Source organism: Carnobacterium sp. AT7, assembly GCF_000171855.1.
Lineage (GTDB): Bacteria > Bacillota > Bacilli > Lactobacillales > Carnobacteriaceae > Carnobacterium_B > Carnobacterium_B jeotgali.
This window is the reverse complement of sequence record NZ_ABHH01000006.1, coordinates 1-95,491: the sequence shown is the minus strand read 5'-3', so window position 1 is coordinate 95,491 and position 95,491 is coordinate 1. Positions and strand designations below refer to the sequence as shown.

The 95,491-nt window shown below is 36.1% G+C and carries 97 protein-coding genes, 2 pseudogenes and 1 riboswitch; of the genes and pseudogenes, 59 read left to right on the top strand and 40 right to left on the bottom strand.

The annotated features are described in order from the left end of the window. The first annotated feature begins 21 nt into the window (after positions 1-21). The 13 genes from rpmJ to CAT7_RS12600 all read left to right on the top strand — a co-directional run bounded on the left by rpmJ (position 22) and on the right by CAT7_RS12600 (position 8,389). Positions 22-135, top strand: a complete 114-nt coding sequence (gene rpmJ / locus CAT7_RS12135) for a 50S ribosomal protein L36 (protein WP_007722194.1) — start codon at positions 22-24, stop codon at positions 133-135. Positions 136-166: 31 nt separating this feature from the next. After that, a complete protein-coding gene (gene rpsM, locus CAT7_RS03945) occupies positions 167-532 on the top strand; it encodes a 30S ribosomal protein S13 (protein WP_007722188.1) in 366 nt (121 codons plus the stop codon). A gap of 23 nt (positions 533-555) precedes the next feature. Then, a complete protein-coding gene (rpsK, locus tag CAT7_RS03940; RefSeq protein WP_007722186.1) occupies positions 556-942 on the top strand; it encodes a 30S ribosomal protein S11 in 387 nt (128 codons plus the stop codon). Between the two features lie 73 nt (positions 943-1,015). Next, positions 1,016-1,960: a DNA-directed RNA polymerase subunit alpha gene (locus CAT7_RS03935; protein ID WP_007722184.1), complete on the top strand. Its 945-nt coding sequence runs from the start codon at positions 1,016-1,018 to the stop codon at positions 1,958-1,960. Between the two features lie 26 nt (positions 1,961-1,986). Beyond that, entirely contained in the window at positions 1,987-2,367 is a 381-nt protein-coding gene (rplQ, locus tag CAT7_RS03930) for a 50S ribosomal protein L17 (protein WP_007722182.1), read from the top strand. Positions 2,368-3,114: 747 nt separating this feature from the next. Continuing rightward, positions 3,115-3,954 (top strand): energy-coupling factor ABC transporter ATP-binding protein, encoded by an 840-nt coding sequence (locus tag CAT7_RS03925; RefSeq protein WP_007722180.1) that lies wholly within the window; start codon positions 3,115-3,117, stop codon positions 3,952-3,954. Further along, positions 3,930-4,820, top strand: a complete 891-nt coding sequence (locus tag CAT7_RS03920) for an energy-coupling factor ABC transporter ATP-binding protein (protein WP_035019376.1) — start codon at positions 3,930-3,932, stop codon at positions 4,818-4,820. Before CAT7_RS03925 ends, CAT7_RS03920 begins: the two co-directional genes overlap by 25 nt. Beyond that, a complete protein-coding gene (locus CAT7_RS03915) occupies positions 4,817-5,614 on the top strand; it encodes an energy-coupling factor transporter transmembrane component T family protein (protein WP_007722176.1) in 798 nt (265 codons plus the stop codon). The genes CAT7_RS03920 and CAT7_RS03915 overlap by 4 nt, the downstream gene beginning before the upstream one ends. Before the next feature lie 94 nt (positions 5,615-5,708). Then, positions 5,709-6,548, top strand: coding sequence for a tRNA pseudouridine(38-40) synthase TruA (gene truA / locus CAT7_RS03910; RefSeq protein ID WP_007722175.1), 840 nt, complete (start codon positions 5,709-5,711; stop codon positions 6,546-6,548). Further along, complete coding sequence (locus CAT7_RS03905; protein WP_007722174.1) at positions 6,523-7,020, top strand: GNAT family N-acetyltransferase; 498 nt, start codon at positions 6,523-6,525, stop codon at positions 7,018-7,020. The genes truA and CAT7_RS03905 overlap by 26 nt, the downstream gene beginning before the upstream one ends. 177 nt (positions 7,021-7,197) lie before the next feature. After that, a complete protein-coding gene (rplM, locus tag CAT7_RS03900; protein WP_007722173.1) occupies positions 7,198-7,644 on the top strand; it encodes a 50S ribosomal protein L13 in 447 nt (148 codons plus the stop codon). A 13-nt stretch (positions 7,645-7,657) separates the two neighbouring features. Continuing rightward, a complete protein-coding gene (rpsI, locus tag CAT7_RS03895) occupies positions 7,658-8,050 on the top strand; it encodes a 30S ribosomal protein S9 (protein WP_007722172.1) in 393 nt (130 codons plus the stop codon). Positions 8,051-8,257: 207 nt separating this feature from the next. After that, positions 8,258-8,389, top strand: coding sequence for a hypothetical protein (locus CAT7_RS12600; protein ID WP_007722171.1), 132 nt, complete (start codon positions 8,258-8,260; stop codon positions 8,387-8,389). Between the two features lie 90 nt (positions 8,390-8,479). Here the strand turns inward: CAT7_RS12600 and CAT7_RS03885 are convergent, their stop codons facing one another. Further along, on the bottom strand, positions 8,480-10,087 hold the full coding sequence (locus tag CAT7_RS03885) for a Mur ligase family protein (protein ID WP_007722170.1): 1,608 nt from the start codon (positions 10,085-10,087) through the stop codon (positions 8,480-8,482). 341 nt (positions 10,088-10,428) lie between these two features. On the opposite strand from CAT7_RS03885, the gene CAT7_RS12270 reads away from it, so the two are divergent. The 3 genes from CAT7_RS12270 (at position 10,429) to CAT7_RS03875 (ending at position 12,622) form a co-directional block, all read left to right on the top strand. Next, complete coding sequence (locus CAT7_RS12270) at positions 10,429-10,572, top strand: hypothetical protein (protein ID WP_007722169.1); 144 nt, start codon at positions 10,429-10,431, stop codon at positions 10,570-10,572. A 247-nt stretch (positions 10,573-10,819) separates the two neighbouring features. Then, positions 10,820-11,197 carry a DUF4357 domain-containing protein gene (locus tag CAT7_RS03880; protein ID WP_007722168.1) on the top strand — a complete coding sequence of 126 codons (378 nt, stop codon included), beginning with the start codon at positions 10,820-10,822 and terminating at the stop codon, positions 11,195-11,197. Positions 11,198-11,302: 105 nt separating this feature from the next. Continuing rightward, positions 11,303-12,622, top strand: a complete 1,320-nt coding sequence (locus tag CAT7_RS03875) for a hypothetical protein (protein ID WP_007722166.1) — start codon at positions 11,303-11,305, stop codon at positions 12,620-12,622. A gap of 306 nt (positions 12,623-12,928) precedes the next feature. Here CAT7_RS03875 and CAT7_RS03870 read toward each other — a convergent pair whose 3' ends face one another. After that, complete coding sequence (locus CAT7_RS03870; protein ID WP_007722163.1) at positions 12,929-15,802, bottom strand: DUF3427 domain-containing protein; 2,874 nt, start codon at positions 15,800-15,802, stop codon at positions 12,929-12,931. Continuing rightward, positions 15,799-16,200 carry a (deoxy)nucleoside triphosphate pyrophosphohydrolase gene (locus CAT7_RS03865; protein WP_035019367.1) on the bottom strand — a complete coding sequence of 134 codons (402 nt, stop codon included), beginning with the start codon at positions 16,198-16,200 and terminating at the stop codon, positions 15,799-15,801. The genes CAT7_RS03870 and CAT7_RS03865 overlap by 4 nt, the downstream gene beginning before the upstream one ends. A 789-nt stretch (positions 16,201-16,989) precedes the next feature. Between CAT7_RS03865 and CAT7_RS03855 the strand changes: the two genes are divergently transcribed. From CAT7_RS03855 to CAT7_RS03840, 4 genes are all read left to right on the top strand, one after another. Next, positions 16,990-19,227, top strand: coding sequence for a dynamin family protein (locus CAT7_RS03855; protein WP_007722158.1), 2,238 nt, complete (start codon positions 16,990-16,992; stop codon positions 19,225-19,227). A gap of 31 nt (positions 19,228-19,258) precedes the next feature. After that, positions 19,259-20,119 (top strand): hypothetical protein, encoded by an 861-nt coding sequence (locus CAT7_RS03850; RefSeq protein ID WP_007722157.1) that lies wholly within the window; start codon positions 19,259-19,261, stop codon positions 20,117-20,119. Continuing rightward, a complete protein-coding gene (locus CAT7_RS03845; protein ID WP_007722156.1) occupies positions 20,112-21,608 on the top strand; it encodes a hypothetical protein in 1,497 nt (498 codons plus the stop codon). The genes CAT7_RS03850 and CAT7_RS03845 overlap by 8 nt, the downstream gene beginning before the upstream one ends. A gap of 344 nt (positions 21,609-21,952) precedes the next feature. Continuing rightward, the gene (locus tag CAT7_RS03840; protein ID WP_007722151.1) at positions 21,953-22,393 is read left to right on the top strand and encodes a restriction endonuclease; all 441 of its coding nucleotides are present in this window, start codon (positions 21,953-21,955) and stop codon (positions 22,391-22,393) included. A gap of 958 nt (positions 22,394-23,351) precedes the next feature. Here the strand turns inward: CAT7_RS03840 and CAT7_RS03835 are convergent. The 3 genes from CAT7_RS03835 to CAT7_RS03825 all read right to left on the bottom strand — a co-directional run bounded on the left by CAT7_RS03835 (position 23,352) and on the right by CAT7_RS03825 (position 26,430). Beyond that, positions 23,352-24,836: a flotillin family protein gene (locus CAT7_RS03835; protein WP_007722149.1), complete on the bottom strand. Its 1,485-nt coding sequence runs from the start codon at positions 24,834-24,836 to the stop codon at positions 23,352-23,354. 40 nt (positions 24,837-24,876) lie between these two features. Continuing rightward, positions 24,877-25,455: a hypothetical protein gene (locus CAT7_RS03830; RefSeq protein ID WP_007722147.1), complete on the bottom strand. Its 579-nt coding sequence runs from the start codon at positions 25,453-25,455 to the stop codon at positions 24,877-24,879. Positions 25,456-25,524: 69 nt separating this feature from the next. Further along, positions 25,525-26,430, bottom strand: a complete 906-nt coding sequence (locus CAT7_RS03825; RefSeq protein WP_007722145.1) for an FAD:protein FMN transferase — start codon at positions 26,428-26,430, stop codon at positions 25,525-25,527. A gap of 222 nt (positions 26,431-26,652) precedes the next feature. Between CAT7_RS03825 and CAT7_RS03820 the strand changes: the two genes are divergently transcribed. The 6 genes from CAT7_RS03820 (at position 26,653) to CAT7_RS03795 (ending at position 32,226) form a co-directional block, all read left to right on the top strand. Further along, on the top strand, positions 26,653-27,738 hold the full coding sequence (locus tag CAT7_RS03820; protein WP_007722143.1) for an FMN-binding protein: 1,086 nt from the start codon (positions 26,653-26,655) through the stop codon (positions 27,736-27,738). Between the two features lie 61 nt (positions 27,739-27,799). Next, a complete protein-coding gene (locus tag CAT7_RS03815) occupies positions 27,800-28,183 on the top strand; it encodes a YbaN family protein (protein WP_007722141.1) in 384 nt (127 codons plus the stop codon). Positions 28,184-28,220: 37 nt separating this feature from the next. Continuing rightward, positions 28,221-29,723: an oxidoreductase gene (locus CAT7_RS03810; protein ID WP_007722139.1), complete on the top strand. Its 1,503-nt coding sequence runs from the start codon at positions 28,221-28,223 to the stop codon at positions 29,721-29,723. A 243-nt stretch (positions 29,724-29,966) separates the two neighbouring features. Continuing rightward, a complete protein-coding gene (locus CAT7_RS03805) occupies positions 29,967-30,518 on the top strand; it encodes a YtxH domain-containing protein (protein ID WP_007722137.1) in 552 nt (183 codons plus the stop codon). A 218-nt stretch (positions 30,519-30,736) separates the two neighbouring features. Then, positions 30,737-30,946, top strand: coding sequence for a hypothetical protein (locus CAT7_RS03800; protein WP_007722135.1), 210 nt, complete (start codon positions 30,737-30,739; stop codon positions 30,944-30,946). A 236-nt stretch (positions 30,947-31,182) separates the two neighbouring features. Then, on the top strand, positions 31,183-32,226 hold the full coding sequence (locus tag CAT7_RS03795; protein WP_007722133.1) for an alpha/beta hydrolase: 1,044 nt from the start codon (positions 31,183-31,185) through the stop codon (positions 32,224-32,226). A 159-nt stretch (positions 32,227-32,385) separates the two neighbouring features. Here the strand turns inward: CAT7_RS03795 and CAT7_RS03790 are convergent, their stop codons facing one another. Beyond that, positions 32,386-32,955 carry a YdeI/OmpD-associated family protein gene (locus CAT7_RS03790; RefSeq protein WP_007722131.1) on the bottom strand — a complete coding sequence of 190 codons (570 nt, stop codon included), beginning with the start codon at positions 32,953-32,955 and terminating at the stop codon, positions 32,386-32,388. Positions 32,956-33,020: 65 nt separating this feature from the next. Next, on the bottom strand, positions 33,021-33,896 hold the full coding sequence (locus CAT7_RS03785) for a LysR family transcriptional regulator (RefSeq protein WP_007722130.1): 876 nt from the start codon (positions 33,894-33,896) through the stop codon (positions 33,021-33,023). A 124-nt stretch (positions 33,897-34,020) separates the two neighbouring features. On the opposite strand from CAT7_RS03785, the gene CAT7_RS03780 reads away from it, so the two are divergent. From CAT7_RS03780 to CAT7_RS03770, 3 genes are read left to right on the top strand one after another with little or no spacing between them, the layout of a single operon-like run. Continuing rightward, complete coding sequence (locus tag CAT7_RS03780; protein ID WP_007722128.1) at positions 34,021-34,584, top strand: DapH/DapD/GlmU-related protein; 564 nt, start codon at positions 34,021-34,023, stop codon at positions 34,582-34,584. Between the two features lie 42 nt (positions 34,585-34,626). Next, positions 34,627-35,499, top strand: coding sequence for an aldo/keto reductase (locus tag CAT7_RS03775; RefSeq protein WP_007722126.1), 873 nt, complete (start codon positions 34,627-34,629; stop codon positions 35,497-35,499). Between the two features lie 55 nt (positions 35,500-35,554). After that, positions 35,555-36,208, top strand: a complete 654-nt coding sequence (locus CAT7_RS03770) for an SDR family oxidoreductase (protein ID WP_007722124.1) — start codon at positions 35,555-35,557, stop codon at positions 36,206-36,208. A 112-nt stretch (positions 36,209-36,320) separates the two neighbouring features. Here CAT7_RS03770 and CAT7_RS03765 read toward each other — a convergent pair whose 3' ends face one another. The 8 genes from CAT7_RS03765 to msrA all read right to left on the bottom strand — a co-directional run bounded on the left by CAT7_RS03765 (position 36,321) and on the right by msrA (position 46,344). Then, complete coding sequence (locus CAT7_RS03765) at positions 36,321-37,403, bottom strand: hypothetical protein (RefSeq protein ID WP_007722123.1); 1,083 nt, start codon at positions 37,401-37,403, stop codon at positions 36,321-36,323. After that, on the bottom strand, positions 37,393-39,894 hold the full coding sequence (locus CAT7_RS03760; RefSeq protein ID WP_007722122.1) for a phosphoenolpyruvate synthase: 2,502 nt from the start codon (positions 39,892-39,894) through the stop codon (positions 37,393-37,395). Before CAT7_RS03760 ends, CAT7_RS03765 begins: the two co-directional genes overlap by 11 nt. Then, entirely contained in the window at positions 39,891-40,796 is a 906-nt protein-coding gene (locus tag CAT7_RS03755; protein WP_007722121.1) for a prenyltransferase, read from the bottom strand. Before CAT7_RS03755 ends, CAT7_RS03760 begins: the two co-directional genes overlap by 4 nt. Beyond that, the gene (locus CAT7_RS03750) at positions 40,790-41,656 is read right to left on the bottom strand and encodes a phosphatidylserine decarboxylase (RefSeq protein WP_007722120.1); all 867 of its coding nucleotides are present in this window, start codon (positions 41,654-41,656) and stop codon (positions 40,790-40,792) included. The genes CAT7_RS03755 and CAT7_RS03750 overlap by 7 nt, the downstream gene beginning before the upstream one ends. 1 nt (position 41,657) lies before the next feature. Then, positions 41,658-42,266 carry a CDP-alcohol phosphatidyltransferase family protein gene (locus tag CAT7_RS03745; protein ID WP_007722118.1) on the bottom strand — a complete coding sequence of 203 codons (609 nt, stop codon included), beginning with the start codon at positions 42,264-42,266 and terminating at the stop codon, positions 41,658-41,660. Positions 42,267-42,268: 2 nt separating this feature from the next. Beyond that, positions 42,269-44,776: a PEP/pyruvate-binding domain-containing protein gene (locus CAT7_RS03740; RefSeq protein ID WP_035019366.1), complete on the bottom strand. Its 2,508-nt coding sequence runs from the start codon at positions 44,774-44,776 to the stop codon at positions 42,269-42,271. A gap of 47 nt (positions 44,777-44,823) precedes the next feature. Next, the gene (locus CAT7_RS03735) at positions 44,824-45,414 is read right to left on the bottom strand and encodes a CDP-archaeol synthase (protein ID WP_035019371.1); all 591 of its coding nucleotides are present in this window, start codon (positions 45,412-45,414) and stop codon (positions 44,824-44,826) included. Between the two features lie 90 nt (positions 45,415-45,504). After that, on the bottom strand, positions 45,505-46,344 hold the full coding sequence (gene msrA, locus CAT7_RS03730) for a peptide-methionine (S)-S-oxide reductase MsrA (RefSeq protein WP_007722114.1): 840 nt from the start codon (positions 46,342-46,344) through the stop codon (positions 45,505-45,507). A 532-nt stretch (positions 46,345-46,876) separates the two neighbouring features. On the opposite strand from msrA, the gene CAT7_RS03725 reads away from it, so the two are divergent. Further along, positions 46,877-47,269 (top strand): NAD(P)H-binding protein, encoded by a 393-nt coding sequence (locus CAT7_RS03725; RefSeq protein ID WP_007722112.1) that lies wholly within the window; start codon positions 46,877-46,879, stop codon positions 47,267-47,269. Between the two features lie 130 nt (positions 47,270-47,399). Here the strand turns inward: CAT7_RS03725 and CAT7_RS03720 are convergent, their stop codons facing one another. Next, entirely contained in the window at positions 47,400-48,401 is a 1,002-nt protein-coding gene (locus CAT7_RS03720; RefSeq protein ID WP_007722111.1) for a nucleoid-associated protein, read from the bottom strand. Between the two features lie 175 nt (positions 48,402-48,576). Next, on the bottom strand, positions 48,577-49,920 hold the full coding sequence (locus CAT7_RS03715) for an Nramp family divalent metal transporter (protein WP_007722110.1): 1,344 nt from the start codon (positions 49,918-49,920) through the stop codon (positions 48,577-48,579). Between the two features lie 505 nt (positions 49,921-50,425). Between CAT7_RS03715 and CAT7_RS03710 the strand changes: the two genes are divergently transcribed. The 4 genes and pseudogenes from CAT7_RS03710 (at position 50,426) to CAT7_RS03700 (ending at position 53,638) form a co-directional block, all read left to right on the top strand. Continuing rightward, a complete protein-coding gene (locus CAT7_RS03710; protein ID WP_007722109.1) occupies positions 50,426-51,259 on the top strand; it encodes a histidinol-phosphatase HisJ family protein in 834 nt (277 codons plus the stop codon). 305 nt (positions 51,260-51,564) lie between these two features. Continuing rightward, positions 51,565-51,885: pseudogene (locus tag CAT7_RS12375) on the top strand (HTH domain-containing protein); the annotation flags it as partial. Beyond that, a pseudogene (gene alsE / locus CAT7_RS12370) lies at positions 51,859-52,497 on the top strand (D-allulose 6-phosphate 3-epimerase). The pseudogenes CAT7_RS12375 and alsE, both read left to right, overlap by 27 nt. A gap of 271 nt (positions 52,498-52,768) precedes the next feature. Beyond that, a complete protein-coding gene (locus CAT7_RS03700) occupies positions 52,769-53,638 on the top strand; it encodes a MurR/RpiR family transcriptional regulator (protein WP_007722106.1) in 870 nt (289 codons plus the stop codon). A 41-nt stretch (positions 53,639-53,679) separates the two neighbouring features. Here the strand turns inward: CAT7_RS03700 and CAT7_RS03695 are convergent, their stop codons facing one another. Both CAT7_RS03695 and CAT7_RS03690 read right to left on the bottom strand, forming a co-directional pair. Beyond that, positions 53,680-54,657, bottom strand: coding sequence for a Gfo/Idh/MocA family protein (locus CAT7_RS03695; RefSeq protein WP_035019370.1), 978 nt, complete (start codon positions 54,655-54,657; stop codon positions 53,680-53,682). A 50-nt stretch (positions 54,658-54,707) separates the two neighbouring features. Then, positions 54,708-55,724, bottom strand: coding sequence for a Gfo/Idh/MocA family oxidoreductase (locus CAT7_RS03690; protein WP_007722104.1), 1,017 nt, complete (start codon positions 55,722-55,724; stop codon positions 54,708-54,710). 241 nt (positions 55,725-55,965) lie between these two features. On the opposite strand from CAT7_RS03690, the gene deoC reads away from it, so the two are divergent. After that, positions 55,966-56,652 carry a deoxyribose-phosphate aldolase gene (gene deoC / locus CAT7_RS03685; protein ID WP_007722103.1) on the top strand — a complete coding sequence of 229 codons (687 nt, stop codon included), beginning with the start codon at positions 55,966-55,968 and terminating at the stop codon, positions 56,650-56,652. Between the two features lie 78 nt (positions 56,653-56,730). Here the strand turns inward: deoC and CAT7_RS03680 are convergent, their stop codons facing one another. Then, positions 56,731-57,591, bottom strand: a complete 861-nt coding sequence (locus CAT7_RS03680) for an SDR family oxidoreductase (protein WP_007722102.1) — start codon at positions 57,589-57,591, stop codon at positions 56,731-56,733. Positions 57,592-57,741: 150 nt separating this feature from the next. Here CAT7_RS03680 and CAT7_RS03675 point away from each other — a divergent pair, with 150 nt between their 5' ends. From CAT7_RS03675 to CAT7_RS03655, 5 genes are all read left to right on the top strand, one after another. After that, the gene (locus tag CAT7_RS03675) at positions 57,742-58,095 is read left to right on the top strand and encodes a winged helix-turn-helix transcriptional regulator (RefSeq protein WP_007722101.1); all 354 of its coding nucleotides are present in this window, start codon (positions 57,742-57,744) and stop codon (positions 58,093-58,095) included. Positions 58,096-58,129: 34 nt separating this feature from the next. Further along, positions 58,130-58,522: a DUF1398 family protein gene (locus tag CAT7_RS03670; protein ID WP_007722100.1), complete on the top strand. Its 393-nt coding sequence runs from the start codon at positions 58,130-58,132 to the stop codon at positions 58,520-58,522. Positions 58,523-58,629: 107 nt separating this feature from the next. Continuing rightward, the gene (locus CAT7_RS03665) at positions 58,630-59,589 is read left to right on the top strand and encodes a glutathione S-transferase family protein (RefSeq protein WP_007722097.1); all 960 of its coding nucleotides are present in this window, start codon (positions 58,630-58,632) and stop codon (positions 59,587-59,589) included. 32 nt (positions 59,590-59,621) lie between these two features. Further along, entirely contained in the window at positions 59,622-60,467 is an 846-nt protein-coding gene (locus CAT7_RS03660) for an endo alpha-1,4 polygalactosaminidase (protein WP_007722095.1), read from the top strand. 227 nt (positions 60,468-60,694) lie between these two features. After that, a riboswitch (NiCo riboswitch) is annotated at positions 60,695-60,798 on the top strand. Between the two features lie 98 nt (positions 60,799-60,896). Further along, the gene (locus CAT7_RS03655; RefSeq protein ID WP_007722094.1) at positions 60,897-62,720 is read left to right on the top strand and encodes a heavy metal translocating P-type ATPase; all 1,824 of its coding nucleotides are present in this window, start codon (positions 60,897-60,899) and stop codon (positions 62,718-62,720) included. A 63-nt stretch (positions 62,721-62,783) separates the two neighbouring features. Here CAT7_RS03655 and CAT7_RS03650 read toward each other — a convergent pair whose 3' ends face one another. The 3 genes from CAT7_RS03650 to CAT7_RS03640 all read right to left on the bottom strand — a co-directional run bounded on the left by CAT7_RS03650 (position 62,784) and on the right by CAT7_RS03640 (position 64,731). After that, positions 62,784-63,542: an ABC transporter permease gene (locus CAT7_RS03650; RefSeq protein WP_007722092.1), complete on the bottom strand. Its 759-nt coding sequence runs from the start codon at positions 63,540-63,542 to the stop codon at positions 62,784-62,786. After that, complete coding sequence (locus CAT7_RS03645) at positions 63,539-64,192, bottom strand: ABC transporter ATP-binding protein (RefSeq protein ID WP_007722090.1); 654 nt, start codon at positions 64,190-64,192, stop codon at positions 63,539-63,541. The genes CAT7_RS03650 and CAT7_RS03645 overlap by 4 nt, the downstream gene beginning before the upstream one ends. 116 nt (positions 64,193-64,308) lie before the next feature. Continuing rightward, positions 64,309-64,731, bottom strand: coding sequence for a cupin domain-containing protein (locus CAT7_RS03640; protein ID WP_007722088.1), 423 nt, complete (start codon positions 64,729-64,731; stop codon positions 64,309-64,311). Between the two features lie 255 nt (positions 64,732-64,986). Between CAT7_RS03640 and CAT7_RS03635 the strand changes: the two genes are divergently transcribed. The 7 genes from CAT7_RS03635 (at position 64,987) to nth (ending at position 69,381) form a co-directional block, all read left to right on the top strand. Beyond that, positions 64,987-65,292 carry a rhodanese-like domain-containing protein gene (locus CAT7_RS03635; RefSeq protein ID WP_007722086.1) on the top strand — a complete coding sequence of 102 codons (306 nt, stop codon included), beginning with the start codon at positions 64,987-64,989 and terminating at the stop codon, positions 65,290-65,292. After that, positions 65,292-66,944, top strand: coding sequence for an FAD-dependent oxidoreductase (locus tag CAT7_RS03630; RefSeq protein ID WP_007722084.1), 1,653 nt, complete (start codon positions 65,292-65,294; stop codon positions 66,942-66,944). Before CAT7_RS03635 ends, CAT7_RS03630 begins: the two co-directional genes overlap by 1 nt. Then, the gene (locus tag CAT7_RS03625; RefSeq protein WP_007722082.1) at positions 66,944-67,240 is read left to right on the top strand and encodes a rhodanese-like domain-containing protein; all 297 of its coding nucleotides are present in this window, start codon (positions 66,944-66,946) and stop codon (positions 67,238-67,240) included. The genes CAT7_RS03630 and CAT7_RS03625 overlap by 1 nt, the downstream gene beginning before the upstream one ends. Further along, a complete protein-coding gene (locus CAT7_RS03620; protein WP_007722080.1) occupies positions 67,240-67,500 on the top strand; it encodes a metal-sensitive transcriptional regulator in 261 nt (86 codons plus the stop codon). Before CAT7_RS03625 ends, CAT7_RS03620 begins: the two co-directional genes overlap by 1 nt. Positions 67,501-67,777: 277 nt before the next feature. Next, complete coding sequence (locus CAT7_RS03615) at positions 67,778-68,143, top strand: PH domain-containing protein (protein WP_007722078.1); 366 nt, start codon at positions 67,778-67,780, stop codon at positions 68,141-68,143. 144 nt (positions 68,144-68,287) lie between these two features. Then, positions 68,288-68,584: a hypothetical protein gene (locus CAT7_RS03610; protein WP_007722074.1), complete on the top strand. Its 297-nt coding sequence runs from the start codon at positions 68,288-68,290 to the stop codon at positions 68,582-68,584. A 155-nt stretch (positions 68,585-68,739) separates the two neighbouring features. After that, on the top strand, positions 68,740-69,381 hold the full coding sequence (gene nth, locus CAT7_RS03605) for an endonuclease III (protein WP_035019369.1): 642 nt from the start codon (positions 68,740-68,742) through the stop codon (positions 69,379-69,381). A 105-nt stretch (positions 69,382-69,486) separates the two neighbouring features. Here nth and CAT7_RS03600 read toward each other — a convergent pair whose 3' ends face one another. Genes CAT7_RS03600 through CAT7_RS03575 form a run of 6 tightly spaced genes read right to left on the bottom strand, consistent with a single transcriptional unit; the run spans position 69,487 to position 74,789 of the window. Beyond that, positions 69,487-69,765, bottom strand: a complete 279-nt coding sequence (locus CAT7_RS03600) for a chorismate mutase (protein ID WP_007722072.1) — start codon at positions 69,763-69,765, stop codon at positions 69,487-69,489. After that, the gene (aroC, locus tag CAT7_RS03595; RefSeq protein ID WP_007722071.1) at positions 69,758-70,855 is read right to left on the bottom strand and encodes a chorismate synthase; all 1,098 of its coding nucleotides are present in this window, start codon (positions 70,853-70,855) and stop codon (positions 69,758-69,760) included. The genes CAT7_RS03600 and aroC overlap by 8 nt, the downstream gene beginning before the upstream one ends. Beyond that, positions 70,836-72,089, bottom strand: coding sequence for a 3-phosphoshikimate 1-carboxyvinyltransferase (gene aroA, locus CAT7_RS03590; RefSeq protein WP_007722069.1), 1,254 nt, complete (start codon positions 72,087-72,089; stop codon positions 70,836-70,838). The genes aroC and aroA overlap by 20 nt, the downstream gene beginning before the upstream one ends. Then, positions 72,086-73,171 carry a 3-dehydroquinate synthase gene (gene aroB, locus CAT7_RS03585; protein WP_007722067.1) on the bottom strand — a complete coding sequence of 362 codons (1,086 nt, stop codon included), beginning with the start codon at positions 73,169-73,171 and terminating at the stop codon, positions 72,086-72,088. Before aroB ends, aroA begins: the two co-directional genes overlap by 4 nt. Positions 73,172-73,190: 19 nt before the next feature. Then, entirely contained in the window at positions 73,191-74,231 is a 1,041-nt protein-coding gene (aroF, locus tag CAT7_RS03580; protein ID WP_007722066.1) for a 3-deoxy-7-phosphoheptulonate synthase, read from the bottom strand. A 21-nt stretch (positions 74,232-74,252) separates the two neighbouring features. Then, positions 74,253-74,789: a hypothetical protein gene (locus CAT7_RS03575; RefSeq protein ID WP_007722064.1), complete on the bottom strand. Its 537-nt coding sequence runs from the start codon at positions 74,787-74,789 to the stop codon at positions 74,253-74,255. Between the two features lie 527 nt (positions 74,790-75,316). Between CAT7_RS03575 and aroE the strand changes: the two genes are divergently transcribed. From aroE to CAT7_RS03555, 4 genes are read left to right on the top strand one after another with little or no spacing between them, the layout of a single operon-like run. Further along, positions 75,317-76,132, top strand: coding sequence for a shikimate dehydrogenase (gene aroE / locus CAT7_RS03570; RefSeq protein ID WP_007722057.1), 816 nt, complete (start codon positions 75,317-75,319; stop codon positions 76,130-76,132). Then, complete coding sequence (locus tag CAT7_RS03565; protein ID WP_007722056.1) at positions 76,129-76,650, top strand: shikimate kinase; 522 nt, start codon at positions 76,129-76,131, stop codon at positions 76,648-76,650. Before aroE ends, CAT7_RS03565 begins: the two co-directional genes overlap by 4 nt. 1 nt (position 76,651) lies before the next feature. After that, on the top strand, positions 76,652-77,098 hold the full coding sequence (gene aroQ, locus CAT7_RS03560) for a type II 3-dehydroquinate dehydratase (RefSeq protein WP_007722055.1): 447 nt from the start codon (positions 76,652-76,654) through the stop codon (positions 77,096-77,098). Then, a complete protein-coding gene (locus CAT7_RS03555; RefSeq protein ID WP_007722054.1) occupies positions 77,098-77,934 on the top strand; it encodes a prephenate dehydrogenase in 837 nt (278 codons plus the stop codon). The genes aroQ and CAT7_RS03555 overlap by 1 nt, the downstream gene beginning before the upstream one ends. Before the next feature lie 223 nt (positions 77,935-78,157). On the opposite strand, the gene CAT7_RS03550 is transcribed toward CAT7_RS03555, so the two are convergent. Beyond that, positions 78,158-79,504: an FAD-dependent oxidoreductase gene (locus CAT7_RS03550; RefSeq protein ID WP_007722051.1), complete on the bottom strand. Its 1,347-nt coding sequence runs from the start codon at positions 79,502-79,504 to the stop codon at positions 78,158-78,160. 155 nt (positions 79,505-79,659) lie between these two features. Here CAT7_RS03550 and CAT7_RS03545 point away from each other — a divergent pair, with 155 nt between their 5' ends. From CAT7_RS03545 to CAT7_RS12595, 4 genes are all read left to right on the top strand, one after another. Next, positions 79,660-80,112, top strand: coding sequence for a MarR family winged helix-turn-helix transcriptional regulator (locus tag CAT7_RS03545; protein WP_007722050.1), 453 nt, complete (start codon positions 79,660-79,662; stop codon positions 80,110-80,112). Between the two features lie 14 nt (positions 80,113-80,126). Continuing rightward, positions 80,127-80,636, top strand: coding sequence for a GNAT family N-acetyltransferase (locus CAT7_RS03540; protein ID WP_007722048.1), 510 nt, complete (start codon positions 80,127-80,129; stop codon positions 80,634-80,636). Positions 80,637-80,758: 122 nt separating this feature from the next. Continuing rightward, positions 80,759-81,748, top strand: coding sequence for an L-glyceraldehyde 3-phosphate reductase (gene mgrA, locus CAT7_RS03535; protein WP_007722046.1), 990 nt, complete (start codon positions 80,759-80,761; stop codon positions 81,746-81,748). Positions 81,749-82,062: 314 nt separating this feature from the next. Further along, the gene (locus CAT7_RS12595; protein ID WP_007722044.1) at positions 82,063-82,197 is read left to right on the top strand and encodes a hypothetical protein; all 135 of its coding nucleotides are present in this window, start codon (positions 82,063-82,065) and stop codon (positions 82,195-82,197) included. 113 nt (positions 82,198-82,310) lie between these two features. Here the strand turns inward: CAT7_RS12595 and CAT7_RS03525 are convergent, their stop codons facing one another. The 3 genes from CAT7_RS03525 to CAT7_RS03515 all read right to left on the bottom strand — a co-directional run bounded on the left by CAT7_RS03525 (position 82,311) and on the right by CAT7_RS03515 (position 85,709). Next, on the bottom strand, positions 82,311-83,327 hold the full coding sequence (locus CAT7_RS03525) for a N(5)-(carboxyethyl)ornithine synthase (RefSeq protein ID WP_007722042.1): 1,017 nt from the start codon (positions 83,325-83,327) through the stop codon (positions 82,311-82,313). Between the two features lie 316 nt (positions 83,328-83,643). Further along, the gene (locus CAT7_RS03520) at positions 83,644-85,107 is read right to left on the bottom strand and encodes a PTS transporter subunit EIIC (RefSeq protein ID WP_007722041.1); all 1,464 of its coding nucleotides are present in this window, start codon (positions 85,105-85,107) and stop codon (positions 83,644-83,646) included. 155 nt (positions 85,108-85,262) lie between these two features. Then, positions 85,263-85,709: a HEAT repeat domain-containing protein gene (locus tag CAT7_RS03515; RefSeq protein WP_007722040.1), complete on the bottom strand. Its 447-nt coding sequence runs from the start codon at positions 85,707-85,709 to the stop codon at positions 85,263-85,265. Between the two features lie 228 nt (positions 85,710-85,937). On the opposite strand from CAT7_RS03515, the gene CAT7_RS03510 reads away from it, so the two are divergent. The 3 genes from CAT7_RS03510 (at position 85,938) to CAT7_RS03500 (ending at position 88,073) form a co-directional block, all read left to right on the top strand. Further along, on the top strand, positions 85,938-86,576 hold the full coding sequence (locus CAT7_RS03510) for a TetR/AcrR family transcriptional regulator (protein ID WP_007722039.1): 639 nt from the start codon (positions 85,938-85,940) through the stop codon (positions 86,574-86,576). A gap of 83 nt (positions 86,577-86,659) precedes the next feature. Next, positions 86,660-87,370: an ABC transporter ATP-binding protein gene (locus CAT7_RS03505; protein WP_007722038.1), complete on the top strand. Its 711-nt coding sequence runs from the start codon at positions 86,660-86,662 to the stop codon at positions 87,368-87,370. Position 87,371: 1 nt separating this feature from the next. Further along, on the top strand, positions 87,372-88,073 hold the full coding sequence (locus tag CAT7_RS03500) for a hypothetical protein (RefSeq protein WP_007722037.1): 702 nt from the start codon (positions 87,372-87,374) through the stop codon (positions 88,071-88,073). Here CAT7_RS03500 and CAT7_RS03495 read toward each other — a convergent pair. The 3 genes from CAT7_RS03495 to CAT7_RS03485 are packed head-to-tail and all read right to left on the bottom strand — an operon-like array spanning position 88,062 to position 90,546. Further along, positions 88,062-88,328 (bottom strand): linear amide C-N hydrolase, encoded by a 267-nt coding sequence (locus tag CAT7_RS03495; protein ID WP_269319415.1) that lies wholly within the window; start codon positions 88,326-88,328, stop codon positions 88,062-88,064. The two genes, CAT7_RS03500 and CAT7_RS03495, sit on opposite strands and share 12 nt — an antisense overlap. A gap of 57 nt (positions 88,329-88,385) precedes the next feature. Then, positions 88,386-89,771 (bottom strand): M24 family metallopeptidase, encoded by a 1,386-nt coding sequence (locus tag CAT7_RS03490; protein WP_007722034.1) that lies wholly within the window; start codon positions 89,769-89,771, stop codon positions 88,386-88,388. Then, positions 89,761-90,546, bottom strand: coding sequence for a DeoR/GlpR family DNA-binding transcription regulator (locus tag CAT7_RS03485; protein ID WP_007722032.1), 786 nt, complete (start codon positions 90,544-90,546; stop codon positions 89,761-89,763). Before CAT7_RS03485 ends, CAT7_RS03490 begins: the two co-directional genes overlap by 11 nt. 270 nt (positions 90,547-90,816) lie before the next feature. Here CAT7_RS03485 and CAT7_RS03480 point away from each other — a divergent pair, with 270 nt between their 5' ends. Then, positions 90,817-91,809 carry a sensor domain-containing diguanylate cyclase gene (locus CAT7_RS03480; RefSeq protein ID WP_007722030.1) on the top strand — a complete coding sequence of 331 codons (993 nt, stop codon included), beginning with the start codon at positions 90,817-90,819 and terminating at the stop codon, positions 91,807-91,809. A gap of 118 nt (positions 91,810-91,927) precedes the next feature. On the opposite strand, the gene CAT7_RS03475 is transcribed toward CAT7_RS03480, so the two are convergent. Genes CAT7_RS03475 through CAT7_RS03465 form a run of 3 tightly spaced genes read right to left on the bottom strand, consistent with a single transcriptional unit; the run spans position 91,928 to position 95,449 of the window. Beyond that, positions 91,928-92,872 carry an acetylxylan esterase gene (locus CAT7_RS03475; protein WP_007722028.1) on the bottom strand — a complete coding sequence of 315 codons (945 nt, stop codon included), beginning with the start codon at positions 92,870-92,872 and terminating at the stop codon, positions 91,928-91,930. A gap of 1 nt (position 92,873) precedes the next feature. After that, entirely contained in the window at positions 92,874-94,079 is a 1,206-nt protein-coding gene (locus CAT7_RS03470) for an AGE family epimerase/isomerase (RefSeq protein WP_007722026.1), read from the bottom strand. A gap of 32 nt (positions 94,080-94,111) precedes the next feature. Beyond that, complete coding sequence (locus CAT7_RS03465) at positions 94,112-95,449, bottom strand: MATE family efflux transporter (protein WP_007722025.1); 1,338 nt, start codon at positions 95,447-95,449, stop codon at positions 94,112-94,114. Between the last annotated feature and the right edge of the window lie 42 nt (positions 95,450-95,491).

Below are 95,491 nucleotides of genomic sequence, written 5' to 3'. Positions count from 1 at the left end.
ATAAAATAGGAGGTATAGTTCATGAAAGTAAGACCATCAGTAAAGAAAATTTGTGACAAATGCAAAGTTATCCGTCGTAAAGGACGTGTTATGGTGATTTGCGAAAACCCTAAACACAAACAACGTCAAGGATAATCATTAAAAAAAACAGGAGGTGTAATTGTTAATGGCTCGTATTGCAGGTGTAGATATTCCGCGTGACAAACGTGTAATAATCTCTTTAACTTATATATATGGAATCGGTAAAACAACAGCTCAAAAAGTCTTAAAAGATGCTGGCGTATCTGAAGAAATTCGTGTACGTGACTTGTCAAATGATCAATTAGACGCTATTCGTGCGACAATTGATACATTAAAAGTTGAAGGTGACCTTCGTCGTGAAGTAAGCCAAGACATCAAACGCTTAATTGAAATCGGATCATACCGAGGCATGCGCCATCGCCGTGGTTTACCAGTTCGTGGACAAAACACGAAAAACAACGCGCGTACTCGTAAAGGCCCAGCTAAATCAATTACAGGCAAGAAAAAATAAAACATTAGTAAGGAGGTAACCTCATGGCAAAAAAAGTTACACGTAAACGTCGTGTTAAAAAGAATGTAGAAAGCGGAGTTGCACATATTCGTTCTACTTTTAACAACACAATCGTAATGATTACAGATGTACATGGAAATGCGATTTCATGGTCTTCAGCCGGAGCTCTAGGATTCCGCGGATCAAAAAAATCTACTCCATTTGCAGCACAAATGGCAGCAGAAGCAGCTGCTAAAGTAAGTATGGAAAATGGAATGAAAACTGTAGAAGTTGCAGTTAAAGGACCAGGTTCTGGTCGTGAAGCAGCAATTCGTTCTTTACAAGCTACTGGTTTAGAAGTTACAGCAATTCGTGACGTAACTCCAATTCCTCATAATGGATGCCGCCCTCCAAAACGCCGTCGTGTTTAATTGAGAGCTGCTTCACTATGTAAGGTTGCACTCAGTAACATGAACTTAACGTTTTGAAAGGGGTATAGATAGAATGATCGAAATTGAGAAACCAAGAATTGAAACGATTGAGATCAGCGATGATGCCAAGTTTGGTAAATTCGTTGTAGAACCACTTGAACGTGGTTATGGTACAACGTTAGGTAATTCACTACGTCGTATTTTGTTGTCTTCTCTTCCAGGAGCAGCAGTAACTACTATTCAAATTGATGGTGTATTACATGAATTTTCAACTGTAGATGGTGTTGTTGAAGATGTAACATCAATCATTTTAAATATTAAAAAACTTGCTCTCAAGTTATATTCTGGTGAAGACAAGACGATTGAAATCGATGTTAAAGGTCCAGCTGTTGTTACAGCAGCCGATATCATTTATGATAGCGATGTTGAAATTTTAAATCCTGACTTGTACATTTGTACTGTTGCAGAAGGCGCACGTTTCCACGTACGCATGACAGCAAAATCAGGACGAGGATATGTAAGAGCTGAACACAATAAACAAGATGATATGCCAATTGGTGTATTGCCAATCGATTCAATTTACACCCCGGTCAGTCGTGTGAATTATCAAGTTGAGAATACTCGAGTGGGTCAGAAAAATATTTCTGATAAATTAACACTTGATGTTTGGGCTGATGGTTCAATTAGTCCAGAAGAAGCTGTAAGTTTAGCAGCTAAAATTCTTACAGAACATTTGAATGTCTTTGTAAATCTAACTGATGAAGCTCGTAAAGCTGAAATCATGGTAGAAAAAGAAGAAACTCATAAAGAAAAAATGCTTGAAATGACAATTGAAGAACTTGATTTATCTGTCCGTTCATACAACTGTTTGAAACGTGCCGGAATCAATTCTGTTCAAGAGTTAACAGATAAAACTGAAGCTGAAATGATTAAAGTACGTAATCTAGGACGTAAATCACTTGAAGAAGTGAAATTTAAGTTAGCTGAATTAGACTTAAACTTACGCCAAGATGACTAGTACTGTAACAAGGGAGGAAATGTACAATGGGTTACCGTAAATTAGGACGTACAAGTTCACAACGTAAAGCAATGCTACGCGACTTAACTTCTGATTTGATCATCAACGAACGTATCGTAACAACTGAAGCTCGCGCTAAAGAAGTCCGTAAAACGACTGAAAAAATGATAACTTTAGGTAAAAAAGGCGATTTACATGCACGTCGTCAAGCTGCAGAATTCGTACGCAATGAAGTCGCTTCTGTTAAAGAAGAAGGCGAAGATATCGTTGTTCAATCAGTTTTACAAAAATTATTTAGCGATGTTGCTCCACGTTACGCTGAGCGTCAAGGTGGATACACACGTATCATGAAAACTCAACCACGTCGCGGCGATGCTGCACCAATGGTTATTATTGAATTAGTTTAATTTTAAAGTGTCACTAAAATGACGAGTTGCCGCGTGTATTTAGTGCTTACAAAAAATTGTTTAAGTTCAATATGTTTCACTTTTTAGATGTATGCAAAGAGTGTTATGATGATGGGATCAATTCATATTGATTTCCAAGTCTAGCTCGAAACTTCTCCTGAACTGAGTTTGCTCATTCAGGAGAGGTAAATTCATCAAAAGAAAGTGATTTTTTTTGTCTTAAGAAAGGAAACAAGTAGGTGGGGGTGTCCATATATTTGTTTCCTTTTTTAATATAAAAAATCGGCTAAATGACTACCATATGGAAAATGCAAAGAGGACGATATCGTTTATTCAACTAGCACAAAGACAATATGCGAGCGCTGCAATCAAGTATATTGTACGTAAAGAGCGTTTGTTGACTATACGGGTAGGATAAAACTATCAATCAGGTAGGCAAGTGCTCTTTAAGAACGTTATGAGAAAAAATGATCTAACGTTGCGGTAGTTAAGAATTAATTATCTATTAAAGTTTAGAGTTTATGAAAACGAAAAATGTAAGGTTCTTTTAAAATATGTCAAGACACCTCCGAAAACAGAAGAAAAAGTGCTATACTATTACAGTAGTTTAGTGAAAGCTATTTAGGTGAGTCTGCGATTCTCAGATTGCAACCAATCTTATTTTTTGTTAGGCTTAATTAAATTTGTATTTAGAAAGCTGGAAAAGAAAAGACTCTTTTTTAGTATATAGAACGTGAGGAATGTTCAATGAAGAAAATAATAACATTAAAAAATATTTCTTATCAGTACCATGATACGGATGAAAGACCCGCATTGAAAAATGTCTCTCTTTCAATTGAAGAAGGCGAATGGATCGCTATTATTGGACACAATGGTTCTGGTAAATCGACTCTTGCAAAAACGATTAATGGGTTAGTTGCTCCTAGTCAAGGTGAAGTAACCGTGGGTGGGCTTATTTTAAGTGAGGAAAACATTTGGAACATCCGTGAGATGGTTGGAATGGTTTTTCAAAACCCAGATAATCAATTTGTAGGATCGACGGTGCAAGATGATGTTGCCTTTGGACTAGAAAACCAAGGTGTCCCTAGAGCGGATATGATCGAACGTGTCAAAAGTGCTATTACGCGCGTAAAGATGCAAGACTTTATGGAAAAAGAACCGGCTCGTTTGTCTGGTGGACAAAAGCAACGGGTAGCTATCGCAGGAGTTGTAGCGTTGCGCCCACGAATCATTATTTTAGATGAAGCAACTAGTATGCTTGATCCTCAAGGGCGACAAGAAGTTCTGGCAACGGTTAAGGAAATTAAAGAAAAAGCGAATTTAACGGTTATTTCGATTACACACGATATCGATGAAGCCGCAAATGCAAATCGTATTTTAGTGATGAAAAATGGCGAATTGGTGCAAGAAGGAACACCAGAAGAAATTTTTTCTTATGGAGACCAATTAGTAGAAATGGGTCTTGATTTACCATTTGCTGAGAAATTGAAAAGTGATTTGCGTGACCGTGGAATCGCTGTTCCAGCAGATTATTTGACTGAAGAAGGGATGGTGGAATGGCTATGGACATTACTTTCGAAAAAGTAGGCTATACCTACCAAAAAGGGACACCTTTCCAAAACCGAGCACTTTATGATATCGATTTACATATCAAAGAAGGCAGCTTTACGGCGTTAGTAGGTCATACGGGTAGTGGGAAATCAACTGTATTGCAACATCTGAATGCGCTGATGAAACCTAGTGAAGGTACGGTAACGATTGGAGACCGCGTCATTACATCACAATCCAATAATAAAAACTTGAAGAGTATCCGCAAAAAAGTCGGAATCGTCTTCCAATTTCCGGAATCACAGCTGTTTGAAGAATCGGTTGCTAAGGATATTGCTTTTGGACCGAAAAACTTTGGCGCGTCTGAAGAAGAAGGAATTGAGTTGGCTAAGCGTATGCTGCCTATTGTAGGTTTAGACGAATCCTACATGGAACGCTCACCCTTTGACCTGTCTGGTGGCCAAATGCGACGTGTGGCTATTGCTGGCGTTTTAGCGATGGAACCAGAAGTGTTGGTCTTAGATGAACCGACTGCTGGACTAGATCCGCAAGGTAGAAAAGAAATGATGGACATGTTCTATCAGTTATACCGCACGCAAGGACTGACAATCATCCTAGTGACGCATCAAATGGATGATGTAGCAAATTATGCTGATCATATGGTCGTGCTTGAAAAAGGTACTGTCATTAAAGAAGGTGCGCCTCAAGAGGTATTTAAAGACGCACCATGGCTTGAATCAAAACAATTAGGTGTTCCTGCCGCAGTTTCATTTGGCAGCCTCTTAAGCCAAAAAACAGGCCTTATCTTCAATGAATTGCCATTGACAACAGCTGATTTAGCAGATGAAATTGCTAAAGCTTTAAAACAACAACCAAATGAATTAAAAGTGGGTGATGACCAATGATGGATAAATTGATTTTTGGTCGTTACATCCCTGGAGATTCTTGGATTCATAAATTAGATCCACGAGCTAAATTACTTGGAACAGTTATTTTTATCGGTATTATTTTCTTAGCGAATAATTGGCTGACGTATCTTTTGTTATTAGCATTCGCGTTAACGGCGATTCGCCTATCTACGATTAAACTAAGTTTCTTTATCAATGGGGTCAAACCTTTGATTTGGCTGATACTCTTTACAGTGGTCTTGCAAGTGCTCTTTACAGGCGGAAGTACCGTGTACTTTGATTGGGGTCCAATCATTGTCTCTCAAGAAGGGCTGTTAAATGGAGTTTTCATTTTTTGTCGCTTTGTTTTAATCATTTTTATGTCGACACTGCTAACATTGACCACGATGCCGTTATCATTAACAGATGCGATTGAATACTTATTGCGTCCTTTGAAAGTTGTTAAAGTTCCAGTCTATGAAATTGCGTTGATGTTGTCGATTGCTTTGCGTTTTGTCCCAACATTGATGGATGAGACTGAAAAAATTATGAATGCTCAACGTGCTCGTGGGGTTGATTTTGGCGAAGGAAACATCTTTCAACAAATGAAATCTATCGTTCCCATCTTGATTCCATTATTTGTCAGCTCATTTAACCGTGCTGAAGAATTGGCTACGGCCATGGAAGCTAGAGGATATAAAGGCGGCGAAGGACGAACGAAATACCGTAAACTAGATTGGGTATCACGTGATACTATAGCGATGTTAGGGTACGCTGTATTGACCGTTGGATTAGTCGTATTAAGAAAGTAAAAAACACTCAAAGAACCTTTCTATTAAGATTGTGAAAGGTTCTTTGGCTTTTAGTTGATTGAGAATAGGTTATTTTTAAAGGAGTCGAACACCAATGGAATGGATACGTTATAAAATGATTATACAATACGATGGGACGCACTTTGCTGGGTTTCAAATCCAACCGAATGATCGTACCGTTCAAGGTGAAATTCAAAAAGCTTTGAAAATCATGACAAAAGGACTAGAGATTATTATTCATGGTTCTGGCCGGACTGATTCTGGCGTACATGCAAAAGGGCAAGTGATTCATTTTGACTACCCAATCTTGTTGCCTGTCGAAAACATGCAGCGAGCATTGAATAGTTTAACGACAGATGAGTTGTTTGTAGAAAAAGTAGCGATTGTGGATACGAATTTTCATGCACGGTACAACACATCCGGAAAGAAATACCAATACCGAGTGGATCTAAACGCGATTCCGAATCCTTTTAAACGGTTGTATACATTGCACCACCCTTATCCAATCGATATGGAGAAATTGCAAAATGCACTGAAAGATCTAGAAGGAGAACATGATTTTTCCAGCTTTTGTGCGAGCAACAGTGGCAGAGAAAATAAAGTACGCACCGTTTATGAAGCTAGTGTCGTAAAAGATATCTTCAACAATGAATTGATTTTTACGTTTAGTGGAAATGGCTTTTTGTATAATATGGTTCGTATATTCGTTGGCACGTTATTGCAAATTGCGAACGGGCTGCGTCCAGCAGATGAGATTAAACGACTATTGGCCGTCAAAGACCGCAATGAAGCAGGTCCTACAGCTAAACCTCAAGGATTGTATTTAATGGAAGTCTATTACAAACCCTCGATCGCTCAATCTGGGACAGACTATCAAGAAAGCAACAAACTGGGAGAGCAGGTGCAACATGAATTGGATCATACGGTTAAGTGAACGAAAGGATTACCCTCAATTGATGGCGATTGAAAATCAAATTTGGCATTTAGGCAATACGCCTCAGGTAACAACTTATGAAACAGTGGAAGATTACCAAAAACAGTACACTGAGGGTTCACAACTTGTCGCTAGAGCAGAAGAGAGCGGGGAAATTGCTGGTTTTCTAGGATTCCATAACCCTACAGGATTAACGACGCACCAAAAGACCTGGATCGTTGATGTCGGTGTTCATCCGGATGCTCAGGGTAAAGGGGTGGGAACAGCTTTGTTAACGGCTATCAAGCTCTTAGCCGCTGAACAGGGTATCCACAAATTATCGTTACGAGTCTTATCTACAAATCCCGCAGCTATTCAATTGTATCAAAAAAACGGCTTTGAAATAGAAGGTCGGTTGAAAGATGAGTTTTGGATGGATGCTCAGTTTGTTGATGATTTATTGATGGCTTACTTTGTTTCAAGAGTTGCATAACCCAGCAATGAAAATCCAAATCACGATTGATGAAAAAAATGGATTATTCATAAAAAACAATTTGACAAAAGTTAATATTAAGGGTAGAATATTAAATGGTATTGTTTGCCACCACGATGAGCCCCGGAAACTTATTGTGCATTCAAACAAACAGATAAGAATATGGAGGAATAAAACGTGCGTACAACTTATATGGCAAAACCAAATGAAGTAGAACGTAAATGGTATGTGGTAGACGCAACTGATATCCCTATGGGACGTATGTCAAGTGTAGTCGCAGCTATTTTACGTGGTAAAAATAAACCAACTTACACACCTAATGTTGATACAGGGGATTTTGTAATTGTAATCAACGCTGACAAAACAAAATTAACTGGTAAAAAAGCAACTGACAAAATCTATTCTCGTAACATCGACGGTAACCCAGGTGGATTGAAACAAATCTCTGCTGGTGCATTACGTGCTAAAGATTCTCGTAAATTAATCGAATTATCTGTCAAAGGTATGCTTCCTAAAAATACTTTAGGTCGCGCTCAAGGCATGAAATTACATGTTTACGGTGGAGCAGAACACAATCACCAAGCGCAACAACCTGAAGTATTAGACATCACAAACTTAATTTAAGGAGGGAATATCTATGGCACAAGCACAATACATTGCAACAGGAAGACGTAAAAATTCAACTGCCCGCGTACGTTTAGTACCAGGTACTGGAAAAATCATCATGAACAAAAAAGATATCACTGAATATATCCCATTCCCATATTTACACGAAGTTATTAAACAACCTTTAGCTCTTACAGAAACTTTAGGTAGCTATGACGTACATGTAAACGTAAATGGTGGTGGATTCACTGGACAATCAGGAGCTGCCCGTCACGGTATCTCTCGTGCGTTATTACAAGTTGATCCAGATTTCCGCGGCGCTTTAAAAGCTGCAGGTCTATTAACTCGTGACCCACGTATGGTTGAACGTAAAAAACCAGGTCTTAAAAAAGCGCGTAAAGCTTCACAATTCTCAAAACGTTAATCAATACTCTATTGTATCAACGTTTTCAGATGTTTTTTGTCCAATTTGGGTTAATTCCTCAGTTGACAAAAAATCTATAGAGTTAAAGCATCGGCATCTTGCTGGTGCTTTTTTTCTGGCATAAAGGCAAGATATAAAGCTAATAATCGATCATAACAGTAAACAGCACTCAGATTGTGTGTACTGTTGACAAAGGCGGTGTAAAGAGTGAATTCAAAAGAGAAAATGTTAGAGATCATTAAAAAGAAACAAGCAGGTGGCGGCAGATCTAAACAAACCAACACACCAAAAAATGATCTTAAAAACATGCGTAAAGGTCCAAAAATCTTTAATAAATAACCCTTCATAAAGTACTAAAAAACAAAAAGAAACCCTAGTCTATTAACTTTTAGACTAGGGTTTCTTTTTGTTTTATCCGATAGATTATTTTTAAATTCCTAAACTGAAATTTTTGATTTTCTCAGCTACTTTGAAAGAATCTATTCCAATGAATTTATTCTCTAAAACTTGATCAATCGCTTCATAATCAACTGTGGGATAGATTTCTTTTAGCAATTCAAGGGTTTTTCTTGCGCCTTGATCCATTGAGTGCGCCCCTGAGATGAGTAGAACATCCTCTTCATTCAATCTTTCAACGCCGAATCTCAGAGCATCATCGAGTTCTGTTGAAAAGGTAACCTCAATGTTAGATTGTTTCATTACTTTTAAGAAAGCAGCTAATTCCTCATCTGTGACTGCATCTTTTTTGGCTACATGTGAGGACGCGGTCGTTAAAATAATCTTAGAAATTTTCAGTTCGTGGAACCATTTTGCTAAAGACTCTGCAATTTCTGTACTATGCGCAGGACCATTACTTCCTCGTAGGGCATGTACAAGGTGCAGCTCATTGTAATCTAAATGATTGATGGTTTCCATGCATGAATCGATGTTGTTTTGATTCAATAACAAGTCGTCGATGACTTTAAATTCTTTATCATAGAGGATTTGAAAGCGTCTTTCTACACCTCGAAAGTTCTTAATTCCTCGTTGGACATACTCAAGCGGTATGTCATTAACTAGGCCAGTAACAAGCGCTGTGAGCGCATTATATATAGAATGATAGCCTGGGATTGACAGTTCTAAGTCAAAACTGGTTGGCTCAATTCTTTCGCCACTTAGGGTATTAAAGGGTTCTTGAATCGTCACTTTAAATGAGGGCATGCCCGATGAGAAGCGAATATCTGAGACGGTAATCGTACCGGATTTATTTTCAATCCCAAAAGTAACAACTTGAGCTGCGGTCTCTTCTGCTAAAGGGATAAGCAGCTGTTCGTCAAGATTTAAGATAGCGGTACTCATTTTAGAAGCATTCCTTATTAATGAGGCTTTAGCATCAAAGTAAGCCTCAAATGAGTCATGCAGTTGGATATGTTCAGGGCTGATATTCGTAAAGGCTACCACATCAAAGTCTGTATGATAAACGCGTTTAAGTTCTAGTGCGGAGGAAGAAACTTCCATGGAAACATGTGTGATTTCTTGATCCCTCATTTTTGCAAAATACTGTTGCAAATCATAAGATTCCGGAGTAGTTAATCGACTCATTTCAATTTCTTTATCGATTTTAACTACAATAGTTCCTATTATACCGGATTTCAATTGATAAGCTTTGAAGATTTCTTCAGTCATATAGGTAATTGTTGTTTTCCCATTAGTAGCTGTTACGCCGAATAGGCTCATCGATTTCGAAGGCTGGTCAAAAAAATTACTCGATAAGATAGCCAAAACTTCACGACTATTTGAGACTTTAAGTTGAAGAACATCGAGGTCTTCAATAAATTGCTCGACAATGATAACCGTTGCACCTTGGCTTACCGCATGTTTTGCATAGTTATGCCCATCAGTTTGGTGGCCTTTAATGCAGACAAATAACGTATCTGTCTCTACTTCTTTTGAGTGATACGTGATTTTGTTAATATCGATTTCATTTAATTCTGTTTCAATCTGATTAGGACGGATAGAGTCGATCTCTACCGATTTCAATAAGTCAGTTAGGTTCATGATGATCGTTACTCCTCCTGTAATTGTGTACATTAGTTGATAAATGATTTTTGGATAGATGATGTCTACTAGTACTCTTTAGTTTACTATGTTGCTTACTTTATGTCATTTCATACGCTCACTGAAAATGATTTTCTGTTCATTTTGATGCGATATACTATATCTGTTTCTAGCAAATAACAAGCACCAAAAAGATGTAGTGTGTGAATAGAATACAAGGCAATGGTATACGAACAATAGGCTGAAATATTAATGTGATTTCGTTGTATTAATATTTTAAATTACTGTCTCTATTAAAAAGATGGTACTATGAATGTAAAATAAATGAGGAGGATCATAAAATGGAAAAGAGACCAGTAACCATTCAAATGTTTTATCCAACTGGTGATACAAGGGGATTTAGAATAGCTGAAGTTACTAATAGTATTATTGAAGCATTGCTGATTCCGCGAAAAGGCAATCGAAGCGTATATTGGAGAAAGTGAAACTATCAAAGAACGATTAAAACAGCATAATAAAGAGAAAGATTTTTGGGAAGTAGCGATTGTCTTTATTTCAAGCAATCAAAGATGGCAACTGAATAAAGCAGATATAAAATTTTTAGAACATTCATCATACATAAAGACTAATTTAGCTAAACGTTATTTTATCAATCAAACTATTCCTACACGATCTCTGGTCACAGAAGCAAGAGAGGATGATTTAACAGATCTACTGGAAACTATTAATATATTGCTTACCTCTTTAGGTTATCCACTATTTACAGAATTGGTTTCTACTATTGAAACTGAAATAAATACGAAACAAATTTTTTATACTACCTATCGAGATAGTAATGCTAAAGGAATTTACACAAATGAAGGATTTGTTGTATTAAAAGGCTCAGTAATTTCACCACGAGAAGAAACAAAAGGATTTAGAATGAACCATCTATTAGAAGATTTAACAAAAATAGACATTATTGATCGAAATGGACTATTTACTAAAGACCATCTATTTAATAGCCTATCTACTGCTATAGATGTAATCGTTAAAGGTAGTTACAATGGCTGGGATAGTTGGAAAAACGATAAAGGATTAACGCTTCATAATGTTTATCGAGCAGATTGATGAAAGGGATATAAAGAGATGCATATTACAGAATTAAAAAGTAGTCAAAAATCTACATTGCTAACTATGCAAAATTCTAGAATAAGTAAATTGGGAGACTAACTAATGGATGACATTTTTATTATTACGAGTATTGTTTTTGGTATTTTGCTTATAATTTTTTTTATTTTTTGGTTTTTGAAAAAAAAGAGCGCAAGTGACATAGAAAATGGTAATAACAGACCTGAAGAGTCAAATACTGAATTAATGCCACAGTTCTTAAATAAACCAGAAGCAATAGATATACCAATTATTCCAGTAGGAAAATTACCAAGTAATGTTAAAGTGAAAGAAAATCTTCTCCATGAGATAACAAACTCGAATATAATTACAAGCCTTTCATCACTGAGTCCAGCAATTGTTAATGCGTTAGGAAAGACACAGACAATAAACACAACGACAACAACAAAAATGGCAGGCGATTTTTATCAAGTGATTCTCAAAAATGGAGGAGAACTTGCAAAATCAAAAAATATGGAAAATGCTAGACGAGCATTTACTCAGGACAGTAAAGGAATAAAAGAACATGCTAACTTAGTAAAAATCGATCCAAAGGCGACTAAAGAAGTAACAAAAACTACAAAAATGGCAACATCAGCAACGGCAAATATTATGAACGTTGCTTCACTTATTGTTGGTCAGTACTATATGTCTGAAGTGAATTCAAAGCTTGAAGATATGAACAAGTCAATTAGTGAAATAAGTGATTACCAAAAACGTGAATTTAAAAGTCATGTTCGTTCTCTAGTGGTTAATGTTCGTGATATATCTAAATTTAGTAAGGAAATTTTTGAAGATGATACTATCCGTAATAACAAGCTTATACATTTACAACAATTGCAAGAACGAACAACTCAATTATTAGAGCAGGTCAATTTAGAAATAGAAGAAAAAATTCAAAAACAATCGCATACTAATTACGATGAATATTTAACAAATGTTAATGATTTTGAAAGCTTAATTTTTTTCCAAAATACACTGTTAGGAGTTTTACAAAAAATAGGGAAATTGACTCTTATATTTGGAAATGGAAAATTATCACAGGAAAGTAGTTTTTCATTATTTTATACTTATGAAGAACAATCTCTAAAAACAGATGATAAATTGATAGTATGGCAAAATAATCAAATTGAAAAATATGCGATTGATGTAGATATTAGTAAACGTAAAAAGCAAGGTATTGAAGGTGTTTTTGCAAATGTTACAGGACTTATTAAAGATGAATGGCGTTATTTGAAATTGGAAGAGGAACTAATTGATAAAGTTAAACACCAAATGACACTGGCTAAGATCGACTATGATAATGAAGAGCTTAATCTTTACCAGGAAGATATTCAACTACTAATAAGAGACGGAAGAACATATTTATGGTTACCGGAAAAGTAAATATTTAAGCAATAGAATATGAGTCCTGATTATTAAAAAGATTGAGATAAGATAATTAATTGCAATACTCTGAAATATTAGATCGTGCAAGTTTAATTTAAGTAAGCAACACCTACGCCACAAAAAGATATCACTAAATTTATCCCAGTTCCATATTTACACGAAGTGGCTAAATAAACTTTAGATCATGACTCGCGTAGGGATGAATGAAAGAAACCAAATTTGAAAAAAAGCAGTTGCTAAAATCAGCAACTGCTCTATTCTAATACATCGAATTCTAAGTTGAAAAATTTAATCAATTGAGTATCACTCTTGACCAGCTTCCAAGTATCGATATAAGTTTATTTCAATCGGTTGTGAAAATTTCAAAAACATCTCTACGACTTTTTTCTTTTCGCCATTTTGGTTTAGTTTTTCTAGCTCGATAATTGATTCTTTTACTGGCTTTACTTCTCCTAGATAGTAAAATTCTGTTCCTTCATTGTCAGACTTTTTAGCGAATACGCGTATGTTCCATTCTTCAGGATGCAGTAATTTTTGAACTTCAGGAGAGTTCATAGTCCTAGGAGATTTCGTAAACCACTTCATTGTGGAATAATCAATCAACTCATCTTCATAAGCCATTTGTGCACCAGAGAAGATTTCTCCTTTTTTAAGTGTTACGAAAATAACAAAATTGGTTCTACTTGATGTATAGCCACCAACGTTTTGATCAACCATTTGTTTATCCCAATTTAACAAACGTAAAACTTCTTTTCGTTTGTATTTTTGGTAACGCGTTAAAGGTTCGGATGTAGAATAGGCTTCAGATTTTAGCAATCCAGTCTCAAGAATATCGGTCATCAAAAGTACAAAGTATTTATTTGCTAGTGCTGCTTTGTACAGAGGAGATAAGAACACTTTGTTTTCTTCTTGCTCAATAAAAGCTTGTTTCTTATAAGTAGCTGCCATAGAACCAGTATAAAAGGATAAATCTAACGTATTCAGTACAGAATTTAGCGTTTCTTTATCTGCTAAAAGACCGTTCTCTCTAAATAACTGCTGGATTCCGTTTAGAGGTCTACTATTTTCAGGGTCATGCATCATTTTTTTTAACAACACCAATTCTTGTTTCCTTTTTCCTGATAACAGTTCTCTTGAAGCGATCATTAAGAAGCGATTTTCTAACTCAGAAAGTACTCCTTCATTTTGTTTTATACTGACTAGGAAATCATAATAGCTTGATTTTTTATTTGCAATCAGCAAAGGATCGATCGTATGTTGTTCTTCAAAATCTTTAAGGTAGGGTACCCGACCAAGTCGATTATGAAGCAATTGAAATGATTTTCTCAATTCACTCATGCTATCCATAGAAGTTTGATTAATGGACGAGAAAATTTGTTGTTTCGCAATTTTTTCAAAATTGATGGAAGAAATGCCTGAAATAAAACTCGTATCAAAAGTATCTTTGCGCAAATTATTTTTGTCTCTAGATACGTCTCCGGACAAAGCCATTGGTATCATATAGTTATTCTTGTAGTTTCCAATAAAATCAATTACGGTAACAAATTCTTTTGAAGAGTCTTTTCTCAATCCACGGCCTAATTGTTGCACAAAGATAATACTGGATTGGGTATTTCGAAGCATCACCACTTGATTGATTTTGGGAATATCAATTCCTTCATTAAAAATATCTACTGTAAAGATGTATTCAATCGCACCACTCTCTAATCGTTCAACTTGTCTTTCTCGTTCCTCAAGCGAATGTTCTCCCGTCAAATAAGAACTGGGATGTCCGTTCTTTTGAAATAATGCAGATAGCGTTTTAGCTTCTTCTTTACGGCTACAAAAAACCAACCCTTTCGGAGCATTTCCAGAACAACCATAATAGTTGAGTTTTTCCAGTAAATAAGTGACACGTTCTTCTTCAACTAAATATTTCAAATCTGTCGATTCAGTAATTAGTTCACCGTCTTTTACATAATCGGTCACTCCAAAATAATGAAATGGGGAAAGCATATCTTCTTCTAGAGCTTCTTGAAGCCGGATTTCATAAGCAATATTGTAATCAAATAATTCAAAGATATTAAACCCATCTGTTCGTTCAGGTGTTGCAGTCATACCTAATAGAAAGTTCGGTTGAAAATAATCAATGACTCGATGATACGATGGAGCACCTGCTTTATGTACTTCATCAATTAAGATGTAATCGAAGTGGTCTTTAGCAAATTGTTGCATGATAAGATCTTTTGAGATGCTTTGGATGGTTGCAAAAAGGTAAGTAGCATCTAGTTCTTTCTTATTTCCAGAAAGAATGCCATATTCTTCACTATTTCCACCAAGTATTTTTTGAAAATCATTCTTTGCTTTATTCAGAATTTGTTCGCGATGAACGATAAATAAAACTCGTTTTGGTTTGGCTTGTAAAACATCAAAAGCAGATAAGTAAGTTTTTCCAGTCCCTGTAGCAGAAATAACTAGCCCTTTTTTTGCGCCTGTAGCTCTTAATTCTTTTAGGTTTATTAAAGCGGCTTTTTGCATAGTGTTTGGAACAATGTAAGGAGGTGCTTCGTCAACGAGAGATTGTTCTTGGATAGTATTTAGCTCTCTATAGTAGGTCATTGGTTGATAAGCATTTTTGTAATTTTGAATCCATTCTGAAGTTAGGATTTGGGCTGTTTGCCATTCTTGTTCCATATGTAAGTGAATATCTTGGATCATTTGTCCATGATTATAGGATGATAAGCGGACATTCCACTCATAGTTAGTTTTTAAAGCACTCATGGTTAAATTGGAGCTTCCAATAATAAAAGAATGGTATCCTAATTGTTTAAAAAGGTAACCTTTCGAATGAAATCCAGGTTTCTTTGAAATACGTACTTCTACGTTAGGAATTTTCATTAAGTCTTCAAAAACAGCTGGTTGATTAAAGGCTAAGTAAATAGAAGTTAATATTTTACCTTTAATTCCTCGAATATGTAAATCAGCTAATTGTGTTTTTAATGCTGCTAGACCGTCTTGAGTTAAGAAAGCTACCGAAAAAAAGAATTCTTCGCAGGTCTCCAATTCATTTTGTAATACATTCAGCATATATTGTTTATTTTTTGTATCATTGATGATAATTTTCGGATCATATAATGAACCTTCAATTTTTTGGTCTATAAAAGCTTTTTTTAAAGAACGCTCTAACATATCTGTCATCTTATTGTTCCCATTTCCATTAATTTCTCAACGGCTGGTATATCCGCTGGTGCCCATTCTAGTTTATTCAATTCATTAGTTGCTAACCAATCTACAGCTATATGTTCAGTTAACTGTGGTGTGCCTTTTTTTAAAAGACAAATAAAGGTAGTTAAATGGACCAAACCAAAATCATATTGATAACTTGTTTCTTCAAATTTTTCAGACTGTACGTCTACTTCAATTAGTAATTCTTCTTGTAGTTCTCGAAACAAAGCTTCTTGTGGTGTTTCTCCAGATTCTATTTTCCCACCAGGAAATTCCCACAGATAAGCTAACGATTTACCTTCACCTCGTTGTGCACATAAAATTTTTCCATTTTCTACTAAAATAGCGCCAACGACATTAATCTTCTTCAAAGGATTCACTTCTTTCTTTACCGGTAGCAGTTTTATTTTATCATATCACTCCTAGCCTTAAGTATGAAGTTAATTAGCAAACATAAGTATTCTCTACTTCGTTAAAGTCTACCTCGTAGTGAAGAAAACTTTATATTCCAGCCAAACTCAAAAATGATTCTGACGTAACTTGGGTACCAGGAGAGCTTGGTACCTGTACTTTGCCAAGAAAAAAATCGAAGGTAGAAAATACCGTTTATTTTCAGCAGCTTTTATACCAGAAGAAGGGGTTATTTTAGTTGGTACACGGACTGGAAAAGAAATCAGTAGTTTTAAACAGTCTTTGCTGCTGGAAGCCTAATGAAAAAGTAGCCTTGTGCGGACCATTCGGATGGCTTAAAATTTAAGATGAAACATCTCCAATTGTTATGTGTATTTTGCAATAGTTTTGTACTTTTATTCTGCCACAAATGTTATGTTACCGAGTCGTGTCGGTATAACCTCTATCTGAGCATTGTTAAAGTGATTGAAGTTTAATATTAACTGACTTCACGAAAATAAACAGCTCCTAAATTGGATGGATTAGCTGATAAATATGGTAATGCAGCTTATTACTATAACTCAGAGGCAACCACTGTACTGAGAACAGTAAAAATCAATAACATCGAGTCGGTTGAAATTGGATATCAGATTTCGAATATTGCTTTTCAAATTTTGTTGACAAATAAAAAAATGTTTGTTATATTAATTTCAGAACACGGATATCTAAATTTGGATATTCGTTTTCGTTATTGATAAGGGGGAATATAGATGAATAATAATAGTTTTGATTTGAAGAATTTTAGAACAACGATTGGGTGGACTCAAAAAAAATTAGCCGATAAACTAGGAATTGGTCAAAGTACAATTACTTCTTGGGAAAGTAATTCTGGTAATATTCCATTTAATAGCATGCTGGAAATCGCGAACGTAACAGGATACAAACTAGCCGATTTACTTTCATATGGAGAGAAGCAAAGTTTTCAAATTGTTGATTTTTCAATTAGCGAAGAAAGTGCAGAAAAAAGAAATGAAATAGCTGGGAAATTATCCTTTTTGAGTAGCAAGATGCAAGAATGGAAAATAGAATCATCAGATTATCCAGAATATAAAAAAGCAATTAATGGTCTAGAAAAAATTTGTCAAGCGGTTACGATTGAAAATCGTAAATTAAATGTCGCGTTTTTAGGTAAAAGTGATGCTGGAAAATCGACAATGATTAATGCTTTACTGGGAATGGAAGTATCACCCTCACAATGGCAACCAGCAACTTCTGCTGTAATTAAAATTGTTCATATAGAAGATAAACCGAAGTGTATAGCTGATAATAATACTATTATAGTCCGAACAAAAAAGGATGAAGGTTTTATATCTGCTGATAGATTATATGATCAAGATTTTGCAGAAAAACATATTATTGATCAAGGGAATTATTCTTTAATTAGCGAATATGGGTTACATAATTCAGATGATGAAATAGCTGGAATAGATGAAAATACAATGGATACTATTTTTACTTATGTAGATACTCCATTATTAAAAGCAATTAATATAATTGACACCCCGGGTATAGCTACTGGAGAACATACTAAAGGGAAAAAAGATACAAAAGCATCAGAAAATACAAGAAGTGAAGCAGATGCTGTAGTATATCTATCAGTATCAAATCAATTCCTGCAAGGTGAAGATCAAGTGTACTTAAAATCTATATTAGATGTCCTGCCACCTACGGGTGACATTATGAATAATAAACCATTTTCCAACTTATTTATTGTAGCAAGTCAAGCTCATATTACTGGTAAATTAGAACTTGAAAAAGTGGATGGAATTTATGATAAAGTTGTAAATAATTTTGCAAGTGTCTTACCAAATAACTATTTAGAAGCTAAAGGAAATAGTTATAATAAAGCTACATTACGTTCAAGATTCTTTTCATTTAGTAGAGACGACCAAAATATAACTCAATCATTTAGAGATGATTTCATATCATTTATTTCTCTATACACAGAAGAAAATCCTTTGATTTTAAAAAAACATTATACTAAATTGTTCAACGAATTTATTCAGGATCAGGATAAAGTTGCTTTAACATTGCTTCAAGAAGCGGACGATTTATCATACGTTAGCGCTGAAGTTGAAAAAATGAAAAGTGAAAGAGCTATAAAGTATCAAGAATTTGAAAGCTTTGTTCAAGAAGTACAACAGCAAACACTATTATATTCTTTAAATTCTAAAGAAGAATTTTCAAAAGATTATCAATCAGTTATTAATGTTGACTATATTACTCATTTAATTGACGAACGCGGATTTAAAAATCGTAAAAATGATAAGGAAGCAATACAAAATCTTGTTTCTAATACACTAAATCAAAAAGCTCAAAGTATTAACGAAAAGTATTCTAATAAATTCGCAAAATTTTTAGAAGGAAAAATTAAAATGTGCAAAAAGAGTTTTGATTTTAAACACTTTAATTTTGAACGCTCGTTTATTTCAATTTTGGCAGGAGGAGCCGCAGGAGGAGCGTTAGTTTTCTATATGTCTACTCTAGGAAATTTAGGCGGGTATATATTGGTTACTCAATTGGTAGGGATCCTTTCTTCTTTAGGGATTTCTGTAGGCGGAGGAGCTGTAGCCACCATCTTTATTTCTTCCATTGGAGGACCAATTGTTTTAGCTTATAGTTTAGCCATTCTGTCAGCAGCAGCAGTCTTTGCAGTTACAGGAGTAGGTTGGAAGAAATCTTTTGCAAAAAAATTAGTAAGAAGTTATGAAAAAAATAATGTGAATAATCAAGTAAATGAAAGTATTGCTGATTACTGGAAAGACACGCAGGACGCATTAACTCAAACCGGTGAAAAAATGAAAGAAGATTACGATAATTCAATTAAAGAATTAGAAAAAAAATTAACACAATCTCCGCAATATTTTTTCCAATCTGCAGAAAAAGTTAGACAGATAACTATTGAAGTGAAAAAATGGGCTAAACACTTTTTAGAATTAGAAGTTTAAAATATAATAAACTTTGAGGGAAGGTAATCCTATGTTTAATGCAAAGTTAAGAAAGAATGCAATCGACAATTATAATGCAGCGATTGAACGATATGAAAAAGCTGCCAGTGAATTAGGTGGAAACACAGATGTTCTTTATAAAGAGCGTGAAAAAGCTTTAAAACTTGTTAAATTAGTAGAAGAACGAATTAATCAATTAGCAAATACGCCAAAGGAATTCAAAGTAACTCTTCAAAAAATTGAAATTGAAGTGGAAAATTTTAAGACAAAAAAACAAGAAATTAAAAAGGCAGAAGTTGAAGCAAAAGCAGCTGCTGGAGGTTCTGGAGCGGGTGCAACTTTAAGCGCTCTTGGGGTTGCTGTAGCAACCATGGGTCCAACAGCAGCAATGAGTATAGCTACTACTTTTGGTGTAGCATCAACAGGTACTGCTATTTCTACTTTATCAGGGGCTGCTGCGGCTAATGCAGCATTGGCGTGGATTGGTGGTGGTACTTTAGCAGTGGGTGGTGGTGGCATGACTGCGGGTAGCGCATTCCTCGGATTAGCAGGACCAGTAGGTTGGTCAATTGCTGGAGTTATGCTTGCGGGGTCAGTTGGTTCAGGATTATTTGCTAGTAGTAAAAATAAAAAGACTGCGAATAAGCTAGTTGCTGAGAGAGAAAATCTCGAGAAAGTTATTAGAAAATTTAACATTATGAACGCAGAAGTCAAGGCATTGATGGAAACTACCAATACTCAAATTACTGGAGTATCAAAGACAGAGAAAGCTTTGATTGGACGTGATTATAGTCAATTCTCAACAGATGAAAAAATACAAATTGGATTGCTTGTGAATTCAACTTTAACTTTGGCACAACTAATCAATAAGGAGTTAAAATTAGATGATTAGTGAACAAACTATTGATAACAATGTTGAACAAGGTATTGCTTCATATGTCGACTATTTAAATAATATCCGATTAACAGATCTGATGAATACATTAGAATCAATTCTTACTAGTGAAACAGATAAATTATCAGACTTAGCTACTAAATCAGCAAATGCATTATCAAATCTAGATTTGGCCAAAAAGGAAATCTATAATCTTATAAATAGTAATCGTGGTGGAGATACTGGAGTACATGGGTTTATTTCGGAATTTGCTGAAACGGGTATAAGAAATGCAAGAGATGTTTATCAAGGGCTGCAGAAAAGTGTTGTGTTATTAAATGATAATGGACCTGCGGATATTCTACTTCAAGGAAAAGAAGTGCAAATGAAGTTTTATATCAATATCTTAGAAGAGATTAAGCAAGCAGCCAATTATGACCAAATGAATATGCTTTTCCCAAAGGATCATGTGGAAGTCATCGAACAAGTCTTGTCCGGAGCAAAATCTGTAGAATTTAATGGAAATGTCTTGTCTAACTCCCAAATCAATAATATTAGAAAAGCTATTGAAGATGAAAGTACTGTTCGTGGAGTTTCTTATGATAAATGGTTGGAATCCTCAGTTCTTAAATATAAAGAGGTTCAAAAAGGAACAATTGACCAAACGTTATCAAGGGAAGTAAATGACATAAGTAGACAAACGGAACAACAAAAAACTGACATCAAAAAGGAAGCAGATAGCGATAGGTTAGGCGCTCAACAAGAAGCACGACCAAGTTTTGGAGAAGCATCAAAAGTTGCTGGAATAGGTGCAGCAGTACAAGGTGGGTTCAATCTAGGGATTTTTGTCTATCAAAAGCACAAAGTAGGAAAAGAAGTCTGGTATTTTGATATTGAAGATTGGAAAGAGTGTGGAGTCATCACAGCTAAAGGTGCTATTAAAGGTGGAATTTCTGGATATGCGATATATGGATTAACCAACGTTTGTCACCTTGCTGCACCAAGTGCTGGAGCAATTACTTCAGGAACTTTTGGGTTAAGCAATGCCATCGTCAAATATAGAAAAGGCGATGTTGATACAGATGAATTTATTGATTTAGTAACATTAAATGCTATCGATGCAACAGGTGCTGCTATTGGTGCTGCAATAGGACAAACACTTATACCAATTCCAGTTGTTGGTGCATTGGTTGGCTCAATCGTTGCAACCACAGCACTAAGTCTTGGAAAAGGAGTTCTAAACAAACACGAAATAGAAGTTATCAGTCTTTATCAAGAAAGAATTAATGAATTTGTTGGTAAATTGGACAAAGAATACCAAGTAAAACTAGATAAGCTTTTGAATAAATATAATAATCTTGGGGAATTGCAGCAATACTCGTTTGACTTCAATATTAATGTTCAGTTAAGATTTGTTTCTTCTATTAACTTAGCAAAGTCAGTAGGAGTTCCGGAGAAAAGCATTCTCAAAAATGAAGATGAAATTGATCAATACTTTCTATGTTGATATATTCCCGCAAACGAGATCTAATATTGAGTGTGATTCCAATTACGAGCGTGGATATGTTTCCCATGACAATAAGGATTTAGAATGCAGTTTTGATAGCTATAAGTCCAAGTCGGATGCCGTATTGCTGACTTTAGTGGAAAGACAGACGCGACCAGATTATTTTATCGATAATAATGTTTTTTTATTATTATCGATAAATTTTTTTAGTTTCTGATTTGTCAAATTAAGCTAGACAGAACATCTTCATTCATGTAACTCAAAAATACTTCCAATGGTGTTTAATAGTTCAATGACTTTCTTGGAATAGTATTTCTCTTATCTGCAACTGATGAAACAAATGATTGGTCGACTTGATTAAAGTCCCAACTCCCGCTGGTAATTATAATCCAGACTGGGCATTGGTTTTTGGGGAAAAGGAAGAACCTGAGGTCTATTTAGTCAGAGAATCTAAGAAAACCAATAATCGACTGTTTTCCAGAGACAAACTCAGAGTAAATGAAATCCATAAAATTGAATATGGCAAAAAAGCTTTTAATTCTATTAATATTGATTATCAAGTGATTCAGACAGTGGAAGATGTCAAGCCTGATGATGGGGTCTTTAATTTTGAGAATAATGAGAGTTATGTTGAAGGTATCACATCTGAGAAGGAAATTCCTGAAAATCTTATAACAACCATTAAAACTATAAAATCAGTCAATCCCACTTTAAATTATGCTGCTAAAGCCACTTTAGGGAATTTGTTGGATACCGTTGCTGAAGAACAATTTGACCTAATTTAATCTGACAATCCTATATAGAAGGTTTGTAGTCGCTGACTGCAAACCTTTTTTTTTTAGTCAACACCCGGCGACATGGGTTATAGCTTGGTCGTGAGAGCCCGCCACAGGCTTGTTAGTAAGAACTGTTAGGAATGGCAAGGGTATACATTTATACACTGTGAGTTGAAATCTGTAAGAAGAGGATACAAAATCATGAACTGACGAACAAAAATTGCATATAAGGCTAAATAAAAATGGACGATAGGGACTATCAAAGAATTTGTTGATAAAAATTCAGACAGTAAATTGCTAACGACAAAATATCAAGGTTTTTCTCAAAACTAGAATTTGAATGTGCATGTGGCAGCTACTTTGAAAAATCCTTTACGAAATTTAAAAACACAAATCAACGTAGGTGTGAAATTTGCCAACCACTAAAAGAAGCATTCTAAATAAATAGAGAATAAAAGCATGTCGCCCTTCTTTAAGAAAAGCTGGCATGCTTTTTTGTTCAATGAGAACTTGACCAAGAGAATTGGCTTTCTTATACTAAAAAAGAGATCAAGATAGAGAAGTCTAAATTATGTGGAAGGATTCAGACCAAAAAAGCAAAAACTCATAAGCAGAAATGGACATCTGAGAAGGCCGATCCTATTTTTATTACTACCTCTCTCCCAAGCAGCGTACGGATCAGCAAAGCACATTTGAATGTTTAATTCTGACTTAATCACGGTATAATAAGCAAATTCCTTTCCTTTATCCATTGTCTTTTCGGAACGATTCGGTATAAGAATTGACAAAAATTAACCATTATATTAGCATTTATATAAATTTGTGCCCATTCTATCTTGATTACAGATCAATAGGTTAACGAAATATTTTTCATAGGGATAGTTTTTGGAATGCCTTTGATAAAGTTATAATACACGTGGTGGAATCGAACCGCCACGAAGCTCCTAGCCGTGCATTGATGCAGGTTTTAACTGATTATTTTTGAATCTTCTGTGATAATGGGTTCTTCAGTTACGGTTGTTGTTTGGTTCAATGTGTCATTTAGGTTATTGATTTGGCGACCGATATTCTTTGTACCAGCGAATGAGCTGATTAAACTATTGATGTCTAAGCCAGTTGCATCTTTAAATGCCTCTTGAGACGCAGTTAAGGTGTTTAAGGCGGTTTTGGTAATAGCAGATGCGCCATTGCCGTTTCCGCTGTCTACCACCGTTATTTTGTCAATATTGCCCAATGGTTCAGCAGCAGCACGAACGATGGCAGGGTAAGCTTCAATCAATAGTGTTGCAATAGCTTCATCGCCGTATTGTTTCAAGGCTTCAGCCCAAGCAGTCTTGCTATCGGCCTCAGCTTTACCAATTAAACGAATACTTTCAGCTTGAGCCATACCGTTCAATTCGATTTCTTTAGCTCTCGCTTCAGATTCAGCGATGGCTTTGCTTTTATCAGCTTCCGCACGTTGCTCAACAGCATAACGTTCCGCATCAGCTTTCTTACGAACCGTTGCGTCGTATTCGCGTTCTTGTTTGATGGTTTCTTTTTCTTGCAATTCGATTTGTTTTTCACGTTCCGTAATCTGAGCATTACCTTCTTCGATGATAACTCGTTTCTTCAATTCAGCTTTCTTTAATTCATAGGCACTTTCAGCTTCGGCTTTTGCAATGTTTTGTTCTCTTCCATACTCAGAGATGCGAAGACTTTTTACTTTTTCAGCTTCTGCAATCTCTGTTTGGCGTTGCAATTCAGCTTCTTGAGATTGTTGTTCGGCTAATGCTCGTTGGATACGTGTTTCTTTATCTGCATTGGCTGTTTTGATATCCGCATCACGTTTAACTTCGGCAATACGACCTTGACCCAATGCATCTAAGTAACCATTTTTATCGGTTACTTCTTTTACGGTAAAGGATAAAATAACCAATCCCATTTTAGCTAAATCGCCAGATGCTTCGTCTTGAACATTTTGATTGAATTTATCTCTGTTTTTGTAGATTTCTTCAACAGTCATCCGGCCTAAGATCGAACGCAAATGACCTTCTAGAACTTCGCGGGCTTCGTTTTCTAATTGTTCTGTTGTTTTACCCAAATATTGTTCAGCAGCAGTTGCAATGTCTTCAGATGTGGAACCGATTTTAATAATAACCGTTCCATCAACTGCGATTGGAACACCTTCCTCGGTATACACTTCAGGTGTACGAACATCTAATTTAGAAGACAGTAAGGATAATTTGTGAACGGATTGAATGATTGGCCAAACGAATGTCCCACCGCCGCTAACGATTTTCATTTTATTGCCTGTGCTAGGATCGATATAAACATTTTTGTCGCCCAATGCTGTCCCACTGATAATTAAGGCTTCAGCTGGAGAGGCGGTACGGTAACGACTGACTAATGCTACTAATAAAACAACTGCGATGACAACTGCGCCAACGGTTCCGAATAAGGTTGAATTCATGTGTATTCCTGCTTTCTTGTATCAAATTTTTGATAGGGGATTATTTTTTGTGTTTTTCGTTCCATGTTGGCATGGGTTTGCCAATTGTTTTAATACTGTTCGTATAAGGCAGTACATAAAGAATGTTGTCTTTGACGTCCATAACCAATACATTTTCATTTTTCGGAATAGCCGTTATACCGTCAGTGTTTTCATAGATTTTAGCCATTTTATTGACTCTTGAAAAACCAGTAGAGACGATGACTTCACCGGTTCCGTTGAGCGTAATTGGAATGGATACTTTCGCTTCTTTGCCTTCTAATTCATGAATAGAGGTAACGTTTGAATTTTCTGCTCGACTCTTAAAAGGCAAGATAACGAGAATATTCATAAGCATAATGGCAACCATAATAGCAAAAAAGATACCCACAAACAACCAAATAGATACGGCTGAACGATTGGTTACGAGAACCCCATATGTGATGAAAAAAGCAATCATACCTGTGACGAAGAAGTCACTGATGTCGTAAAAACCGATAGTGATAATATCTTTTAACGGTAGTGTCAAAATAGCTAATGCGATACAGCCTGCAAAAGCAAATTGTAAGTACAGTGGGTCTTCTAAGATAGTGGTTAGCACTTTATTTTCACCTCCCTTCAGTACTGGATTATCACTTTTAGAACCCGAATGATTAACCCTGATAAGCTCTTAAAATAACACAACATAGGGCAAAATGCCATGAGACATTTTCACCTCGTTATTTTTTGTAATAAGCAGCGCCTCGATGCCAGGAACGCTGTCAATATAATCGATAGCAGCATTGGAATTATGTCCAAATAACCAGGTAGTCCATAATTCGCCATCAAGCGACTCATCTGAAATGATGGTTATACTGGCTAATTCATTTTCAATCGGATAACCAGTTGTTGAATCAAAAATATGGTGGTATTTTTTTTCAGATACTTTAAGTGATCGTTCATAAATACCAGAGGTAACCACTGATTTGTCTTTTACCAGTACAGCTCCGACTAACTCCCCACGAGTTAATGAAGGTTTTTGAATGCCTACACGCCAATACCCGTCTTCGTATTTTGGATTTTCTCCAATAGTCAAAACATTTCCGCCTAAATCTACAATACCGCTTTCGACACCTTCACTTTGAAAAAACTGTTTAAGCTTATCGGCGAAATAACCTTTTGCTAAGGCACCAAGATCTAATTCCATGCCTTTCTTTGTTAAATAGACCGTTTTTTTAGCGTCATCCAATACAATATCAGTTGGATCAATCAGCTTTAGTCGTTCGTCAATTTCTTTTTGTTTAGGTACATGGGCATCTGCAAAACCAATTTTCCATAGTTTAACGAGCGGTCCAATTGTGATATTAAGTGCAAGTTTTGAAGATAAACTGTAATTTTGACCGAATTGAATCAAATCATATAGTTCTGAATCGACAGAAACTGGCTGTATTCCTGCTTGTTGGTTCACGTACGTTAAAGTGCTTTTAGAATGATTTGCGCTGAAACGTATTTCGTAATCTGCCAGCATGTGTTTAGCTTTTTCCAATAGTTCGGCTGCCATCGGATGTGAAATTGAAAGGTTAATCTTTGTTCCCATAAGGTTGACGCTACTTTGTTCGATTGTTTACACCCACCAATCTATAAATTTAAACTGCCGTACAATGTATATGGTTGCATTTTAACATACTCTAAAAGCTATGTGAGATTTTTCTATAAAAATTTAACAACTTGATTTAAATCAAGTTTTTTATTCTTTTTAAAACATATACTAAGGATGTAAGTTAATTGTGAATTTCATAACAATATCTGGGAGGTTAATATGAATAATCTTAAATCAGGCACGTACAAAGGAAGAGCGACAGGGTATCATGACTATATTACGGTGGATGTGGAAGTAGACGGAGAAAAAATAGTAAAAATCAATTACTCAGAAAATGAAACCCCTAACAAAGGTGGCGTAGCTGTAGCAAAAATGGTCGAAGAAATCATTAAACAACAATCGGTAGAAATTGATACAGTTTCTGGTGCGACCTATGCTTCAGAAGGTACTTTGCGAGCTGTAGATTATGCATTAGGAGTTGCACGCGGAGAACGTGCTCCAATTGATGGCGAGTTTAATGAAAAATCGGGCACGATTGAACACCATTTCACATCCGGAACCTACAGTGGGAACGGAGATGGGTATAAAGGTGAAATTAATCTGAATGTCACTGTGAGTGAAAATAAAATTGAAAAAATTGAGTACCAAGGAAAAGAAACGGCTGATATTGGCGGTAAAGCAATTGAAGATATTATTGCAACAATTTTACGCAGTCAATCTACTCAAGTGGACTCGATTTCTGGCGCAACTTTCTCTTCACGGGGAACACAAGAAGCGTTGGACTATGCTTTAGGGATAGCTAGAGGTGAGATTGATCCCGAAGCTGCACCGAAGTTAGAAGACTTAGAGCCTCGCATCCAGTTTAGAGGGGGATCTTTGACGATTGAACAAATCGAAGCAATTTTAAATACGTTACCAGTTGAAATTACATTTGTTGGACCAGATTTACGTTTCCAATATTTTAATGAAGACCATCACGAATTTCACCGTTCTAAAGCAAGTTTAGGAAGTCACTTTATTGATTGCCATCCGCCACATTTGCGAGAATTTGTTGGCAAATTAGCTGGAGAGCTAGCAGCTGGAACACGTAAGAGTGAGACGCATTGGTTTACACGTAAAGATGACGGCCGTAAAATTTTTATTACCTATCTTCCAGTTACCAATCGCAAAGGTGAGACTATCGGATTTATGGAATACGTCCAAAACGGAACCCCATTTATGAATACAATTGATGAGCCGAACCTTCGTGGTCAATTAAGTGATCCTACTGAGCCAAATCCATTTGCGCGCGAAAAATGGAATTGAATTGACAGCGATAAGAATTCATTTATAGTTTAGCTTATAATAAAGAAAAGGAATGAGGCAGATGAAGCGCTATTTTTTAATCAGTGTTGGGGTTCTATCTTTCCTTTTAGGGTCAGCGGGTGCACTTTTACCGTTGCTGCCAACGACACCTTTTTTATTGTTAGCGGGTTATTGTTTTGCACGCAGTTCAACCAAATTTGACGTTTGGCTAAAGCGGACTAAGTTATATCAGATCTATGCATCCGATTACGTTGAAACAAAATCCATTCCTAAACATAAAAAATGGAAGATATTAATAAGCAGTTATCTTCTGATGGGTATTTCGATTCTACTTGCTCCACTTCAACCTGTTAAAGTAATGCTAATAGTGTTAGCGCTTGCTATAACGATAGTACTAGTATTCGTTGTTCCAAATCGTGAAGATAATCTTGAAACGAAAGAATAAAAAAACTTACATTAAATTGCTGGAGAGGACTACCAATATGCCAAAGAAAATATTCGAGGAAATAGAAATTAAACCGGGAGTAGTATTGAAAAACCGTATCATGATGGCACCAATGACAATTCAAGCAGCTTATTTTGACGGCACGGCTACAAAAGAAATGATCGATTATTATGCGCATCGTTCTGGTGAAGCAGGCGCAATTATTGTAGAGAGTTCATTTGTGGAAGATAAAGGGCGAGGCTTTGCAGGAGCATTAGGCAACAATAAAGATTCTCAAGTAAAGGAATTGCGTAAACTCGCTAATGCGATTAAAGAAAAAGGGTCTAAAGCCATTTTACAAATTTACCATGCTGGACGGATGGCAGCTCCAGAGTTGAATGGTGGAGCTGCACCAATTTCAGCTAGTCCTGTAGCAGCATTGCGACCAGAAGCGGTTACGCCGCGTCAAATGATGCCGGTGGATATTGATAAAATGATTCACAACTTTGCAGATGCTACTAGACGTGCGATTGAAGCTGGATTTGATGGAGTTGAAATTCATGGGGCCAATACATACCTGATTCAACAATTTTACTCTCCTCATTCTAACCGCCGCGAAGATAAATGGGGTGGCAGCCGTGAAGCACGTGCTAAATTTCCGGAAGCTGTGATGAAAGCTGTACAAGAAGAAGCTATGAAGCAACAAGCTGCAAACTTTATTGTCGGGTACCGATTCTCTCCGGAAGAAATTGAAGAGCCAGGAATCCGCTTTGAAGATACGATGTATTTATTGAACCGTTTAGCTAAATTGAAACCAGATTATTTCCATGTTTCGATGGGGAGCTGGAACCGAACATCTATCATAAATAAAGAAGATAGCCAACCGCTGCTCGAAAAATATATCGAACAACAATCAGATGAGCTAGCTCAAATTGCTCTTATTGGAGTAGGTGGAATTGGCCAGCGTAGCGATGCTGAGGCTGTGCTAGATGCAGGATATGATCTAGTTGCGGTTGGAAAGGCCTTTTTAGTTGAACCAAATTGGGTTGAAAAAGTAAAATGGAATGAAGCAATCAAAGATTTTGCAGATATCAACGAACAAAATCAGTTGCAGATTCCTGAGCCTTTATGGGATGTGATGGATTTCATGATTAAAGATGTAAAAGCAGAAGAAGAAAAATATGAACAGTTAAAAGAATTGCAACATGCAAAAATTACTTTCAATCCAGGAACGTATGAAGCTTCTGTTGAAGGGCATGATGGAAATGATATTGGAATGAAAGTAACCTTCTCAGATACCAAAATTTTAGCAATAGAATTGGACGACCAAGAACAGCTAGATGCTATTGGAACTTCCGTTTTCAAACGCTTGCCAGAAGAAATTATTGCTGGGCAGACATTGCAAGTGGATGTTATCTCAGGAGCAACTGTAACGTCAAAAAGCCTTATTGATGGGGTGGCGGATGCAGTGGAAAAAGCAAATGGGAATTCCGAAGCTTTGCGTGTGCGTTCAAAAGAAGTCGTTCAGTGGGAAAGTACAGAAGGGAAACAACTGTTTTAATTTAATTAGTCAAAAAAAGCCAAGGAATGCTGTGCGCAGACCTTGGCTTTTTTCTTTGTAAACGGATAAGATTCTAAAAAAATAAGATTCTTCCCAAATAGTGAAATGGAAATTTTTCTGCTATTTATAATGCCTTTTGTTTTGGACAAAGTCTTTTGTGGTATATGATGGTTATAGAGATAATTACACGATAAGTAGTTGGCAAAGAAAATGAAAACAAAAATTGAAAGGGGTACAAGTAAAATGAAAACGACAAAATTAATTAATATGGGTAAAGATCACGCACAGGACGCATTTGATATGGCTAGGGATTATCTTCCATCAACACATCAGTTAGCTAAAGCAAAGATGAAGATGGATAAGAGGCTGACTAAGGGAGTCGCTAAAGTAATGCCCAAAAAAGCAAAACGAATGGGACTAGCAAAATTAATTATTTTACCTCTAGCAGGTGTTTTAGTAGGATTGTTATTTGCACCAAAATCTGGGAAAGAATTGCGTACAGATGTGAAAAGTAAGTTCATTGATGCAAAAGATACAGCTATGGAAAAAGAGAAAGAATGGAAAGAAAAAGGCGTAGAAAAAGCGCAAGATTTGAAAGAAAACTACATGGACAAAACGACTACAGAACATGAGGATGGTCATTCCGATGAAGCAGAATCAGCACATGGAAATGTTCATGGTACGCCAGCAGAACCAACTGAAGATGAAACTATTCCAGCTGATAAATTGTCTGAAACATTAGATGATTTAGGATATAATTCTGAAGAAGAATTAGTAGAAGAAGAAAATAAATAACTGAAACGAGCTAAACAGCTCTTTCATCAATTAGATGATGAAAGGGCTGTTTTTTTGAAAAACGATATGAAAGAGTAATACTTTATAAAGAATGTCTGAAATGATAAAATGTACCTAATAATCATGTTATAATAAGGGGCTTAAAGCAGTGACGACTTTAGTTAGAACGGATGCTAAGAAAACCTCCGTCTATCGATAAAATATGGAGGTGTAAGAACATGAATAAACAATGGACGATTGCTTCAATTAAAGAATTTGTTGAAAAGAATTCGGATAGCAAGTTGCTAACGACTGAATATCACGGTTTTTCTCAAAAACTAGAATTTGAATGCGCCTGTGGCAACAAGTTTGAAAAATCATTTACAAAATTTAAAAATAAAAATCAGCGTAAGTGTGAAGTTTGCCAACCGCTAAAGGAGTCATTCTAAACAATAACGAAAAAAAGCATACCCACTTTTCTTAAAGAAAAGTGGGTATGCTTTTTTTTCAAATATTCTTGGACGGTACTCTAATAACTTTTAATTTGATTATTTTGTTTATAAATAACATAATGATTTACTGCTAAATTTAATCATAAGAAACAGTTTTTATAATGTGAGGAATATAGATTCTATGATAAGCTATATTAAGAAATATTCAAAATAATGAGGAGGTTAAATTAAAAATGAAATTAATCAAAGTGATAGTAAGAATTTTGACAGATTTTACGTTAGATGTGATTATGACACTTCAACTATCGCCTAGACTAGGAGCTAAATTGATAAATAAATTATTTGATCATCCTGAAACAATCACGGAACCAGCTACATATAAATTGGCGAAAGAGAAAGTGACCGTTGAATTGGACCTTACTTATGAATCTGCTTTAAAAAATAATACATATGACTTTTATTTCCCCAATAAAATTGAAGCCCTTGTACCCGTTTTATTTTGGGTTCATGGTGGTGGATATGTAGGTGGGGATAAGCTTGATGTCCGAGAATTTGCTACACGTTTAGTCGCAGATACTGGTATTGCTATAGTTTCAATAAATTATGGATTAGCACCAGATTCACAATATCCTAGTCAATTACTTCAATTGAATGAAATGGTACGCCATATACAAAACAATACGAAAGCTTATAAAATGTTAGACATGACTCAAGTGTTTTTGGGCGGAGATAGTGCTGGTGCACAGATTGCATTACAATATGCAGCTCTTCAAACAAATAACGACTATGCTCGGCAAATGAATTTTGAACAAGTTATTCCTAAAGAGAACTTGAAAGGGGCTTTATCTTATTGTGGTCCAGTGGATTTAAAGCAGCAAATAAACCAACCGTCTGACAATCGCTTTATGAATTTTTTTATTCGGACAGTAGCATGGTCATTGATTGGGACAAAAAATTGGCATAATAGTAAAGAATTACAGGAAGCCAGTATAGCCAACCATATTACAAAAGACTTTCCACCTACGTATGTTACTGATGGCAATACTTTTACCTTCCCAGAACAAGGGATTACTTTAGTAGAACGATTAATAGAACTAAAAGTTCCAGTTCAAAGTCTGTTCCATACTGAAAATGCTAAACAAATACCTCATGAATACCAATTTGATTTTTCGACAGAAGAAGCCAAGCAATCTTATCAAAAGACCGTTGAGTTTATAGTTACTCACGCACTATTATCTATTTCATTTGAGGGTTGTGATTACTCGACATTAAAGTAAATGTTTTAGTTTCTTCGGGCAGGAAAGCAGAAGTTTTTAAGGTGATCCTTGTAACAATGTGTAAGTTTGTTGACATCCGATACAGCATAACAATTGGCTTATTCAATCAAATCACCACGACTTAATTAGGTAGAAAAAGCCAATCATCTTTTCCATGTCTCAATAATTGAGCAAGCGGCCGTTGTCATTCCACTGGCCATACACTTTATTTGCTCTGGTATTTTCAATAAATTTAGTTAATCGTCTATTAAAAAGCTCTTGGTCATTTTTATAGCTTTGTATATTGTCTATTCTGATTCTTCTATAGAGTTCAGGGAAGCTAAGGAAATTCTGATAAACTTGGTTATCCTCTTTTAAACGAGTTTCGATCTCATGATCAATTATGAATGATTCAGGACGCATATCTGGAAGAACTTTCAAGCCTGCTTCTGTCATTAAACCCAATTTCTTTAATCTTCTGATCCGTTCTTTATTTAACTCCGTCCAATTGCTTCTTTTTCTTCTTGGAGAAAGTCTTTGAGCTGATTCAGTCTCAGAGATTTTTTTCTTGATACCATCAATCCAACCAAAACATAAAGCTTCCTCCACGATGTCTAGATACTGAACAGCTTCTGAAGTTTCAGTCTTATTGATGACGACCCAACAAAAGTTTTCTGTAGATGAGTGTATCTCAAGCCAATTCCTTAAGTCTTGTCTTTCCGTAATAGTAAGCGTATTTTTGATTTCCATTTTTGAGTAGGTCCTTTCTAATTAGGAATGGGTAATAGATTGACTTACACAGTATTGGAAAGCTGCTACGAATGGATGGAAGTTTGAATCGTTTTTAAGAATACAGTTGCTGCTTTTGAATGAATGCCATTCTTTTTCCATATCATATTTAAGTTAGCCTCTAAATTGGGTCTTAAAGGAACAAATGTTAGATTCGTTCCTTGCGTATTTATGATTCCATCAATACATAATGCACAACCTATGCCTTCGTTTACCATAATAGAAGCATTGTACAAAAGATTATAGGTACCGATGATTTGTTGACTCTCAAGATTTCTTCCCATCCAGTCACCAACTTGATTCTCGACTAAGGATTGGCTTGAAACAAAGAGTGATAAAAACTGTAAATCATCAGGTGAGATGGCTTCCTTTTTTGCATAGGGGTGATCATTGTGGAATAAAATACCCCAATGATCGGTTCTCGGCAGTCTTAAGTAATCGTATTTTTTCTTTTCTACTGGATCGATGACAATCCCGAAATCTAAGATGCCCTTGTCCAGTTTCTCAGAAACATCATCCGCATTGCCACTATATAAATGGATAGTTACGTCAGGATACTTTTCATTATAATTGCGGACACTCTCAGCTATAAATTGCATCGCTTTGGTTTCGCCACCGCCAATGACGATTTCTCCACTGACTGTTTCGTTACTCGTTAGGTTGGACATTGTTGTGTCGACTAAAGAAAGGATCTCTTTACCACGGTTTACCAAATAGTGTCCATCTTCAGTTAAGGTGATTTCTCTATTGCCGCGAGTAAACAATTGAACGCCTAACTCTTCTTCTAGTTCTTTTAGTTGTTTAGATAAGGTAGGTTGAGACAGATGTAGAGATTCTGCTGCTTTACTGATTGTTTTTTCTTGAGCCACAGTCAAAAAATAATTCAATACACGAAAATCCAATAGGTATCCCTCCTTGGTATAGGTGAAAAGCATAGATGAGTATGTTGTATAAGTATTAGTCAGATTCAGTTTATCCTAGTATGATGGGTTTAACAAGAAATAAAGGAATAGGTGGTGAAGAGCTATGAAAGACTTATTAAATCGAATTATTAGGAAAGAGATAGTGAAAGAATCTTCTTATTTTGAAGAAATACATGAGCAGAAGGCCGAAAATGAAAGATTAGTGATGGAATTGAATACCGGTTACCATCCCCCCACAGAGGTGCGCACGTCCCTTGAAAAAATTACGGGTCAATCGATTGATTCTTCGATTACGGTTTCGTTGCCTTTTTACACAGACTTTGGAAAACACATTTCATTTGGGAAAGATATTTTTATCAATCAAAATGTTACATTTGTTGATTTAGGTGGTATTTATCTTGAAAATAACGTCTTGATCGGACCTGGCGCGCGTTTGCTTACAGTGAATCATTTGGTGGATCCTGCAAAAAGAAGAGGGATATTCGTAGATTCAATTCGAATTAAAGAAAATGCTTGGATTGGAGCAAATGCAACCGTTCTGGCTGGCGTAACGATTGGTAAAAATGCTATTGTTGCAGCAGATGCTACAGTCACTAAAGATGTACCAGACAATGTGATTGTTGCGGGTACACCTGCGAAAATCACTAAAGAAATCGACTTTCATTAATTTGCTGAAAAATAAAAAAGAGCTAGAAAGAAGGAATTGGAAATGGTAGTAAACGAAACGTATACATTAATAAATGGAGTTAAAATCCCTAAATTAGGTTTAGGAACTTGGATGATAGATAATGAAGCAGTTGTTCAAGTTGTAAAAGATGCGCTTGATTCAGGTTACCGTCATATTGATACAGCTGAAGCTTATCTTAACGAAGAAGGCGTAGGTCGTGGTCTTAAAGAGTCAGGTGTGAACCGTGAAGATATTTTTGTCACTACGAAACTCGAAGGTGACATCAAAAATTATGAGGAAGCGGTCAAAGCAATCGAGAAATCACTCGAACGTTTAAATGTGGATTATATCGACTTAATGATTATTCATAGTCCGCAGCCTTGGGCAAATTTCCGTGATGGCAATCATTACTTCGAAGGGAATTTAGAAGCATGGCGTGCCTTAGAAGAAGCTTATGAAGCAGGCAAATTACGTGCAATCGGTGTGTCTAATTTCGAGCAAGTAGACTTGGAAAACTTAATCACTAACGGAAAAGTCAAACCAATGGTCAACCAAGTTCTTGCACACATTACAAATGTCCCAACCGACGTCATTGAGTATTGTCAAAGTCAAGACATCATTGTCGAAGCATACTCACCAATTGCTCACGGAGCTATTCTTGATCATCCAGTTGTTACAGAGATGGCTGAAAAGTATCAGGCTTCACCTGCTCAATTAAGTATTCGCTATGTCTTGCAATTAGGCACAGTTGCTTTACCTAAAACGACGAATAAGAATCATATGAAATCAAATGCCGATATTGACTTTACAATCTCTGAAGAGGATATGACTACGTTAAATGAGTTGCCGCTTATCGAAACTTATGGTGACGATCAGGTTATGCCTGTGTTTAGTTCGCAATACAACAAAAAGTAAGTAATGTGCGTTATACTGAAGGTCATTCGATACATTTATTGAGAGGAGTTTTTTAATGAAAGTGTTAGTTGTAGGTGCCAATGGGAAAGTAGCTCGTCATTTTGCTGATTTTGCTAAAGAGGATTCTGCTATTGAAGAAGTAGCAATGATTCGTAAGGCTGAACAAGTGAGTTTCTTCGAAGAACGAGGGATTGAAACAGTTCTTTTAGATCTTGTTAAAAATTCAGTAGATGAATTAGCAGAAGCTATGAAAAATGTCGATGCAGTTATCTTCAGTGCTGGAGCTGGTGGAAGTGGCTTGGACAAAACTATTTTGATCGACTTAGATGGAGCCGTTAAAGCAATGACTGCTGCTGAACAAGCAGGTGTTAAGCGTTTTGTTATGGTCAGTACCTTCCGTACAGGGCGTGAAGCAATGTCTCAAGAACAGGATTTACAAATTTACACCATCGCTAAAAATTATGCGGATGAATGGTTAAAAAATCGTACAGATTTAGATTGGACGATTGTGCATCCTGGTATATTAGTTGATGAACCGGGTACCAATCAAATAAAAGTTGGTATGGGTCAAGACATTAATGAGATTCCGCGTCAAGATGTAGCTCAAACGTTGATTTCTGTGCTTCATAATGACAACACGATTAAACAAGAATTTGAAGTTCTAGCTGGTGATACAGCTGTTGAAGAAGCTATCCGTAATTTAAACTAAATAAACAAAAGACCCCAAAAAGATATAAACTTTTGGGGTCTTTTTATGCAGTAAAACACATCAGATGATTGGTAAAATCGTTTGATTCTTCTAAATTTCCGCCCGGATTTAGTTAGTCCAATTCCAGCATCCATAAGCTGTAAGCATGAGAATCTTCCTGCATCTCTGTCACATATCGGTTTGTTACCGTATTTTCATGGATCAATGCAGCAACTACTTCTGCTTTGCGTTGTTTTACCTGTTTGAAAACCGGATAGGACATCGCCAATCCCAAACCCAGATGCTTAGAGTCTACACCTAAATACAGAATGATATAACGTTTAGCACGCCATTTTTTATAAATAATTTTCGCTAGATTTAGCAGATTCATTTTTTGATAAATCAAATTGCCATAATCCGGCAAAGTAATTAAAAAGCCAACAAGCTGATGATCTTTGTAGGCCAACTTCACCATAGAAAAATCGATTACTTGTTTTAAATCGGCAAAAATTTGACTAAACTGTTCAGCTGTAACCTCTTGATACAATGGAAAGTCTTTGTAGAGTACTCTTAAAAGTTCAAAGACTTCAAGCGAAACGGTTGGCCAATCTTCTGGTTTAGGAGAAACAAAACTATAACCTTTTTCCACAAATGATTGGTAACGTTTGGCTAATTTTTTTGATTCATATTGAGGTGGAATTGAACGATAAAAATTCGATGTGTAGTGTTCAATCTCTTTGAAACCGGCTGCTTGCCACAATTTCGGATAATACCAGGGATTATGTGGTTCACTTGTAAAAGGCGTTCGTTCGAATCCGTTAACTTTCATTCGATAGCCTAGCCAGAAACTTCCTTGAACAGGACCAACGATGTGCTGGCCATTTTCGTTTCGTACTTTGTCACTCAATGTTTGGATAAACTGAATCATGATAGTCACATCATCTAGCGCTTCAAAATACCCCAAGTAGTAGTCATCTATGTGGTGCGGCTTAATCAAAGCTCCACGAATCACCACTTTGCCATCTTGGTAACCGTTAAATGCTTGGAACGTATAAGTTGGACTCAATGGATATTGTCCGCTGATTTGTGCTTGTTCCTCTGAGACCGATTGCATTCGATCCTCTTTATTATAAATGTGTTGTGGGAACTGCAGGAAATCGGCTTCTGATTTTTCACCAGAAACTACTGAGATGATTTCTAAAGAATTATGAGCCATTATTGTCAGCCTCCAAACGTTTGATCAAGCCTGTTTGGCCATTTAGTTCAACCCATTCGCCCGTTTTCAGCTGTTGCGTGGCTTGTTTGACGTTGACGACAGAAGGAATACCTAATTCGCGGGAAATAATAGCTGTATGAGATAGAAGTGAACCTTTTTCTGCGATGATACCTTTTGCTTGAGTCAATAAATATACCCATCCCGGATCCGTCATTTTTGTGACGATAATTTTATCATGGGATTGCTGAAAGTTAACGGCTTGAACATCTTCGACAACTAAAACTTGGCCTCGAACCACACCTTTTGAACAACCAATGCCTTGGAAGTCTTGTTGATTGGTTGGAGCAATCTGTTGCTGATTGATTGTTTGCGGATGCTTTTCAAAAATACTTCCAGCATAAATCAACCGGCTGAATGCAGGCAATTGCTGATCTACGGTACGTTTATGTTTTCGCTTGGTTAGCTCTATTTGCTTATCTGAAAGGTCTTTATGGCTAGCCAGCTCAAACAATTCCGTCATCGTTAAATAAAATATATCCTCTGATTGATTAAGGTGTTTTTCTTCTACCAAACGTTCTCCCATGGTGATAAAAATGAGGCGCATCATTCCATAAATGCGCGTGCGATTCAGTCGAGAACTTTCTCTGTATTTGATTCCGGTCATAGCTCGTTTCTTCAGACCGTTTACCAAGGAATTCCTTGATTTGTTTGCTGACGTTGCTTTAGATTCGGTACGTATAGCTGTTTGCGGCAATTCCAATTGCTGTTGGAACAGTTGAATTAGTGAAGAAGGATGACTGCGAAAGGTTGCTGTTTCTAATTCTAATTCTTCTGGAGCTCGGTCGCCAAATTGTTGAATGAAACGTCGGATATCTTGTGTGATTGGATGCAAATCTGTCTCAATAAAATCAGCGACAAGTTCCGAAGAAATGCTTTTAATTATTTTTCGATAGTCACTATTTTGCTCTTCTTGAATGGCATGAATAATTTTGTTCAGTGCATACACGGGCTTCATACTTTCAATTTGTTCGATTCCAGCTATTTCTGCTTGGACTTCTTCAGGTGAGCAGACCTTTTTTAATAATCCAGTATAAACAAATGCATAGAGATCATTAATCAAAGTGATATCCCATTGTTCTAATACTTCTTGTTTGATTTGCTCAAATAAGTGATAGAGTTCTTCAAATGATGCTTCACGCGTGTACGTTTGATTAAATTTGGCATAGATTTTTTCAAAATCTGAATCGAGTTGTTTCATTGACTGAGGAGCTTGTATGAAACTTTTGATAATGCGCCCCATGATTTTTAAACGCGTTAAGCGGTTAATTTTGACTTTCGGTGCAGAGATTTCGGTTACTTGAACACCTAGCATATCTTGCCAAATCGGGATAATCTGTTTAGAAAAGGGTAACAGCTGCAGTAGTTGGTACCAATTATTGATTTGATAATAGATCCGGCTATTGACTTGAGCAATCATATTTTGAAAAGTAGGCTCAAATGATTGAAGTGTCTGTGTATCATTTTTCAGCATGCGTTTGGCCAGACCTCTAAAAATACTCCCGTAGGCTTCTTGAATAAAACTAAAAGTCAAAGGAGTCGTTGTTCCGGGGTAACTCTCCACAATATTGCTATTATCTAAAATGATGACCGGTTCTGCAGGCAATTTTGTAATAGGTCGTGCCTGTAAAACGTACAGTTGGTCATTCAAAAAAGTAAATTCGATATCCATTTTTTGGCCAAAGATTTCCGTTACATTTTTCGCCATGTCTTCTAAATCGGTTTGTTCTTTCGCAGTTAAAATTGGAGAATCCTCAGAGGTTTCGAAATAAGATAATTGATTATCCGGATGGATTGTTACCATGGTTGTAGCGACTTTATCTTCCACAATACCGCTACCAACGCCTTTGCCGACAACAATTAAGTGTTCGTTCAATAACCCTTGAGGATTTGCGGTGAAATAGACCCCGGATAAATTGCCGGCAACCATATCTTGCAGAATGACATGTAATTTAACAGTTTCCAATGAGATGTCATTCTCAAAATAATAACTCAATGCAGATGGCTGATACAATGACAAAAGGGTTTCTTCAATAGCCTTAATTAATTCCTCTGCCTCAACAAACAAACGAGTAGAAAACTGACCAGCAAATGAGGCAGAAGCCTCATCTTCCACATTTGCGGAAGAACGTACGGAGTAGGTATGATTGCCAGATGCGCGTCTGCTAAATTCATGGATAGCTGTAAAATCTTCTTGCAAAAATTTCTCCTTAAATTCCTGTTGCAATTGTTGACTCAATTTGACTAATGTATATTTACCACCATTGAAGGATTCATGCTGTTCTTTCAAAAAGGTATGGATAGCTGATTGATCAAATAGATCAAACGAAAAAACTGAAAAAGGAGGAACAACGAGACCCTGCTTTTTCATGAGATGTAAATGATAAGCTTTGGAACCTACTGAATGACGACTTAAGTGAGTGAGTTTTTTCATCGGCTAAACCCCTGTAACAATAGATGTGCTGCAACCGAAAGAACCATCGTTGTTTCCGTAATATAAGTGTACCTTTCCACACGATTTTTGATGTTGAAACGTGTCGGATCATGAATAAATTGTTGAAATTGAATCGTCATCCAGATGACATTTGCCAATAATACAACGACTCCGATTTTTGAAATACTCCATAAAAGAATAAAATTTGTTAAAATATCAATAATCGTCAGTACTTGAACAAAACGGGTTGCTTTTTGATAGGTGAACAACTTGGAATACGTCACATATTCTGTCTCGTCTTTGGGTGCTCTTATTTTACGGCTGATTTCCCATATCAAGCTTGGGAAATACATTGTGAAAGCCAACAGGACAGTCGGCAACGACAGTAGTGGCAGTTGATATTTGTAGCAAACGAATGTGATGATGTAGAAATTCATGATCATCATGACTGGATTGTGGGTAATCAATGCTAAAGGCAATGATTTTTGAATCTTGACTTTACTGAAAAACCAAAGCGACATCAGTGTGCCATAGGTGAATAAAAAGAGAAACCACCAAATGTTATTCATAAAGATGACATTTAATACAACCGTAATGGTGACCATGACGGCTAAAGCAATTGCTAAGTCACGTTTCTTAACTCTTCCAGAAGGCAATGCCCGGTCTGAAAATAAGCGCTGATCGTGTTCGTAATCTTTAAAATCATCTGCGATTCTGAGTGCCATCAGAAAAGTAAAGATTGTCAAAACACCGATCCATTCTTGTAGACCTATTGAAAAAGCTGATTTTCCTACGTTGAGCAGCAAAATAAAATAAATTTCAAAAAAGTAGAGGATGGCTAATAGGAATCGCGGAATCAGTGGGTACATTTCTTTATAGTAAATTAATAATCTTTTTAGCATATTTTTAGACCAATTCCTTCCCCTATAGTGACTTGTGTTTCTATGTTTAGACTAGAATAATAATCAATGTCTTGATCGACCGTTACGGTGCCTTTTGGATAGGCCACCAGTATGGTTGAACCGCCTAGACTAAACCAGCCTTTTTCTTCTCCCCGCTGATAAAGATCGAACGGTTGATTGTAAATCTTACCGACCAAAAGGGCTCCGACTTCCATCTGCATAATCGTCCCTAGTTTCTTTGTTTCAATGAGACAATATGCTCGTTTATTTTCTTTGAATACTTGAAAGTTTTGTTGAGCGATTTCTCTAATCGTATGCAATTTCCCACGAATTTTCCGTTGATGAATGACCGTGCCTGTTTCACTGGCTAGATAACGATGATAATCATCAACCGCTAATCGATAAATAAATAATGTTCCACCTTCATAATAATCAGCTGAAGACCGGTCTTGGAGAATATCCGCTAAACGATAGTTCTGTCCTTTAATGGTAAAGGTCTGATCATTCTGAATAGGAACAGTTAATAGTTTCGCTTGCGCAACAGCGCAAACGCGATTAGACGGACTTACGTGAATGTTAGCCGCTTTTAATTTGCGGGTAAAGAAAGCTGCAAAAGACTGGTAGTTTTCGGATTCGTAATCGCTTAAGTTGATGCCATATTCTTTGACAAACAACGCAATTTTATTTTTAGAAAGTCGCGTGTGGTCAACAGCTGTCCACACGATTGAAAATAATGGAGAAGTAACCATGTAAAGCAAAACGTTGCCCCACTTTGTTTGATACAATCGTTTTAACCATGCTGCTTGATATTCCTTAGGTTCAATGATTGATTTGTTTTCACGTTGATAGATTTTTGTCATGTTACAATCTCCATAAGCCAATTAATGTTACAAGTGCCAATCCTAGGAAAAAGAGGTACATCACTCGATTGGGTTTAGGAATCTTAACATCCCAGATGAATAGAAAAGCCATCAGAGGAGCAAGCAGCAAAAGAACGTATTGAAAACTCCCACTTTTTAACCATTCACTGACCAAATAACCGACTGGGAAAACAAGTGCACCATAAGTAACTGGAACGCCTCTAAAATAAGTTGCTCTGTCTGACACCTTTTTTTTCGTTTCACGATTAAAGTAAGCCAGTCTTGTAACAGCAGCGATAACATAAATAATAGCTAAAAAAAGATTAACCAAAGGGAATTGCCCTTGTACAATCAATAAAATGGCAGGCAATGCCGCAAAGCTGATCATGTCGCATAAAGTATCAATCTCTATGCCAAATTGTTCTTGGGCTTTTGTTCTATCAAAGGAACGCGCAACCATGCCATCAAATAAATCACAGAGCCCGCTCACAATAAAGCAGCTTATCGCCCAAATCATCTCACCTTGAATGATGAAATGCATCGCTACTAACGACAGGGCTGTCCCAAAATAAGTTAAATAAACGAACTTCCCATATTCTCCAATAAACATCTTTAGCACCCACCTTTATGAATTGTAATGTCGCCCGTTGTTCCATTCATTGTAACTGTCATGCCTGTTCTTAACTTTTCGGTAGCTTGTGTTGCACAAACGATTGTTGGCATGCCAAATTCTCTGGCAACAATTGAGGCATGGCATAAAACGCCGCCCGTTTCGGTTATCAGCCCTTTAATAGAGCCAAAAGCGTGACTCCATCCTGTATCGGTAAAACGAGTCACCAAGATTTCGTCCGCTTGTAACTGATGGATGTCTTTGGGATCTAGCAAGATTCTTACTTTTCCAGAAACAATACCGTCATTTGCACCGATTCCAGTTAAACTGGATTGCTTATTTGCCAAAAGATGTTCCATCTCTGGAGAAACAGTTGTTTCCATTAAATCTCCTGGAGGAACAAAATGGCGATAAGCTTGGCAATAGATCCGATTGTCCTGCACAGCTTTCTGAAGACTTTCTTGAGACAGTTGGTTAGTGATAAAAGAACGGATTGTTTCTTTCTCAAGATAAAAGAGGTCTTCCGTTTTAAGCACATACCCTAGTTTGGAATATCGTTCACCTAACTTCAAAGTAATTTGGCGGATTAAGTGATAAAAACGAGTCGATATATCTTTAAACTCTTCACGCCACCACAATAATTCACGGAGCATTTTGATATCCTTTAGGACTTTAGCACGTTGCCATTTAGAGATATAAGGTTCTATCAGTTTCTCTAGTTGTTCATCTGTCAGCGTTTGTGAGAAAGAACCTTGAGCTACATCGATTTTCTCCGGATGATCTACATAATCTTTTAGCAAATCAACAACGAGCTGTTGGTCTTCGCTATAACTTGGTACCAATAAATTCAATTCACGATTTGAATGATAGCCAAATATTGCTTGAAAAGATTTAATTCGTTGCGCATCTAAACGATGGGGCTGTTTGGTTAGCAACGTATTGATTTCTACTGAACTGTTCGTCATCCATTCCTGCTTAAACTTGTCGTTTGCAATGATGGCCTCAACGATTTCATACAATTCACGCAACGGTTGGACATGTGAGACTTCGCCAAGTCGTGAAATGAGTTGGAAAAAGACAGCTAAGGGCAGTTTTTTCAATAAGGCCGTTTTTTTCATGGAAAGCTGTACCGTGTTGACATAGACTTGCCAGAAATAAGTCTGTTCACTTTGCAAATAAGCATCATTAATGATGCTTTCCCATAAATCTTCAATATCTTGCTGATTTGTTGTGGAAGATAGCGCTTGGATTTTTTTATCGATTGAGTTATATAGTTTTAATAGCTGCGTATGTTGCTGTGCTGCCGTTTGACGCTGTTGCTGAGTCGTTTTAGTGATGCGAGTCGCCACAGTTAGTAAATGGCTAATCGTCTTAACTGTCAGTTTGCTTTTATAGCCATCTCCTTGATAATTTTTATACACGCCAAGCTCGTCATCAAATTCGCGTTCAATATAGCCAGGTATTCGTGACATGGCTTCTTTGACAATACCAATATTCCAATAAGGTCTTGCAAAACGATTGATGGATAGTTGCTTGATGTTCATTGAATCGTATAACTTATTTTGAATCAGAAATTTTTCTAACGTGGTCTGCCATGATTCACGGTATAAACTCCACATCAATCCTGGACAAGGCTGAGCAGCGACACCGCCATCACGAAAATTCGTAGTGGTCCAATTGCCTTTATTGATTTTTCGACGGATGGTTGTGATCGGGCGAGCTTGCAAGAAAAATAAGGAATCTTTGCTGAAGCAAAATTCTACATCGACAGGATAACCATAAAAGGTTGCAATCAAAAGCAATTGCTCTTGAAGCAACGTCAACTGATGAGCAGTTAAAATTTGTGAGTGGGTAGTTGATTCAAGCGTTGAAAACCAGTCAATCGTCAATTGTTCAGGGGTAACTAATCCACTAACGAGCTGTTCTCCCGCGCCTTCTACCACTTCGAGTGTTAATTGGCGATCGTTATTTGTCAACGGATTGATGGTGAATGCAACACCACTAGCTACTGCTGAAACTTGTTCTTGAATAATGACAGACATTCTTAAATTTTGGACATCCAATTGATGCGTCTGCCAATAAGTTAAAACAGCTGGCTTAAAAAGAGAGGCGACACACTGTTTTAATGCCGCAATGATTTCGTCAGTTGTCGTACAATTTGCAATTGTGTCATATTGTCCAGCAAAAGAAGTAGACGCTTGATCTTCCATCATGCCACTACTTCGTACGATATACGTTTTATTAGGGAGCATAAAATCGCTTATTTCTGTATGTAATTCCATCGGGAAGTTTAGTTGGTTCAGGCGCTTAAGAATCGTTTCATAGTTTGGCAAGTTAGGGCTAAGGGTCGTGTTTAAGTCTATTAGTTCTGGAATAGCTTGAATCCATAGGGAAGTGAGCGTGTCTTCTGAAATGAAATAGCCTTTAGGTACTTGAAGGCCTAGCTGAGACAAATTGATTAATGCATTTAACTTGCCGCCATAGCGCGGATTGTTTTCTGCCGTTTCTATTAAAGTCCAATAAATTATTTATACACCTCTTTGTACATCTAAAATGATTAGAATGGATTTTTTCTTAATTTAAAAAAATACAACAACTGATTGATCACAATATGAGTAGCTGCACCTAAAAGAATAAAACCAAAAAATTGGCTCCAACTGGTGGGAATTAACAGAGCTACGACTAAAGCACACCCTAGCAATGAATCAGCTTGGTCAATAAAAACAAAGAACCATTTCCATTGATTAGTTGCTGTTTTTCCAGGTTTAATTTCTAACCGTCGTTTCATAAAACTATTGGGCAATTCAAAAAGAGCATAGGCTAATCCTAACAAAAGACCAATCCACAGATTGTTTAGGATGGAATTGATAAAAACACCATAGAATAAATTCAATGGTTCAAGAGAGGGAAGCATTTTTAGAATCAACCCCCAGATAACTTGAAATAGTCCGCCAAAAAGGGTCATGCCAATGAAGCCTTTCCACGTTTTATTTTGGCCAAATAATCGCTTACCATCCGATAATCGTTTACCGGCATCCATTGGAATCATTAAGCGATGCGCTATGGGATATTTACAAAATACCATATTAGCAATACCTGCAAAAATAACGGACATTAACGTAATGTATAAACTTAAAATGGTTTCCAACACAATAGTTTCCTCTTTCTGTAATAAGACTATAAAAGGGTCTCTTTTATAGTAAGCTATTTTTGTGAAATTTGAAACGAAATCAACTCATTAAGGTTTTCGTTTCAAATAGCTAAATTTATTTTGAATGTTATCTTGTAGGCGTTGGAAAATTAACAGTTGTTGGCGAGAACGCTCAATTCTTTTGTATCTCTTTTGATTTTTTTTATAAAACTGTTGGTGGTAGTTTTCAGCTGGCCAGAATACGCTTGTTGGCTCAATTGCTGTCACGATTGGGCGTTTGTATTTGCCAGATGCTATCAACTGTTGTTTTGATTTTTCAGCAATTTGACGTTGCTGCTCATTACGAACAAAAATAATTGGACGATACTGACTACCCCGGTCTTGAAATTGACCAAACGCATCAGTTGGGTCTGTTAACTGCCAATAAAGTTCGACTAAATCTTTATACTGGATAATTCTTGTATCAAAAATAATCTCAACCGCTTCAACATGACCTGTGTACTGGCCGCTTACTTGATCGTAAGTGGGATGATCCATATGCCCACCCGTATACCCAGATAAGACTGAGACAATCCCATTGTGGGTTTCAAATGGTTCTACCATACACCAGAAACACCCTCCTGCAAATATTGCAGAATCCTGATAAGCTGGATCTTCTAAGGTATGTTTTGCAAAATCAAATGAAGGATGAATAGGATCATTATCAGTAATGTTGTTATAAAAATCGGTCACATCAGGCGTTAAATTATTGCGTAAGGCAAGTGGACGCAACTCAGCTTCAAGTTTTGAGAGCTGGTCGTCAAAATTTTTGCCGTTTTCTAAAGCATTTTTGGTCGATGATATTACTGTCCGTTCCCATTCGCGAGTTGCTGGATTGAGCATTAAATTATAGAGTAGGTTAAGGGTTTCTTCTTGATTTAATTTCATCTTAACAACCATCCTTAGGAGTAATTTTTATTCATTATGCCGTAGTCTGTCAGACTCATGAAAGTTTAGAATAGGTAATGAAAAAAAATGAATTAAAAAATCTTAAATAGCTTAGTGAGCAAACGGTTGTTAAGAAATGAGAGAATTTTGAATGGTTTTAAAAAATAGAGTTGCCGCTTTTGAAAGTATAGGTAAGTATTATCTATAAGTATTAGTCAGATTTAGTTTAGCTTAGTATAATGAAATGAACAAGAAATAACTAGGGTGTGTTTTAAAACTAGTTTATCACGAGAAAAATAGCTGCGATAGGCCGAATCAAAATCGTTATCCGTTTGAGAGTAGACGTAATAAGCCATCATTCGACTAACTCAAAGTTGTTTTCCATTTGAGTAGAAGCAATGAGTCTTTATTCGATCACCTCAAAACCAATTTCTATTTGAGTATGCACAATAAGTCATCATTCGTCCAACTTGAAGTCATTTTCTATTTGAATGGACTATACTAAATTCATATATTGAAAGGAGTTTTTTTAATGAAAGTATTCGTTATAGAAGCAAATGGGAAAGTAGCCCGTCATTTCGCTGATTTTGTTAAAGAGGACTCTACTATTGAAGAAATCGCTGAAGCTATGTCTCAAGAACACGGGTTACAAGTTTATACAATCGCAAAAAACTACGCTGATGAGTGGTTAAAAAATCGGACCACATTAGATTGGACGATTGTTCATCCAGGAATCTTAGTGGATAAACCGGGTACTCATCAAGTGAAAGTAGGTATGGGTCAAGAGATTAACGAGATTCCGCGTCAAGATGTAGCTCAAACATTAATCTCTGTACTTCACCATGACAATACGATTAAACAAGAGTTCGAAGTTTTAGCTGGTAACACAGCAGTCGAAGAAGCTATCCGTAAAGTAAACCAATAAGTTTAGAAAGAAATGACTTAAGAATTAAGTTCTAGATAGACGAAATAGGCCCCAAAAAATTACCATTTGGGGGCCTATTTGTGTAGTGAAAGGACAATGAATCGTCTTGAAAGAATATTCAGCGTGTCTACTAAAACAAGTTTTTTATTTTTTCAATATTTTTGATCATAACAGAAGTCGTTCCATCGGGGTTATTAATAAATTCAACCACATCTGGATCTCTGTAAAGCTCTATTGGAATACTAAGTTCGATTCCATTATCTAAACGGAATTTTTGTTTTGAATATTTGGGACCAGCTACAGCGACTTCAGCAGGAGCGCGGTCTACATAACCCAATTCTTTTATTTCTTCAAAAAACTTTTCTTTTTTTACTTGATTATCGCCATAAAGCGTATCCGCGATGACTTGATTATCGATAACATTTTCTTCCGTCATGCTTTGAACAAGGGCATCTTTCGTGTCGGCCAATACTTGGAATTCTTCGTCATCGAAAGCTTTACTTGTTTTTTGAACGGCTTTTTTAATGATAGAGATATTTTCCTTTAGACTTGGTTGAGGTTTATCTTCTAAAAAGAGTTCAGTGAAATAATAAATTTTTTCTCCTAATTCAGCAATCATATGTTTTTTCTCAATTACGTGGTATTCCATACTGCCTAAATTTAACACCATGCCTTCTTGAATCGCTTGGCGGGCGCTTGGCAAAATAGAACGGTTGACAATCAACTGATTCGTTAGCGTATCTTCTGCATATGAAACATAATGAGTGATACTGTCAGAATAATTTAATTTGAACAGTCCTAAATGAGGTTCTTCATCCAAAGTAAAATAGACAAATAATAAATCAGCAGGCGGTATTTCTGGATTCAGTTTTGTAATGGAAAAGAATTTTTCAGTTAAGGTCTTTGTTGTTTCAATAAAGTCCGTTTGAATAGTCGAAACTGTTTGGTTTAGTGGGTTGCTTTCGGCTAATACCCCAGTTTTCATATTATCTGAGTCTTCTACTTTTTCGATCATGGCATGCAGATAATCAAATGTGAATTTCTCCGTCAGATCTAATCCAGCAAAAGAAAAAATGGGTTCATTGCTGTTTAAATCAAAAATGTGTAAAATCGCTTCTTTTATATAAATCATGTTGTTCCCTCCGTTTTCAGTCACGCTTTTTAGTATCTCATACATTTGATAGTCGTGAAAGAGGTTTTGAGAAAACAAAACTGAAGAAATTTTATTTGGAATTGGAGATAACTCATTCGAAATCTAACGAATAGATAAAGCAAATCGCTAAGGGAGAGATCTCTCGAAAAAACTTTTAATGGCTAGTCAATGTGTAGATGACTAGATATATATTTAAACAAATAATGACAACTGTAGCTGTCCAAGCCACTAGTTTGACCCAAGTTGAGTTTACAAAACTGCCCATTTTCTGTTTATTGCTGGTGAATAACACCAGAGGAACGAGTGCAAAGGGAAGTTGCATACTTAAAATAACCTGACTGAATATTAAAAGATCAGTAGTTCCGTTTTCTCCGGCAATAATGGTCACAATAAATACTGGAATCACAGCTAGTAATCTTGTGATGATTCGGCGAACCCAAGGTTTAACTCTTAAATGAATAAAGCCTTCCATGACAATTTGACCGCTTAGTGTTCCGGTGATAGTTGAATTTTGACCAGAAGCTAATAAAGCAATGGCGAACAAGGTGCTCGCTATAGATGCACCAATAGTTGGTGCAAGTAAAGCGTAGGCATCTTCTATTCCACTCACTACTTGACCATTGCCATAAAAAGCTGACGCACCTAAAATTAGGATCATCGAATTAATCAAAAAAGCAATAGTCAAAGAAAAAATAGAATCAATTCGAGCAAATGTTACTGCTTCTTTTTTTCCTTTTTCTGTACGTTCGTAACTTCTTGTTTGAATGATTGAAGAATGCAGATAGAGATTGTGTGGCATAACTGTTGCTCCTAAAATTCCTAGACCTACAAATAGGATTGAAGGATTTGTGATAATTTCTGAACTTGGTATATAACCTTCAACTAGATCGGTGACATTTGGGCTAGATAATAAAATTTCATATGCAAAAATGATAAATATTGTTGCCATTAAGATTATGACGATACTTTCAATAATACGAAAATTGCGTTTCTGCAGTAAAAGCAATAAGAGTACATCTAATGTCGTGATTGTTACACCTAAAAGAATCGGAATGTTAAATAATAGTTTTAGTGCGATAGCAGAACCAATAACTTCAGCAATATCGGTAGCGATAATGGCAACTTCGGTTAAAATCCATAAGAAAAAAGAAGTTTTTGTTCCGACAGAAGCACTCGTTGCTTGAGCTAAATCCATACTTGTGGCAATTCCTAAACGTGCAGCCATTTCTTGCATCAAGGTTGCGACTAAGCTAGCAATTAAGATGACACTCAATAAGGTATAACCAAATTCAGATCCACCCTCTATAGAGGTCGCCCAGTTACCTGGATCAACATACCCAACAGCCACTAATGCACCAGGTCCCATAAAAGCAAGTAACTTTCTTAAAAAAGAAGCATTTGCTAGTGGAACTTTTACTGAACTATTAACTTCTTCCAAGCTGATAGAATCTATTTTTCTTATCCAGCCTTTATTTCTATTTTTTTTGTTTTTGCCCATTTTACTTCATATCCATTCGTTTTGTATTCTACTTCTAACATTCGTTAGTTTAGAACTCTACACACCTTTTGTAAATAAAAGAATGGAAATTTATATATAAATACGTTTACAAAAAAAATGAGAAATAGTATCTATACCACTTACTATATACGTTATATTGTTCTCAGTAAGCGAATAAACTTCATGGAGAAGGTCTTAAGAAGTTTGTTTCTTAAGACCTTCTTTTTTTCTTGTGTGATAAGGCAACTGAATAGGAGTAATAATATAGATAAAATACTGAGAGTAAAAGTATTCTGATAAAGGTAGAGAGATAAGTCAGGGGAATAAACTATTATAAAACAAGTGTTAAAGTGACAAAATATCTTCCGAATGATACGATTATAATTGAAAATACAGCTAGAATTTTTAGGTTATTAAGTAAATAAAATACGAAAGTGATGAAAAACTATCACATAGAAAAAAGAGGAAATAGACAAAATAGTGAGAATTTAAAGGAGGTTTTTAGATGGTTTATGCAGACTATCATGTGCATAGTGATTACAGTGACGACTCTTGGTATTTAATGGAGGATGTTGTAAAAGATGCTATTCAATTGGGATTAAAAGAAATTTGTTTTACAGATCATGTTGATTATGGGGTTAAACCCGATTGGAAACCAAGGGAAGAATTTCAAGTAGGTAAGAATAAAGAGGTTAAAAATGTTCATTATGATTTATATTTTGCAGAGCTAGATAAACTTGCTAAGAAATATGAAAAAGAGATAAACATAAAAAAAGGATTGGAGTTTGGTATGCAGGTCCATACGATCCCTAAATTTGAAGAACTTTACCAGTCCCAAGATTTTGATTTCATTTTATTATCGGTACATCAAATTGAAGACAAAGAATTTTGGACAGGGGAGTTTCAAAAAGGACACACTCATAAAGAAAGTTATGATAGATACTACGATGAAATGTATCAGTTGGTCACTACTTATAAAAATTATAGTGTGTTGGCGCATATGGACTTAGTAAGACGTTATCTAGATAAAGAAGTCGATAGGTTTGAGTACAATAAAGATAAAATAAAAGAAATATTAAAAGTAGTCATAGCAAACAATAAAGGAATAGAAGTAAATACATCCTCTAGTCGTTATGAAATCAACGGACTGACACCTTCCATAGAAATCCTAAAACTGTATCACGAACTTGGCGGTAAAATTATTACAATTGGAAGTGATAGTCATAAACCAGAACATCTAGGTTATAACATTAAAGAAGCTAAAAAAATATTAAAAGATATTGGCTATATTCAGTTTTGTACTTTTGATAAAATGTCGCCTATTTTTCACGAATTATGAAAAAGCTTGTTTATTTTAACTGCATTTCACAAACAATTTTTAAAAATTAAGTAAACTAATTATATGACGGCTTTAACCCAATCTTCTGACGGTGTTAAAGCCGTCGTCTTTTGATTTTGATATTAAAATTACCATCAATTAAATGAAATCAAAAGAAGTGGCAAATGATTTTTCTTTAAGACGAGTTATTTTTACTAAATTAGACCTTTTAGGCGCATTAATAAAATGACCATTGCAACGGTCATTTGTCAGGGAAGCGTTTTCTTTGAACTGGGTTACTATAAATATAACAAGGAGGGGTGGCTTTGAGTTCAATCAATAGTCGTGAACAAAAGCTGTTACTGTTTCTTTCTAAAAATCAGGATTACGTTACTTCAGAAGATTTGACAGAAATATTAACTGTTTCTAAAAAAACAGTCTATCGTTTGATTAAAAAAATTAACGATGAATATGTGGAAGGTCCTTTAATTCTATCTGAAAAAGGAAGAGGATATAAACTAGATCACGAAAAGTTTATCAACTATCAAAAAAGCAGCAAGAAGTACAAGGAAAATCAATTTTCTACTAACGAGAGACGTAAACGCATCATGGAAGAACTATTGTTGTCTTCGCCAAAACCTTTAAATCATCATGTAGACTCTTATCATATTGATATTATGGATGGACATTAAGTGCCTAACATTACATTGTCACCATGGTTTATCGAAGAAGTACGCAAAATTAGTGACTTGCCTATGTCTGTTCATCTTATGGTTACAGATCCAAGTTTCTGGGTTCAACAACTGGTGGATATGAAGTGTGAATTGATCTGTATGCATGCAGAAGTACTGGATGGTTTGGCATTTCGATTGATTGATCAAATACAAAATGCGGGATTAAAAGCAGGAGTAGTATTAAACCCTGAAACTCCTATTGAAACAATTTTTCCTTATATTGAATTAGTCGATAAAATTACGATTATGACAGTTGATCCCGGTTTTGCTGGACAACGTTTGATTGACAGCACGCTAGATAAAATTGTTTCTTTGAGAGAATTACGAGAAGAAAATGGATATCAATATGTTATTGAAATGGATGGCTCATCTAATCGAAAATCTTTTAAGCGAATTGATGCAGCTGATCCTGATATTTATATTATAGGTCGTAGTGGTTTATTTGGATTAGATGAAGATATTGAAAAATCGTGGGGAATTATGAATAGAGATTACGAGGAAATGACTGGAAAAGTAATAGTATAAGAAAATTAAAGAGATCTGCTTCTATAATAATTTCCTTGTAAACATATTGGTTAATTTTAATTATTTAATTACAGTAAAAACAATGAAATAAAAACTCAAAAGGCTGTAGATGTACATTTCCCATGTAAATCTACAGTTTTTTAGTTTGAGTGGGAAGACTTATATCTCAGTCCCATAGCGTGGTTATAAAGAGTTACTCTTTCACACTTAAGGTTATATAGTAAATGATAACTAAATGATATAGAATTATTTTATAAAGGAGTTGTTAAATTTGGTTCAAGTATTAAATAAGCTGAAAGATCAAAAAAACTTTACAAATACAGAAATGAGAATTGCGGATTACATTATCCAAAATATCACTAAAATCCCTACAATCTACATTGAGGATCTAGCAAAACGAACCTATACTTCGCACTCAACGATTATTCGTCTCTGTAAAAAAGTTGGCTATGATGGATTTAGAAGCTTTAAGGACGCTATTTCAGGTGTCGTTTATAGCCAATTGCATTTGCCTAGCAAAGTGGACGCAAATTTCCCATTCAAACAAGAAGATTTAACCATGGATATCGCTAAAAATATGGCAAATTTAACCATTGATACGATAAAAAAAACATTAAATCAATTAGATGAAGAATCTCTACAATCAGTAGCAGAACTGCTTTTTAAATCTGAACGCATTTTCCTCTTTTCTCGTGGCGATTCACAAATACGAGCGAGAAGTTTTCAAAATAAACTAGTGAAAATCAATCGGTTCGCTATTATCGCTGAAGAATACGCAGATGAGGCGTGGAATGCGTCTAATCTTACCCCAAAAGATTGTGCTTTATTTCTATCTTATGGTGGCACGAGTCCACAATACCAACGGATGCTCCAACATTTTGCTGTTAAAGAGATTCCAACTATTTTGATTACTGGAAATAGCGAGTCGCATTTAAGCGAGTTAGCTACCAAAACGATAGTAACTGTTCAGGAAGAATATGATTTTGTAAAGGTCGGAACTTTTGCATCACAAGTTGCCTTTGAGTATCTATTAGACACGTTGTATTCTATTTTGTATGCAAAAGAATACAGCAGCAACTTAGAAAATTTGAAAGAAAAGCAGACACTCATTCAAAATGGAATCTTGACTGAAGAGCTATAATCGTTCGATATTCAAGAGGTTTTTATGAGACACTTTGAAATTTAGCCCAAAGATATCCCAGCAGTGACTAAGCTTTTGTCTACAACAGCCATAACCATTTCACTATGATCAAGTTGTTTTTTCATCGTTTCAAAATCAGCTTCTCTAATGATTCTTTCAAATTCAAGGAATTCCTCATACATCCGGTGCGTATGAACTTTACAATCGACTAGTTTGCTTTCATTTTGACGATTGATTACCGTAAAGTGGTCAAGAGTGCCGGTAGCACCATCGATAATAATAGCTCCTTCGTTGCCTTGAATAATCGTTCGTATTGGAGCTGTAGAATCTTTAGCACCGATACAAACGACTTTTTTATCCCCATAATCAATACTTAGGATCCCAGAAGTATCAATTCCCTTTTCAACATTCGCTAAGTAGTTTACTTTTTGAGGTTCTCCAAAAAGCCCGGTCACAAAATGAATATTGTAAATATTAATATCCATTAAAGCCCCGCCACCCATTTTAGGATTGAACGCTGGCAATATTTCGCCTCTTTTAAAAGCATCATATCGTGAAGAGTATTGGGAATAATTACATTCAATAATCTTGATATCTCCAATCGTATCTACTGCTTCTTTTATCTTTTTATAGTTGGTTAAGTATTGATTGGTTATCGCTTCTAGCAATATGACGTGGTTTGCTAAAGCTAGCTCTTTCAGTTCTTGCATTTCGGATAATTTTAAAGTGAAGGGTTTTTCGCAGATTACATTTTTTTTATTCAGTAAGGCTTGTTTGGCATAAGAGAAATGCAAATGATTTGGCAACGCAATATAAACGGTGTCGACGCGCTCATTTTTTAGACATTCTTCATAGTTAGTTGAAACTTCGTTAATGCCATAAGTCTTTTTCAAATCATTCATTTTAGCAATACTTCTATCCGTTCCCACAATTGTTTCTAACTCAATCCCCGGAATATCAGAGACCATGGGTAAAAAATCATTTACTATCATTCCAGAACCTATAATTGCAAGTTTCATCGTAAAACCTTCTTTCTTAATTTGGTCATATTTTTTATAACTAGGCTGCATTAAGCGTTGATTTTTTGCAGGCCTTCTTCAAGTATTTCTAATTGACGAATGGTTTCTTCATCTTTTACTAGTTTATCTTTTCCATTGATGATAGTTTCATATAACCCTTCGTAAATACGGCTGTAATCCCCAATTTCTGAAATGACTTTCTCTTCATGATAGAGGCCATTAGCATCTACATAGGTAACAGTACCGTAATGATCTGGTGTATCGATTCCAAAATCAGGATTAGTTGGCATATAGAATAATTTTAAGTGTTCTTCTTGGCGATCTTTTTCGTGCTTGATAAACATCCCTTTTTTACCATAAAGCACAAAACTTGGCCGTGATTTTATTCTAAAGTAACTTGATTTAACCGATACTTTTATTTTTGAATAGTAAAAATCCAAGTCAAAATAATCATTCATTCGATTCGGACCTAATAATTGTCTCACATCATAATGAATAGAATCTGGATCTCCAAAATAAGAAAGAACTTGATCAATTGTATGACAACCATGTCCATATAAATAACTACCAGCGGCTGATAATGCTGTACTGTTTTCTGGAACTTCTGGTCTGAAATAATCATAGTGCATTTCAACTTCTAATAATTCACCAATAACGCCACTTTCAATAACTTTTTGAGCAGTTAAAAAATCTGAATCATAGCGTCTATTTTGGTAACATTGCACGATTAAATTTTTTGATTTTGCTAACTCAAAGAGTTCTCTTGCTTCTTGAGCTGTCTCGGTAAAAGGTTTTTCAACGAGTGTATTTTTCCCATTTTCTAGTGATAATTTTGCAAACTTGAAATGCAATGAATTTGGCAGGCAAATAGCGACCAACTGAATGTCTGGATCGTTCCAAATATCCTCTAAATTCGTTGTGTAGTTGACTCCAGGAATCTTATCCCAATCGCTATTCTCATGACGCGAATAAATTGTTTTCACTTTAACGTGCTCTGCTTTTAATGCGAAAGGTAAATGATAGCGATTCGTACTTTTTCCGTTTCCGATATAAGCCATGGTTAACATTTAAAAACCTCCTATAGTATCTGATAATTAGATTATATAGGAAAAACGACTGAAGTAGGCTGGTATTCGTTCATTAAGGTTCTCATGTTCTTCTTTTGGCTCACAAAAATGGCGTAAACTGAACATTATGTTCAATTTTGGAGTTATACCATTGGTTTAATGATTAAATTACTACTAGTTATCAATTGAGAATGTTAATTATGGTAAAATGAAATCGGATTCATTAAAAGGAGGAAGAATAATGACCTTTAAATTGAGCATAACAGAACTAGCAAACAGGATAGATCACACTTTGTTAAAAGCAGATGCAAAAAAAGAAGGATTTGAAAAATTGTGTCAAGAAGCGAATGAATATGGTTTTAAAATGGTGGCAATTAATTCAGCTCCTGTTGCTTTATGCAGTGCATTGTTAAAAGATAGTCCCGTTCATGTTGGAGCCGCCATCGGTTTTCCACTTGGTCAGACTACTATTGCTACGAAAGTATTTGAAGTTACGGATGCAATTAAAAATGGCGCCGATGAAATTGATTATGTAATTAATATTAGCGAGTTAAAAGACGGAAACATCGCTTATATTGAACAGGAAATGAAAGAAATCGTAGCTGTCTGCCAAGCGCAAAATGTTTTAAGTAAAGTAATTTTAGAAAATTGTTATTTGACTAATGCAGAAAAAGTTGTGGTCTGTGAAATTGCCAAAAGAGTTAAGCCAACTTTTGTCAAAACATCAACGGGTTTTGGCACTGGTGGCGCCACTGTTGAAGATGTAAAACTCATGAAAGAGATAGTTGGAACAGAGGTTAAAGTGAAAGCAGCAGGTGGAATACGCGATTTTGCGACGGCTAAAGCAATGGTGGAAGCGGGTGCTGAGCGTTTAGGAACAAGTTCAGGAATTAAGATCATTACTGAGTATAGATCATTCGTTAAGTAGTAGAATAGTAAAATTAGCAGAAATAAAAAAAAAAGAGCAAACCTTAAAGGCTTGTTCTTATTTTTGTACTCTATATAGTTATTTTTGTAACCATTCTCTTAAAGCAGTAACAAGTGGTGTTAATGGTTTGCCTAATGTCTTTTCAAAATCGTTTGAACTAACGTCTAGTTCGCCATTACGAATATCATTTTGAATCATTAAGATAAATCCTACAACAGCTTCAGGGACGCCAGTGCTGATTAATGCAGTTTGATAATCTGTATCAGTCATTTCAATGACTTCGAATGCTTTGCCACTAGCAATTTTAAGAGCATCTGCTAATGCTGCATAAGTAATAGGTTTACCAGTTAACTCAAGCACTTCGGGTGTTGCTACTTTTTCAGTCAAGACATTGATAGCAGCTTCGGCATATTCACGTTTTAGCGCCCAACCTATTTTACCGTCTCCAGCAGAGTAGGTGAACGGATGGCCAGCTGCTGCAGCATTTAAGGTATCATTTTCATTTTCTAGATACCAATTGTTGCGTAAAAAAGTGTGGGGAATGTTAGCTTCAGAAATTAAACGTTCCGTTAAAATATGATCTTGTGCTAAAGGACTTTGGGATTGAGGACCTTTAGGAAAGCTTGTATAGGCAACAAATGAAATACCAGTCTCTTTAGCGGCCTGTACAACATTTGTGTGCTGTTCGACACGTGAAACGGTTGCACCGGGTTGTGAGGAAATAAAGAGTAAACGATCAATGCCCTTGAAGGCCTCAAGTAAACTTGGGTAGTCACCAAAGTCACCTATACGAACTTCAACTCCTTGTTCACGTAGTTTAGCAGCTTTTGCTTCGGTTCTTGCTAATGCTACAATATCTGTTAACGCAACTTGCTCTTTTAAATAATATAATGCATAAGTACCTAGTTCTCCTGTTGCTCCTGTTAGCAAATACTTCATGTTTAATCAACCTTTCTATGGGTAAAATGATTTAACTTGTTTCCTTTATGTTCTCCTATTATAATAGGACTCTAAGTAACTTATGTAAAGTAAGTACTTTTAAGTTACCTAGTAACCAATAAGTAACTAAAGCGAAAGAAGTGGATTTATATGCGAAATAAAGAAGTAGCTTGTCCAGTAGAGACAACACTTTTGTTGATAAATGATCGTTGGAAAGTAATGATATTAAGAGAATTGCTAGAGGGCACCAAACGATTTGGTGAACTAAGAAAAGCAATCGGAACAGTTTCAGCAAAAGTTTTAACAACTCATCTACGGTCTATGGAAGCAGATGGATTGGTCGACCGTGAAATTTTTGCAGAAGTCCCTCCACGTGTGGAGTATACATTGACGGAATTAGGCAATAGTTTAAAACCAATTTTAGATGCGATGAAGGATTGGGGCACAAACTATCAAGAAATAGTTGCTAGTGAAGGTGAGCAGTCGGAAATAAAGATTATTTAGTTGAAATGCTTTTCATGAAGGGGAGAGACTAAAGATGAGTTTAGACAAACAAGAGATTGAAAAAGCTGTTTATGCCGAAAAAAATACGGATGGATTTGCTCAATTGATGCAAGAGTTCAAACAATTAGGTATTAAACGCTATGATTATTTAGTTGCGGAGGGATTATACCGCTATTTTGACGAAGAAAGTTCAATCGACTTGACCTTAAATGGGAGACCGAAAAAAGTTGCTGAACAAAGTGGGTACGAAGCTATACAAACAGCCGTAAAAAGAGCCCAATCTGGAGAATTTGATTTTGAAACTTTTTGTGAGTTAGCTGGAAAAGCTGGCGTTTCTTTTTGGACGAGTGACTTAGTGTCGAAACAAGTAGTTTATTATGACTTGAATAAGAAGCCTCTATTAGTTGAACCGATTCCTGGATTATAAAGATGGCTTTACGAATTAACCGATAAGATAAAGAACCGATGAATTTTTTTAAGAAGTGTTTAGTTGAAATATCAAATAGAGATGTGCAAGTTGAGAGGAGAATAATAATGGGATTACTAGTAGATGGCAAATGGCATGATCAATGGTATGATACAGAAGGCAACGGTGGGCGTTTTATTCGGCAAGAATCGCAATTTCGTAATTGGATTACAGCAGATGGAAGTGCTGGTCCAAGCGGAGAAGGCGGGTTTAAAGCTGAACCAGGGCGCTATCACTTATACGTTGCATTAGCGTGTCCTTGGGCAAACCGTGCATTGATTATGCGCAAATTAAAAGGATTAGAAGAAATGATTTCGGTATCTGTCGTGAATCCTCTAATGGCCGAAAACGGTTGGACATTTGAACCAGAAGAAGGTGTGATTCCTGATCCTGTGATCGATGCCAAGTTTCTCTATGAACTGTATACGCATGTAGAACCAGAGTATAGTGGACGCGTGACTGTACCTGTTTTATATGATTTGAAACAAAATAAAATCGTAAACAATGAGTCTGCTGAAATTATGCGCATCTTGAATTCTGCTTTTGACGAAATAGGTGCAAAAGAAGGCGATTATTATCCTGAAGAGTTGCGTTCTGAAATTGATGCGATTAATGAGAAAGTCTATCATTCGGTCAATAATGGGGTATACAAGGCAGGATTTGCGACGAAGCAAGAGGTCTATCAAGAAGAAGTGGCCAAACTTTTTGACGCACTTGATGAATTGGAAGAACGGTTAGGTAAAAACCGGTACTTGGTAGGCGACCAAATCACTGAAGCAGATTGGCGCTTGTTTACGACGTTGATTCGTTTTGATAGTGTCTATTATGGTCATTTCAAATGCAATATTAAACGCATTACAGATTACAAAAATTTATGGCGCTACACAAGAGAATTGTACAATTGGCCAGGAATAGCTGAAACGATAAACTTTAAACACATCAAAGAGCACTATTATTGCAGTCATAAAAATATTAATCCGACCGGTATCGTTCCAACAGGACCAGAATTAGATTTTAGTTTAGATTAAATAGATAGCAAATGAGATAAAGGGGCAATTATATGAAAACTACTGCAATACGCTTTTTGATAGGAGTGATGGCTATTTTAGGAGTAACCGCTTGTGCAAAATCAGAAGAAAAAAGCAACAATATAAACGAAAATACAGGTGATTATGGTGTGTTTTTGAGTTTAGATGGAAGTGAAGCAATCGAAGCTAGTGAAGGTTACGAGACGGCCATTATTGATGCACAAAATCTCTCCAAATCAGAAATTGCGGAGATGCAAGATCGAGGTCAAGAAGTCTATAGTTATTTAAATGTAGGATCATTAGAGACTTACAGACCTTACTTTGAAGACTTTCAGCATCTTACTTTGAGGCCTTACGAAAATTGGGAAGAAGAATATTGGGTTGATGTAACCAATGAAGACTGGCAGGAATTTAGTGCAGTCACTTTAGCTAATGAACTTCTTGATAAAGGAATCGATGGCTTTTGGATTGACAATGTAGATGTATACTGGCAATTTCCAACAGAAGAAACGTATGTTGGAGTGGAACAGATTTTAAAGACACTCATGAGCTATGGCAAACCGGTCCTTATTAATGGAGGAAATGAATTTGTCAGTGCGTATTTTCAAAAAAATCAACAAATAGATGATATCTTGACGGGTGTAAACCAAGAAACAGTCTTTTCCGCTATTGATTTTGAAAAGAATGAACTAATTGCTCAGTCCAAAGAGAATCAAGACTATTACTTAAATTATTTGGATACTCTTGATGAAGCTGGAAAAGAGATCTATTTGCTTGAATACACTACAGATAATGGGATAGCAAAGGAAATTAAAAATTATGCGAGTAAAAGAGACTGGCAGTATTATATTTCTAATTCAATTGAGTTGGATGGCTAGACTGAATTAGCTGCAACAAAATGGGCTAATAAGTTTTTTCTCTTTTTCTATAAATAATATCCAAAAATTGATGGAATATATGGTTGATTTATCAAGCAAAGACTGCATTTAGATTGTGCTCAAAAGCAAATTAACATTTGATACTTCAATTAGTAAATGGTATTATAAGTGTATATAAATCTAATTTAACTCGCTCTTCTTTCTTATAGCTAATTTAAGAATGAGAGCCAATTAAATCTGAACAGGCGGTGAACTCTTAGAGGTTCATGCGGCCGGATCACACATGTGTGATAGCAGAGTAGTGCCAAAAAGGCACACCTGTGGGACAGTACTACTGTCCTATAGGTGTGCCTTTTTTATTTTTACTTTTTATTAAGGAGGGAAAATCTAACCACTAACTTAAAAATAATTATAGAAAGGAAGAGGGAAATGTTGAAGTTTTTAAGCAATACGCGTTCAGGACAGTTTTTAGTCATTGGAGTCTTTTTTACAATTATTGGATTTATTTTAAATACGATGGGAGGTTTTTATAGTTCACTTTCTTTTTATGTGGCAATTTTCTTTTTAGGATTCTTTTCAGCTAAAAAAGCGGTGACAGAAACAATCCATTCTAAAGCTCCCAATGTTGATTTGCTAATGGTTTTAGCAGCATTAGGTGCATGTTTGATTCATTATGAATCAGAAGGAGCTGTATTACTGTTCATTTTTGCTGGTTCAGAAGCTCTAGAATCCTATGCAACCAATAAATCAAAAAGTGCTATTTCTGAGTTGCTATCTCATGTGCCTTCTACAGCGCAACTGCTAAAAGATAATGATGAAGTGAGTGAAGTACCTACTGAATTGTTAAAAGTTGGTGACGTTGTAGTCGTTTCAAAAGGAGCACAGATACCTATTGATGGGTATTCCGACCGAAAAACACAAATCAATGAATCCAGCCTTACTGGGGAATCAATGCCTGTTGAAAAAGAAAAGGGAGCCGAAGTATTTTCTGGGACTTTCAATGAAGGAAATGCCTTTCATCTTGAAGTGAATAAAACGAGTGACCAAACCGTCTTCTCAAATATTATACGAATGGTAGAAGAAGCACAGAAAAGCCCTTCGAAAATTTCGAAAATTATTGATCGGTTTGAAACGAAATACGTACTAGTTGTTTTAATTATGGTTCCATTGTTCATTGCGAGTCTTTATTATTTTAACGGGTATAGCTTTGAGGAAGCTTTTTATAGAGGGATGGTTTTATTGACCGTTGCTAGTCCATGTGCTTTGGTCGCTTCTGCTACACCAGCAACACTAAGTGCTATCAGTAATGGAGCAAAAAATGGGGTGTTAGTTAAAGGCGGAGCAGCAATGGAGTCTTTGAATACGATGGATATTTTATATAGCGATAAAACAGGGACACTGACATTTGGTGATTTCAGAGTATTAAATTATGAAGTTCCAGAAGATATTTTGAATGAAGTGGTTTATATGGAACAACAATCTAACCATCCAATAGCTAATGCTATTGTGGCAGCTTTTGAAAACAGAAACTTTAAAGGCATTGATACTTCAGAACCTGTGGAGGAAATAGCTGGACAAGGTGTTAGAAAAGGAGCAATTGAAATAGGTAAACCAAGTACGTTTATTGGGTATCCTGATAAAAATTATTATCTTGATAAAGTAGTTGAAGAAAATACAACTATTTTTGTGGCGAAAAGCAATGAAATTGTTGGGTACATTTCTCTTTCTGATGAAATTCGGTATGAAGCAATCGAAGCAGTAGCTGGTTTTCAAAAAGAGGGTATTCAAGTTGTACTTTTGACTGGAGACAATGAAAGGGTTGCTTCGAAAGTTGCTAAGGAAGTCAAAGTAAATGATTATGTAGCCAATTGTCTTCCAGAAGATAAGATTAAACATATCCTAAAAAGTCAGCGAAATAAAAAGGTGGTAGGCATGGTTGGAGATGGAATCAATGATGCACCCGCATTAGCGAATGCGGATATCGGCATTGCTATGGGTAGTGGATCATCGGTGGCGATAGAGTCAGCTGATGTGGTGATTGTAAAAAATGATTTAGCTAAATTGCTTTATAGTTATCACCTGAGCAAACGATTGAACCGAATTATTAAACAAAATATTTTCTTCTCTGTCAGTGTGATCATCATATTGATGATTTTAAATCTTTTAGGTTATTTAGATTTGCCGGTAGGAGTTGTCTTCCATGAAGGATCGACAATTTTAGTTATTTTAAATGGATTGCGTTTGTTACGTTAATAAAAAATATAAAAGTGTGTGAGCCTATTGGAATTTCCGATAGGCTCACACACTTTTATTGGTTTAATCTTTTAGTTGTTTCCTTGCTGTATAAAATTCTTTATAAGCCAAGTAACTAGCAATCACAGATGCAATACTTGTAGTGGATAGCAGCATAAAGGTAACCATAATTTGGTACTTTATCGCATGCGTAGGGTTTACACCAGCAAACATCAGTCCAGACATCATACCGGGCAGACTAACAATTCCAATGGTCTTTGCAGATTCGATTGTTGGGAGCATTCCTGCACGAATACTATCACGTACTATGGAGATAGAAGCTTGTTTTAAATTTGCTCCTAATGCCAGTTTTTCTAATACTTGTTGACGTTGGTCTTTAAATTTTGAGTTCAAATTGCGGTAACAAATTCCAATCGCAATCATTGAATTACTAGCAATCATTCCTGATATTGGAATAACCTGAGAAGGGATGAATAAAATAGCTCCTGATAAAAGTAAGACAATCAAGGTTAAACTAGTAGCTGTTAAGATGGCAATAAAAGATATTTTAAATGCATTTGATATACCATTGCTTTTCTTCCCCGCATTAAAAGAGGCATTAAAAATAATAACTAAAACAAGTGCTAATGTCACAATAAGATTATTTAGTTTAAAGACATAGCCTAATAAATAACCAACAGCAAATAATTGGATAACGGCTCGCACAACACCAATTAAAATATCTTTACCCAATCCTAATTTTTCTTTATAAACCACAATAAGTGCTATACCAACTAAGGCAGTTGCAAATAGTAAAGATGAATTATTAATAGCTAAGTTCATTTTGGTTCCTCCATTTCGCCATTAACTAAGTGAATAATACGATTTGAAGCTTGAATCTCGACTGCATTATGGGTGACCCATAAAATTGTAACGCCTTGTTCTTGATTCAGATTACGGATTAAATCACGAATAATTTCTTGGTTTTCATGATCTAATGCGCTGGTTACTTCATCTAGTAAGAGGACTTTAGGCATAAATAAAACATTACGAATCAATGCTACCCTTTGTTTTTCCCCGCCAGATAATGCGTTGACTGATTTAGTTAAATACTCTGCTCCTAGGCCAACTTTTTTTAAAGCATCTAAGGCTTTTTTTTCATTAAAAGGCTGATCTCTGATAACAAATGGGAACATGAGATTGTCTTTTACAGTTTCTCCAAAAAGTGTAGCCGTCTGGAAACAATAGGAGACTTCTTTTCGGTAATCAGTAGGTTCATAGTCATCAACTAGTTTACTTTGATAAGAAACGGTTCCTTCAGTTGGAGACAAGAGTGAAGCAATAATTTTTAATAAGGTACTTTTTCCACTTCCTGATGGTCCTGTAATCGTTAAGAATTCTCCCTCTTCAACAGATAGCGTTATTCCTTTTAAAATGGCTTTTCCATCTAATTCGTAGCCTAGTTGGGTTGTGTTTAATAGTGGTGTCTCCATATATTCTCCTCCTTAGTTTATATTTAATAAATTACAAAAAATGAGAGTCCAATATTTAGAGCTGTTGCTCAAATGTTTGGACTCAAAACAGTCTTTTTTATAAAGCGAGGCTTTTTTTAGTGTTCATTAGGATCGTTTTCTGCGTCTTCATGAGTTGGGTGAATAGTACCTTCAACATGATCAGGACCAGCATAAATGGTATATAATTTTAGTGGTTTGTCACCAATATTTTTAATATTGTGCCACATATCTGCTGGAACCAATACGGCGTCATCTTCAGAAACAGCTTGTTCAAAATTTAAGTTATCTTCAGAAGGTCCCATTTGGCATAGCCCTTGGCCTTCTTCGATGCGAATAAATTGATCAATTCCATGATGCACTTCTAAGCCAATATCATCGTTTGGTTGAATAGTCATGACGGTTACTTGTAGTTTAGCGCCTGTCCATATCGTTGTACGGTAGTTATCATTTTGCACTGTGGCATCTTCAATATTTACAACATATGGTTTTTTGCCATGATCTTTAAAATCAATACTCATTATCCTAATCACTCCATTTCATAATAGTTGTTTAATTGTATTAATTACAATCTAACTATAGCAAATTATCATTTGGAAAACAAGTATTAGTGTCTTAAATGTGGCTAGTATTTTTTTAGTCTGTTTTAAACAAATAAGCTTTACATTTTATACCCCTCGGAGTATTATATATATAAATACGGTGTGGGGTATTTTGTTAGAAAGAGTATTTAGCAATGAAAATAGAAAATAAATTAAAAAATAGGAGGAATAAAGATGTTTTTTAAAACAGTATCATCTATTTCAACCAATGAATTGGAGAAAAAGTTAGTGGAGAAACCTCAAATTATTGATGTACGTGAAGCTCATGAGTTTCAAGGAGGTCATATACCTGGAGCTAAAAATGTCCCATTAGGTAAAATCGCTAATTATATCCCAAAAGGTAAAACGTATGTAATCTGTCAATCTGGTATGCGTAGCAAAAAAGCTTCAAAATTGTTAATGAAACAAGGCTATGATGTGGTAAATGTCCGTGGCGGCATGTCATCTTGGGCTGGAGTTACAAAGGGAGGAAAACTGTAATGAAAATTGTTATTGTAGGAGGCGTAGCTGGTGGAATGTCAGCAGCTACTCGCTTGAGACGGTTGAATGAAACAGCAGAAATCATTATATTAGAAAAAGGACCTTATGTTTCATTTGCCAATTGTGGCCTTCCATATTATGTGGCTGGTGAAATTGAAGAACGCAGCAGCTTGTTGGTACAAACACCGGAAGCTTTACAAGCGCGTTTTGAACTAGATGTACGTCCTTATAGTGAGGCAGTATCGATAGATGCTTCTCTAAAAGAAGTAATCGTGCGTACGGCAGAAGAAGAGTACACACTATCTTATGATAAATTGATCCTTTCTCCTGGAGCTAAAGCGTTTATCCCACCAGCTAAAGGACTAGAAGAAGCAAAGAATATCTTTACATTGCGTTCGGTTCCGGATGTTGATGCAATCACGGATTTCATGGAATTATATCAGCCTAAAAAAGCGGTAGTGATCGGAGCTGGATTTATCGGTTTAGAAATGGCTGAAAGTTTAGTTCATCGCGGATTAGATGTTACAATTATTGAAAAAGCACCACACGTTTTGCCACCTTTAGATGAAGAAATGGCTGCTTATATCACTAAAGAATTAAAAGCTAATGGGGTCAAATTGTATACCGGATTGGCTGCTGAGTCGTTTGAAGAAGAAGGAAAAGTGGTTGTTCTTGAAAATGGCGAACGCTTAGAAAGTGATTTAACATTAATGTCAGTAGGGGTCAAACCTGAAACGACATTGGCTCTAACTGCAGGTATTGAAACAGGTGTACGTGGTGGGATAATGGTAAACGAATACTATGAAACAAGCCAAAAAGATATCTATGCTGTCGGAGATGCGATTGTAGTAAAACAACAAATTAATGGGGAAGACACGATGATTGCTTTAGCTTCTCCAGCAAATCGTCAAGGCAGACAAGTTGCTGATGTGATCAGTGGATTGCCGCGAAAAAATAAAGGGAGTATTGGTACGGCAATTGTCCGTGTATTCAATCAAGTGGCCGCTTCAACTGGTTTAAACGAAAGACAATTGAAAATGGCAAATGAAAAATTTGAAATCGTTCATATCCAAGGGAAAAGTCATGCCGGTTATTATCCAAATGCTGGTACTATTTTGCTAAAAGTATTATTTAATCCTGAAAACGGAAAAATTTATGGTGCACAAGCGATAGGTGAAGATGGAGTAGATAAACGCATCGACATCATTGCAACGGCCATTAAAGCAGGCATGACGATACATGATTTGCCAGAGCTAGAGTTTACCTACGCTCCACCATTTGGATCAGCAAAAGATCCGGTGAACATGGCTGGTTACGCTGCTTTAAATCTGATTGAAGGAGTAAGCGAATCGATTCAATGGCATGAATTAGAATCAAAGCAAAAAGAAGGTTATCTATTGTTAGATGTACGTAATGAAGGAGAACTTGAAAAAAATGGCCGCTTAAAAGGAGCACTAAATATTCCTTTAGATCAGTTACGTGAACGATTATCAGAAGTACCTAAAGACAAACCCATCATTGTAAGTTGTCACAGTGGGTTGCGCAGCTACATTGCTGAACGTATTTTAAAACAAAATGAATATAAGGCTAAAAATTTGGATGGAGCATTTGCTCTTTATTCAACAGTTAGACCAGAAAAGGTGGAAAAATAATGTATAATTCAATATCAATGCCAGAATTTGAACAAAAATGGAGAAGAGAAACGATTTCATTAGTCGATGTTCGTGAAAGCGATGAATGGGAATCTAAACATATAGAAGGCGCTATTCATGTACCTTTAAGCGATTTGTCAAATGAAAAAGAACAGTTAAACAAAGAACAAGAATACTATGTAATGTGCCACTCAGGAGCTCGTTCTGCAATGGCTTGTCAACAGTTAGCAAAAGAAGGGTACAAAGTAACCAACGTTATGGGCGGCATATCTGCTTGGAGAGGGGATACAGTCTAATGGAATATAATGTGAAAATTGTGAACCGGTTGAAACGTTCTGATGGACAATTGCATGGCGTATTAAAGATGATTGAAGAGGGGAAAGAATGTGTGGATATCGTGACACAATTATCAGCTGTTCGTTCCAGTCTTGATCGGGCTATTAGCTTGATTGTGGCTGAAAATTTAGTAGAGTGTGTACAAGCGAATATTAAAGAGGGCGGTACTGGAGAAGAAGATATCCAACAAGCTATCAGTCTGTTAATGAAAAGTAGATAAAGACAGTTTAAACTTGTAGAAGACTGATCGTTTCTTACATGCAACGATGAACAGTCAAATCGTTAAGTTTACAGCCAACTATTTTTAATAGATACCCAAAAAAAGCTGATTCTATGTTGTATAGGATTAGCTTTTTTCGCTTTCAGAGTTGAATTAAATACAAAAAGAGCTAGATTTATAGATTAAATAACAGGTATAATCAATTTGTAGTTGAGAATTTATGAGCAAATTAGTTTTTTCAACTTTATCTAATGAAGATTGAGAAGGAGAATGAAAAATGGCTGAACTAGAAAAATACATAAATTGGACGTTTTCTGAAAAATGTGCGATTCCAAGTGATATCAATGATCGGTTGGTTCCAGGAGAAGAAGCAGTAGAAGCGTTTAAAACAATTAGAGATGTAGCGATATTTACGAACAAACGACTAATTGTTCGCGATGCCCAAGGATTACGTGGAAAGAAAATCGAGATTTATTCTTTACCTTATAGTTCAATAAACATGTGGTCCACTGAAAATGCAGGAACTTTTGATATCAATGCGGAAGTTGAATTATGGACAAGAGCAGGCAATATCAAAATTGGCTTAGGAAAAGATATTGATATCAGAAAATTTGATGATTTGATTGCGTCAATTTTACTTTAATAATCTAGCAATCTGTGTGAGGGCGTTACTTTTTTAACTTGTGAAGATTTCAAACTTGACGTGGGTCAATTTTCTATTGTGACAGATGGATTATACTGCTGTTATAAAGCAAAATAACCTACACAAGAAAGAAGGAATTCACTAATGGCAACATTCAATGAAGTGGCAGAGCGGAATTTTGAAAAATTGGATATGTTTACACTAGCAATTACGCGTGCACACGGGAAGAATCATCCTGAAGCGTTTGAAGTACGAAATATATTTAATACAATGAAGGAAAAGACAAAAGAAGCAGGAAGCACTGGTAAACCGCATTTAGAGGAAGAATTTACCCAGTTACGTAAAGCTACATCCAACTATACTATTCCTGGAGATGTGTGTGGAACCTATGCTGGGGTATACAATATGCTATCTGAAGCAGATCAAGCTTATCACGCATAATTAGAAAAATAGTTAATCCCAGAAAGAAAAAGACTGATTTCTGGGATTTTTTTGGTCGTTATGCGATATACTAAAATTATACCAGTCAGATCAAAAATGGTACGACTGAAGCCAGGGTACATTTAGAGGAAATTGAAAGAAGGAAAAAAATGTCTATGCTAACAAAAGAAGCTGCTCAACACGTGGTCTATGAAATTATGAAACTCTACCCCGATGCTGTCCCGACGATGCATTACCAAAATCCTTTTCAATTGTTGATGGTCGTTATATTGAGTGCTCAAGCGACTGATGAATCCGTTGCGAAAGTAAAAGACCGATTATTCGAACGTTACCCAAATCCTCAAGCGGTAAGTGAGTCCTCGCCTGAAGAAATTGAATCGTACATAAAAACTGTAGGGCTTTATCGGAATAAAGCAAAGTACATTTATAAAAGTAGCAATCAATTACTGGAACAATTTGATGGTGAAGTTCCAAATACACGTAAAGAATTGCAATCCTTAAGTGGAATCGGACCGAAATCTGCTAATATTTTATTGAATGTGGCTTTTAACCAAGAGGCCTTTGCAGTGGACACGCATGTTGCACGTGTATGCAAACATCATAAAATAGTAGCAGAAAATGCTACACCCAAACAAATTGAAGAACGTATAACAGAAATTATCCCAGCCAAATATTGGGGAAGAGCGCATCAATCAATGATTTCATTTGGCAGAGAAATATGTTCACCTAGAAATCCGAAGTGTCATGAGTATCCACAGCTATATGAGAATTTAGAAGAAATAAATTTAATGGATTGAGTTATTTTTGGTAAGGGGAATGCCCAACACCAACTATAAAAAACAGGTTATTCAATGAACACAACTGTTCATGAATAACCTGTTTTTGTGCAATAAACGGATAAATCACGATTCTGATTTTAAGAGAGTCGTTTGAGTTTCTTTCGTAATGTCCATCATCGATTGGAAGAATTGGGTAACTTGTGGTTCGAACTGTGGATCTGTTAAGCGGCCGATATTTCGCTCAATAACAGCTTTTTCGCGAGTGGCATCCAATACCGGTAAACCATGTTGTTTTTTATAATCGCCAACTTTTAGAACCGTATTCAAACGCAATTCAAATAGACGTGTCAACTCTTGATCAATTTCATCAATCTCTTTGCGGTAGTGTTCCAATTCATTCATTCGATTGTCCTCCAAGCATCAGATCCATTAAACCGATAGCGGTAACGGCCTCTAGTACCGGCAGAACTCGTGGAACAATACAAGGATCGTGACGTCCTTCGACTTCTAATTCAGTCTCAATACCTTCTTGGATATTGATCGTCTGTTGCTTCTTTTTAATTGAAGCAGGTGGTTTAACAGCAGCTCTAAAAACGATTGGCATGCCATAAGTAATCCCGCCAATGATTCCACCATTATTGTTGGAGCGTGTTTTAATGCGCCCTTGTTCATTGTAGTAATATTCATCGTTTGCTTGCGAACCGCGCATTTTGGTAATGTCGAATCCTGTTCCGAATTCAATACCTTTAATGGCCGGAACGGCAAATACGAGGTGAGCCAGTTGAGATTCAACTGAGTCAAAAAATGGATTTCCATACCCGGCATCTAATCCTAAGACAAAGGTTTCAACGACACCACCAACAGAGTCGCCATCTTCTTTTGCTTCCAAAATCAAGTCGGTCATTTCTGCCTTTTTTTCAGTATTAAACAAAGGAAGCTGTTCTTCTTTGAACTGTTCGATTTGCTCTAACGTGACTGTTTCCTGATCCTCAAAAGTTTCGTCTTCGATTGTTCCAATCGACTGAATATGAGAGCCTACTGTTACACCTTTTTGTTTCAGCCATTGCTGACAAATAGCACCTGTAAACACTAGCGGAGCAGTTATTCTTCCGGAGAAGTGGCCGCTGCCGCGATGGTCATTATGGCCATTGTAACGCACGCGTCCGGGGTAATCAGCTTGTCCTGGACGCATAACATCTTTCAACACACTGTAGTCTTTTGAGCGTGTATTTGTGTTCCAAATGATTGCTGTAAGAGGTGCTCCGGTTGTTTTCCCATCTAAAAAGCCGCTTAAAATCTCTGGATGATCTTTTTCTTTTCTTGGTGTCGTCAATTCATTTTTTCCTGGCGCTCTGCGGGCCATTTCAAATGTTACTCGTTCCATATCGAGTTCCAATCCTGGAGGTAGACCATTGATCGTAACGCCAATCGCCACACCATGTGACTCTCCAAATAGTGAGAGTTGTAAATTTTTACCCCATATTCCACTCATTTACTTTTCCTCCTAGTTGTTGGAATGTTTCCCAAAAGTTGGGATAAGACTTTTTGACACAATCTGTGTCTTTGATGTGTATTGGTTCTTCACTCACCGTTGAAGCGATAGCCAACATCATAGCCATGCGATGATCTTTGTGGCTCCAAACTTGTTGGCCGCCGGATAGTCTAGAGACTCCTTCGATTAAAAGCGAATCTTCTACAATCTCAATCTGTGCTCCTAAAGCAGTCAATTCTTTTTGTGTGGCCACTAAACGATCGCTTTCTTTAATCCGTAGACGTTCCAGATTGATAATTTTTGTTTTTCCTTTGCTTAATGCAGCAACTAAAGCTACCACTGGAATAATATCGGGAACTTGAGCTCCATCTATGACGCGTTCGCTATCATTGGAACCATCACTCAATGTATCTAAAATAGAGACGATAGCTTGATCACCTTGTAGAGAATCTGAATCTAGACCGCTTACCAAAAGCTTATTCCCTAGTGCATTTGCACTCAACCAGAAGGCTGCTTGCGAGTAATCGCCTTCGACTGTGTAATCGCGGGGGCTATAAGCTTGTTGTCCTTTGATTCGAAATACTTGTCCATCCTCCTCTTGTTCAATTAGAATACCAAAGGATTGTAAGACAGAAAGGGTCAAATCAATGTAGCCTTTCGATTCTAAATGAGTCGTAATTTGTAAGACAGAGTCTCCGGCAAGTAAAGGCAAAGTTAGTAACATACCGGTGATAAACTGGGAACTGATATCGCCACGCATTTCATAGATACCTGGTGTCAAAGAACCTGCGACACTCAACTGTAGGTTTTCAGTTGTGGCTTGATGATAATGGAGTGACTGAGCGTCGAATAATTCTTGATAAGGTTCAAGTGGGCGTTTGCCTAAATGTCCTTGACCGATAAAGTGCGTTTCTCCTGTAAACAATGTCGCTAAAGGGATTAGAAAACGCAAGGTAGACCCGGACTCATTGCAATTGATTGTGCGGCTTTCCTTAGCAGTTCCATTACGGATACCATCGATTGTCAATGTCTGATCATCATAAAAAATAATCGCTCCAAACGAACGCATACCTTCGATAGTTGCGAGGATATCATCTGATAGTTGAATATTCTTGATCGTACTGCGACCTGCTGCTAAACTGGCGCAAATCACTGCACGATGCGCCATACTTTTAGATGGCGGGACAGTAACAGTTCCATTTAACGCATTAGGAGTAAGGGTTAGATTAGTCATGCTGTTCCTCCAGTGTCTAAAGAATCGAAAAAGGATAGAGTCGTTTGATGCAAGGTAGCGCGTCCGACGTCAACTAAAACAATCACTGACAAACTGCCTCCACTATTTTTTTTGTCTTTTTTGATATAAGGCAATAATTTAGGGTAATCTTCAAGATCCTCTAGTGCAATAGGTAAACGATGTTGTTGTAAAAGAGTAATCAATTGATCAGTAGTCCCATCAGTAGTCATTTGCTTGGATTCTGCGATTCTTGAGATAGCAACCATGCCAATGGCTACACCTTGACCATGGGTATATTTTTCATACTGGTAATAGGCTTCAATGGCGTGACCCAACGTATGTCCAAAGTTCAAAATCATTCGTTCGCCCAAATCTTTTTCATCTGTCTGCACAATCACTTGTTTGATTGTGCAACAGGTTTCGATGATCCAATCGATGTGTTGCATGACTTCTTTTCGAGAAGATAGTTCCGTTAGACGATGAAATAAATTAAGATCTTTTATACAGCCGTATTTGATCACTTCTGCCATTCCATCAGCAAAAGCAGAATCCGTCAAAGTCTCTAGAACCAATGGATCAATCAAGACGAGTAGGGGGTGATAAAAAGCACCGACTAAGTTTTTTCCCTCAGGTAAATCGACACCCACTTTTCCGCCAACGCTACTATCCACTTGCGCGAGTAAGGTGGTAGGGATTTGGACAAAAGAGATACCTCTCAAGTAAGAAGAAGCGGCAAAACCAGTGATATCCCCTATCACGCCACCACCTAGAGCAATGATTAAATCGCTCCGTGTTAAGCCAAAATCCGCTAATGCACTGTAAATATGAGGCAGCGAGTCGAATGTCTTAGTCTGTTCTCCAGGAGGCAAAACGATGCATTGTACTTTATAATCCGCTGCTTCCAAATCTTTTATAATCGACTTAGCGTAAAGAGCATAGACGGTTTCATCGGTGACAATGGCAATTTTAGCTCCAGTAAAGACATTTTTGACTTCATGACTGACATGATTAAGCAATCCTTTTTCAATCTTTAATTCATAACGCACTTCTTGTGATGGAAATTTAACGGTTAAGACAGGCATGGATTTTATCCTCCTCAGTTTATCTTGTTAGAATAGTAGCAGCTTCGTTAATCGAACGACCTTCGAAATCCGCTAGCTTACGAGCTTTCTCCATCAATCTAGCAAATTCATCTGGTGTCAAACATTGCTCGCCATCACTCCAAGCATTAGCAGGGTCATTGTGAACTTCAATCATTAAGCCATCTGCTCCAGCAACGATACCTGATTTAGCACCTGCTTCAACCAAGTAAGACATTCCACCAGCATGACTTGGATCAATAATGATTGGTAAATGTGAGAGTTCTTTGATGACTGGAACCGCTTGGATATCTAGTGTATTGCGGGTTTCTGTTTCAAATGTCCGAATACCGCGTTCGCATAAAATAACATTTTCATTTCCTCCGGCCATAATGTACTCAGCGGACATCAACCATTCTTTATAGGTTGCAGATAAGCCACGTTTTAAAAGGACTGGAGTATTCGTTCGTCCAACTTCTTTAAGTAAATCAAAGTTTTGCATATTGCGTGCACCAATTTGAATGATATCTACGGAATCAACAAATTGATCGACCCATTTTGTTGACATCAATTCAGTCACAATAGGCATTCCTGTTTCTGCTTTAGCAACTTGAAGCATTTTTAATCCCTCTAATTCAAGTCCTTGGAAACTGTATGGAGAAGTTCTTGGTTTGAATGCTCCTCCACGTAAGAAGTTTGCGCCAGCTTGTTTCAGTTGTTTTGCAATCGTCACAATTTGTTCTTCACTTTCTACAGAACACGGCCCCGCGATGATTCCCAATTTAGTGCCGCCAATTGTTTCGTCACCAATTTTGATGATAGAATTCTCAGGATGAAATTTTCTGTTTGCTCTTTTGTAAGGGTCTTCTACTCGAATAACTTGCTCAACTTCTGGAAAAACACGCAATTGGTGAGTATCGATCCCACTAGTATCACCAATCAAACCTAGGAAATCGCGCTTGATATCGGTGAAATGGCTCACAGCTACTCCTTGTGTTTCTAATTTAGTAGCTAATTCTTTAACCTCACTGGCTTTAATTCCTTGTTTTAAAACGATTATCATAATTATTCTCCTCTGCATTGTTTAGTTTATTTTGTACAAACACCACACCATTACTGGCTCATATCGTTCTTCAATCGTATAACCTGGATTTTTTTCTTTTTCAAACACATCCTCACTAATAATCGTGTATTTCAGATTTTTCTTACAAAAGCCTGACCAAGCTTTGAATTTACTGTCTGAAAATTCAATGACCGTGTCTTCGTTTTTTTGGATTAAATATTTTTTCAAGAAAATAGTGGTTGCTGGATGAATCATTGCTCGGTTTTCAGAATAATAGTTATTTTTGACTAAAACCATCGGCTTGGTTCTTCGTTGAAAGACATCTACCAACTCAACTTTATCCCAATAATCATAATTAAATTCTTTCCACCCATACTCTTTTCGGGCGCTTTTAAAAGCTACAGGGAACAATACGTATTGTTCACTTAGTTGCTGAATGTTGTGTAGTAGATTGTCAAAAGATGGATAGGCTACAATACCATCGTCTTTTGACTGGAGCAAAGATTCGGCGACTGCATAACTATCCGTGCTGCTTGGTCCTAGCGTATGAATGATCATCTCTTTTTCCTCCACTAAAATTATTGAAAAACGAAAAAACGCCACACCCGATAGTCTTTTGAAAGATTATCGAATGTAGCGTTAGGTAAGTTCACTAATAGTATCTATAAAATCAGATTAGTTCGTTGCCCCTTCGATTTCTTTCAAAATCTATAGGGCAACTGTTGTTAGCAGCTTAAAAAGCTTTAGCCTCTATAGATTTTCTCATAAAGAAGCTAAAATAATAATTATTCAATTGTGAGTCCATTGCAGTTTTAAGTTGTGCTTGTAAGTTCATGGTGGTCTCTCCTCAATTGATCATTATCAGCTGTGTTCCAACTGTGAGACCAATACTAGCAAGTAAAAAAAATATTGTCAACACTAAATAAAAAAACAAATCTAGTAAACAATTAAAAAAGCACCTCAAACAGTTGATGCCAAACGAATTAGAGTCATTTTAAATAATTGTTCGTTAAATTTTTAATTGAACTTTCTATTTCTTTTGTTTATACTTCAACACATTATCGAATGATGAAAAGAGGTGCCACATGAAATTTTACGGATTATTCGGAGAATCACTTGTACATAGCCATTCTCCAAGCCTCCATAAGTTGATTTATGAAAAAATAGGATTAGACGCTGCTTATAAGCTCTTTGCATTTCCGCCAACACAGTTGAAACAAGCTATGGATGGCGTTCGGACGTTATCGATTAAAGGGGTAAACGTTACGATTCCTTATAAAGAAGCTGTTATCCCTTATTTAGACGAAATCGGTCCATTTGCAAAAAAATTGGGAGCAGTAAACACAATTGAAAATGTAAATGGGAAGTTAATCGGTCATAACACGGATTATAGTGGTTTTGGTTTGATTTTGAGCCGTAGAAACTGGGATGTAAACGGAAAGATAGCCGTTATTTTAGGATCAGGAGGAGCATCCAAAACAGTTGAAGCGTATTTAATGGATCACGGTATTCAAATGATTTATATTGTGTCTCGGAGGCCAGAACAGTTTGAAAACACCAAAAATAAAAGGTATACCAATTATAAAGAAGCCCAATCTTTAATGGGAGATTTTTTAATTAATACTTCGCCTGTTGGTATGTACCCTAATATCACTAAGTCTCCATTAAGTGAGACTACCATTCAGCAGTTTGATCATTTGATTGACTTGATTTATAACCCTAGTGAAACTGCTTTTTTACAATTAGGACGTGAAAATAACAAACAAACGGCTAATGGGTTAGATATGTTAGTGGGTCAAGCTATTCGTGCAGTAGAAATCTGGGAAAAGTGTTCGATTGATGAACAAGTTACGGAAGAGTTGATCTCTGAATGGAAAACAAAAAATGGTGAAAGTTTATGAAGACAAATATTGTGTTGATTGGTATGACAGGTAGTGGGAAAAGTACTATTGGAGAAAAACTTAGTCAGCAACTAGACATGCCGTTTAAAGATATCGATCATTTTATTGAACAAACAACTAAAAAGACCGTTTCGGAATTATTTGAAGTAAGTGAAGCTCACTTTAGAGCAATTGAGACCCAAGCTTGTAAAGAATTGGCAGTGACGGAAAGTTATACAGTCATTTCGTGTGGTGGAGGAGTCGTTCTCAACCCAGAAAATATTGAAGCATTAAGAAAAACAGGCTGGATTGTTTTTGTTGATCGACCTGTTGAACACATTATCAAAGATATCGAAATTGGGCATCGGCCTTTATTAAAAGACGGTAAAAACGTGCTATACCAATTATACGAAGAACGGTTTGATTTATATCAAACAGCAGCCGATTTTTGCGTGGATAATCAATCCAATTTGGAAAATGTATTGAATGAAATAACGCATCGTCTACCAGAAGCTATTACACATAAAAGGAGAAGATAGTATGAGAATCGTTATTATTAATGGTCCAAATTTAAATTTTTTAGGGACTCGTGAACCTGAAATTTATGGAACAGAAACGCTGGAAGAGATAGAAAGTAAAATTCAAAAATACGCTGAACAACAAAAAGTAGAGTGCACTTTTTTTCAAAGCAATTCTGAAGGAGAGTTGATTGACCGAATTCAACAAGCTCATATGGATAAGGTAGATGGAATCGTACTCAATCCTGCAGCGTATACCCATTACAGCTACGCGATTCACGATGCGGTGAAATCAGTAGATGTGCCAACTGTAGAAGTGCATTTAAGTGCTATTCATGCCCGAGAATCTTTCCGAAAAGATTCTGTAGTAGCACCTGCTTGTATTGGACAAATTTCAGGATTTGGAGCAACAGGTTATTTGTTGGCTATCCAAGCCTTGAAAGAAGTCAAAAATAAAGGAGAGAACTAATGAACATTGCGATTGTCGGTTTAGGAGTCATTGGAGGTTCGTTTGCTAAAGGTCTTCAAGCAGCTGGATATACCAATGTTTATGGGATAGACGTCAACGAATCCACGTTAAAAACAGCTGTAAATCAAGGGATCATCAAAAAAGGATTCGTTGAAGCTAATGATATCTTGCAGGATATGGATGTTGTTATGATTTCTCTTTATCCGAATCAAATTGCCTCTTTTGTTGAGCAACACAAAAATAGGTTAAAAGAAGGGGCTGTTCTAACGGATGTAACAGGTGTTAAAACCACTATTATAGAAGAAATTGCTACCGTTCTTCCTTCAACAGTCGATTTTGTATTTGCACATCCTATGCGTGGCAGTGAGAAACAAGGGATTATTGGGGCGGATCACACGCGATTTATAGGAGCCAATGCTTTGATTACTCCTATTGCGACTAACAAAGAAGCCTCTTTACAGCTTATTGAAAAGCTCTATAGAGAGGTTGGTTTTAACCAACTAACGCGCGTTTCTCCTGAAAAACATGATGAACAAATTGCGTATGTTAGTCAATTGATGCACGTTTTGTCTGTAGCAGTTGTAAATAGCCAGCAAGCTTCCGAAGAAACACTGACGTTTGCTGGTAATAGTTTTCAAGAACTGACTAGGATAGCAGATATCAATGGGGAACTATGGAGTGAATTATTTTTAAATAACCGAACAGCTTTGTTAAAATCGATTAACCAATTTGAGGTTGAGTTGAATACTATGAAACGTACGCTAGCAGATAATGATGAAGATGAGTTGAAAAAGATCTTTAAACAGGCTACTAGTAAACGAAGAGAATGGTACTAAATGCTTTCTCTAAAAAAGTTTATGCTCTTGATATAGATTCAAAAACGTTGCAACTTATACGTTTAAAAGCTGAGAGTGAAATATTTGAACGATCCAAGGAGAAATGAAATAAATCCTGATTTATTATTACAGACAAAAAATACTCCTTACATGGTAAATACTAGAAATAAGAACTATTTCTAAGTTACATGTAAGGAGTATTTTAATTTTCAAGAAAAAAATATTATAGTTTTTTATTATCAAAATTGCCGTCTAAAGCTTTTTGAGCAAGAACATTTAGGTAGTTCCAAGGACGGTTGAATCCTGGTTGGAAGAAGAAATCAGCAAAGGCTAATTGCTCTAGTGTCCAACCTGAAGAGATAGCAACCGATAGTACATTGATAGAAGCGGTAACGTCATAAGTTGACATCAATTGAGCACCAACAATACGGTGAGTGTCTTTTTCAAAGTGGATTTTCATCATGACTTTTTCGTCATCAATAAAAGTCGGACGGATGTTTTCAACAACGAATGTGCTAGCAACTTCAGCATCAATGGAATCTTGATCGATGTCTTTGACCCCTGTAGAAGCTAATTTGTAGTCGAATAATGTTAAACCAGATGTCCCAGATACTTCAGGCATTTTTACTTTCTTCTCTAAAATGTTTTTAGCCGCAATGACTCCTTGACGACGAGCGTTAGAGGCTAAAGCAATTAGTTTTGTACCATGATTTGGCGCAAATGGAATTTTTGTAGCATCTCCCATTGCAAAAATATCTTTTTCAGAGGTTTCTAGGTAGTCGTCAATAACGATCGTTCCGTCTGGGTTCAATTCAACGATTCCTTGAAGCCATTTTGTATTTGGACGAACACCAACAGCCATGATCACAGTATCTGCTTCGTATTCACCTTTATCTGTAACAACTTTTTTAACGGTTCCGTTTTCGCCAACAACTTCTTTAACCATTTCGCTTGTGCGAACAGTCAATCCATTTTGATTCATATTTTCGTTCAATACATCAACAAATTCTTTATCTAGGTACGTATTCAATACACGGTCTAAAGAATCAATAACCGTTGTCTCAATACCTACTTTAGCAAATGCTTCAGCAATTTCAATACCGATATAACCTCCACCGACAACAACAGCTTTTTTTGATTGTTCCATACGTGTTTTAACTTTTTCAGCCCAATTACGGTCACGTACATAGAAGATATTATCTAAATCAGCACCAGGAATTAGAATTCTGACAGGTGCTGCGCCAGGAGAAAGAATCAATTTATCATAGCTTTCTTCAGTTTCTCCGTCAGTTGTTTTAACAGTAATGGTTTTAGCTTTTAGGTTGATTCCGACAACGTCACTATTCATATGAACATTTACATGTTGTTCAATATACGAATCCTCTGTTGCATAATGTAAACTATCTAAAGACTCCGCAATGCCTTCTAAGTAACTTTGAATTCCACAAGATAAGAATGATGCGGTATCTCCGCGTTCATACAAATGCAATTCAGCATTTGGCTGCTCTTTCAATAATGTTTGAATGGCTTCATAACCAGCATGCGATGTTCCTACAACAATAATTTTCACTAAAATTGCCTACAATAATAAGTATTTGTTCCAAAAAGCACCATACCACTTATCGGTATTTTTATGAAATAATTTGCCTATCATGCATTTTTCGTTGCATTTACAACAAAAAGAATATAAAATAAGATTTATTAAAGACGAAAAGAGGGAACGAAATGATAGACATTCTTCGTGACATTGGAGTGATTGCAAGAGCTTTAGACTCTATCGCTAATATAGAATTTAAAGATCTCAATCTTACAAGAGGTCAATACCTCTATTTAGTAAGGATTAAAGAGAACCCAGGAATAATACCAGATAATTTAAGTGAAATGATAAAAGTAGATCGTACAACTGTATCGAGAGCTATTCAAAAACTTGAACAAAATGGATTGATTGAAAAAAGAGCTGATTCAGTGAATAAAAAAATCAAAAGGTTGTTTACTACACCTAAAGGAGATGAATTAGCGGAATATATTGTGAAAGAAAATCTTTATTCTAATAAGATTGCTCTACAAGGCTTGTCGGATGAAGAAATCAAAAATTTTTCTCGGATTTTAAATAAAATAAAACAAAATACGGAAACTGATTGGAATTTTGTAAAAAAAGGAAATAAACGGAATTACTAAAGGAGGCTGATACTATGGAATTGAAAGAATGCACCTTAGAAGATTTAAAAGTACTTCAAAACATCAGCATAGAACTATTTACGGATACCTTTAAGGATCAAAACACTGAGGAAGATCTAGAAAATTATTTAGAAAAAGCCTACAATAGCACACAACTCAAACAAGAACTTACAAATGATAATTCTACTTTTTTCTTTTTATTAGATAACGAAGAAATAGTTGGTTACTTAAAATTGAACATAGGTGATGCTCAAACAGAAGATATCGCTGAAAATGCTGTAGAAATCGAAAGGATTTACATCTTAAGTAATCTTAAAAGAAAAGGATATGGAACATTTTTAATAGAGAATGCTGAACAATTTGCAAAACAGAAGAATAAAAAAGTGATTTGGTTAGGTGTTTGGGAAAAAAATTTTAGTGCTCTTTCCTTTTATAAAAAGAACGGGTTTATCCAGATTAGCTCACATTCGTTCTTCATGGGAGAGGACGAGCAAATCGATTTGATCATGACCAAGATTATTTAATATTAATAGCCAGATTCTTAATGGAATTATGTTAAAAACTCTTACAATTCATTGTTTCTTGTATTTGAAAGCGTTATAATTAAGTGCGTAAGAAATAGATTGAAAAAAACTGGAGTGGTTGAATGTATCAAGCAGCAGAAAATCGTTATGACAATATGATTTACAATCGTGTGGGGAACAGTGGATTAAAATTGCCAGCATTGTCTTTAGGAATGTGGCATAATTTCGGTGATGTGGATTTATTTGAAAACAGCCGTAAAATGGTTCAACGTTCATTCGATTTGGGGATTACTCATTTTGACTTAGCTAATAATTACGGTCCTCCAGCAGGAAGTGCTGAAGAAAACTTTGGACGTATTTTAAAGAAAGACTTACTTCCTTACCGTGATGAATTGATTATTTCAAGCAAGGCCGGTTATGACATGTGGCCAGGTCCATATGGCGAATTTGGGTCTAAAAAATATTTGACTGCTAGTGTTGATCAAAGTTTGAAGCGCTTGGGGTTAGATTATGTTGATATCTTTTATTCACATCGTCCAGATCCAGATACACCTTTTGAAGAAACAGCACAAGCATTGGACTTAATGGTTCGCCAAGGTAAAGCATTGTATATTGGGATTTCTAATTATACTGCTGAACAAACAGCTGAAATTTCAAAAATATTTAAAGAATTAAAAACACCTTTCATTATTCACCAACCCTCTTACAGCATGTATAACCGCTGGATAGAAGATGGTCTACAAGATGTCTTACAAGAAAACCAATTAGGAACGATTGCATTTAGTCCCTTAGCGCAAGGTATGTTAACAGATCGTTACTTAAACGGTATTCCAAAGGATTCAAGAGCTGGTCGGACAACAAGCCCATTCTTAGACGAAACCAAAGTAAATGATACTATTGCACAATCAAGAGCCTTAAATGAAATCGCAAAACGCCGAGGTCAAACTTTAGCTGAAATGGCTGTTTCGTGGATTTTAAGAGACGGAAAAGTTACAAGTGTATTGATTGGAGCTAGCAAGGTAAGCCAAATTGAGGACAATGTCAAAGCATTAGATAACCTTGAATTTTCTCCTTCAGAATTAGCCGAAATTGAAAAGATATTGAAAGCTTAATCAATTGAGATTTTTATTGATTACCTTCTAATGTAGGGAATCAATTTAGGAATTGTTCTTAAAATAATACATGGAAAAAATGCGCACTATTTAGTTCTTTGAAACACTAAATATTTAAGAAAATAACTCAACAAAAAGGGATTACACCTAAAAAGTGCAATCCCTTTTTGTTGGATTGTGTTAGATAAAGCCGGTTTGTGTACCATATGAAGGGTGGAATGGGAGTGATAGGGTATATAAGAGCGATTTACGTACTATATTGTGTGATGAAATCCAGTCATATAGTACGCAAAATCTTTTTGAGGACGGTAAAGATGAAAAATCTTTATCCATATGGTACATACTGGTACACAAAAAATAGTGTAGACCATATGGATAAAGTTATTAAAAGTGATAACCTCTATGGCAAGTCATTGGAACACGTTCATGAAGTAACGCCTGACCTATGAATGAATAAAAATGAACAAGTAAAGATAAAATATGAATATTTGGTGCTGATTCAAAGCGCGCATAAGTAATGGTCCAAACAATACCTGCAATAGAATAGGTTCAAGCAAATGAATTAAGCAGGATTTCTTTCATCAGAATCAACAAATTGAAGAGGTGTTGTTCTATTTTGAAACTGATTGATACGTTCATCGATAATATAGCCTCTTTCAATGATCAAAGCATCTTCTAAAATAACGTTAGGATGTCCTTCAACTAGGTCATCAATATACTTAAACGTTTCTTTAGAGATAGCACTTGAAGAAGAGCGGTAAAAAATAGTAGGCGTATGATCAACTGCGTAATGAATAACGTCGTTAATTTGATAAGTTGGGTGTTCTAAAGTCGTAGGAACAGTCGTTTCGATTGCCCCATTTTCGTCACAACTAACATCAATCAAGAGCGTACCAGGTTTAAATCGTTTTAAATCTGTTTTGTAAATTAGGTGATCGGTACGTGAAGTATCCCATAATATTGCATTGACAATCACATCAAATTCAGTCATTTCTTTCTGGAATAACGTTTCTTGATTGCTATTATAGACTCTAACATCTGCACCTAATCCGATTAAAATTCGTTGCGCGCCACGTGCTGTATTTCCGCGTCCTAAAATAGCAACTTTTGTATCATAAGGCATAACCCCGTTTAATTGGTAAGCATGCATAACAGCAGCTTCCCCAGCCAACTCATTATTGCGCCAGTAAGAATGGCGATTGTCTTCATACATATCTTCCCAAGCGTAAGCGGAAAGTTCCTTAGCTACTAATATATCTGTCACTTCTTTGCTTTGCACAGCATGAACCCAGCCGAATAACGTTTGTCCTGGGTTTAGTTTGTCTATAAAAGTAGCGTCACCAATTTTAGGATCACAGATAATATCTTGCTCTAAGGCAACGGCTCTAGGCACAACTTGACAACCCAAAGCAGCGTACTCAGTGTCAGAGATATTTAAATCACTTCCATAGCCTTCCTCAAAAAATAAAGCTTCTCTATGATTTATCCGTGTAATATCTTTAGGCAATAAGGCGATTCGTTTTTCACCAGGTTTATGACTGTTGACAAAACCAATTGTTTTTAATTTTTTGTGGTGCATAGTTGGAACCTCCCATCTGAGTATGTATAGTATGACTAGACATATCATCTCATTATTGCATTAATCGCAACCGGTTACAAATTTTTGCGGTGTAAGGATTAGAAAATGATTAGAAGTTTAATTAGTTTGACACGTAAGGATTAGTTAAATGAAAGTTTAGGATTATACTTACTTCATCAATTCTGAGAAAATAGTTTATATGGAAAATAGATGGGAAAATATCTTTTTAGACCAACTGACACAACCAATATGTTAAATAAAATGCTACAAAAAAACTTTCAGAATCTCAAACTACTGATTCTGAAAGTTTTTTAAATTAAGCTATAGTTTGTTTTGCTGGATTTTTTGGTTTAGCACGTTTTTCTTGCATAACCATTGAATCGTTGTAACCCCAAATATAAGTAAGAGCAAAGGCTAAAAACAAGGTAATAGCAGTAACAAGTACGGCATACCAAAAGTTTGCTGTGATTCCATTTGCAGGGTCAATGAAAGAAGGCAATCCGATAATGGATCCAATAATGCTCCACATATTGACTTGGAATAAACCTGTCAGAAAACCACCAACCGCACTTGCAATACTGGCGCAAATAAATGGTCTGCGGAAACGTAAGTTGATTCCATAAATTGCTGGCTCAGTAATGCCACAAAAAGCGGAAACAGCACCTGCATAACCCAGCTCTTTTAAGTCTAGTTTTTTAGATTTTACGGCTACAGCTAGTGCTGCTCCTCCTTGTGCAACGATAGTCATACTTACCATGGCTGACAAGTAACTGTACCCTAAAGTTGCAAAGTCATTGACATAGATAGGAATAATTCCCCAATGTAAGCCAAAAATAACCAATATTTGGTAAAAACCATTAATCACGGCTCCAAAAATAGGGGCGTTTAGGCTTAGTAGGGCTTGTAAACCATTTGCTAGACCAAATGAGAGCCAGGTAATGATAGGTCCTGTAATCAAGAAAGTTATTGAAGCAACGATTCCAATGATGAGAATAGGTACCAAAAGAGCTTGAATAATGGTTGGAACCCAGCTTTTTAGCCAAATTTCTAATTTGTTTACCAACCAAGCAGCTAATATCATAGGAAAAATAGAGTATGTATATGAGACATAAGGAAAATTAAAAGTTCCAATAGATAAGATGTTCAAGCCACTATTAGCAGCTTCAATAACAGTGGGATGAATAATAATACCACCGATAACAGCTGTTAAAAGAGGATTTCCACCTAATCGTTTGGCAGCATTAAAACCGATTAAAATAGGTAGAAAGTAAAAGACAGCATCGGCCATTGCACTAATAATTAAATAGGCATTACCAGTAGCAGATACTAGATTTGAAGCAGTCAATACAGCTAAAAGACTCTTTATAATTCCTGAAGCAGCAAGCAAATTGATGATAGGCATTACTGAACCGGTAATAATTCCAATGAGTTGATTTCCACTATATTTTAGTTTTTCAAAATAAGTACGATTTTCAGAAGTGGAAGTTGTATTTTCTGTCTCTTGTGGCTGATTATCAGAAAGAGAGAGTTGGGAAGCAATTTCCTTATGAATATCTTCGACTGCTGGACCGACGACTATTTGGTATTGACCACCCGCGTTTACTACACCTAAGACGCCTTTTAAATGAGTTAACTCCTCCTCATTTGCTTTGGTATCATCTTTTAAATAAAAGCGAAGACGCGTCACACAATGGATGACGTTTGTGATGTTTTCTTTACCACCAACTAACTGAATAATGGTAGCCGCTAATGTATGATAGTCCTCTTTTTTATTGTTCATGATTAATGGCCCCCTTCTTTTCAAATTGTATTTAAGTATATCTTCCCATAATCACACTAATTCTGTCATTTAAAATGCTTTTTTAGACAAAAAAAGTGTATAACTACTCTTTCATCTAGACAAAGTAGTTGTACACTCTAGTTTACATATAAAGCTTAGCGTAAGTTTGCAAAAGAAGAGGTGATCCATAGATCGAAATTTTCTTGCTCTTCATATTGCATAACGTCATACATTTCAGGACTGACAATTTGGAACTGGTTTTTGAAGACAGCCAAATCAAATTCTGTCATTTTTGTATCACGTTTCACACGATTAAACACTTTAGCAAAGTCTTTGCTGCTGTACCCGATATCTTTTCTTTTCATCACTAACGGCAAGCCTTTTTTTGTGACACCCATCGCTTGTGCAGCGTTGAAAGCAGCTTCTTTTACTGCGAAAACGCGGTCATTTGATGCAAGTTTAGTCAAGATATATCTTGATTTTTGACAGTCATAGTTTGCTAATTCAGTAACGGCTTCGAGTCTGATTTTCCAATTGTCTTTTGTATTTGCTTTAGTTTTTAATTCTTCAATATTAGCTGGTTCTGCTTGGATAATAGTCATAATGTTGTTGCCTCTTTCTGTTTCGTGTCTTAAATTCCATACTATAGCGTTTGATGGGTTTTTACAAGGTTATTTCGATTAAATCAATTTTTTTTTCCAGTTGTGAGTCTTTTTATAGTTTAAAGAACAAGGAACAGTAAAAAATGTGCAAAATGATTTGACATACAGACTGACGATAGGTAGTATGAAACATACATACCGACAGTATGTATGTGAGGTGAGTTATAGGTGGCAAGAAATAAATATCCTGAGGAAACAAGGAAGAAAATACTCGATGTAGCAGAAAAGTTGTTTTTAGAAAAGGGTTATGACGGAACTTCTATTCAAGATATCGTTGATGGATTGGGAAATATGACAAAAGGGGTCATTTATCACCACTTTAAATCAAAATTTGCTATTTTAGAAACGATAATGGATGAAGCGGATGAACAACCTATTCTCGAACAACTTAGAGGGAGTAACGGATTAGAGAAATTGCAAAATGTTATAAGGGATTCTTTCCAATCTTATCGAAGGCAATCAATTGGCTATGCTGTTGCTGTTACTTTAAGAAGTCCTAGAATATTAGGAGAACAGTATTTACAAGTTTTCCAAGAACTAGTTCCAGAAATGAAAAAAATCGTTGATGAAGGAGTTTCGGATGGATCCATTCAAACCGACTATCCAGAAGAAATTACGGAACTACTGATGCTAACGATTAATTTGTGGATTGGATTTCAACTGAGCCTTTTATCAGAAGAGGAGTTACACCGAAAAATTTTGTTTATTCAACAAATGTTTAACGGATTAGGTGTTCCTTTATTGACTGATGACATTGTTCAAGATGCGTTTACCTTGTTTGCTGTTTTAAAAAAAAATAACAATTAAGAAGGTTATTTTTTTACAAAGATACATACCGGTGGTATCTATCTTTTGAAGAAACTATACTGGAGAGTGAAAGGAAGATAAATATGACAAGTATTGTTGCTGTTCATCATTTAGAAAAGAATTACGGAAAAAAAGAAATTTTGAAAGACTTTAGTTTGACTGTTGAAAAAGGTGAAATCTATGTGTTGTTAGGAAGAAATGGTGCTGGAAAGTCAACACTCTTTAAAATTCTAACAGGACTATCGAAAGCGTCAAATGGGTCTATCACAATTTTAAATGAAGAGAAAGATTTAGAAAAAGTGAAAGTCAAAATAGGGTCGAATATTAACGAGCCAGTTTTTTATGAACATTTAAGCGCCGTGGAAAATTTAGAAATTCACTGTGATTATATGGAATCTTCTAAAAAGCGCATTCCTGAGTGGCTTAAAGTAGTAGGGTTGGCAGTGGATAATGATCGTCCGGTAAAAGAATATTCATTAGGTATGCGCCAAAGACTTGTTCTGGCAAGGTCTCTCGTTCATGATCCTGAATTAATCATTATAGATGAACCATTAAACGGTCTTGATCCCAGAGGTATCAAACAATTTCGTGAACTAATTGAAGAGCTTTCTTTGTTAGGTAAAACAATTATTATGTCGAGCCATATCTTAACAGAAGTGGAATCCGTTGCCACACGAATTGGTGTAATTTTTGATGGCGAACTCGTTTTAGATGAATCAAAGGTGGATCTTGTTGCAACACATCAAGATGGATTAGAAGATTTCTTAATCAGTAAAATGGAAGGGGAGTATTAAAATGAAACTTATTGGATTGGAAATGAAAAAAATTGCGTTAACTCCTTATCTGCTTACTAGCATCTTAATTCCTTTGGCCGCTTTAGCTTTAATTGATTTATTAGCCTATGTGCCTCAAATTGATCCAACTATTCTAGCTACTGATCCAGAAATGGGAACTTATGCCTTTTTATATGTTATTTCTTTCATTATAAATGTAACTGGATTTGCATGTATGAATACAGCCATGTTAGGAAAAGTCATCATGGAATCTTATAACGATAATTATATTCCTTTGACGCTGAGTTATCCCGTTTCTAGAAAGAAAGTCTTCTGGGCAAAGGTACTTTTTTGTGAATTGTTTTGTGGACTCGGCGTTTTTATGGGAGTCTTATTAACCAATAGTCTATTCTTTGTATCAGAATCTATTTTTTCTTTAGTAACTGATACGTTATCATTTGCAACGATTGTCAATCAGTTACCAGTCATAATTGTTTCTATCGTTTTAGTGATTAGTATTAGTTTGATTGCTCTAGCAATAGGCTGGTGGAGAAATTCACTGCCTTTAGCTATTGTTGCGGCAGTAGTTCTTTGCAGCATATTAAGTAATTTAGTTACAGTAGGTGGAATTGAAGTGGTTTTAGCTATTTCTGGTGTCCTCTTTCTTATAGGTGTATTAGTAGTTTTAACGTTAACTAAAAAAGTGATGCGACTAGAGGCATAATAGAAAAGGAATCAAAGCAACTGAGAATGGTTCCAGTTGCTTTGATTCCTTTTTGTGGGTTTTAATTAGTGTAATGGATTGATGGTTCTTTTTATCTTTTTTCTCATCATGATAGACTGCAAAACCATCAAAATTTAATCCACCTATTCCAAGACCTTTTTCATTAACAGCGTCAAAGTACAATGAATATTTATCTACTATCATGGACATATCAATTATGGAATAGTGTGAAGAGAGTTTTCCTTTTTTATCAATAAGACGGTTTAGTTAAATGTTTCTTTTAAGATAGCCAATTGGAGATGTCTTTGAATATTAGTCTTCTTTTGTATAAGCTAGTGTTTTATTTAATAAGAATGGCGTATAAAAAGCTACCGTATCGCTTAAGGGAAGAATATCCGCTGAAAGGTTAATGCCTATAACCTCTTTAATGTAATATCTTCTCTCTTCAATTCGTTTCCAAACTTCAGGATAATGTTGGCTTAGGTCATTTCTTAATGTTTCATCAGCAATTGCTATTGGTTCTTCACAACTTGCTCCAGTATAGCCAGGAACGCTTGGAATCATATCAATTTGTAATAATTGTCCGCTTTGAATGACGGCTTTAGAGCCTTCGAAGAATGGAGAAGACATCCATTCTTCATCTGAAGTGTAGTGACCAGGATTCAATGTCCAGCCATAAATCTCAGAAGGGAAAACTTCTTGGATTCTTGCATAAAATTCGTCTCCAGAAATGCCGATAGACAGAGTTTCTAACCAAGTCGAATAGGCTTTGAAGTAAGGTTTCCCAACGCGATCTAAATAATCTTTTTGATTCTCTGGCAATTGATTTTCAGAAGAGATGACAAACCCAGCTCTGCTGCTCAACCCGCCTTTGTAACCCACCGTTAAAGAGTAATTATCTTTTAAAGCAATGGTTTTGTTTCTAGGATAAAGGATGGCATTTGTAAAACGTTGTCCTGTAGCACTGATGGTTGTAACTGAGTTGGGCTGTCCATCTTGTGCTAGTAAAGCCCCAATTTCTTTTTCGTCTTTTCCAACCGAAATTTCTTGTAAGGCATTAAACATTGCCAGTCCTGCTAAGGAAGCGCCGTATTCGTAGTGAGCAATCTCGTTTGCGTTATAGGTTGTTCGTAACCCAACTGTTGGAGAAGTTAAAGAAAATGTGAAGTTTTGTAATTGATCTCTAGTGGAAACATAGTTTAGCAAACTATCCATAACATAGAATGGAAGATCGAATAAATCTTTATTATTGTACTGACTTGAAGTGAAGAGTTTCCAGCCAATAATGCCAATTTTTGCATCAGGAGAAATATTACTTTCTTTAAAGTAGTGGTCTAGTGTTTTTTCACCGGACATAGGTTGATTTGGAAGAGAAAAGAAAGGAACATGAATTGGATTTGCTTTGATTCTAGAATGTGCAGCCATTTTTACGTTTTCATTTCCTAATAATAAATGACTTTCACCAGACGCGTGAATCACTAAACAGGCTTCTTCAAATCTTGGGATGAAACCTGTGAAGTATTCAAAGTTAGCACCGTGTTCGCGGTCAGCGTAAATGATAGCTGTATCAATAGAGTGGACATGCAGTTGTTCTAAGAATCGTTCTTTTCTAGCAGCCATTGTCTCATCCGTTAATACAACAGATACTGGATTGCGGTGAATAATAGGTAAGTCCACAGTCGTTAAATTAATTTTCATTGTTTTTTTCCTCATTTCTAACAGATTTTATAGTAGTTACGTTGCTTAATTTCTGGAAGAGTTTATCCTCACTTGGTAAATCAGTGACAATCATATCAAAGTCAGTGATATTCCCAACTTTATATAAGTAAGATAAATCAAATTTTTTATGATCAGCAACCAGAATCGTTTTTTTAGATTGCTTTAAGATCGCTTTTTTTGTAAAAGCATCTTCTTCATTTGGCAAAGAAACGCCTGATTCAAGATTAATACCTTCAGCTCCAATAAAAGCAACGTCGAAATTAAATTGCTGAACAAACTCAGCCGTTTCTAGTCCTAAGAAACCTTTCGAAAGGTCTCGATATTTTCCTGGGACACAATGCAATTGAATGCCTTCAAATTTTGACAGAGCATTCATAACTAATAATGAATTGGTATAGAATTGACAATGCTCTATGTTGAAAATTTCTCTGGCAACAGCTAGTGTGGTTGTACCGGTTTCAATAAAAACAGAACTTCCTGGTTTAACTAAAGTTCTACAAAAGTTAGCAATCCTTTTCTTTTCCTGGACACTAACTTCTTCCTTGATAGATATAGGGTTTTCAAAGGAATCATCACCTCGGTAGACTGCGCCACCATGGACGAGTTGAATCTCTTTTTGGATGGCTAATTCTTTTAAATCTCGATTAATGGTCATCATAGAAACACTTAATTCATCAGCGAGTTCTTTTGAGCTGACTTCACCATTAACTTTTAATAAATCACTAATGAGTTCTTGTCTTTTTGTTTGATTCAATCACGTAACCTCCATCATAAGAATAAACATGGTGCATTTGTAACTAATTATAACATTTAACATAATTAAAACAACACTATATAACAATAAATGTTATATAGTGTTGTTTTTCGATTGAATAAACTGTTGGAAGTATAAAAAAGTGGTTGTTATTGGAGTGAGGTGTCTAGTTTTTGCCTACTTTTATAAACATTGAACCGCGCTTATAAATAAAGTACACTTAAATAGACATATATTTAAACTCAAAAAGAGTATAAATGGAGGGATATCTTGCAAGAGTATAAAGAATACGAAGAATTAACAAAAGAAGAATTAATTTTAAAGGTGCAATCATTAGATCGATTGAATAAAGAGTTATTGCTGACTTTTCAAAAGTCAGAACGTTTGGAATTTGGGTGGACAGGAAATTTAGGACAGTGGTTCTGGGATTTCACTACAAATGAAGTGACATTTAATCCTTTAAAAGCAGAAGCAATAGGGTATATGAAAAAAGACTTACCTGAAAAAGTATCGTATGAATTTTTTACAGATAAAGTTCATCCAGATGACAAAAATGAAGTTATGCAATTGATGACCAACCATTTAAAAGGAGAAATACCTGTTTGGGAAGTAAAGTATCGTATTCAAGCTAAAGATGGTTCTTGGAAAGTTTATCGAGACCGAGGAAAAGTAACGGAAAGAGATGAAAATGGCAGACCTCTTTTTCTTACTGGGATTGTATTTGATGTTACACAAGAGGAATTTGAAAGAGAACAATTAGTCGTGAAAAATAAAAGTCTAACAACTCAAATGAAGAGAGATACACTCACTTCCCTTTATACACGATCTGCTATCATAGTAGAATTGGTAAAACAGGCAAATCGAGCTAAAGAGCAAAAACAACCGATGTCAGTGATTGTTTTAAACGTAGACAATTATGCTAAAATAGAAGAGCATTTCGGGATAATGTTGAGTGAAGGAGTATTGAAGGCAACGGGAGAAGTGATTAAAGCTTCTATCAAGGAGAGATACGTTGCAGGAAGATATAGAGACTCAGTGTTTTTAATCATACTAGAAAATACAGCTGAAGAAGAAGCTGGTATAGTGGCTGAATCAATCAAACAAACGGTTCTAGAAACTATTTTTGATATACCTAAACACGTAAGTATTAGTGCGGGAGTTTCTGCTTATTATCCAGATGAAACAATCAGTGAACTGATTCAAAGATCCGCTCAAAAGCTAGTTGCGGCTCAAAAAAATGGTGGAAATCAAGTTGTTTTGTAACTCTTCTAGTCTGACAATGACTCTAAATAAGCTAAAGCGATTAAAAGAGTAGGATGTAAGGAAAAAGCACTACAAGTATCTATTTTGACAGATACTTGTAGTGCTTTTATTCGTCTATTTAATCGATAAAATAACTGCGCATGTCATCGCTGACTTTAGGCAAGTATTCATGACCATATTCTGGTAAAACAACTAAGTTTTTTTTAGTGTGAATGTTATTATACGTCGCCATTTGAGTGACGGGTGGTACGATTGTATCTTGCATTCCTACGACCCAACAGACTTCAGCATTTATGCGTGGAGCAAAATGTTGAATATCAATGTATTCTAAAGTGTCAAAAATTTCTTTTTCGCGTTTATGAAGAGGATCACGGAATTGGAACCAATACGGTATTTCTTCAAAAGCAGATGTTTGAGCCCCCAGAGAATACGCTTTTCGGTAATCAGAAAGGAAAGGATAAGAAACATAGATACGGTAAAGATCAGGAACAAGGCCTGCACAAGCAATGGTCAGACCGCCACCTTGGGAAGCTCCTTGAGCATAGATACGTTTTTCGTTTACAAAATCCATTGATTTTAAAATTCGAGCCGCATGAGCGGTATCTAAGAAAACTTGTCTAAAATAAAGATTGTTTTTTCCTTCTTCCATGCCGCGAATAATAAGCCCCTTCATGACTCCACCGCTTGTCTGCGTTCGATCTTCAGAAAGTCCACCTTGACCACGAGCATCCATTGCTAAGACAACAAACCCTTCAGCTGCCCATCCAATTTTATCTTGGAAATCGCCTGAATCTGTATGGTAGCCATGGAATTGCAATAAGCCTTTAAAGTTTCTACCCGTCGTTTCTTTTGGCGTAATAAGTTGACAATGAACGGTAGCTCCACCAACGCCTTTAAATGTCAGATGATAAAATTTAGCAACTTGCGAAGGGATATCTACCGGGTCTAGTATATAATCAAGTGGAAGAGACTCCATTTCATGTAACCCTTCTTCCCAAAAAGCATCAAAATCAACTGGTTTGATGCCGCTACCAGAATAGCTTTCCAAATCTTTTATTTGCATTCTATTTTTCCTCCAGACGTTTAATCATTTCTAAATAAAAGCGAACCGTATGATAAGGTCCTTTCCATGAATCGGATATATTTTCTTCTGTTGTTCCATTTTTACGAAGAACCGACAATAGTTGATTGTTTTCGTCCAACCGAGAATACCATTCACTTCCAGGACGAGTATCTACAAATTTTTTCTGGATCAATTGAATTAAATTTAATGCAGTATTTCGGTAGATGTTATTTCCAGATTGCTGAAAGGCATGGTAAAAACCAATAACGGCTTCAGCTTCTACCCACCAAACTTTTGTTTTATCGACATGCGAACTATCGACATGATTGATCATCCAGCCATTTTCATCTAAACCATTTTCGTAGCAATATGCAGCAAGTTCAGTTGTCATACTGCGTACCTTTTTATCTAAGTCTTCATCTACTTTACAACAGCTTAACGTTTCATCCAATAACCAAGAAGTTTCAATATCATGCCCATAGGAAACGCCAGGAGTTATTGAAGTCCAGTTTTGGTCAAATTCTTGCTGGCAGTAACCAGTAGGATGAAAGATATAAGTGGTGAATAAACGCAATAAGTGCTGAATCTTTTCTAATAACGTTTCATTGGGCCATACTGTGTAAAGGTTTGTATAAGCTTCCAGTAAATGCAAATGCGTATTTGTTGTATACCTCACTTCAGGATTTTGAGAAGCAACTTGTGATAGCGCTTTTTGCTTCCATTTTTGATCAAATTCTTCTTCATAGCCAAGAGTGCTTGGATTGTAAGCATTCTCTTCAATAAGATGATATAGTTTTTTCGCATATTCTAGTGCATCAGAAGCTGGATCAATTTTCGCATACTCGCTCAGACCGTAAATCGCAAAGGATTGGGCATAGACATGTTTGATCGGATTAAGAGGCTTACCCTCGGCATCAACAAGCCAATAAATGCCGCCATATTTATTATCCCATAAGGATTCTGTTATAAAACGGTAAGCATAATCTGCAGCTCTTTTGTACTTTTGTTTTTGTAATGTGTTATAAGAATAGGAAAAAGTCCATAAGAATCGAGCCATCATGACCCCACCTTTAGGAGCAAGTGGGTCGGACTCTAAATCAATGGATAATTTGCCGTAAAATCCTCCATTCGTATTATCTTGCTGAGATAACCAGAAAGGCAATACTTTTTCTGAAAGTTGATTTCTCAACATTTCTTTTGTGCTCATTATTTTCCTCCTTGTATCAAATGATTTTTCTATCAAGCAATGAGCGTTTTTAACCACCCTTCGCGTAAGGTGCGTCGTACACCAATAATGGCGCGAATGATTTCATGCGAATTAGCCACGAAAAAAATGCTCCAAAGCGGCCATCCAAGGTATACTGCAAGGAAAGCCATTGGGATTCCCCATAACCAAACGGATAGAGTATCTAACCACATGACGAAAGTCGTATCTCCACCAACGCGCAAAATTCCAACATTGTTGACATAGTTTAAGTTTTTAAAAGGCAACAGAACAATATAAGCCAGCAATACTTGATTTACGAGTTCTTCTACATGACTAGTGATATTGTAAAATTGCAGAATCATAGGTGAAAATAAAAAAATGACTCCACTGACAACAACCGAAAGAATAGTAGTCATTCGGATGAATTGTTTGGCATAAAAGAGAGCTTTTTTGTACATTTTCCCACCTAGTTGGTTTCCAATCATCACGCTCGAAGCATCGCTCAAACCAGTAAAGACACAAATAAATAAGAATACAAGTGGATCAATCAAAGAAATAGCCGCGGTCTGATCTGTTCCGGTCCGAGTGTAGAGCCAAAAGAAGACCAACTCACCCATGGTCCAAGTTAGATGATTGATGATAGAGGGAAAGGTTACTTTCCAGTAAGGACCAGTGATTTGTAATGCGGGTTCGGTTGAATCAACTTCAGATCTTAGGATGCCTTTTTTAACAAATAAAGAGAACAATAAAAGTGTTTGTACGATACGAGCTAGTAATGTAGCAACCGCTGCTCCACGAATTCCGAAAGCAGGTAATCCAAAAGGACCAAAAATCAAGAGCCAGTTGAATAAAGTGTTTGTTAACAATGTGATAACACTATAAAAAGTAGGACGTTTGACCTCTCCAATTGTCTTAAGGGTCACACTAAAAATCATAGATAAAGCAGTAAATACGTAGCTAAGACTGATGATACGCAAGAAAGGCACCGCTTCAACAATAACAATGGCATCGTCAGAAAAAATTCCAAGAATGAAGGGGGTGAATAATAACGTTACAAGTGCAAAAATGAATGAAAAAATCGTTGCAATTTTTGATACTAAAATTAAAATTTGTTTAACTCCTGAAACATTTCTTTGTCCCCAATATTGTGAAGAGAAGATGGTTGCTCCGCTAGCAAAACCCTGCAATATGACGGCTAAAAACTGAGTGAATTTGTTTGAGATACCCACTGCAGCAATTGCTTCAACACCTAAACTTCCAACCATAACGGAGTCTATAATGTTTAAACCAGAGGTAATCATTAATTGAATCGTAATGGGTAGTGCAAATGCCCACATTTGTTTGTAAAAACGTCGCTTCTCTTCATTCATAAAAGTCTCCTTTAGGTACTAAAAATTTTATTTTAGAACGGT

Excerpts from the sequence above, each read along its gene's own strand:
- rpmJ (WP_007722194.1), top strand. The coding sequence starts at position 22 with ATGAAAGTAAGACCATCAGTAAAGAAAATTTGTGACAAATGCAAAGTT.
- rpsM (WP_007722188.1), top strand. The coding sequence starts at position 167 with ATGGCTCGTATTGCAGGTGTAGATATTCCGCGTGACAAACGTGTAATA.
- rpsK (WP_007722186.1), top strand. The coding sequence starts at position 556 with ATGGCAAAAAAAGTTACACGTAAACGTCGTGTTAAAAAGAATGTAGAA.
- CAT7_RS03935 (WP_007722184.1), top strand. The coding sequence starts at position 1,016 with ATGATCGAAATTGAGAAACCAAGAATTGAAACGATTGAGATCAGCGAT.
- rplQ (WP_007722182.1), top strand. The coding sequence starts at position 1,987 with ATGGGTTACCGTAAATTAGGACGTACAAGTTCACAACGTAAAGCAATG.
- CAT7_RS03925 (WP_007722180.1), top strand. The coding sequence starts at position 3,115 with ATGAAGAAAATAATAACATTAAAAAATATTTCTTATCAGTACCATGAT.
- CAT7_RS03920 (WP_035019376.1), top strand. The coding sequence starts at position 3,930 with ATGGACATTACTTTCGAAAAAGTAGGCTATACCTACCAAAAAGGGACA.
- CAT7_RS03915 (WP_007722176.1), top strand. The coding sequence starts at position 4,817 with ATGATGGATAAATTGATTTTTGGTCGTTACATCCCTGGAGATTCTTGG.
- truA (WP_007722175.1), top strand. The coding sequence starts at position 5,709 with ATGGAATGGATACGTTATAAAATGATTATACAATACGATGGGACGCAC.
- CAT7_RS03905 (WP_007722174.1), top strand. The coding sequence starts at position 6,523 with ATGAATTGGATCATACGGTTAAGTGAACGAAAGGATTACCCTCAATTG.
- rpsI (WP_007722172.1), top strand. The coding sequence starts at position 7,658 with ATGGCACAAGCACAATACATTGCAACAGGAAGACGTAAAAATTCAACT.
- CAT7_RS03885 (WP_007722170.1), bottom strand. The coding sequence starts at position 10,087 with ATGAACCTAACTGACTTATTGAAATCGGTAGAGATCGACTCTATCCGT.
- CAT7_RS12270 (WP_007722169.1), top strand. The coding sequence starts at position 10,429 with ATGGAAAAGAGACCAGTAACCATTCAAATGTTTTATCCAACTGGTGAT.
- CAT7_RS03875 (WP_007722166.1), top strand. The coding sequence starts at position 11,303 with ATGGATGACATTTTTATTATTACGAGTATTGTTTTTGGTATTTTGCTT.
- CAT7_RS03870 (WP_007722163.1), bottom strand. The coding sequence starts at position 15,802 with ATGACAGATATGTTAGAGCGTTCTTTAAAAAAAGCTTTTATAGACCAA.
- CAT7_RS03855 (WP_007722158.1), top strand. The coding sequence starts at position 16,990 with ATGAATAATAATAGTTTTGATTTGAAGAATTTTAGAACAACGATTGGG.
- CAT7_RS03850 (WP_007722157.1), top strand. The coding sequence starts at position 19,259 with ATGTTTAATGCAAAGTTAAGAAAGAATGCAATCGACAATTATAATGCA.
- CAT7_RS03845 (WP_007722156.1), top strand. The coding sequence starts at position 20,112 with ATGATTAGTGAACAAACTATTGATAACAATGTTGAACAAGGTATTGCT.
- CAT7_RS03835 (WP_007722149.1), bottom strand. The coding sequence starts at position 24,836 with ATGAATTCAACCTTATTCGGAACCGTTGGCGCAGTTGTCATCGCAGTT.
- CAT7_RS03825 (WP_007722145.1), bottom strand. The coding sequence starts at position 26,430 with ATGGGAACAAAGATTAACCTTTCAATTTCACATCCGATGGCAGCCGAA.
- CAT7_RS03820 (WP_007722143.1), top strand. The coding sequence starts at position 26,653 with ATGAATAATCTTAAATCAGGCACGTACAAAGGAAGAGCGACAGGGTAT.
- CAT7_RS03815 (WP_007722141.1), top strand. The coding sequence starts at position 27,800 with ATGAAGCGCTATTTTTTAATCAGTGTTGGGGTTCTATCTTTCCTTTTA.
- CAT7_RS03810 (WP_007722139.1), top strand. The coding sequence starts at position 28,221 with ATGCCAAAGAAAATATTCGAGGAAATAGAAATTAAACCGGGAGTAGTA.
- CAT7_RS03805 (WP_007722137.1), top strand. The coding sequence starts at position 29,967 with ATGAAAACGACAAAATTAATTAATATGGGTAAAGATCACGCACAGGAC.
- CAT7_RS03800 (WP_007722135.1), top strand. The coding sequence starts at position 30,737 with ATGAATAAACAATGGACGATTGCTTCAATTAAAGAATTTGTTGAAAAG.
- CAT7_RS03795 (WP_007722133.1), top strand. The coding sequence starts at position 31,183 with ATGAAATTAATCAAAGTGATAGTAAGAATTTTGACAGATTTTACGTTA.
- CAT7_RS03790 (WP_007722131.1), bottom strand. The coding sequence starts at position 32,955 with ATGGAAATCAAAAATACGCTTACTATTACGGAAAGACAAGACTTAAGG.
- CAT7_RS03780 (WP_007722128.1), top strand. The coding sequence starts at position 34,021 with ATGAAAGACTTATTAAATCGAATTATTAGGAAAGAGATAGTGAAAGAA.
- CAT7_RS03775 (WP_007722126.1), top strand. The coding sequence starts at position 34,627 with ATGGTAGTAAACGAAACGTATACATTAATAAATGGAGTTAAAATCCCT.
- CAT7_RS03770 (WP_007722124.1), top strand. The coding sequence starts at position 35,555 with ATGAAAGTGTTAGTTGTAGGTGCCAATGGGAAAGTAGCTCGTCATTTT.
- CAT7_RS03765 (WP_007722123.1), bottom strand. The coding sequence starts at position 37,403 with ATGGCTCATAATTCTTTAGAAATCATCTCAGTAGTTTCTGGTGAAAAA.
- CAT7_RS03760 (WP_007722122.1), bottom strand. The coding sequence starts at position 39,894 with ATGAAAAAACTCACTCACTTAAGTCGTCATTCAGTAGGTTCCAAAGCT.
- CAT7_RS03755 (WP_007722121.1), bottom strand. The coding sequence starts at position 40,796 with ATGCTAAAAAGATTATTAATTTACTATAAAGAAATGTACCCACTGATT.
- CAT7_RS03750 (WP_007722120.1), bottom strand. The coding sequence starts at position 41,656 with ATGACAAAAATCTATCAACGTGAAAACAAATCAATCATTGAACCTAAG.
- CAT7_RS03745 (WP_007722118.1), bottom strand. The coding sequence starts at position 42,266 with ATGTTTATTGGAGAATATGGGAAGTTCGTTTATTTAACTTATTTTGGG.
- msrA (WP_007722114.1), bottom strand. The coding sequence starts at position 46,344 with ATGAAATTAAATCAAGAAGAAACCCTTAACCTACTCTATAATTTAATG.
- CAT7_RS03725 (WP_007722112.1), top strand. The coding sequence starts at position 46,877 with ATGAAAGTATTCGTTATAGAAGCAAATGGGAAAGTAGCCCGTCATTTC.
- CAT7_RS03720 (WP_007722111.1), bottom strand. The coding sequence starts at position 48,401 with ATGATTTATATAAAAGAAGCGATTTTACACATTTTTGATTTAAACAGC.
- CAT7_RS03715 (WP_007722110.1), bottom strand. The coding sequence starts at position 49,920 with ATGGGCAAAAACAAAAAAAATAGAAATAAAGGCTGGATAAGAAAAATA.
- CAT7_RS03710 (WP_007722109.1), top strand. The coding sequence starts at position 50,426 with ATGGTTTATGCAGACTATCATGTGCATAGTGATTACAGTGACGACTCT.
- CAT7_RS03695 (WP_035019370.1), bottom strand. The coding sequence starts at position 54,657 with ATGAAACTTGCAATTATAGGTTCTGGAATGATAGTAAATGATTTTTTA.
- CAT7_RS03690 (WP_007722104.1), bottom strand. The coding sequence starts at position 55,724 with ATGTTAACCATGGCTTATATCGGAAACGGAAAAAGTACGAATCGCTAT.
- deoC (WP_007722103.1), top strand. The coding sequence starts at position 55,966 with ATGACCTTTAAATTGAGCATAACAGAACTAGCAAACAGGATAGATCAC.
- CAT7_RS03680 (WP_007722102.1), bottom strand. The coding sequence starts at position 57,591 with ATGAAGTATTTGCTAACAGGAGCAACAGGAGAACTAGGTACTTATGCA.
- CAT7_RS03675 (WP_007722101.1), top strand. The coding sequence starts at position 57,742 with ATGCGAAATAAAGAAGTAGCTTGTCCAGTAGAGACAACACTTTTGTTG.
- CAT7_RS03670 (WP_007722100.1), top strand. The coding sequence starts at position 58,130 with ATGAGTTTAGACAAACAAGAGATTGAAAAAGCTGTTTATGCCGAAAAA.
- CAT7_RS03665 (WP_007722097.1), top strand. The coding sequence starts at position 58,630 with ATGGGATTACTAGTAGATGGCAAATGGCATGATCAATGGTATGATACA.
- CAT7_RS03660 (WP_007722095.1), top strand. The coding sequence starts at position 59,622 with ATGAAAACTACTGCAATACGCTTTTTGATAGGAGTGATGGCTATTTTA.
- CAT7_RS03655 (WP_007722094.1), top strand. The coding sequence starts at position 60,897 with ATGTTGAAGTTTTTAAGCAATACGCGTTCAGGACAGTTTTTAGTCATT.
- CAT7_RS03650 (WP_007722092.1), bottom strand. The coding sequence starts at position 63,542 with ATGAACTTAGCTATTAATAATTCATCTTTACTATTTGCAACTGCCTTA.
- CAT7_RS03645 (WP_007722090.1), bottom strand. The coding sequence starts at position 64,192 with ATGGAGACACCACTATTAAACACAACCCAACTAGGCTACGAATTAGAT.
- CAT7_RS03640 (WP_007722088.1), bottom strand. The coding sequence starts at position 64,731 with ATGAGTATTGATTTTAAAGATCATGGCAAAAAACCATATGTTGTAAAT.
- CAT7_RS03635 (WP_007722086.1), top strand. The coding sequence starts at position 64,987 with ATGTTTTTTAAAACAGTATCATCTATTTCAACCAATGAATTGGAGAAA.
- CAT7_RS03630 (WP_007722084.1), top strand. The coding sequence starts at position 65,292 with ATGAAAATTGTTATTGTAGGAGGCGTAGCTGGTGGAATGTCAGCAGCT.
- CAT7_RS03625 (WP_007722082.1), top strand. The coding sequence starts at position 66,944 with ATGTATAATTCAATATCAATGCCAGAATTTGAACAAAAATGGAGAAGA.
- CAT7_RS03620 (WP_007722080.1), top strand. The coding sequence starts at position 67,240 with ATGGAATATAATGTGAAAATTGTGAACCGGTTGAAACGTTCTGATGGA.
- CAT7_RS03615 (WP_007722078.1), top strand. The coding sequence starts at position 67,778 with ATGGCTGAACTAGAAAAATACATAAATTGGACGTTTTCTGAAAAATGT.
- CAT7_RS03610 (WP_007722074.1), top strand. The coding sequence starts at position 68,288 with ATGGCAACATTCAATGAAGTGGCAGAGCGGAATTTTGAAAAATTGGAT.
- nth (WP_035019369.1), top strand. The coding sequence starts at position 68,740 with ATGCTAACAAAAGAAGCTGCTCAACACGTGGTCTATGAAATTATGAAA.
- CAT7_RS03600 (WP_007722072.1), bottom strand. The coding sequence starts at position 69,765 with ATGAATGAATTGGAACACTACCGCAAAGAGATTGATGAAATTGATCAA.
- aroC (WP_007722071.1), bottom strand. The coding sequence starts at position 70,855 with ATGAGTGGAATATGGGGTAAAAATTTACAACTCTCACTATTTGGAGAG.
- aroA (WP_007722069.1), bottom strand. The coding sequence starts at position 72,089 with ATGACTAATCTAACCCTTACTCCTAATGCGTTAAATGGAACTGTTACT.
- aroB (WP_007722067.1), bottom strand. The coding sequence starts at position 73,171 with ATGCCTGTCTTAACCGTTAAATTTCCATCACAAGAAGTGCGTTATGAA.
- aroF (WP_007722066.1), bottom strand. The coding sequence starts at position 74,231 with ATGATAATCGTTTTAAAACAAGGAATTAAAGCCAGTGAGGTTAAAGAA.
- CAT7_RS03575 (WP_007722064.1), bottom strand. The coding sequence starts at position 74,789 with ATGATCATTCATACGCTAGGACCAAGCAGCACGGATAGTTATGCAGTC.
- aroE (WP_007722057.1), top strand. The coding sequence starts at position 75,317 with ATGAAATTTTACGGATTATTCGGAGAATCACTTGTACATAGCCATTCT.
- CAT7_RS03565 (WP_007722056.1), top strand. The coding sequence starts at position 76,129 with ATGAAGACAAATATTGTGTTGATTGGTATGACAGGTAGTGGGAAAAGT.
- aroQ (WP_007722055.1), top strand. The coding sequence starts at position 76,652 with ATGAGAATCGTTATTATTAATGGTCCAAATTTAAATTTTTTAGGGACT.
- CAT7_RS03555 (WP_007722054.1), top strand. The coding sequence starts at position 77,098 with ATGAACATTGCGATTGTCGGTTTAGGAGTCATTGGAGGTTCGTTTGCT.
- CAT7_RS03545 (WP_007722050.1), top strand. The coding sequence starts at position 79,660 with ATGATAGACATTCTTCGTGACATTGGAGTGATTGCAAGAGCTTTAGAC.
- CAT7_RS03540 (WP_007722048.1), top strand. The coding sequence starts at position 80,127 with ATGGAATTGAAAGAATGCACCTTAGAAGATTTAAAAGTACTTCAAAAC.
- mgrA (WP_007722046.1), top strand. The coding sequence starts at position 80,759 with ATGTATCAAGCAGCAGAAAATCGTTATGACAATATGATTTACAATCGT.
- CAT7_RS12595 (WP_007722044.1), top strand. The coding sequence starts at position 82,063 with ATGAAAAATCTTTATCCATATGGTACATACTGGTACACAAAAAATAGT.
- CAT7_RS03525 (WP_007722042.1), bottom strand. The coding sequence starts at position 83,327 with ATGCACCACAAAAAATTAAAAACAATTGGTTTTGTCAACAGTCATAAA.
- CAT7_RS03520 (WP_007722041.1), bottom strand. The coding sequence starts at position 85,107 with ATGAACAATAAAAAAGAGGACTATCATACATTAGCGGCTACCATTATT.
- CAT7_RS03515 (WP_007722040.1), bottom strand. The coding sequence starts at position 85,709 with ATGACTATTATCCAAGCAGAACCAGCTAATATTGAAGAATTAAAAACT.
- CAT7_RS03505 (WP_007722038.1), top strand. The coding sequence starts at position 86,660 with ATGACAAGTATTGTTGCTGTTCATCATTTAGAAAAGAATTACGGAAAA.
- CAT7_RS03500 (WP_007722037.1), top strand. The coding sequence starts at position 87,372 with ATGAAACTTATTGGATTGGAAATGAAAAAAATTGCGTTAACTCCTTAT.
- CAT7_RS03490 (WP_007722034.1), bottom strand. The coding sequence starts at position 89,771 with ATGAAAATTAATTTAACGACTGTGGACTTACCTATTATTCACCGCAAT.
- CAT7_RS03475 (WP_007722028.1), bottom strand. The coding sequence starts at position 92,872 with ATGCAAATAAAAGATTTGGAAAGCTATTCTGGTAGCGGCATCAAACCA.
- CAT7_RS03470 (WP_007722026.1), bottom strand. The coding sequence starts at position 94,079 with ATGAGCACAAAAGAAATGTTGAGAAATCAACTTTCAGAAAAAGTATTG.
- CAT7_RS03465 (WP_007722025.1), bottom strand. The coding sequence starts at position 95,449 with ATGAATGAAGAGAAGCGACGTTTTTACAAACAAATGTGGGCATTTGCA.